This is a genomic window from Nocardia sp. NPDC019395 (assembly GCF_040632335.1).
Classification (GTDB): domain Bacteria; phylum Actinomycetota; class Actinomycetes; order Mycobacteriales; family Mycobacteriaceae; genus Nocardia.
This window is the reverse complement of record NZ_JBEYBT010000011.1, coordinates 1-115,343: the sequence shown is the minus strand read 5'-3', so window position 1 is coordinate 115,343 and position 115,343 is coordinate 1. Positions and strand designations below refer to the sequence as shown.

The window sequence follows — 115,343 nt, the reverse complement described above, 5'->3', positions numbered from 1 at the left end:
GTTCTGCCCAGCCGTGTGCCGAATATGCTGATGAACGGCAGCAACGGGATCGCGGTCGGTATGGCGACCAATATCCCGCCGCACAACCTCAACGAGCTGGCCGAGGCCATCTATTGGGCGCTGGACAACCACGAAGCCGATGAGGAAGCCACCCTCGCGGCCTGTATGGAGCGGGTGAAGGGACCGGACTTCCCGACCTCCGGGCTGATCGTCGGCACCCAGGGCATTCACGACGCGTACACCACCGGACGCGGTTCCATCCGGATGCGCGGTGTGGTGGAGATCGAAGAGGACGCCCGCGGCCGCACCACCATCGTCATCACCGAGCTGCCGTACCAGGTCAACACCGATAACTTCATCAACGCGATCGCCGAGCAGGTCAAGGACGGCCGGATCGCCGGTGTATCCGATATCCACGACGAATCGTCGGACCGGGCGGGTCTGCGGATCGTGGTCACGGTCAAACGCGACGCGATCGCGAAGGTCGTGCTGAACAATCTGTACAAGCACACCCAGCTACAGACCAGTTTCGGCGCGAATATGCTCTCGATCGTCGAGGGCGTGCCGCGTACCCTGCGGCTGGATCAGATGATCCGGCTGTATGTCAGCCATCAGCTGGAAGTTATCGTCCGGCGTACCCGCTATCTGCTGCGCAAGGCCGAGGAACGGGCGCATATCCTGCGCGGCCTGGTCAAGGCGCTGGATCAGCTCGACGCGGTGATCGCGCTGATCCGCCGGTCGGCGAACACCGAAACCGCGCGTACCGGCCTGATGGAACTGCTGGATATCGACGAAACCCAGGCGACCGCGATCCTGGATATGCAGCTGCGCCGGCTGTCGGCTCTGGAACGGCAGAAGATCGTCGACGAGCTGGCCAAGCTGGAAGCCGAGATCGCCGATCTGAAAGATATTCTGGAGAAGCCGGAACGGCAGCGCGCGATCGTCCGGGACGAACTGGCCGAGATCGTCGAGCGTTACGGCGACGACCGCCGCACCGTGATCGTCTCCGCCGATGGTGACGTCGCGGACGAGGATCTGATCGCCCGCGAGGACGTGGTGGTCACCATTACCGAAACCGGTTATGCCAAGCGCACCAAGACCGACCTCTACCGCAGTCAGAAGCGGGGCGGTAAGGGCGTGCAGGGCGCGGGTTTGAAACAGGACGATATCGTCAAGCACTTCTTTGTGACTTCGACCCATGACTGGTTGTTGTTCTTCACGAACAAGGGCCGGGTCTACCGGGCAAAGGCCTATGAATTGCCCGAGGCCAACCGCACGGCACGCGGTCAGCACGTGGCGAACCTGCTCGCGTTCCAGCCGGACGAGAAGATCGCCCAGATCATCCGGATCAAATCGTACGAAGATGCCTCCTACCTCGTCCTGGCGACGCAGAAGGGCCTGGTCAAGAAGTCACGGCTGGTCGATTTCGACTCCAATCGCAGTGGCGGCATCGTCGCGGTGAACTTGCGTGACAACGACGAATTGGTCGGCGCCGTACTGTGTTCCGCCGAGGACGATCTACTGCTCGTCTCCGCGCTGGGCCAGTCGATCCGTTTCTCCGCCACCGACGAGGCGCTGCGGCCGATGGGCCGGGCGACCTCGGGTGTGCAGGGTATGCGGTTCAACACCGACGACGCGCTGCTCTCGCTGAACGTGGTCCGTGACGGTACGTATCTGCTGGTGGCGACCTCGGGTGGGTACGCCAAGCGCACCGCGATCGAGGATTACACGGCGCAGGGCCGCGGCGGAAAAGGTGTATTGACCATCCAGTACGACACCAGGCGTGGCACCCTGGTGGGGGCGCTCATCGTCGACGACGACGACGAGCTGTACGCGATCACGTCCAGCGGCGGGGTTATCCGCACTGCCGCCCGGCAGGTTCGTAAGGCCGGTAGGCAGACCAAGGGCGTGCGATTGATGAACCTCGGCGAGGGCGATACCTTGCTTGCGATCGCACGTAACGCCGACGAGCCCGAGCAGATCGACGGTGGCGATTCCCCCGAGCAGTAAACCCATATCGGCGGCAAAGAACGGATCCGAGGATTCCCATTGACCACTCCGAAACAGCCGAGTGACGAGCGGCAGCAGACGAACGGTGTGACCGAGAGGGTCACCCCGTCCCCGATTTCGCCGCGGCCGATCCAGCGGCCGGGTGATGCCGCGGACAACGACCAGGCCGGTGGCGGGCAGCCGGGCGGTAATCCGTCCGGTGGCGCGCCCGCCGGCGGTCCCGCGCCCGAAAATCAGGAGCAGCAAGGCGAATTCGCGTCCAACCCACGGAACGCCGGATCGGGACAGAATCCCGGTCAGCAGAGCGGCGGTGGTCCGGGTGAGCAACAGCAGCCCGGAGGTGGCAGCGGCGGCGATACGGGCCGGTACCAGGAGGGCTGGTCGCAGTTGCCGCAGCGCGAGCCCCAATCGAATCTGCCCCAGCGCGAGCCCCAGTCCAATGTGCCGCGGCCGGGTCATAACCCGGCGGGCGGGCCGCAGCCGCGGTCCGCCGGGCTCGGCGGTGGTGTCACCAATGCCCGTACTACAAGCGATCTCGCGGCCAAGGCGGCACGAAAAGAAGCGGCCATGGCCAAATCCGTTGGGCTGGACGGACCCACCCGGAGTATCGCCCGGCCCGAGTTGGCGAAGGATATGCCGGACCTCTCCGAGATCCGGCATCCCTTGCCCCCGGAGCAGCATGCTCCGCCGCCCGCGTACACCCCGCCGCCGGCGGGTCCGGTATCGCAGCAGTCGGGCTCTCCGGGGCTGTCGCGAACAGTGCTCGGCGGGGAACCGTTGCGGGCCACGGTCCAGGTTCGGCGGATCGACCCGTGGTCGACTCTGAAGATCACCCTGGTGATCAGTGTCGCCATGTTCTTCGTCTGGATGATCGCGGTCGCTCTGCTCTATATGGTGCTCGCGGGTATGGGTGTCTGGGAGCGGCTCAACAGCACCTTCACCGATATGGTGTCGCCGGACAGCGGTTCGGTGGGCCTCATCGACGCCGGTACGGTGTTCGGCTATGCGGGGGTGCTCGGGCTGATCAATGTCGTGCTGTTCACGGCGTTGGCCACCGTCGGGACGTTCATCTACAACCAGTGCTGCGATATGGTCGGCGGTATCCAGGTCACCCTGGCAGACCCCGACTGAATACGGATTCCGCGGTCGGCCGGTGCCGGGACTCCCGGTCACCGGCCGTTTCACGGAAACCCGTTCGGCTAGGATGATCGAGCTTCTGACCAGCGGTTTTGGTTGATAACAGGGGTTTCATGTAGTCTCTGTCCTCGGCGGAAGGTTGATATAGGGCCTCCGCCCCGCGGGTCTATAGCTCAGGCGGTTAGAGCGCTTCGCTGATAACGAAGAGGTCGGAGGTTCAAGTCCTCCTAGACCCACACTCCGCAATTTTTCTACGACCTCCGTACCGATAAGGTCCGGGGGTCTTTTTATTCGAAGTTGTTTTTCGTTACCACCGGTCCTGGCGAGCCCGCAGGACATAACGGAGTTAGGCTGAAGGAATGAAATACGTTCTCACCATCGGAATTGTCGCTGCGGTTCTCATCGGTATCAGCAAGCTGCGCCGGCGGGACGACGCAGATCTGTGGCAAGAGGTCACCACTCGCTGATCATCCCGTCGTGTCGTACTACGTCTCGAACGCGTATGGCCTACTCGGCTTCAGAGGCGAGTAGGCGGTGATCACGGCCGGGCCAGCAGTTCGATGACCGAGGACACCTGTGCGGTGGACGGCGTCGGCAGGTTGTCCCGGCCGTGGATCAACCCGATTCCGATATAGACCATCGCGCCCGCGCGCAGCCGGGCCTGATTTTCGTCGAAACCCAGATCGAGCATCGTTCCTTTGACGGTTTCGAATACTTTCTGATCGAGATTGCGTACTGCGGCGGCCACTTTCGGGTCGGTGCGTGACCATTCACGGACCGTGGTCTCCACCATCCAGTGCCGTTGATCCACGAGCATCGCCGCCATTTTCTCGATCCGTTCCCCGACCGGAATCGCCGCGAAGGTACCCAGTTCGCGCACCGTATCGCTCTGCACCGCGCTCCAGCGGTCCGCCATGGCCGCCATGAGTTGTTCGAGATCGTCGAAATGCCAGTAGAAACTGCCCTTGGTGACGCCGAGTTCCTGGCACAGGCGCGGGATCTTGATCGCTCCGACCCCCTCACGGGACAGCAGATTCAGCGCGCCGTCGACCCAGTCGTCGTAGGAAAGCCGGGCGGTACGTCGGCGTTGACGCTGTTGTGCCTGTGCCTTTTTCGATTTCGGCCGGCGCGGTCCGGACTGCTCACCGGGCCGTTCGGAGGCGCCGGAATCTGCCGCCGCCTCCGGCTGATCGGCGCTGAGTCTCATACTCCGATGGTAGGGGAGTCGCTCGACGGTTCAGAGGGATCGGGCGATTACGGCTCTACGCCGCCGGCCGGATCCGTGGGTGTGTCCCGTAGCTTCCGCGCTCTTTCTCTTCTCCATACCAATGGGTACTGTCATTCCATACACTCAAGTATGTTCGGAGTAGGTGGGTCGGTCCGCGGCACCACCTCAGGCGGCACCGCGGCGATCCGGCCGGCACCGGATCGACACGGCAGGGAGGACAGCGTTGTCGATATCAGTGGTGACACCGGGCATCGAGGAACCGGCCGGCCGGTGCCCGGATGCCTTTCGTTACTGGCAGGCCCGCGAGAACCCTCGGGTACGGCAGATCGAACGGCTGGTACGCCGGCTCACCGGCACTGAATTGTTCCCGACCGAGGAACAAGCGCGCGCCCTGTGCGCGGATATGTTCTCCGGTGATCCCGTGGCCGAACGCTTCGTCGCGGAAGTGATGCGGGGCGAAACCGGTCGCGCTGACGGCCGGAAGCTTCTGGAAGCGGCGTTGCGGGACGGTATAGACAGCATCCCCGACCCGCCCGCGGCCATGCGGGCACTGTTCGCCGAATTCGAAACCGTACCCGGCTGGGTACAGCCGGATCTCGTCGAACGTGGCGCGGCGGTATGGCGGCGCTGGGGGACGATGCTGTTCAGTTTCGCGGGCGCGGAAACCCTGGAGATGTATACGGAATCCGCTGTCGCCACACCGCTGTCGCTGGCCGGCGGCTATGCCGGCGACAGCGCCCTGCGCCGCTTCCTGGAAACCTGCCGATTCTGGATGGATGTTTCGCAGCCCGGCGCCCTGCTGACGCCCGGGTCGCAGGGGCGCGCGACCGCCCTGAAAGTGCGGATCATGCACGTCTCCGTCCGCGCCGGCGTCGCGCGGCATCCGGAATGGGATACCGAGCGATGGGGGCTGCCGATCAGCCAGACCTACCAACTGCTGACGCTGATCGCGGGCAGTACCATCCCGGGCCTGGGACTGTGGGCGCTCGGCTACCAGACCAGTCCGGCGGAGTTCCGGGCCCTGCTGCATTTCCAGAAGTACATGGGCTACCTGCTCGGCGTCCGGTTGACCTGGCATCCCGAAACGGTGCCCGACACCCTGCGGGTGATGGCGATGACCATGATCGCTCGCGCCCACGACTCGGGTGCGGCGGGCGCCGAACTCATCGAGTCCTATCCGGCGGCCTTCGCCCCCCGCGCCGAACAGCGCGGACTCGCCCGTCTGCGGGCGCACTACAACTATCGGATCAACTCCGCCTATTCGGCCTTGTACATGCTGCCCACCACCCGCCGGAAGTACCGGATGCCCGCGGCGCTGCCCTGGGTTCTGCTTCCCATCGCCCGAATCCCGTTGGTGACCGCCGTGGAGCTGGCCCGCCGCGTTCCGCCGATCGGGCGGTTCCACGAGAAGGTTATGCTCCGGCACCGCGAGAACTGGTACCGCGAACAGATGCAGGGTCGCGAGGCGGAGTTCGATGCCAGCGGTGCGTTGCGGAGGTGAGGTGCCGCCCCGGTATCCTTGTTTGACGGTGTACGTGCTGGAACGCTACTGTTTCGCAGGCGACTTGCGGCGCAGTCCGCGCGTCCGCCCGGGGCCTTAGCTCAATTGGCAGAGCACTGCCTTTGCAAGGCAGGGGTTAGGGGTTCGATTCCCCTAGGCTCCACTCCGAAACGCTCCCGTCCTGCACCGGCAGGACGGGAGCGTTTCTACTTTCCGCCGACCGCATCGTTCTGGGCCGACGATCGCCTATGCCGAGTCTGTTGTCGAGCCGGACTGTCGCGCCTTCTCGGTGATCTCCGCGGCGTATTCCAGGTGGCCGACTCCCGGAAGTTCCTCGAGGGTAAGGCTTTCGATATCCCACCGCGGGCGGGCATCGGCGATGAACCGGATGGCGTCGCGGACGAATCGCCGGTCGGCGGGTTTGCCGATATGAGCCGACGGGGTGAACAGCCGGAGCCAGCCGAGGAGATCGGCGGCGCTGCCGTCGATTCCGGTGGCGGTGACGGTCTCGTCCGCATCGGTGGTATCGGGAAGCAGCAGACTGGTGGGGGAGACGCCGAGGGCGACGGCGAGCGCCAGTAGATCGTCCACGTCCACCCGGCGCTCGCCCCGTTCTATCCGCGACAGGCCCAGTACCGGTATCGGGCGGCCGAGGGCCTCGAGCCTGCGCGCGAGATCGGCATAGCCCAGGTTCATCCGGGTGCGGTAACGCAGGACATTTTCCCGGACAGTGTTGCCTGTCGGGCCGAGCGGGTTCTTCTTGATCACCACTTGACCAGGTTCATCTATCAAAATGATCGCGTCAAGACTCATTTGGATGTGATCACCTGGCTGCGTCCGCGACTCCGAAATGTCGAGCACCCATCACGTTGATCCCACCGAGATGATCGATCTATCCATCATTTTGATGCCTTCATGGAGACCTATCAACTCGAGCGCATCAGCAGTAGGGCCGCCTGCGGGGTCGTTTCGAGTTCGCCGGCGAACTGTTCGGAGTACGCCGGCGCGATCGTGTCGTAGCCGGTGCGGGTGTCGGTGAGGAAGGATGATTCCGGCACATATGCACCGCAACGGCGTGCCGATGGAACCGATCGTGACGTTCACCGGCGCTGGGCGTACGTTTGATGGTGTCGACCCTGACGGAACGAGTGGAGAAGACCAGGTGATGACCCCTTCGGAGTCTGCCGCACCCGGGTTCGACCGATCGGATTGGAGACAGGGGAGGGTCTTCTGGTTCGACTCCGGAAAAGGGTTCGGCTACATCAAACCCGACGACGGGACCGAACAGGTCTTCGTGGAATACCGGTGCATCGAAACAGACGGCTACCGGACGCTGCATGCCGGGCAACCGGTGATATTCATCAGCACTTCCCGCCCCCGCGGCCACGAAGCGGTGACGGTGCGCCCGGCGGCGACCGGCCAACCCGATACCGGTGCCGGAGCTGATAGGACGTAGGCAGGATTCGCGAGCGCCGGCGAACCGGTCGCTGCGCACCGGGCATTCAGCGGCGTATTCCCATGGCTCCGCAGATCGGAACGGGCCAGTCCGCGTCGGAAGGTTCGAGTTCGCGATCGATCGCGGCGGCGGTATCGGCCGCGAACGGCGCGACCGATCTGGTGCGCAGATCCACATGGATGGCGGTGATCTCGAGCGTGCAGCTCAGCCGCCGGGTGGTGTCGTTCACCAGCAAGGCCACCACATGAACTACTTTGTCGGAGCGATCCACGCCCCGGACGTACACCGAGATCTGTTCGCCGATCCGGGTTTCGGAGTGGTAGCGGATATGGTGCTCGGCGGTGAAGAACCCGACGCCCCGGGAAGCACGGTATTCGTCGGTGATACCGCTCCGTTCGAAAACCTGTCCCGCGGCTTCGACACACAGATCGAAGTAGTGCTTGATGTTCATATGGTCGTTCTCGTCCCGGAAGCTCTCGGGAACGTTGATCGGCCCGAGTTCCCGTGGCAGCCGTACCACCTGTCGATAGTCCGGAAGTATGGTCGTGCTGCTGGTCACGGGGTTGCGCTCCTGTCGATCCGATCCTGACCCGAAGTGTATCGATACACAATCGGGCCCCCGGATCGGCTCGATCCGGGGGCCCGATTGTGCCGGTGGGGAGTGGCCGGGTCAGAGCGGCCGGATGTCGATCACCTTGCGCAGCCGGGCCTTGTCGCGTTCGAGTTTGCGCGCCTCGTAGGCGATCGGGAAGTAGCGCAGTCGTTCCGGAAGCAGCGGAATCAGCCGCGCGACGAACCAGCCGAGGATCCGGAGTTTGCGCTCGTCGGACTCGCTCCAGGTGAGCCCCAGTTTGCGCCGCGCCGCTTCCGGAGTGGTACCGACGGTGACGAAGTACTGCATCCGGCCGAACGGATCGGTCAGCCCGCGCCACAGCGGCCGGAACGCACGCGGCAACTTGGCCGGCGGGGCGATCGTCCGGATGACCTTCAGATAATCCTTGGAGGTCTGCGTGGCCTGCAGATGGTTCTCCACCTCGCCCGCGAAGAACTTCTCGAAATCGGCGTAGGTCGCCGGAAGTTCCTTGGGCGGGACCGAGAAGTTCCGCATCAGCTGCAGGGCTTCACGGTAGTAGTCCTCTTTCTCCGCATCGGTCAACGGACGCTTCGAGAAATACTTGGCGTTCTCGGCGAATGCGAAGGTTCCGGTATGCAGCACCCAGGCCCACGGCCCGCTGGACAGTGCGGTATGCCGTTTTCCCTGGGCATCCGTGGTGTTGAGGGTGGCGTGCATTTTGCGTAACCGGTCGGTTTCGCCGAGCGATTCTTCACCGCCGTAGGTCCACATCATCACCGCGGACAAACTGCGCAGCGCGCGACCGATCGGGTCGGTGCGGAAGGTCGAGTGAGCATCGACCACGGCGGAGATCGAAGGTTCCATGGTCTGCAACAGGAAGGCCGAACCCGCGGTGAGCGAGAAGGTGATCAGGCCGGTTTCTTCCCAAGTCCGAGTGCCGGGACCGAATGGACGACGCTCCGCGGGAGCGTGGGTGTCGATGGCTGCGACGTCGACGGACGCGGTCATTGCGGATCTCCCTTGATCTACTGCATCGATCTGATGAGACGATGATACTCCAAACCTCTCACTATTGCTGTGTTGTGCGTATACGTATCACGCAATAGGGGAGCGGTGCCGGAACAGGAATCGGTCGCGATATCGAGACGCGACGCGGGGCTCGCGTGCATCGGTCGGCCGGACCCGGACATGAGAGCGGGCCTCGGCGAAGGGGGGGAGTTAGCCGAGGCCCGCGTAAGGTCGGCCCGGGGGGGAGGGGCCGACGCGTTCGATCCTACGCGATGATCCGCGATCGCGCGTACAAGAGGCCCAGTAGTTTCAGACTTTTTTTGGTGTCGATCACAAGTGGGGCGGGCATGGTCGCGAGGTCGCGGAGTGGGGGCGGCCGGTGCAGGTCAGAGTACGTCGAACTGTTTTTCGCGGATAGCTTTACGGCGCGGTCGCCGCATCGGAGTTCGGGTGGATGCGGGTACCGGGAGCGTTCGGTGATCGGCCGAATCTGTCGTACCCCGATGTCACTATGCGGCTGTGCCTCCCGGACGTGAACTCCGCCACCCCTCGAGCGGTGCGGTGCGGATCCGCGTATCGCCGGGCGCGGAATCGAGTAGTCGGCTACGCGCGACCGTGCGAGCCGGGGCGGCGATGATCGAAACCGGTCGCGCCCCGTACCGGCTACCCCGAGCACAGTCGGGCCGGGGTGCGGCCTTTTTCGTGCGGAGGCAGGCGGAGCAACCGGATAAATCGGATGAAAACACCGGCGACCGCGACGATACTGGCTCGAAGTACGGCCGGTTGCCGGATGCGCTCCTGGTCGGTGGCTCGATATCGCCACCGGCGACCCACGACACTCGCCCCGCTCCATCGCTCGACTCAGGAGAATTATGCCCGACGCAATAGTCGCCGAGGGTCTCGTCAAACACTACGGCCGACGAGTTCGCGCCTTGGACGGGCTAGATCTGACGGTGCCCGAAGGCACGGTGACCGCGCTTCTGGGACCCAACGGTGCCGGTAAGACAACCGCGGTGCGAGTATTCACCACCCTGCTCGTACCCGATTCCGGTCGAGCGACGGTGGCCGGTATCGATGTACTCGCGCATCCGCGGGCGCTGCGCTCCCGGATCGGAGCGTCGGGTCAGTACGCGGCGGTGGACGAGTACCTGACCGGGTTCGAGAACCTCGAAATGGTCGGGCGGCTCTATCACATGGGAACGCGACGGAGTAAGGAACGGGCACGCGAGCTGCTGGAGCGATTCCGGCTCAGCGAGGCGGCCGACCGGCCGGTGCGGGGCTACTCCGGCGGTATGCGTCGCCGCTTGGATCTGGCCGGCGCGCTGGTGGCCAATCCTCCCGTGCTGTTCCTGGACGAGCCCACCACCGGCCTGGATCCACGGGCGCGGCTGGACCTGTGGGATGTGATCGAGGAGCTGGTCGCCGCCGGCACCACCCTGTTGCTGACCACTCAGTACATGGAGGAGGCCGATCGCTTGGCCGATTCCATCGCGGTGATCGACCAGGGCCGGGTGATCGCCCGCGGTACGGCGGACGAACTCAAGGGTATGGTCGGTGGCGACCGAATCGAGCTGACCGTCGACCACGCCGACAATCTGGCCGTTGCGCAGGAGGCGCTCGCTCCGCTCGCCGACGGGGAGATACATCTCGAACCCGGCCTGCGCCGGATAGTGGTGCCGGTGAGCAATGGATCGCAGGCACTGGTGGACGCACTCGGCAGGCTGACAGAGCAGGGCGTGAAGATCCAGGACGTCGGGTTGCGGCGCCCCTCTCTCGACGATGTCTTCCTCTCACTCACCGGTCACGAGGCCGAAACCCGGGAGCCGGCGGACGAGGACGCGGAATACCGGGATCTGGACCCCCGGACGGACGGTACCGAGCCGGCCGCGGCCGCCGGGTCGGATATGGCTCCGGAAACGGAGACCCTCGGGGCGATGGAAGGGAAAAGCAGATGAGCGCGGTGGCCACCGGCGCGTACCGGGAGACTTTGACCCTGGGCGAGCGAATATCGATGGTGATCAGCGATAGCTCGACCGTCACCAAACGGAACGTGATCAAGATCAAAAGGGTTCCCGATGTGCTGATCTTCAGCACCCTTTCGCCGATCATGTTCGTATTGCTGTTCGCCTACATCTTCGGTTCCGCGATCAAGGTGCCGGGGCTCGAGGGCGGTTACCGCGAATTCCTGATCGCGGGCATCTTCGTCCAGACGGTCGTATTCGGATCCACCTTCACCGGCCTCAGCCTCGCCGAGGATATGCAGAAAGGCATCATCGACCGGTTCCGCTCACTGCCGATGGCCCCGTCCTCGGTACTCATCGGCCGCACTGTCAGTGATGTGGTGATCAATATCGTCAGCCTGGTGGTCATGTCACTGACCGGTTTGGTGGTCGGCTGGCGGATCCGCGGGTCGATACTGGACGCGGTACTGGCCTATGCGTTGTTACTGCTGTTCGCCTATGCGATCTCGTGGATCATGGCCGTGGTCGGCCTGCTGGTTCATACCCCGGAGGTGTTCAACAACGCGAGCTTCATGGTGATCTTCCCGCTCACGTTCCTGGCGAACACATTCGTACCGTTGCAGGACCTGCCGGGTCCGTTGCAGGTTTTCGCCGAATGGAACCCGGTCTCGGCTCTGGCTCAGGCGACCCGCGACCTGTTCGGGAACTCTTCGCCGGTGGTCGACGGTTCGACGGCCTGGTCCCTGCAGCATCCGATCGCGACAACGCTGCTCTGGGTGGTGATCATCCTGGCCGTCTTCGTTCCGCTGGCACTGCGGCAGTACCGCAAGACCGTCAGTCGCTGAGCGCCGGGCCGGTCAGCTGTCGGCGGTCGGGGCGGACCCGTTCGCGGACACGCCGTTCGCGGACCCGGCGCGGGACTGTCCGATGCGGGGCGGCGCGGGAGCGGGCTCGGGCGGCTGCGGACGTTTACTGCGCACCAGCCATGCGGCACCCCCGGCTGCCGCCACCGCCGCGGCGGCGAGCAGCCGATAGCGCGAACGACCGGATGGACGCAGTGGGCTCGAGCTCATGGGTCAACTCTGACACAGCCGGGCCGATAGCGCAGACTGCCAGGTCACCGGGCTCTGCCGACCTGCTTTCGGCGCACAACGGGCGCGGCGCGCGCATGGCACGATGGGCTGGTGAGTACGACACGCCGTACCGGGCAGGTAAAGCACCGCGAGTCACCCCAGCCGTCCGCCGATCGGGTAGTCCGGTGAACCCGGAACAGCCCGCGCAGCCGGTTCAGGTGTGTATCCGGCACACCGACCGGCCCACCGGACTGGCCTGTACCCGATGCGGGCGCCCCGCGTGCCCGGAATGCCTGCGGCCGGCCTCGGTCGGCCAGCATTGCGTCGACTGCATACGCGCAGATCAGCGCAGCACTCCGAGGGTGCGCACCGCATCGGGTTCGGTGGCCGCCCGCACTGCCGCCCCGTTTGTCACCTATACCCTGATCGCGCTCAATATCGTGGTCTACGCGATCACCGCGGCGCAGTCGGGCAGTCTTATGCAGAACGAGCGCGGATCAGCGTTGTTCGTCGACTGGGTGATGTATCCGCCGGCCGTCGCTGCCGGTGAATGGTTCCGCGTGGTCGGCTCGGGCTTCCTGCATTACGGCGTGATCCATCTACTGCTGAACATGTTCGCGCTCTATATCGTCGGGCGCGATATCGAACTGGTTCTCGGCCGGTCGCGCTACCTTGCGGTTTATCTCATCTCGCTGCTCGGTGGATCGGCCGCGATGATGCTCCTGGCGCAGAACAGTCTCACGGCCGGGGCCTCGGGTGCGGTGTACGGGTTGTTCGGGGCGATCACCGTGATCTTGATCCGGCTGCGGCAGAGCCCGAACAGCATGCTGATCCTGATCGGGATCAATGTATTCATCAGCTTCTCGCTGCCCGGTATCTCGCTGTGGGGTCATCTGGGCGGCCTGGCCGCGGGCACCCTGGCCACCCTCGGCATCATGTTCCTACCGCAGTGGGTGCGGGCCCGTACTCCGGAAAAGGCCCGGATGGTCGGTGTGATCTCGCTCGCTGCCCTCGCGGTGGCGGCGGTGGCGGTGATCGGCCTGGCCGCGGTAACGCTGCCTTGACCGTGGCGGCGTTACCGGCCGCCGGGACCGGTAGCCGCGTATCGATCGTGGCGGAGCCGCAGGGTCCGTCCAGGTGATTCGGCCGGGGGCGGGCCATGTTTTACGTGAAACATGGCCCGATCCGGTGGGTGCCGGGCGGCGACGAGTTCAGCGGGCCGATTCGCCGCGCAGACGAAGCTCCGACCGGAGGATTTCGTATACGTCTTCCGGATCGGTACCGAGATCCCATCGTCCGAAGATGAGCAGCCGTTCGGTACCGAGGTGATCCACGTCGATCTCCAGCATCGGCGATTTACGGCCGAGCCGGCGGTACCCCACCACTCGGGCTCGCAGGATCTGGTCGCGGGTGTACTCGGTGACTCCGGTGAGGCCGCGCAGTACCAGCACCGGCTGATCACCCGGTATGACCGATAACCGCGGTCGCTGACGGATCCCCAGTGCGGCGAGAGCGATCAGCACCACCGCCGCCACGCCGAGCAGGAATTTTCCCGGAACCTCGGTGGTCAGCAGGGCGGCGACCGCGAGAATCACGCCACCGATCGCGACCGCGACCAGTGCGGGCAGCGGGGTCGTCCAGGCGAGGCGTGGTTGTGTGCTCTCGGGCTGCACGCGGTGATCCCCAATCCGTCTCGAGAGTTATCCACAGGCTTATCCACAGGTGTGCATTAATTACACCCGTGTAATCCCTGGTCGATGGCCGATGCGGGGCTGCGAACCCGCCGTCAACCGCGGTCGGCCGCAGAGTGGGCGGAGTACCTCAGCGCCAACGCATCGTCATGATCAGGCCGATAACCATCAGCCCGAAACCGATCAGGAAATTCCAGGCATTGAGACTGCCCATCCAGCTGATCTGATCGGCCGCGAGGTAGTAGACCAGCAACCAGACGAGCCCGGCCAGCATGAAGCCGAGCATGATGGTGACGTACCACACGGGCGATGGGCCCGCCGCCTTCACCTTCACCGGCGTGCGGCTGGCGGGGTTGATCGAGTAATCGGTCTTCTTGCGGACCTTCGACTTGGGCATGATGTCCTCGTGTTCAGCGTGCAGGTCGTGTTCCAAGGCTAGCCCACCAGGTGATCTGGGGGGATGCCGCAGGCCCGGAGCCGGCGATCGAACCGCCGAACTCCCTCCGGGGCTGTGCCCACCGAGCCCGGCACGTAATCTTTTGTGCATGCGAGTTCTGGTCGTCGACAACTACGACAGCTTCGTGTTCAACCTGGTCCAGTATCTGGGTCAGCTCGGCGTCGAGGCCGTGGTCTGGCGCAACGACGATCCCGAGCTCGCGGATACCGATGCCGTGGCCCGCGATTTCGACGGGGTACTGATCAGCCCCGGACCCGGTACACCGGAGCGTGCGGGTGCGAGTATCGATCTCGTACGCTCCTGCGCCGAGCACACGACTCCGCTGCTCGGCGTCTGCCTCGGCCACCAGGCGATCGGGGCGGCGTTCGGTGCGACGGTGACCCGGGCCCCGGAGTTGCTGCACGGTAAGACGAGTTCGGTGTTCCATATAGGTGCCGGTGTACTGGCCGGGTTACCGGATCCGTTCACCGCGACCCGGTACCACTCTCTGACCGTGCTGGAAGATACGTTGCCGGCCGAATTCGATGTGATCGGTCGTACCGAGAGCGGCATCGTGATGGCGCTGCGCCATCACGAACTGCCGATTCACGGTGTGCAGTTCCATCCGGAATCCGTACTCACCCAGGGTGGACACCGGATGCTGGCGAACTGGCTGGAAATCTGCGGTGAGCGGCCTGCCGAAGGCCTGGTGGAGATGCTGGAGGCGGAGGTCGCCGGACTCAGCGTCCAGTGACAGGCCCGGCACCCGACGCGTGAACCGGGCCGGATCGCCTGCCGAGGCGTGTGCTGCCGGGCCGGTGCGGCCGGCAGCACACGCAACTCATCCGAGCGGCAGTACGCCGGTGTTGACGGTCACCGTGGTGGAGGACGGCACGGTGGTGCCGGCCGAGGGCTGCTGGCTGAGGACCTTGCCCGACTGATCGGCGTCCAGGGTTATCTGGGTGATCTGACGAACCTGGTTCACGCTGCCCTGCCAGCCGCTTCCGCGCAGGGTGTCCACGACCTCTGCCGCGGTGAGACCGACCAGATTCGGCATCGCGATCCGATCGCTCTGCGCCACCTGAACCTTGATGGTGGAGCCCTTGTCGGCGGTCGAACCGCCGGTCGGACCGGTGGAGAGCACTTCACCGCGCGGCCGCGCCGACTGGACCTCTTCGATCTCGACCTTGAATCCGGCCCCTTCCAGGTTCGGCTGGGCCCGATCGATCAACTGACCGACAACATCCGGGACGAAGACCTGCTCCGGCCCGGATCCGATGGTCAGCGTGACCTGGCTGCCCGCATCCAGCTCGAACCCGGGCGACGGCTCCTGAGCGATGACCTTGTCCTTGTCCTGAGTGCTGGACGGACCGCGCTTCAGATTCGGGTCGACCTGCAACCCGGCATTGGTGAGTTCCTGTGCGGCATCCTGCTGCGACAGGCCGGTGATCCGGGGCACGGGCACCTGCTGAGGTCCGGTGGAAACCTGCATGGTGATCGTGCTGCCCTCGTCGGCACGTGATCCGCCGAGCGGCTGCGTCGCGATGACATTGCCGGAGCTGATCTTGCCGTCGGGTTTCGGCTGGATCGAAACGTCGAAGCCGAGCGAGTCCAGTTTCTGCTCCGCCTCGCTGGACGACATATTGGACAGGTCCGGAACAGCCACCTGGTCGGGCTGGCTACCCGGACCGACCAGCATCCAGAACAGGCCGAACGCGGCGGCCACGGCGGCGACTACCCCGGCCGCGATATAGGCCGTCCGCCGATTGCGACCGCCTCCGGAGTCATAGTCGTAATCGGCGAGATCGTCGTCGCCGGCCCGGTGGTGGCCTCGCGGCGGCGGTTCGGCCGGTCCGAGCATTGTGGTGCGATCCTCGTCGGTCATCACCATGGGGGCACCGGGCTTCTGGCCGCCGAGTACCCGGATCAGGTCCGCGCGCATCTCCGCCGCGCTCTGATACCGGTTCGCGGGATTCTTGGCCATGGCCTCGAGGACGACCGAGTCCAGTTCCCGCGGAACCCCCTCGTATACGAGCGAGGGCAACCTCGGGTCCTCGCGCACATGCTGGTAGGCGACCGCGACCGGGGAATCGCCGGTGAACGGGGGTTCTCCGGTGAGGATTTCGAAGAGTACGCAACCGACGGAGTAGACATCCGAGCGCGCGTCCACGGTTTCGCCCCGCGCCTGCTCAGGTGACAGATACTGGGCTGTTCCGATCACCGCGGCCGTCGCGGTCATCGGATTCGCGGCGTCGGCGATCGCCCGCGCGATACCGAAGTCCATAACCTTCACCGCGCCGGCCCGGTTGATCATGATGTTGGCCGGTTTCATATCGCGGTGCACGATCCCGGCCTTATGGCTGAAATCCAGCGCGGCGCAGACATCGGCGATCACTTCCATGGCCCGGCGCGGTGGCAGCGGACCCTCGTTGCGCACGATATCGCGCAACGTGTCACCTTCGACGTACTCCATAACGATGAACGGCAGCGGACCGCCGTCGACCTCGGCCTCGCCGGTGTCGTACACCGCGACGATCGCCGGATGGTTCAGTGCCGCCGCGTTCTGGGCCTCGCGTTTGAAGCGCAGGTAGAACGTGGGGTCGCGGGCCAGATCGGCGCGCAGCACCTTGATCGCGACATCACGGTTCAACCGCAGGTCGCGGGCCCGGTGGACCTCCGACATACCGCCGAACCCGATGATCTCGCCCAGCTCGTAGCGAGAGGAGAGATTCTTCGGGGTCGTCATGGCTGTCCTTGATGGTGGCTCGGCACGTCGAAGGGAGAGCTGCTGTTTTCCCGGGTGAATTCGGGCAGATCGATATCCGGGACCGGGAAACGACGCGTGGTGGTCGTCTCCTCACTGGTGGTCGGCGCGGTGGTGCTCGGCGCGGTCGTGGTCTCCGACGTAGTGGTCGGAGGCTGTGTGGTCGTGCTGGCCGGCGGCTGTGTGGTCGTCGTGGCCGGCGGCGGAGTAGTGGTGTACTGCTCCGTGGTTGTCCAGACCGGGGGCTCGGTCACCTCATAGGTGGGACTGACCGGAGGTGGCAGCGGCCGGGTGGTCGGGGCGGTCGAGGAAATCCCAGGTGGGGTCCCCTCGGGGTTCGTATCGCCGCCGAACAGCAGCCACACCACGGCCCCGCCGAGCAGCAACGCGCCGATCCCCAGCGCGATCATCCATTTCTGGTTCTTACCGAGTCCGCCACCACCGGCGGGGTCGGCATCGTGCGCACCGTGATGGTCCATGACCGTCTCCGGTCCGGCCACCACAGCGGGCGGGGTGGTGTATCGGACTGTCGCGGTCTCGTCGTAGCCCGGTTGTGGTGCCGGGATAACACTGGTCGGTCCGGCCGCGACCAGATTGCGGGGTGGCGGTGGGCGCCGGCCGGATCGCACCGCGGCCACGGCCTCGGCGAATTCGCCGCCGTCGGAGTAGCGCTGGCTCGGCTCCTTGGCCAGGGTCACGTCGACGAGTTCGCGCACATTCGGAGGAAGGTCCGACGGCATCGGCGGCGGGACCTCGCGCACATGTTTCATCGCGACCGTGAGGGCGCCGTCACCGGTGAACGGCCGCTGACCGGCGAGCGCCTCGTAGCCGACCACACCGAGCGAATACACGTCGCTGGCCGCGGTGGCGTCTTCGCCGATGGCCTGTTCCGGCGCGATGTACTGAGCGGTGCCCATCACCATGCCGGTTTTGGTGACCGGTGAGGCGTCGACCGCCTTCGCGATACCGAAATCGGTGATCTTCACCTGGCCGGTGGGCGTGACCAGGATATTTCCCGGTTTCACGTCGCGGTGCACAACACCGGCCTGATGTGCGATCTGCAGGGCGCGCCCGGTCTGCTCCAGCAGGTCCAGGCCCTGGACGACCGACAGCCGGCCGAGGCGGTTCAGCACGGTGTTGAGCGGCTCGCCCTGGACCAGTTCCATCACCAGATAGGCGGTCTCACCGCCCTGCGGGTCGTAGGTTTCGCCGTAGTCGTAGATCCCCGCGATCCCGGGATGATTCAACTGCGCGGTGGTCTTGGCCTCGGTGCGGAACCGGTGCCGGAACGTCGGATCGGCCGAGAACTCCGATTTGAGTACTTTGACCGCCACCCGGCGGTCGAGCCGGGTGTCGAGTGCCTCCCAGACCTGGCCCATCCCGCCGGTAGCGATCAGGCGCTGCAGCCGGTAGCGGTCCGCGATCATCGCGCCGTTGTTCAGCATCGGGTTCCCTGCAGATTCACTCGCACATCCATCTCGTTCAGCGACCTCGCAGACCTGCGTCCAGCACCGCCCGGGCGACCGGCGCGGCAACCGATCCACCGGTTGCCGCAAGCGCCCGATCACCGCCGTTCTCCACGATGACCGCGATGGCGATCTTCGGGTTCTCGGCCGGTGCGAACGCTGTGTACCAGGCGTGTGGCGGTGTATTGCGTGGATCGGAGCCGTGCTCGGCGGTACCGGTCTTGGACGCGATCCGATAACCCGATCCGCCACTACCAGCGGTGTTCTCCTCCGAGGCGACCATGAGGTCGGTCAGCGTAGACGCTACCTCGGCGCTCACGGCTTGGCCGACGGACACTGGTTCGGTAGTGGCAAGTTCACTCAGGTCCGGGTTCTGCAGCTGGTCGACCAGATACGGTTCCATCCGCACGCCGCCATTGGCCACCGTAGCCGCGATCACGGCATTGTCGAGCGGGGTGAGAGCAACATCGCGCTGGCCGATGCTGCTCTGCGCCAGCGCGGCGTTATCGGGGAGATTGCCCACGGTGCTCTCGGCGACGGGCATCGGGATCCCGCGATGCGGGCCGATACCGAACGCGGCGGCCTCGTCTTCCAGCGCCGCAGCGCCGACGTCGACACCGAGCTCCGCGAACGCGGTGTTGCAGGAGCGCCGGAAGGCCTCGTACAGGGTCGCGGTGGCGCCGGAACCACAGGTGGAGCCGTTGTAGTTCTCCAAGGTGGTGTTGGTACCCGGCAGTGTGATGTTCGGCGCCGCGGTGAACTGGGACTGCGGATTCGCTTTTCCGCTGGACAGCGCCGCCGCGGTGGTCACGATCTTGAAGGTGGAGCCGGGCGGATAGGTCTGCGAGATCGCGCGGTTGACCATCGGCTGGTTCTCGTCGGCGCTCAGGCTCTCCCAGGCCTGGGTGCCCTGGGCACCGTCGTGCCCGGACAGCAGATTCGGGTCGTAGCTGGGCGTGGACACCATGGTCAGGATCTTGCCCGTACTGGGTTCGATGGCCACGACCGAACCGGTGTATCCCTTGCTCGTCAGTTCGGAGTAGGCGACCTGCTGCATCGCCGGGTCGATCGTCGTCACGACATTGCCGCCGCGCGGGTCGCGGCCCGAGACGAGATCCACCAGCCGGCTGCCGAACAGTTGCGCGTCGGAGCCGTTGAGCACCGGATCCTCGGCGCGTTCGAGGCCGGTGCTGCCGTACTGCATCGAATAGAAACCGGTGACCGGGGCGAAGGCCGAGGGGTCGGTGGGATAGGCGCGCAGGTACTTGTATCGATCGTCGGTGGCGATCGAACTGGCCAGAACCGCGCCGCCCGCGGAGATCTGTCCGCGCTGGCGGGAGTACTCGTCGAGCAGGACCCGGGAATTGCGCGGGTCCGCGCGGTAATCGTCGGCCTTGATGACCTGGACGTAGGTGGCGTTGAGCAGTAGGGCCACGATCATCGCCATGACCGCCATGGCCACTCGGCGTAGTGGTGTGTTCATCGCTGCTGACCCCCTTGCCGTCGCGACACCATCACAGTCTGGGCCTCGGCCAACGGGGCCGGGGCGGGCTCCCGGCGCCGGGCCGGGGCGGGCTCACGGGCAGCGTCGGAGATCTTGATCAGCAGAGCCAGCAGGACATAGTTCGCCAGCAGTGAGGAACCACCGTAGGAGACGAACGGGGTGGTGAGACCGGTGAGCGGGATCAACTTCGTCACCCCGCCCACGACCACGAAGATCTGGATGGCGAGGGTGAAGGCCAGCCCGGCCGCGAGCAGTTTGCCGAAACTGTCGCGGATCGCGAGCGCGGTACGCATTCCACGCAGGATCAATATGAGGAAAAGGATCAGTACGGCGGTCAGCCCGATGAGGCCGAGTTCTTCGCCGATGGTGGTGACGACGAAGTCGGTTTTGGCGAACGGCACCTGCGAGGGCCGGCCGCTGCCCAGGCCGGTACCCGCCAGCCCGCCCGTCGCCAGACCGAACAGCGACTGCACGATCTGGTAGCCGGTGTTGTTGTAATCGTCGAACGGATGCAGCCAGGTCTCCACACGCACCTGGACATGGCCGAACATCTGGTAGGCGAACAGGAAACCGACGGCGAGCAGCCCGCCGCCGATCAGCAGCCAGCCCACCCGTTCGGTGGCGATATAGAGCATCACCAATACGGTGCCGAAGATCAGCAGCGAGGTCCCGAGGTCCTTCTCGAAGACAAGCACCCCGATGCAGACGATCCAGACAGCCAGAATCGGGCCCATATCCCGGGCGCGGGGAAATTCCATACCGAGGAAATGCCGGCCCGCCGCGGTGAACAGTTCTCGTTTGGATACGAGAACAGAGGCGAAGAAGATGATCAGCAGGATCTTGGCGAATTCGCCGGGTTGCAAGCTCAACCCGGGCAGCCGGACCCAGATCTTGGCGCCGTTCACCTCGGAGAGCGAACTGGGCAGCAGCGCCGGTATCGCGAGAGCCACCAGCCCGACCAGGCCGAGGGTGTACGCGTAGCGGGCCAGCGTCCGGTAATCACGCAATACGACCAGCAGCGCCACGAACAGCACAATTCCGAAAGCGGTCCACAGAATCTGCTGGTTGGCGTCGGGGGAGGGGATATCCCACGAGTTGTAGGCCGCGGTCTGCTGATCGGCGAGATCCAGGCGGTGGATGAGAACCAGGCCGATTCCGTTGAGCAGCGCCACGATCGGCAACAGCAGTGGATCCGTATAGGGCGCGAACCGGCGGACCGCCAGATGCGCTACGGCGAAAAGTCCCAGGTAGGCAAGCCCGTACTTCGCGATATCCCAGGTAAGTGACTGCTCTTGACTGGCTTCCACCAGGAACAGCGCGGCCGTGGTGATGAAGGCTGCGAAGCCCAGTAACAGCAGTTCGGTATTGCGCCTGGACGTAGGAGGCGGCGTTGCCGCGAAACCGCCCGGGGGACTCGGAAAAGCCCCGGCGGACGGCGGTGCCGGTGCGGACATCAGTCCGTCACCCGGCAGTTCTCCCCCGGCGTCTGGGGCGCAGCGGTGGTGGTAGGCGCCGGCGCGGTGGTGGTAGGCGGCGCCGCCGGTACCGGGTTTTCACCGTTCTGGCCGGGTGCGGGTGCAGGAGGGGGTGCTTGGGTGGCCGGGGCCGGCGGCGCCGCCTCGGTGGGCGTCGGAGCGGCCGGCGGAGGCGGCGCGGGAGTGGTGGTCACGACACCCGGCTGCGCCGCCGAGCCGTTCTTCTTGCACACCGGCAGCAGTTCGCGGTCGGCCAGTACGCGCATCTGTTCCCGCGCCTTGTCCAACGTCCCCGGGGGCAGTCCGCGTTCGACCTGGTCGCGCCCGGTCTGCTCGAGATCGCTGACCTGCAACTGACGGCAGCCCTCCGGGAACGGTGCTCCGCTCTCGGCAAGGGTGAGCTCACCCTTCGCGGTCACACAGCCGACCAGATTCACCTCGTGGATGGAATATCCGAGGATCGATCCCGGCAGCCCCTGCATGACCACGACGCTGTCGTTGTCCGCACCCACGTAGTAGTTGGACCGGATCATCTTGTAGCCGACGACCAGCCCGATGGCCACCGCGAAAACCAGTGCCACCGCGAGCAACAGCCAGCGCAGCTTATGGGACTTCTTCGGCGGCGGTTCGGGTTCGCCCGCGGTGCGCCGGGGTGCGGCGGCCGGCGGGCGCATGGCGGCGGCCCGCCCGGCAGCCGTGTTCGGCGGCGGGTTGTTCTCGGTTTCCCCGGACGCGGCACCGGCGACGATGGGATGGCTCTGGCCGTAGTCGAGGTCGATGACATCGGCGACCACGACGGTGACATTGTCCGGTCCGCCACTGCGCAGCGCGAGTTCGATGAGCCGGTCGGCGCATTCGTCGGTGCTACCCTCGCGCATGGTGTTCGCGATGGTCTCGTCGCTGACGACATCGGAGAGGCCGTCCGAGCAGAGCAGGTAGCGGTCGCCGGACCGGGCCTCCCGCATAACCAGCGTCGGCTCGATCTCGTTACCGGTGAGCGCGCGCATGATCAGTGACCGCTGCGGATGGGTGTGCGCCTGCTCCGGGGTTATCCGGCCCTCGTCGACCAGCGATTGGACAAAGGTGTCGTCGCGGGTGATCTGGGTCAGTTCGCCGTCGCGCAACATATAGGCGCGGGAGTCGCCGATATGAACCATGCCGAGTTTTTTGCCCGCGAACAGGATGGCGGTGAGCGTGGTGCCCATCCCGTCCAGTTCGGGTTCTTCCTCGACCTGTTCGGCGATCGCCGAGTTACCGGAATGGGTAGCCCGGTTCAACTTACCGAGTAGATCCTCGCCGGGCTCGTCGTCGTCCAGATGCGCCAGCGCGGCGATCATCAGTTGCGACGCGACCTCGCCGGCCGCATGCCCACCCATGCCGTCGGCCAGGGCGAGTAGCCGGGCGCCGGCATAGACGGAATCTTCATTATTGGCGCGGACCAAGCCGCGGTCGCTGCGCGCTGCGTAGCGGAGAACAAGTGTCACGATCGGAGCTCGATCACTGTCTTGCCGACCCGGACAGGAGTGCCGAGCGGAACGCGGACTGCGGTGGTGACTTTGGCGCGATCGAGGTAGGTACCGTTGGTCGAGCCGAGGTCTTCGACGTACCAGTCGTCACCGCGTAGGGACAGCCGGGCATGTCGGGTGGAGGCGTAATCGTCGGTGAGTACCAGCGTCGAATCGTCAGCACGACCGATCAATACCGGTTGGGTACCCAGGGTGATACGGGTACCGGCTAGAGAACCTTGAGTCACCACAAGATGTTTGGCGCCCTTCTGGCCCCGGCGGATGGACGGCAGGACCGCGGAACCACGTGGTCCCTGATTCTGGAGCCGTATGCCGGAAGCCGCGTAGATATCACTGCGGAGGGTGCGCAGGATTGCCCACACGAACAGCCATAGCAGCAGGAGGAACCCGGCACGGGTCAACTGCAGAATAAGTCCCTGCACGGCGCTCCACCTCCTGTTCGACCGTGTGCCGGTGCCGTCGGCGTGGTGACCCACCCCTTGGCCGTGCTCGCCCCAGCGGCCCGCTCAGCGGGGCCGCGTGTGTGTCGGAACATCATAGGACCGTCGGACGAGACCGATCACGATTGGACCGCCCTATTATGCGAGAGCCGTCCCGTGATCCGCACGGCGAGCCTACGGCATCAGACAATACGGATGAGGATCTCGGAATGCCCGGCGCGGATCATATCGCCGTCGGCCAGTTGCCAGTCCTGGACCGGTGACCCGTTGACGAGGGTCCCGTTGGTCGATCCGAGGTCGGAGAGCATCGCGGTCTGACCGTCCCAGCGCACCTCGATATGACGCCGGGAGACACCGGTGTCCGGCAGCCGGAAATGAGCGTCCTGGCCGCGGCCGATGATATTGCTGCCTTCTCGCAGCTGGTAGGTCCGCCCGCTGCCGTCGTCGAGCGCCAGGGTCGCGGAGAAGCCGGGTCCGGCCGTGGGTGCGTATCCGCCCGGGGCGCCGTAGGCGGCCGGCTGACCGCCCTGCTGATAACCGGGTTGCTGGGCATAGCCCTGCTGGTCGTAGCCCTGGTCGTAACCGGGTTGCTGCGCGTACCCCTGCTGGTCGTAGCCCTGGTCGTAACCGGGTTGTGCATAGCCCTGCTGGTCGTAACCGGGCTGGGCGTACCCCTGCTGGTCGTAGCCCTGGTCGTAACCGGGCTGGCCCTGGTAGCCCTGGTCGTAGCCGGGTTGCTGGGCGTACCCCTGCTGGTCGTAACCGGGCTGGGCATAGCCCTGCTGGTCGTAACCCTGGTCGTAGCCGGGTTGCTGGGCGTACCCCTGCTGGTCGTAACCGGGTTGCGCATAGCCCTGCTGGTCGTAGCCGCCCTGCGGACCGCCGTAGCCCTGCTGGTCGTAGGCGGCGCCGCCCTGCTGGTAGTCATAACCGTTCTGGTAGTCCGGTCCGCCGGCGTACGGCGCGCCGGGACCGTAGTCCTCGGGGTACGCGCCGTTCTGCGGCCCGCGTCCCACGGGTCCGGGAGCGTACCCGCGATTACGTGGATCGGACTCCGCGTGCTCACGGCTCGGGTCGTAGCCAGAGTTCTGCGTCATGGGGCCAGCTCCTGGTTGCGGGTTAGCGGGTCGTTGTAGCGGTTCCGGGCGGTGAGCCGAGGCAGCTCCACGGCCGGCGTCTGGGTCGACGCGACCGCTCGTCCTGAACATTCCGGTGTGCAGCGTAGGGGATGCCTCGAAGACCACGTGCACTTCGCCGTAGGTCTGCCATCCTTGTTCGCGGATGTAATCCTGCAGATGTTTGGCGAACGCGCGGGTAGTGAGGTCGTGATCGGCGTCGAACTGCCGGTGGTCCGACGAGTTGATCGTGATCACGTAACTGTTGGGGGCGAGCCGATGCCCGCCGCCGAGATCCTGGATATTGTCGGCGGCCTCACGCTGCAGCGCGGCCTCGACCTCCTGCGGAACGACGTTCCCGCCGAAGACCCGGGCAAAGACGTCACCGACGGCGCCTTGGAGGCGTCGCTCGAATCGCGAGACGATCCCCATCTGGGCCCTCCCTTCGGTGAGTCTCTCCTCATTCTTTACGACGACACGCGAGTACGGCGTGTCGTACTACGAGCACGTTTCCTGCATGATATCCACGATCGGCTATACCTGTAACTACCGCAATGGTGACGGAGTTCCCCGAGCAGGCGAATCGGCCGTCGAGCCCAGGTCAGCAAGCTCATCGGTGGGGGCTCGACCATGTGATTTCGTCTCGCGGTCATCTCCGTGCTACTGTCTCATCCGTCGCTCGGGCGAGTGGCGGAATGGCAGACGCGCTGGCTTCAGGTGCCAGTGTCCTTCGGGACGTGGGGGTTCAAGTCCCCCTTCGCCCACTGAGAAGAAGCCGTGGATCCGATGAGATCCACGGCTTTTTCTGTTCTGTCGGCGGTTCTTCGCCGACGACCACACCCACCGGTAGAACGTGTTGCAGAAATATGCCCATATATTGGTGGAACCGGTTGACTCCAGATCCGAACCTGTTCTAATTCATTCCATGCACAGATATGAAGGTCGTCGAGTGCTGGTGACAGGTGCGGGCTCGGGTATCGGCCAGGGCGTGGCCCTGCGGTTACTGGACGAAGGAGCCCGGCTCGTCGCGGCAGATGTCAATGAACCCGGTTTGGCCGGCACGGTCGAGAAGGCCGGTGATGTGGATGGCCGGCTGAGCACTGTTGCCGTCGATATCGCCGATATCGATTCCGTCCGTGCGGCCGCGGGCACCGCACTACAGAATCTGGGCGGGCTGGACATGCTCGTCAACTGCGCGGGCATCCTCAAGCCGGCGCGGACCCACGAAATGCCGCTCGACGCCTGGAACCGGGTCATCACGGTCAACCTGACCGGTACGTTCCTCATGACGCAGGCGCTACTGCCGGCGCTGCTGGAATCCGGGCGCGGCGTCGTGGTGAACCTCTCCTCCACCTCGGCCTTTCAGGCGGCTCCGTATCTGGCCGCGTATGCAGCGTCGAAGGGCGGTGTGGCGTCGTTCACCCACGCGATCGGCCTCGAGTACGCCAAGCAGGGGTTGCGTGCGGTGAATATCGTCCCGGCCGGGATCACCAGCGGTATCACCACCGAATCCATCATGGAGCAGCCCGAAGGTGCCGACGGCAGCCTGTTCGCCCGGCTGACGGGCTGGCTCGACGGTGGCGCGCTGGGGACACCGGAGGATATCGCCGGAGTCATAGCGATGGTGGGTTCCGATGACGGGCGCTACATCACGGGTACCGAGATCCGGGTCGACGGCGGGGCACTCATGTAACTCGCTGTCGATGGCTGGAGGGCCGGAGGACAGCCGCGGCGGCGCGGTTGTTCCCCCGGCCTTTTTCATGTGATCGACCAGGTCGCGTTCGTCCGAACTCGGGCTCCTCGCCGTGGCCGGCAGGGTGTCCCGCGGATTGCGGCGAGTCGGCCGGACACGCCATATGCCTGAATGAGACCAAGGTCACACAACTGATTTTCGGTAGCGGCGGCACTGCTCGGTTTGCCCGGCGTCCAGGGTTGGGTGACTCAGTTCACGTTCCGGAACCGCCTTGGTTAACCGAGTGCAGGTACCTCTATGGCAAGTATTCAGGGTCGGGCACGGGTTTTGGTCAGGGAAACCGACTTCGGGTTTCTTTTCGTCCGATCGGCGATCCGGCAACTGTGTTAACGGTTCGCGAATGCGCTGGTCGGGAATAAATCGGCCGAGTTAACGGCGGTTCGGGCGTTGGTGTCAGCGAACCGCTCGCCGATTACGCGTAACCCTGGTTACGGATATGCCTGTGACCAGTAAAAACCAAATGTACTTGCATATGAAAGCACCGCTGCAAGTCCGTCATCGACTGCTGAAAGTTAGCTGGAGTGGGGTCCACAAGGGGTTGTCTGGATGTTTGCTGACCTCGGACATATACCTGTGACCTGTCCCGCAACGGGTTGCGTAGGGATAACGATTGTGTAGAGTCGACGGTAACGCTGGCCGCAGCTAGAGCGGCGACTCGCTGCGGCCAGCGGAATTCAATCGGGGGAATTCTCACTGGTCATCCAACTCGCGTTGCTGTCGGCTCACAAAGTACGACCTGCTGCGGTGTGCTCGGCGTTGTCTATCCGTTACTCGGACCTCGGCCGGCCGCTACCTGGATGTCGCGGACTCGGTTTCTGCGCTTGCCCGGCGGCCGGCGGTGAAGATGTAGGCAAGGAAGAGTGATTCGGCGAGCAGGCCGCAGGCGATGCGTACCGGCGTCGGCAACGTGCTCGGCGTGACGAATCCTTCGAGCAGCCCCGCTATCAGCAGTGTCGGTACCAGGCCCAGTGCGATTGCGGCAGTGGCCCGGCCCTGCCGGGCAATGGCCTCGGTACGACTCATCCGCCCTGGATCTATCAGTGTCCAGCCGAGTTTGAGGCCGGCTCCGCCTGCGATGAAAATGGCTGTCAATTCCAGCATTCCGTGGGGTAACAGGAACCCGAAGAGTGAGTCCAGGCGACCCGCGTCGGCCATGAGTCCCGCCGTTACGCCGATATTCAGGGCATTCATGAACAGTAGGTAGAGCACCGGCACGATCAGGATGCCGAGGAACAGTGCGAGTGCCGAGACCCAGGCATTGTTGGTCCAGACCAATGCTGCGAAAGCGTTGTTCGGATGCTCGGTGTAGTAGGTCTCGAAGGCCCCGCCCGGTGCGGTGAGCGCATTCGAGTCCTCTTGTAGCCCAAGAGTTCTTCGTGCTGAAGGATCGGCAGAGATCCAAGTCGCGAAGCCGGCGGCGACTCCGAGGAATACCACCGCCACACCCAGCCACCACCCGAACACCCGATAGACCGCTGCGGGAAAGCCATGGGTGAAGAACCGGAGGATCTCCGCCCAGGTATCCGGCGAGCTGCCGACGATTTTGCCGCGGGCCCGGGCCAGCACAGCGCTGAGTCCGGCGACGAGTTCCGGTTCGGGACTGTGCGTCTGCAAACGCGCCAGTTGCTGGGAGGTACGGCGGTACAACAGGATCAGCTCATCGGATTCGGCGCCGTTCAATTTGCGTCGGCCGGCGAGCTGATCCAGCCGGGCCCAGGTATGACGATTCCGCGCGCTGTAGGCGTCCACGTCCATAGGCTTGCCTCCCACTCTGCCCGTTCCGCCGCGGCGTCGCCGGCTTCCGGAAATCGCCACGGTCATGGCCGCCTCGGTCGTACATACCCGCGTACCGGCGGAGTACCCCCGTTCACCGGCTGTCGGTACAACTCCGGCCGCCGTGGAAGAATGCTAAGCGATATGGCCGAATTCACCACGGGGGAAGCGGTGGCGCTCGAGCTGCCGGTAGCCCGTATCCCGAGTCGCGCGGCGGCGTTCGTACTGGATCTGATTCTTCAGGTCGTACTCGGCGTTTTCCTGCTCACCCTGGTGATGATGGTGCTGCGCGGGGACGACAGCAGCCCCTGGTTCGCCACATTGACACTGGTTTCGCTGGTCATTGTGCTGATCGGCTATCCGGTGGTCTGGGAAACCGTGCTGCGTGGTGCGACGCCGGGCAAACTCGCGTTGGGTCTGCGGGTGGTGCGCGCCGACGGTGGGCCGGTGGATTTCCGGCACGCACTCACCCGCGGTCTCACCGGAGCGATAGTCGACTTCTGGATACTCGGCCTGTTCGGCCTGATCGCGGTGGCGAGCTCGGTATGTTCGCCGAACGCCCGGCGGGTGGGAGATGTGCTGGCGGGGACGGTGGTCGTGCATATTCAGCAGCGTCTGTCGCTGCCCGCGCTGGCGATACCGCCGGTGTGGCTCACCGGCTGGTCGGCCGAGCTCGATCTGATGGGATTACCGGAGGATCTGGCGCTCGCGGTGCGCCAGTACCTGACCCGGATCAATTCACTCACGCCTTCCGCTCAGCACGAGATCGGGCAGGCACTCGTCGAAGCGGTCTGTGCGCGGCTGCGGGTCGCGGTGCCCCGGGGCTATCCGCCCGTCCAGATACTCGGCAGCGTGATCGCCGAGCGGCAGCGCCGCTCGCTACCCGTGTTCCCGGCTCCGCCGGCTGTTTTCGCGCCGCCACCGATCGCCCGGGCGCACTGAGTCACAACGCCGCGGACTGTTTCAGTTCCAGGTATTCGTCCGCCAGCGCGCCGGGCACATCCGGCCCGGCCGCGGCGATTACGGCGACGCCCATCCGGCGCAGTGATTCTTGTAGTACCGCCTGTTCGGCGATCCGCGATTCGGCCGCCGCCGCCCGGTACAACGCGGGCAGGCCGTCCCGGTCGGTTGCCGCGGCGGCGATCTCCGGATCGGTGACCGAAACGATCAGCACTCGATGACGTTCGGCCAGGACCGGCAGCACAGGGAGCAGGTTCTCGGTCACCGCCGCGCCGTCCAGGCTGGTGAACCAGACGATGAGACTGCGCCGCCGGGCACGTCGGACCGCGGCGCGGACCATGCCCTCGGCATCGGTGTCCACCAGAGCCGGGAAGACCCCCGCCAGCGCATGCATGAGTTTCGGTTGTACACCGCGTCCGGTCCCGCCGCGCACCTCCGTGCGCACCTCGCGATCGTAGGCGAGTAGACCGACCGAATCCCCGCCTGCCGCGGCGAGACTGCCCAGCAGCAGTGCGGCCTCGATCGCATTCTCGAGGCGGGTGCCCGCGCCGATACGGCCGGCGCTGATCCGTCCGGTATCGAGCAGCATCAGCACTTGCCGATTTCGCTCCGGTCGCCAGGTGCGCACCAGAACATCGGTGGCCCGCGCGGTGGCGCGCCAGTCGATCGTCCGGACATCGTCGCCGGGTACGTATTCGCGGAAGGAATCGAATTCGGTGCCCTGGCCGCGTAGATCGGCCAGATTGCGGCCTTCCAGATGTTGCAGGCGTTTGACCTTGCCCGCGAGCAGTCTTTCGCTCCGGAACGCAGGCAGGGCGCGGACCCGCGCGGGAACCCGGCGGCGGAACTGGTGACCGGCCAGCCCCAGCGGGCCCAGCAGGCGCAGGGTGACCGGTCCGGCGGTACGGTCACCGCGCCGCGTAGGTGCCAATGCGGTGCGCAGCCGGACCCGGTGGCCGGGTGTCAGCGCGAGCCGGTGCTCGCGGTCGGTCGCCCCGGCGCTGTCCGGCCAGTCGTCCCAGAGCCGGCCACGGACCGTACGGGCGCCGGTATTGGTCACCGTGAGTTCGATCTCGGTCGCGGCGCCGAGCCGCAGAACCGAAAGTTCCGCTCGCTGCAGGACCACATCCGCACTGTTCGCGGTCAGGGCACGATCGATCGCGCCGAGTGCGCAGATCAGCGCGCTGGTCAGCAACACTCCGAGCCACGACGGCCACACGATCGTGACGACGACGGCCGCCGCGGTCGCGACGAGGACCATCCGGCCCGTGACGACCACGATCTACACCGGAACCGGGACGGACTGCAGCAGCGCGGCCAACACCTGTTCCCCGGTGATCCCGTCGATCTCGGCTTCGGGCCGCAACTGCAGCCGATGCCGCAAAACGGCGACCGCGACGGTTTTCACATCGTCGGGGGTTACGAAACCGCGGCCGTTCAACCAGGCCAGCGCACGGGCGGCGGCCATGAGTGAGGTCGCGCCTCGGGTGGATGCCCCGTGTGCGACGGCCGGCGCAGTCCGGGTGGCTCGGCAGAGATCGACGATATAGGCGAGAACGTCCGGGCGGATCGTGACACCGGCGATCGCGGATCGGGCGGCGGCGATATGGGCCGGACCGGCCACCGGACGCAGACCGGCACCGGCCAGATCGCGGGGGTCGAAACCTTCGGCATGCCTTTGCAGGATGCGGAATTCGTCATCGCGTTCCGGCAGCTGGATATCGACTTTGAACAGGAAACGATCCAGCTGGGCCTCGGGCAGTGGGTAGGTGCCCTCCTGCTCGATCGGATTCTGGGTGGCCACCACCACGAAGGGATCGGGCAGGTGCCGGGGCTGTCCGTCGACCGAGACCTGACGCTCCTCCATCGATTCCAGTAGCGCGGACTGGGTTTTGGGAGGGGTGCGGTTGATCTCGTCGGCCAGTAGCAGGTTGGTGAAGACCGGGCCGTCGCGAAAGGTGAATTCGGCCGAATGCGGATCGTAGATCTGCGAACCGGTGATATCGCCGGGCATCAGGTCCGGGGTGAACTGCACGCGGCTGTGTTCCAGATCGAGCGCGGTGGCCAGTGCCCGGACCAGCAAGGTCTTGGCCACTCCGGGAACCCCCTCCAACAGGACATGACCGCGGCACAACAGGGCGAGCACGAGATACATGACCGCGTTGTCGTTGCCCACCACCGCCTTATCGATCTCGGTGCGTAGGGCCGCGAACGCGGCAGCGGCATCGGCCGGATCCGGCGCCAACGGACCGCCCGGGGCGGTCTTACTGGTGTCAATGCTGGTCATCCGACCTCCGCTTCGATCCATTCGAGTTGGGCGGCAACGAGCTCCAGGCTCTGTGCGTCCGGCACCGGCCCGTAGAGCGCCGCGCCGACAGTGTCCGGGTGAGCACCGATCCGCGTGGCGACTGTGGTCACCAGGGCATCCGGGGAGAGCCCGGGATCGGCACCGAGACTGCGCCGTAGCCGGCGTAGTGTGGCGGCCCGCAGTACGCCCGCGATATGCGCGTGGTCGCCGGATCGGCGGTAGAGGCCGGCCTGTCCGGCCAGCAATTCTCCGGCGGCCACCTCCACCGGGCGGGGTTCGGCGACCACCGCGCCGCGCCGGCGCGCCCGCCACCACACGAGGAGGGCGCCGGCTATCAGGAATTGCAGTCCGCCGAAGGCCAGCCAGTTCGGGGTGCGAGAGAAGAAAGAATCGCGACCGGCCGGTGGTGGGGGAAGATCCGGATCGTAATCGCCCTCGGGCGGATCGATCGGGGGCGGATCCATGGGCGGAGTGTCCGGCCGCGGCGGCGCACTCGGACCGCTGCAGCCCTGCAGGATCGCGTAGAGAACCAGCAGGACGACGACCATCGCGGCCAGGCCCGCCCAGAAACGTGGATCGCGCAGGACCGCGGGTACTTCCGGGGCGGCACCTCGGTTGCGGGACTTCCGCAGGGTGTTCTCGATTTCCTCCGGTTCGGCCGCCGGTGGCGGGGCGGCGGCGGAGAACTGGTCGGCCCGCGTCAGCCGGTGGTACTCGTCGGCGGCCGCGCGGCGGCCACCGTAGACGACCTCATCGAAAGCGCCGGCGGCCGCGGGGAGCTCGCCGGAGAGTGCGGGCGGCAGTGCCGTCGCAGCCTCATCGGAGGTCTCGCGGGCAGTCCGGGAACGACGGACCTCGAGCACACCGTGCTGTTCCAGCCCGCGCAATACCGCGCGGAACCGTTCACGTAGCGCGGTGTCGTAATCTCCGTGCGCGGCGGCGTGTTCGGCCGCGGCCCGGTGCGTCCCCGCGGCGTCCAGCCGGGGCTGTTCCGGTACGGATCGTTGCGGCTCGGTCACCGGCCACCTCCGTGCCGGGGATGAAAACGGATATCCATACCTTCACGGCGGCACCGCAGATCGAGGTAGCCGACCACCCGGGCACTGGATTCCACGATTTCGGCGAAAACCACCAGTACCAGTCCCGTGGTGGTGATCAGGATGAGAAACGGCCAGCGGTGGGTTCCGGAGATATCTTCGACGAACAGCGCCAACCCCAGCAGGGGAGCGGTCAAGAGGGCCAATACCAGCCGCTGGCAGATCACGACACCGGTCCGCTGCATCCGCAGGCTGCCGGTGAGCAGGCCGGAGCGCGCCAGTGCCGTACGGGCCGTGGTCCGTTCGGCGAACACCACCGGCGCTGCCACCAGGTGCCGCGCCCGCAACCAGGCCAGGCCGAAGAGACAGAAGGGGTAGGTGATCAGAAACCAGGCCAGTCCGGCGACGAAACCGAGCGGGAAGAGAAGGATGCTCGGCGCGAGCACGGCGATACCGATCGCGGTGAACGAGAGTTGGGTCAGCAGCAGCGGTACCAACTGATCCCTGGTGCGTCGCAGCGCCTCTCGCGAGGTGACCGGCATTCCGGCCGCGCGGGCAAGGCCGGTGTTCACGGTGACCCCGCGCAGGGTGACCTGGATGATCCAGGCGATGGCGAGGGCGGCACACAGTGCGGCCAGCGCGGTGCCCTCCTCGGACCCGCCGGTCAAGTGGGAGACGAGCCCGATCAATGCCGCCACCACCGCTTCGCCGGCCGTTACGAGGAGGCCGGCGAATCCGGCCGTGCTCCGGATATCCGCCTGGAGCAGTGCAAATGGCGCATCGAGCAGTTCCCGGAAGTTCAGCGGACGGATCGGCACCGTCGCTTTCCGGGCTCGGTGATCCGGATCTACCCCCGCCCCGACGGAACCGGCCGTATGAGCGGCAGGCTGCACGCGGCCGAGTCTAACCGGTGCGGATCCGCCGGGGCCCGCGGACGATACGGCCGGGTCTTCATACGGAATCGGTCTCGATTCTCCGGTGCCGTCGCTGGGCTGTGTCGATATGGTGCGGCCGCGACCGGCCTCCCGCACTACCGCGGCCGTGCCGATGTTCGAACCGGCGAAGGGGTGGAGTCGAGCGAATACGCTGCCGGCTCAGGTGCCGGGAGGCAGCTCGCGGGGGTGTCCCGGACCGGTCCGCGGGTGTCCGGGCAGTGTGGTTCCGGATGCGGGTTCCAGATGTGTCGTGGCCGAAACGATGGCATCGGAGTCCAGGGTGAGGTCGGCGTCCACCACGGTGCCCCGGTCCGGCTCGGCCTCGCCGTATCCGGGCCGAGCGTCGTCTACCGGGCTGTCGATGGTGACCTTCCGGGTACGGCGCAGCGTGAAGGTGATCTCCTCGGCCTCGGTGAGGACGTGCCGCGCGGTGCGCAGCGGCCGGCTCGCCGTGTCGATGGCGTCCCCGATCGCCGAACTCACGAACCCAGGGACGAGTGGCCGGATCCAGCGGGCCGCGGTATCGGTGAACGGAACCGTGCCGACCAGCGGGAGTTCCAGGCCGCCGGAACCTCGCGCGGTATTCCGGTCGAGCGGTACCGGGAGATCGGAGGCCGGCTCGGGATGCGGTCCGCCCGCGGGGGGCAGAGCTTCGATCCGGTCGGAGGCGAGTGCGCCGGATTCGGTGCCGCGCCCGGTGATCCCGACTTCGAGCGCGCCGAGCGCGGCGATCACCCGTGTCCGCTGCCGCTCCCGGTCTATCGCGGTATCGGCCTCGGCGGCCAGCCGGGCCGCGGTGAGCTGTTGATCCGCCCGCACCGCGGCGGTCTCGGCCCGCAGCCGGGCCTCCTGCTCGGCGATGGCCGCTTCGGCGGCGCGATCGGCCCGATCGCGTACGGCGTCGGCGGCGCGGCGGCGTTCCTGGGCGGTTTCGCCGCGCCACCAGCGCAAGATGAGCGGCAGCAAGGCCAGCAGCAGGAAGAAAAGCCAGGTGAACAGCCGGATCACGAGGGCGCCGAAATCGAGGACGGTGTGTTCGTGCGCCGCGGACCAGCGGGCACCGAATCCGCGATCACCGTCGGCCAGGGCCACGGAGCGAGCTTCCTGTAGCGCGGCCCGCGCGTCGGCTACGCGCTTGTCCAGCGGCGCCACCTGGTTCTGGGCGCCGGCCAGGGTAGTGCGGGCATCGTCGAGCATATCGTTGGCGGTCTGCGCCTCCGGACCTCGGCCGGGCACTCCGGTGATCTTGGTCTGCGGGCATTCCGGAGTGGGATTGAACTCACAACGGGCCACGACCAGGGCGGTATCGATATCGGCCGAGGCCTGGGCGATGGTCCGATCGAGAGCGGCTCGCTCGCGGATCGCGTTGTCCGTATCGGCCCGCGCGGCGCGCACCGCCGGGGCGGACTCGGCGGTGGCGGCGGCCTGTTCGTCGAGAATCCGGTCGACGGCGCCGGTGAACAGCACCGTTGTCGCCAGTTCGGCCACCAGGAGTCCAGCGGTGAGGGCAACCCCGAGTCGCAGCGCCACGGCCGGAGTGTTCGGGTCGCCGGCCGGACGGTCGGGCCGCGCGGTCGATTCGGCCCCGGCCAGGGAGCGTCCGATCAAGCCCGCGAGTAGTGCGGCGATCAGGGCCGTGGCCACAACGGCCGGGACCGGCCACTCGCCCAGTCGTAGTGCGACGCCGGTGACCCCGGCGGTGACCAGTGCGAACAGTGCCACACCCGTGCCTGTGACGGTGTAGCCCGTTCGCTCGTATCCGTCGGCGGTCTCGGAGGGCTGCCCGCCGCCGAGCCAGATGAACATGCCGGTGACGTTCATGGGACCCATAACCTCTGCAGCTGTCATCGATTCGTTGTGTCAGCGTGACAGGCGGCACGCCTTCGCATCGAGCCTTGATGGGCGGGTGTGGTCATCTTCACAAGAGCCGGTGGGCATGTCGTGCGGGCCACAGGTGACAGCGCCGGTATGCGAGCGTTGTACTGGCCGAATCCTGCGCTGTCGCAATGGAAACGGGGGGCGCTGGGGCTTACGAAATGTGGTGGGCGCCACTTTTGGACCCGGTTGCTGATCGTATGCTGACCCCCCGAAATCCAAAAACAGTCCGGACGGTCGGATCATGTTCGGTGCTTGTCACGCGGCTGTCACGAACATCTCATCGGGCCGTGTGACAGTTAGCCGCGGGTGCCCGGGTTTGCCGGTGGGCGCCGTCGGGAATTCATCTTCGATGCAGGTGAGCGTGGGTTCGGTGGATGCGGGAAATGCATCGGGAAACCAGCCGGACCGGTGGATCGCCGCTGTTCGTCGAGCCGGTCCGGAATCGATTCTTCGCCGAACGCTGCTTTACACTAGAAAACGCGCATATGTGGAGGAACGAATGAAGAAGCCCAGCTAGACCGGATTATTAGGGCAACCTTGGTTGGTTGGGTACCAGACCTGGCTTATCGTTTGCTCTTACGCCGCACATACCGATGTCCGGCCGAAGGCACGTTCGGGCAACCACTGGCAGAGGCAAGCCTAGCGGCCGAAAAACCGCCTCCGGGTTCCGAGCGCGTAAGCGCTTCGTTACCAGCGGGCACTGGCGCACAGCCGCAGGTGGAAACAACTTCAGACGTGACTGCACGCCGAACACCATCAGCGCGGCTGGTGTCGGCCAACGTACGAACGCAGTCCTAGCAGGGAGCGTTCGACAGTACCGGCGTTCGACAGGGCGTTCTCTCCAGGCCGCACCACGTCGAGGTCGACTTTCTCGAAGGCAGAGGCATGACGCAACTACCTGGCCACAGGTCCCCCGGACCCATCGGGCTCTATGACCCGGCGAACGAACACGACGCATGTGGCGTCGCGTTCGTCGGTGATATGCACGGCCGCCGCAGCCGTGACATCGTCGACAAGGCCATAACGGCCCTGTTGAATCTGGAGCACCGCGGCGCCGCGGGCGCCGAGCCGAACTCCGGCGACGGCGCGGGCATCATCATCCAGGTTCCCGACCGCTTCTTCCGAGCCGTGGTCGATTTCGAACTGCCGGCCGAGGGCTCCTACGCCACCGGTATCGCATTCCTGCCCCAGGCGCGGCGCGAAGCGGCCCGGGCCTCCTACGGGGTCGAGAAAATCGTCAAGGAAGAGGGCCTGGCGGTACTGGGCTGGCGTGAGGTGCCGATCGACGAAACGTCGCTGGGTGCGCTCTCGCGTGATGCCATGCCGCTGTTCCGGCAGCTCTTCATCGGTTCGCCCGCCGGATCCGCCGACCCCATCTCCGGTATGGACCTGGAACGGCGCTCCTATGTGATCCGCAAGCGGGTCGAGCACGAACTCGGCAAGGCCGGCGCCGGTGAAGGCGCGGTGGGCAAGGAGTCGGTGTACTTCCCGAGCCTGTCCGGGCAGACCTTCGTCTACAAGGGCATGTTCACCACGCCGCAGCTGCGTGCCTTCTACCTGGACCTGCAGGACGACCGGGTGGAAAGCGCCCTGGGTATCGTGCACTCCCGGTTCTCCACCAACACCTTCCCCTCCTGGCCGCTGGCCCATCCGTTCCGCCGGGTCGCGCACAACGGCGAGATCAACACCGTCGCCGGTAACGAGAACTGGATGCGGGCCCGCGAAGCGCTGCTGCGCTCGGATGTCTTCGGCAAGGATTCGGCCGGTAAGAACCGGTTGGAGAAGATCTTCCCCGTCTGTACCCCCGGTGCCAGTGATACCGCTCGGTTCGACGAGGTTCTGGAACTGCTGCATCTGGGCGGGCGCAGCCTCCCGCACGCGGTGCTCATGATGATTCCCGAGGCCTGGGAACGCAACGAGAACATGGACCCGCAGCGCCGGGCGTTCTACGAGTACCACTCCATGCTCATGGAACCGTGGGACGGCCCCGCCTCGGTCTGCTTCACCGATGGCACCGTTATCGGCGCTGTCCTGGACCGCAACGGTCTGCGCCCGAGCCGCGTCTGGGTCACCGACGACGGTCTGGTTGTCATGGCCTCCGAGGTCGGTGTGCTGGATATCGATCAGTCCAAGGTCGTCCGCAAGATCCGCCTGCAGCCCGGGCGTATGTTCCTGGTGGACACCGCGCAGGGCCGGATCGTCGGCGACGAGGAAATCAAGTCTCAGCTGGCCGCGGAGCACCCGTACCGGGAATGGCTCGACGCCGGTATCGAGCACCTCTCCGATCTGCCCGACCGCCCGCACGTGCATATGTCGCACGACCGGGTGCTCATCCGGCAACAGATCTTCGGCTACACGACCGAGGAACTGAATCTGCTCATCTCGCCGATGGCGAAAACCGGCGCCGAGGCGCTGGGCTCGATGGGCACCGATACGCCGATCGCGGTTCTCTCGGCGCGGCCGCGCCTGTTGTTCGACTACTTCTCCCAGCAGTTCGCACAGGTCACCAACCCGCCGCTGGACGCAATCCGGGAAGAGGTCGTCACCAGCCTGCGCCGCCATATCGGCCCGGAGTCCGATCTGCTGCATCCGAGCCCGGACTCCTGTCGCCAGATCGCCATCCAGCAGCCGATCATCGACAACGACGAACTGGCGAAGCTGGTTCATATCAACGACGACGGCAGTCACCCCGGATTACGTTCGGTGGTGGTCCGGGGTCTGTACGAGGTCGCGGCGGGCGGCGCGGGTCTGCGCCGGGCGCTGAACGCGATCAACACCCAGGTCTCGGCCGCGATCGACGGCGGCGCGCGGATCATCGTGCTATCCGACCGCGAATCCAACGAGAAGCTCGCACCGATCCCGTCGCTGCTGCTCACCGCGTCGGTGCACCACCATCTCGTCCGTGAGCGCACCCGCACCATGGTCGGTCTGGTGGTCGAGGCCGGGGATGCCCGCGAGGTGCACCATATGGCCACGCTGGTCGGCTTCGGTGCGGCCGCGATCAACCCGTACATGGCCTTCGAATCGATCGAGGACATGCTCGAGCGGGACGCGCTGGCCCTGCCGGGCGGCCCCGGTGACCTGGCGGCCGCGTATCGCAAGGCGGTAGCCAACTACAACAAGGCCGCGAGCAAGGGCGTGCTGAAGGTGATGTCCAAGATGGGCATCTCCACCGTCGCCTCCTACAACGGCGCGCAGCTGTTCCAGGTGATCGGCCTGTCGCAGGAGCTGGTGGACGAGTACTTCACCGGTCTGCGCTCGCATCTGGGTGGTATCGGCCTGGACGAGATCGCCGCGGATGTGGCGGCCCGGCACGCCGTCGCCTTCCTGGAGAACCGCAACGAACGTGCGCACCGCGAACTCGAGGTGGGCGGCGAATACCAGTGGCGGCGCGAGGGCGAGTACCACCTGTTCAACCCGGATACGGTGTTCAAGCTGCAGCATGCCACCCGCAGCGGGCAGTACTCGATCTTCAAGGAGTACACCAAGCTCGTCGACGACCAGTCCGAGCGGCTGGCCTCGTTGCGCGGTCTGATCAAATTCAAAAAGGGCGCGCGGTCGCCGATTCCGATCGAGGAAGTCGAATCCGCCGCCGAGATCGTGAAGCGCTTCTCCACCGGCGCCATGAGCTACGGTTCGATCTCCGCCGAGGCGCACGAAACCCTGGCCATCGCGATGAACCGGCTGGGTGGACGCTCCAACTCCGGTGAGGGCGGCGAATCGCCGGCCCGGTTCGAACCGGAGGAGAACGGCGACTGGCGGCGCAGCGCGATCAAACAGGTCGCCTCGGGCCGGTTCGGTGTGACCGCGCACTACCTGACCAACTGCAGCGATATCCAGATCAAGATGGCTCAGGGCGCCAAGCCCGGTGAGGGCGGTCAGCTGCCCGCGCACAAGGTGTACCCGTGGGTCGCCGAGGTGCGTCACTCCACACCGGGCGTCGGTCTGATCTCGCCGCCGCCGCACCACGACATCTACTCGATCGAGGACCTGGCGCAGCTCATCCACGATCTGAAGAACGCGAATCCGCAGGCGCGGATCCACGTGAAACTGGTCGCCGAGCCCGGCGTCGGCACGGTCGCGGCGGGTGTGTCCAAGGCGCACGCCGATGTCGTGCTCATCTCCGGCCACGACGGCGGTACCGGCGCCTCGCCGCTGACCTCGCTCAAGCATGCCGGTGGTCCCTGGGAGCTCGGCCTTGCCGAAACCCAGCAGACCCTGCTGCTCAACGGTCTGCGCGATCGCATCGTGGTGCAGGTCGACGGTCAGATGAAGACGGGTCGCGACGTTATGATCGCCGCGCTGCTCGGCGCCGAGGAGTACGGTTTCGCGACCGCGCCGCTGGTGGTCTCCGGCTGCATCATGATGCGGGTCTGCCACCTGGACACCTGCCCGGTGGGTGTGGCCACCCAGAACCCGGTACTGCGCGATCGCTACACCGGTAAGGCCGAGTACGTGGTGAATTTCTTCATGTACATCGCCGAGGAAGTCCGGGAACTGCTGGCGCAGCTCGGTTTCCGCACGCTGGACGAGGCCATCGGCCGGGTCGACCTGCTCGATACCGCCAAGGCCAAGCAGCACTGGAAGGCCAGCAAGCTGGACCTGTCGCCGATCCTCGACGATGTCGAAACGGCGTTCATGTTCCAGGACCGCCGCCGGACCAAGGATCAGGATCACGGCCTGGACAAGGCACTGGACAACGAGCTCATCGCGCAGAGCCGCGACGCGCTGGAGTTCGGTAAGCCGGTCAAGATCGACACCAAGATCACGAACGTGAACCGGACGGTCGGCACCATGCTCGGCCACGAGGTCACCAAGCTCTACGGTGGCGCCGGCCTGCCCGACGACACCATCGATATCACCCTCACCGGGTCGGCGGGTAACAGCTTCGGCGCCTTCGTCCCGGCCGGGATCACGCTGCGGGTCCAGGGCGATGCGAACGACTATGTCGGCAAGGGTCTCTCGGGTGGCCACCTGGTGGTGCGCCCGGCGCCCAACGCCCCGGCCGAATTCCGGGCCGAGGAGAACATCATCGCGGGCAACGTGATCCTGTTCGGTGCGACCAGCGGCCAGGCGTTCATCAACGGTGTCGTGGGCGAACGCTTCGCGGTCCGCAACTCCGGCGCCGTCGCGGTGGTCGAAGGGGTCGGCGATCACGCCTGCGAGTACATGACCGGCGGCCGGGTCGTCATCCTGGGTGATACCGGACGCAACTTCGGTGCCGGTATGTCGGGCGGTCTCGCGTTCGTCTACGACCCCGACTCCACGTTCGGCGGGCGGGTCAACCCCGAACAGGCCGATGCCATCGAGGCGCTGTCAGGTGACGATTTCACCTGGTTGCGCGACATCATCGCCCAGCACCGGGATCAGACCGGTTCCGCTGTGGCCGAACGGATCCTGGGCGACTGGTCGCAGCAGGTGAACCACTTTGTGAAGGTCATGCCGCGCGAGTACAAGAAGGTGCTGCTCGCCATTTCCGAGGCCGAGAAGAGCGGTAAGGACGTCGACGAGGCAATTATGGAGGCCGCTCGTGGGTGACACCCAAGGATTTCTGAAACACACCTCCCGGGAGTTACCCGAACGCCGTCCGGTGCCCTTGCGGCTGATGGACTGGAAAGAGGTCTACCAGGAGGGATTTCCGCACGACACGCTGCAGCGGCAGGCCAGCCGATGTATGGACTGCGGTATCCCGTTCTGCCACAACGGCTGCCCGCTGGGGAATCTGATTCCCGAGTGGAACGACCTGGTCTACAAAGACCGCTGGCGCGAGGGCATCGACCGGCTGCACGCGACCAACAACTTCCCGGAATTCACCGGGCGGCTGTGCCCGGCCCCGTGTGAGGCGTCCTGTGTACTGGGGATCAACCAGGATCCGGTGACGATCAAGCAGGTCGAGGTCGAACTCATCGAGAACGCCTTCGACGAGGGCTGGGTCGCGCCGGTCTACCCGACCCGGCTCACCGGTAAGCGGGTCGCCGTGGTCGGGTCCGGGCCCGCCGGGCTGGCCACCGCGCAGCAGCTCACCCGGGCCGGGCATACCGTCACCGTTTTCGAACGGGCCGACCGGATCGGCGGCCTGATGCGGTACGGCATCCCGGAATTCAAAATGGAGAAGCGCTTCATCGACCGCCGCCTGGCGCAGATGGAGGCCGAGGGCACCATCTTCAAGGCCGGCGTCAATGTCGGTGTCGATATCACCGCCGACGAACTGCGCGAGCGGTTCGACGCGGTGGTCCTCGCCGGTGGCGCCACCCAGGCCCGCGATCTGCCCATCCCGGGCCGGGAGCTGGACGGTATCCATCAGGCGATGGAGTTCCTGCCCTGGTCCAACCGGGTCCAGCAAGGCGATCCGGTGACCGACGAACAGGGTCTGCCGCCGATCCACGCGCACGGTAAGAAGGTCGTCATCATCGGCGGCGGCGATACCGGCGCCGACTGCCTGGGCACCTCGCACCGTCAGGGCGCGGCCAGCGTGCACCAGTTCGAGATCATGCCGCGGCCGCCGGAGGAACGGGCCGGCTCCACTCCGTGGCCGACCTACCCGCTCATGTACCGGGTCTCCTCGGCGCACGAAGAGGGTGGCGAGCGGGTGTTCTCGGTGAACACCGAACGGTTCGTCGGCGAGAACGGCAAAGTGACCGGTCTCGAGGCGCACGAGGTCAAGATGGCCAACGGCCGGTTCGAAAAGGTCGAGGGCACCGATTTCACGCTCGAGGCCGATCTGGTGCTGCTGGCCATGGGCTTCGTCGGCCCGGACAAACCGGGTCTGCTCACCGATCTCGGTGTCGGATACGACCAGCGCGGCAATGTCCAGCGGGACAAGAACTGGGCCACCAACATCCCCGGCGTGTACGTCGCCGGCGATATGGGCCGCGGCCAGTCGCTGATCGTATGGGCGATCGCGGAGGGCCGTGCGGCGGCCTCCGCGGTGGACAAGTACCTGGAGGGCGAAACCGCCCTCCCGGCCCCGATCCCGCCGACGGCAGTCGCCCAGCGGTAGATCCGACACCGCAGCCCCACACGTCACGGGCCCCGCTGAAATTCAGCGGGGCCCGTGACGTGCGAGCAGGTGGCACTTTTCAGCTGCCCGCGCGCTGGAGGAGCGCAACATGACTGGCGGTGGTCGTGGTGTGGCTCTATTGTTATCTCCGGTGTGTCTCGGCGCCTGATCGTGATCCGATCGTGTACTTGTGACGCGTAGCTGTTGTTCACCTGTTACACATCGGCCGCATCGGCCGGGTTCAGCATCTCGCGAAGGCGGAAACGGGAGTGTCCCAACAGGGGCCAGGGCGACTGGAGCAGTATGCAGTTCAAAAGGGTTACCGCGGCGCTGGGCACATGCGCCGCGGTCGCGTCCGGGTTGGTTTTCGGCGGCTCGGCGGCCACGGCTGCGCCCAGTTGCCCCAGCCTGTATGTGGTGGCGATTCCCGGAACGTGGGAAACCGGGCACGATAAGAGTCCCCAGCCGGGCATGCTGGCTGAGGTGACCGACGATCTGCCGTCCTCGGCCGAAGTCGATTACGTGACCTACGCGGCCACCGCGTTCCCCTGGGAAGGCGATGTCTACGGCCGGTCCAAGAACGAAGCCGTTTCGAACGCTCGCGGATTGATCACCGATATGACTCAGCGCTGCGGCGCGACCGACGTGGCACTGGTCGGCTACAGCCAGGGCGCCGACGCTGCCGGAGATCTCGCCGCGGAGATCGGCACCGGACTCGGGCCCATCCGGCCGGAGCGGATCTCCGGCGTCGGGCTGATCTCGGATCCGCGCCGTGCGGCGGCGGATGTCCAGGTCGGCCCGCGTGCCCCGGGGGCCGGTGCCGGTGGGCCCCGGGTCGGCGGATTCGGCTGGCTCAGCGATCGCACCCGGACTGTGTGCATCCCCGGCGATCTGTACTGCTCCACCGCGCAGGACGATTTCATCACCAGGTTCGCCGGCTTCCTGGCCCAGAGTTCCGACGCGAACCCCGCGAATATCTGGCGTTACCAGTTGGAGGTCGCGGCGATCATGAGCGATCTGATGGCGCACGGTGGTCTGCCCACGCTGCAGGCGCAGCTTTCCGACGGCGCCAACGAGCAGCGGGTCAAAGAGCTCGAGACGTTCTACAAGTCCGAATCACACCAGTCCTACGGCAGTTACAACGTGGGTGGTGGCCAGACCGCGCTCGGCTGGATGCACAACTGGCTCTCGGATATGGCCTGATCAGCCGGTTGCGATATTGCGGGGGAGCAACTCCCAGACGTGGCCGTTCTCGTTCACCGTCGCCGCGGTGCGGCGCCCGGTGCGCGAGAACAGGACACGGGTGATCGAGCAGTAGTCGATCGGGAAGGTCAGCGGGCGGGCCAGGCCCAGAACGTCCTGCAGGGTGATGTTGATGACCCCGCCGTGGGCGAAGATCACCACCGTATCGGCCGAGGCAGTCCTCGAGGCGATATCGGTGATCGCGTCACGGACCCGGTGCCGGAAGGCCTCGGCATCGATCTGCAGCGGTAGGTGACCTTCCTTGATCCGGTCGTAGGTGTCGCGGAATTCGAGCTTCGCATCCTCGATCGGAATATAGGACGGCAGTTCGCGATCGTATTCGGCGAGCCCGTCCACGGTCTCGACATCGAGGCCCAGTTTGGCGGCTGTCGGGGCCGCGGTCTCCCGGGCACGGCGCTGCGGGCTGCTGATCACCCGGGCGATTCGGTGGTGGTCCAGCGCGGCGGGCACCCGTTCGGCCTGTTCCACGCCGATAGGGGCCAGGCCGGGATCGGCGGCTTCGCCCGCATTGTCGACCCGTTGCGGCTGGGCATGGCGAACAAGTATCAACTGCACGGGTCCACTCTGCCGTATCGGCGGCGCCGCTCACCAGCCGAGGCGATGCGCTGCGCCGTCGGGGAGGGCAGCAGATAGCGAAAGGCTCGGTTCGCCATAGGGCGAACCGAGCCTTTTTCTGGAAGTATGCCCGGTGGTGTCAGTAGCCGGCCGGCGGGTACGGCGGCTGACCGCCCTGTGGCTGGTTCGGGTTGTTCGGATCCGAGGGGTAGCCGCCCTGCTGCGGGTACCCCTGCTGGGGATAACCGCCTTGCTGGGGATAGCCACTCTGCTGGGGGTAGCCCGGCTGCTGCGGGTAACCGCCCTGCTGGGGGTAACCGCCTTGCTGGGGGTAACCACCCTGTTGGGGATAACCGCCCTGCTGCGGGAAACCGCCCTGGGGTAGCTGGCCGGGCGGTGGGAACTGGCCCTGTGAACTGCCGCTGTTCTTCTTCTTGAGGGCGAGTAGCACGACCACTACGACAATGGCGATGATGGCCACGACGCAGATAATTCCGAAGACCGAGCTGCCGCCGCTGCTGCGGCTGCCCCTCCTGCGCGCTTCCAGATCGGTTACCGATGCCAGTACATCGGTATCCGCCCAGGCCGTGTAATCCACCTGGCTCGCATGGGAGAGCAGGTCCAGATAACTCAAATCAAACCCCGTTCCGAACTTATGGCCCCTCCTCCTGGGGCTCGAGACACTAGACGGTACTTCCCCGTCTCGCGTATACGAAACCTCACGCCCTCATCTCTCTATCGTTCCGGCGGTTGTTCGCCTCATCGCCGGCGGACCAACGGGAAGGTCTGGGTTTCCCGGATCGTCCGTCCGGTCAGCAGCATCAAGACCCGCTCAACGCCCAGACTCAGGCCGCCGGTCGGTGGCATGGCGTGCTCCAACGCGCAGAGGAACTCCTCGTCGAGGCCCAGGGTGGCCGGCCCGCCGCCGGCGACCAGCCGCGACTGTGCGGCGAACCGGCGTCGCAATTCCACCGGGTCGGTCAGTTCGCTGCGCCCGGTACCCAATTCGATCCCGCCGGCTACCAGATCCCAGCGCTCGGCCACTCCGGGACGGCGGCGATGGGGCCGGGCGAGCGGGGAGACCGAGATGGGAAGGTCGGTGTAGAAGGTGGGTTCGCTGGTGGTCTCGGCCACCAGCCGCTGGTAGAGGGCGTAGACGATCCGGCCGTGGTTCCAGCCCGGTTGGCAGGCGATATCGGCTTTCTCACACAGTTCGCGCAGATCCGATAGCTCGGTGTCCGGAGTTATCTCGGTACCCGTCTCCTGTGCGAGTGCCTCGTACATCGAACGCACCCGCCACTCACCGGACAGGTCGACCGCTTCGAGGGAACCGCCGGGGCGCGGCCGCATGGCGATCATCGAATCGTTGGCGGCCAATGCGGCCTGCTGTACCAATTGCCGGCACAGCGTCATCATCTGCTGGTGATCGCCGTGTGCCTCATAGGCCTCCAACAGAGTGAATTCCGGTAGGTGCCGCGCGCCCGCGCGGGTATTGCGGAAACTGGGCCCGAGTTCGAAAACCTTCTCCACTCCGCCGACGCACAGCCGCTTCAACGCCAACTCCGGGGCGACGCGCAGGTGCAGGTCGGCGTTATCGGCATCGATATGGGTGCGCATACTGCGCGCCGTGCCCGTACCCGGTCCGGGCTGCAGCACCGGCGAGCTGACCTCCAGGAAACCGCAATCGTGCAGGGCATCTCGGAGGGAGCGCAGTACCGCGCTGCGCCGGGCCAGCAGCTCGCGGGCGTCGCGGTCGATCATCAGGTCCAGGTAACCGCGACGCATCCGGGCGTCGGGGTCGGTGAGCCCGTGCCATTTATCGGGCAGCGGGCGCAGGCATTTGCCCAGCATCCGCCAATCGGCCACCAGCAACGACAGTTCGCCACGGCGGCTGTAGCCGAGTTGCCCGCTGACCGAGATCAGGTCACCCAGATCGAAGAGTTCGGCGAATTCGGCGCAGCGTCCGGCGCCGAGCCGATCGCGGTCGAGTAGCAGCTGGATATCGCTGGTCCAGTCGCGGACCACCGCGAACAGCACACCGCCGCAGTCACGCAGCCGCAGCAGCCGGCCGGATACCCGCACGGTGGTGCCGCGCGGTACCCGGCGGGCCGCGGCAACGGTATGGGTCGGTGGGAAGGGACGCGGATACGGGTCGATATTCGCGGCGGCGAGACGGTCCAGCTTGGCTGTTCGTACCCGCACCTGCTCCGGCCGGTGATCGTGCGCGGGAGCCGGTTCGGTCTCCGGCGCCGGGACAGAGGTTTCCCGCGGTCCGGCCGCGACGCTCGCCGGGGCGGCGGGGTGACGCCCGGTATAGGTGAACGCGCCGGCACCGCCCTTCCACCGGGGTAACAGGCCTTCGGCGCGCGCGGCGGCCACAGCGATACGCGGGAGGTCTTGCGTACTGGGCGTCATGACGAACCGCGGTGTCCAGCGGGGCTGGTAACGGAATCCCGAGCGGTACAGCCGGTCCAGCTGCCACCAGTGCGAGAACGCCAGTGGCAGAGTGCGCGCGCCGCCCAGGAGCGATGTCACCGTGGCCGGCACCGAGCGGATACCGTGCGATGCCCGCGGCCGGCTCCGTTGGCCGGCTGCCTCGAACACCGATCGGAAGACGGTGAAATTCAACGAGACCTGTTCGATGCCGTGCTGTTCGGCGTGCAGCGCGAATTCCGCGATGAGCAGATCGTTGATTTCCTCCGGGGAACCCGGTTTCCGGCGCAGAAGTTCCAGGGTCACCCCGGTACGACCCCACGGCACCAGCGAGAGCACACCGACGACGTGATCGTCGGCGGATACCGCCTCGACGAGAAGGCAATCGTCGTCGCGCCGATCGCCGAGCCGGCCCAGCGGGAGCGGATAGGCACGCTCGGTCTCGGTATGCCCCCACTGTTCGGCGGCGACCGCGAGCCGCGCGAATTCCGCGGTGCCGATATCGCGCCGGCGCCGGATTCGCACTGTCATACCCTGTTTGCGCAGCCGGCCGACGGCATCGCGGACGGGGCGCAGCTCCGGTGCGGCCAAGGAGAAAGTTCTCGTATCGAGCAGGGCTTCCGCGCCGGACTGCACGGCGGTGAGCCCGGCTCGCCGGTACAGCGGGACGCCGTTCTCGCTCGCCCCGATCACCGCGACCGGCCACCCGAACCGCCGCGCGTGGCGCTGCCAGGCCTCGACAGCCTGCGGCCAGCAGTCGCGGGCACCGATCGGATCACCCAGTGCCAGACAGATACCGAGTTCGACCCGGAACCCGATGGCCGCACGGCCGTTCGGGGTGAAAACGACGCAGCGGTCGCGGCGGGTCGTCGAATAGTCGGTCGATCCGACGGGGTCCGGACCGTTGAGCAGCCCACGCAGCGCCGTCTCGTCGGCCTCGGTGAGGGCGTTTTCCATACGTTGCGTACGCACCAGGACGCCGACGGTGGCCGCGAATACCAGGGCGCCGAACAGGCCGACCAGGAAGCCGGTGAAAAACGGCGCGGTATCGGCGAGTTCTCCCGCGGGAACCAGGGTCCCGGTCAGCTGGGAGACAACGAACAGGGCGCGGGCCCCACCCGAGGCGAGCGAGCCGGGAAATACCTGCACCACACACCAACCGGCCAGGCCCGCGGCTGCCAGACCGGCACCGCAGACGGTGGCCGCGGGACGTAGCGAGCACCGCAGGGTCCGGGCCCCGCACTGTGCCCGGCCGGCGAGGAGGGCGGCGATGGCGGCCGTATGCACGAGCAGTGCCACCGCGGCATGGCGGTCGTGATCGCGCACGATATCGAACAGGTTCACCGGCAACCAGCTCGCCAGATAGAGCACAACGGCCCACCACGCCATCCGTTTGCGCCGGGACAGGCTCAGGGCGAGTAACGCGGCCAGGGCCGCCCACAGCAGGTTCGTAGCGGGCGCGTGCAGGTAGTACTGATCGAGGTAGTGCCGGGGCCCGTGCAGCGCCTCGGCCAGTGCCGGTGTGAAACTCCAGATCAGGCAGGCCGCGGCGAGAACACCCGATACCAGCGCGAGAGTGCGCGGTATCGTCGCGAACCGTCCGGGTGTGCCGGACCGGCCGGGGGGTTCGAGGTCTCGCGGTTCCTGCGTGGATATCACTGTTCCAGTCTGCCGCCCGGAATCGCCGAATCAGGGCTGCGTACCGGCGTGTTAGTGGTCTATCACCCGAGATCCGCACGTATTGCCCTGTGCGCGGGCTCGGTTGGCCGAAATGGGAAACCGGTCCTCGGGCGTGGCGTGCGAATTCCGGTGAAATGTCGGGAATGTCGCTTTGACGCGTGCCGCGGACCGGATTCGCCCGGGGTGGTCGGAACCTCCGCTGACCGGGGGAGTAAGCATGAGGCTATGCCGGATCCAATCGATGTGCCCGTCGACGATGCCGCCATTCGGCTCGGACAGTTCCTGAAACTGGCCAATCTGATCGAATCGGGGTCGGAGGCCAAGACCGTGATCGCAGCCGGGCTGGTGCGGGTGAACGACGAGGTCGAATTGCGCCGCGGGCGACAACTCCAGGTGGGTGATGTGGTGGCGCTGGCCGGGCATCAGGCCAGGGTGAGCGCCGGATCGTCCTGAGTCCGCGCAATCCCGGAACCGCCGGGCCGGAGCTCGATCAGTCCTCGGCGCGGACCACTACGCCGTCGTGATCGCTGTAGAGCATCTCGCCGGGACGGAAGGTGATCCCGCCGAACTCCACGGGGACATCTTTTTCACCGCTACCGGTCTGGGTGCTCTTACGCGGGTTCGTCCCCAGTGCCTTGAGGCCGATATCCAGGGTGCGCAGAATCGCCGAATCCCGGACGGCTCCGTTGACCACCACACCGGCCCAGCCGTTGTCGACGCCGCGGCCGGCGATGATATCGCCCACCAGGGCCGTGTGCACGCTCGCGCCGCCGTCGACCACCAGTACCTGACCGGCGCCGGGTTCGCTCAGCGTCTGCTTCACCAGCAGATTGTCCTGGAAGCAACGGATCGTGGTGATCCGGCCGGAGAAGACCGGCCGGCCGCCGAACTGGATGAACTGGGTATCGCAACTGCGGATATCGGGGCCGATTTCGTCGGCGAGATCCGCGGTGGCCACCTGCTGCTCTGATTCGGTCACCTTTCTGATTGTGCCGGTACGGTCGCGGCGGCCGACATCGGCCCCCGGGTGGTGCCGACTCCGTTCACGGTCCGGGCGTCAGTGGCGATAGCGCAGGTTGTAGACCTCGCGGTCGTGTTGCGAGAATTTCTGCCGGTCGGCGAGATCTGGGTCCAGGCCGTGCTGCACCAGTCGGAAGCGACGCCACACCCAGGCCAGTGCGATCGTGAAAATGATCAGCGGGACGATCATCATGACGATCAGGCCGAGCTTGAGGGTCATCGGGCCCGGGAACAGCAGGATCAGGATGAAGAAGGGGATGATCGGCCCGATGAAGCGAATGAGGTAGCGCTCCATCGCGCCGTGGCCGCAGAGATCGTGCACGACCCATTCGTGCAGATCCGCGGGTAGCTCGCGGCCCAGATCGTAGGCGATCCGTTGCTTGAAGGTCGGCGTTTTCATAGCTCTAGGCTATGCCTAGTGTAATGCTCGTCACCAGGGCTGATCCAGAATTTGTCCTGTTCAGGCCCGGCCGTGGCGCCGTTCGTAGGCCGCCCGTTCGAGCTCCGCGCGGCGCCGGACATCGGCATCGGCCAAGGCGGGGTCCAGATCGTGCTTGACCAGCCGGTTGCGCCGGAACACGTAGGTGAGCGCCACCGTGAAATAGATCAGCGGCAGCAACAGCAGCGCCATCATCGACGCGCCTATCCACATCGGCCCCGGAACCAGGAGGAACAGCAGCAGGACCAGCACGATCGGCACCAGCATGCGAACCAGGTAGCGCCGTGTCGCGCCCGGGCCGGTGAGATCGTTCAGCACCCAGTCCGCGTATTCGGGGGGTAGTCTCCGGCCGCAGATATATCCGATCCGCTGGAAGAAGCCGGGGGATCTGGACCGGTCGGGCATGACCACAGATTAGCCCGTTATGGCCAGAGACGCGGCCAGCCCGAAAACCGCAGCCATCACCGCGACCTCCAGCACCGCTCGCCGCAGTGACGCCTCGGCGCTCATCCGGTGCGCGGCCGCCGCCGCGACCCAGCTCCGGCGCCACCACCAGCCGAGCGCGAGCAGCACGATCAGCAGAACAGATTTGGCGATCATGATCCGGCCGTAGCCGGTGGTGAAGAATGGCATCACCCCGCCGACCCGGACCAGGCCGTTGATCACCCCGGTCACCGCCACGGCGGCCACCATCGGCATCGCGATCGCGGAGTATCGAGGCAGAGTGGCGGCCCAATCCCGGCGACCGCGCACCACCAGCGCCAGCGCCAGCAGCAGCCCCAGCCAGATCGCCGCGGCCAGTGCGTGCACCCCGGCCAGTACCGAACCGAGCGGTTGCTGCGACATATGCCCGGTGATCGGTCGCAGGGTCACGGTGACCGCGGCGAACACCAGCACCAGATCGGGTGAGCGCTGCAGCGGTCGCCGGAAGGCGAAGGCGGCGTAGCCCGCGACGGCAGCCGTGCCCAGCAGAATCGCGAGGCCGATCTGACCGGCACTGATCCGCACCAGATACGTCCCGAAATCCGCCGGGCTCAGCGCCGCGACACCCGAGCCGACCACATCGCCCGCGGCGAAGACCAGTACCGCGAACTCGAGGCAGCACCAGAGCCCGGCCAGCACCGCCATCATCCGCCACGGCACGTCGAGCCGGTCGTTCAGTCGCGGCAGGGTGGCCAGTCCGAGCACCGCGGCACCCGCGAGATCCGCGCAGAACCGTATTGCGGCCGCCGCCGGAATATCGCTCAGCACCCAGGCCAGCAGTACCCCGAGCAGGCCCGCCGGAACAGCGAGTCCGAGCGCGACTCGCCGGTCGAGCCCGCTCGGGAGACCACTTCTCACCGCTGGTTCTTCCCCTTGCCCATATTCGATCCGAACAACGCGAACGCCAGCCCGGCACCGAACAGAACGACCGCACCGGCGATATAGACCCACACCGGTACGCCGCCGCCGGAACCGTCGCCGGAACTATGCGCGTTCGCCGCCGGCCCGGGTGTGCCCCGGCCTGGGGTGCTCAGCGTGAAGGTTCGTTCGCCGTCGACGACGTGGCCGTCCGCCGACGTGACCCGGTAAGCGATCCGATACACCCCGGCGGGTCCGAGATCGCCCACCTCGACACTGATATTGCGGCCCTCGACGACCGGCTCACCCTTGGACCACAGGTTCTCGTCCGGACCCACCACGGTCATGGCCGGGAAATTCGGCTGCAGGGGCTCGTTGAAGGTCACGGTGGCCCGCGGCGGTCCGGTATCGACGGTGGCACCGTCGGCCGGATCGCTGCTCACAACGGTGGAATGCGCACTCGCGGTACCGGCGAGCGGTCCGATCAGCAGCCACAACAGTGCGATGAGCAGCGCGGACAGTCGAACCGGCCGGGTTGCCCGGCGGTTCATCGCCGGCCCCGGACCACGGCGCCCACGCCGGCGCCCAGCGCCAGCGCACCCAATGCCAGGCCGAGGCCGCCGAGCCAGCGGGCGGTCATATCGGTGCCCTCGTTCTCGGCCTGGGCCGCCGCGGACTGGTCGCCGTGCTCGTGACCCGCCTCGTCGCCGCCGTCCGCGCCGATATCGAGGACAGGCGCGGGATGTTCGACCGAATCATGGTCGCCGGTTTCGTTCCAGCGCACGACCGTTCCGTCGCTGTAGGTTTGTTCGGCCGGGAAGTTCAGTGAATCCGATTCCGGCAACGGTCCCAGCGACACCACGAAACGCTGGAACTCCCCGGGCCGGATACCGGGAGCACCGGGGTTCGCGGTCCAGGTGACTGCCACAACCCGATCCTGGTTGTCACGGTCGATTTTCGCGGTCCAGCCGGGGACCGGTTCGGTGCGCGCGGTCGCCATCTCCGGCACGGTGACCCGTACGGCGGTGGTGGCCGCCGTCTCGGATTCGGTCGGGACGCTGAAGGTCGCGACGGTGGACCGACCAGGGGTCGCGTTCGGCGCGGATACGGAAACATGGGCCGCGGCCGTGCCGGCACCGGCGAGGACGAATCCCGCGGCGGCGACGGCGGTCAGCCCGCCGCGCAGGGTCGGGGAAATCCCGTAGGACATGGGTCGAATACTTTCTCTCCGAAGGAATTGGGTACGTCGGTGGCGACGTGCGCGGGCGGCGCACGTGGGCCGGACGCCCCGTTCGGAGCGCGGTATCGCGGGGTCGAGACGTTCGTGGCGGTGAGGGCCCGGCGCACCCGCGGTATCGCTCGCGCGGCCGCGAGCAGCACCCGCAGCGCCGCCGAGGCCTCCCGGTACAGCCTCTCGGTCGCGGCGATCACCAGCGCGCAGAGCAGCACCGCCAGCAGATGTGCGGCGAGCATGGCCGCGGGCAGCGGCCCGGCGACCGACTCCCCGAGAGCGGTATCCGCGCCGGAATGGTGGCCGGTGAGACCGGTGAGAGCCCAGTGCCCGGCGAGTTGGCCCGCCGCGAGGGGTAGCAGAATTCCCAGCCCGGGGGTGACGGCTCGATGCGTGTATCTGCCCCGGACATCGGCGACCACAGAACCGGAAGCCCACCCGGTGACCAGTGTGGTCAGCAGCAGCAGCGCGACGCCGGTCGACGAGGGGTAGCCGCCGCCGGCCGCGCCGTGCGCCGCCACGGCCAGCGCTCCGGTTGCCAGGCCCACCACACAGCCCCGCATATGTGCGGGGCCTGTACACAGGTTCGTGGGCATCGAGCGCTTTCCGAAGTCGCGGTCCGGCGGGGGTCGCTGGTCGGCGTCCATCGTCGCCGACTCGTCCGGGCGGCGCGCACCCGGCCCGGTGGTTCCCGCAGGGCAATGCCCGGGTCGGGGGACTTCGCCGGCGCCGGGACGGAGCGCTCGGCTACCAGCCGGACCGGGTGGACTCCGTGGCCGGAATCAGGCGACGCCGAGACGGGCCAGCACGTCCGCCTCGATCTTGGACAGTTCGGTGGCGATCGACGCGTGCACCGAACGGCGCCGCGCGGCAGGCATCTGATCGGCGGTGCGAACGGCCGAGGTGAGCGCGTCGAGCCGGCTACGGGCACTCGTGACGAACTGCTGAGTGTCCTTGCCCCCGTTCCCGTTCGTGATCTTGTCGAGCGCGGCCTCGGTATGGGAGATCCGCGCCTGCAGCCGGCCACCGTGCCCGGCGTACTCGCCGAGTTGATTCACCCCGACCCCGAGTTGTTTCGCGCGGCGTGCGTCCAGCTGGCCGCGCACGTAGGTGGCACCGCGGTAGGCCAGCGGGGCGAGCACCGGAACTAGCACCCGTGCCACCCCGAGGTATTTCTTGACCTGGCCCGGGCTGAAGGGGTCCCGTTCGGCGCGGGCCGCCGTCTTCAGGGCGGCCTTCTCTTCGGCCTGCAGGGCCGCGACCTGCGCCTTGGCGACTTTGCGCTGGGCACGGGCTTCGGTGCGATGGCGTTTACGCTCGTTCTTGGCGCCGAGCTTGGCCTCCATCGCGGCCTTGTGCTTGAGAGCCTGTGCCTGGGCCCGCCGACTCGGCCGCCGCTTGCGCTTGGTGAACAACCCCATCGAAGGCCCTCCGTAATGCTGGTTCGCTGCGGCGATACGACACGGAAACCGCGTCGTCCACCCGTGTCACACGGTTCGCGGACACCTTATCGGTTTCCCGGCCCAACCGGCGAGAGACTCCGCCCCTCGGCGGGTGCCCGAGCCCGGACAGGGTGCTCGGTTCGGTGGACTGTCGGGGGCAGGGACCATACTGCTTGCGTGCAACCGGGCAGTATCGACAGCGAAGATCCCGCCGGCGAGGACGCCGACGCCAATACCGACGCCGATTCCGATCGGCGCGGTTTTCCCGTGCTCACCGAGCGGATCCCGGCCGCCGAGGGCGGGCAGCAGGCTTTTCTCGACGCCCGGGGACTGATCGGTTGCCGGCATCGGCTCGGACTCGATGCCACCTATCCGGACCAACTGACCGACGTACGCGAGGACGCGGGGGTGCAGCAGCGCCGCGCCGCGGCGCAGGCCCATCGGGACCGGGTCCGGGACACCCTCGTCGCCGCCGATCCGGACAGCTGGGTGATCATCGACCCGGCACAATCCGCCCGCGCCCGCGCGGCCGCCACATTGCGGGCCTGCGCCGCTGGGGCCGGCCGCATCTGGGGCGGGCTGCTCCCGCAGGAGCCCGATACCGGCCGGCGTGGCGGAGTCGAGATCCTGCTGCGCGACGAATCGGGCGGCTATATCCCCGTGATCGTGGTCAACCACAAGGTCACCGATCCGCGTAAACCCGACCCGGCCGAATTCCATCCACTGACCTCGGATCTGCTGCGCTGGCAGCCCATGCCCGACCGGGCCCGCAAACTTCGCCAGCAGCCGCGCGACCAGCAGCGCCTCGCCCATGTGTACCGGATGCTGGAGCGCAACGGTCTCGCTCCGGGCACCCCGGTCGGCGGCGTTATCGGCTTCCATTTCGACCGGATCCTGGTCCACGACCTGACCGCGGTGCTCGACGACTACGACACCCGTTACGCGGATCGGATCGCGGTGGTCCGCGGCGAGGTCGCGACCGTTCCGTCGAAGGTGCCCGAATGCCGCCAATGTCCCTGGTGGACGCGCGGCGCCGATGGCGGTTGCCAGGCGTGGCTGAACGAACACCGCGATGTGAGCGTGGTCGCGCCGGGTTCCCGGGCCGATGTACTGCGCGGGCACGGCGTACGCACCATCGACGAACTGGCCGCCTGGACCGGCCCGGAACCCGAGGACTGGCAGCACGGGCCGTTCGAGGAGGCGGTGGTCACCGCGCGGGCCTGGCTGGTGGCCGCGCCGCTGGTGCGCCGGTTCGAACGGGTCTGGGTGCGCCGGGCCGATGTCGAGGTGGACGTCGATCTGGAGAGTTATCAGGAGGACGGCGCCTATCTCTGGGGCACCCTGCTCGATGGGGAGTACCGGCCGTTCGTCACCTGGGATCCGCTGCCCACCGAGGACGAGGGCCGCTCCTTCGCCGAGTTCTGGACCTGGCTGATGGAGGTTCGGGAACAAGCTCTCGCCGCGGGTAAAACCTTCGCCGCCTACTGCTATTCGCGTTCCGCCGAGGACAAATGGCTGTACGAGTCGGCGCGCCGGTTCGCCGGGCGCCCCGGGATCCCCACCGAAGCGCAGATCACCGAGTTCGTCGATTCGGTGCAGTGGGTGGATATGTTCCAGGCCGTCACCGATCAGTTCATCTGTCCGAGCGGTAAGGGGCTGAAGAAGATCGCGCCCGTCGCCGGGTTCGCGTGGCGCGATCCCGAGGCCGGCGGGGAGGCGTCGATGAGCTGGTACCGGCTCGCGGTCGGCTACGACGGCGCACCCGACCTCACTCAGCGCACCCGGCTGTTCGAGTACAACGAGGACGATGTCCGCGCGACCGCGGTGCTACGCGAATGGATGAATCCGCGGACCCCGGTCGCACACTGTGCGGAACGGGAGGTTCCCACGCTCGCTGATTTCGCGGAGGCTCCCGGAACTCCGAGCCCGGCCCAGGCTTGACTACGATGTCTCGCGTGACAGAGCACGTCGAACAACTCGAGTTCCAGGCCGAAACCCATCAGCTGCTCGAGCTGATGATCCACTCGGTCTACTCCAACAAAGACACGTTCCTGCGGGAGCTGATCTCGAACGCTTCCGACGCGCTGGACAAGCTGCGGCTGGAGTCCTACCAGGACAAGGATCTGCACGTCGATACCGACGACCTCCATATCGAGCTGGAGGTCGACAAGGATCAGCGGATCCTCACGGTCCGGGACAACGGCATCGGCATGTCGCGCGCCGAGGTGGTGGATCTGATCGGAACCCTCGCCAAGTCCGGTACCGCCGAACTGCGCCGCAAGCTGAACGAAGCGAAATCCGATGCCGCCACCGAGGAGCTGATCGGCCAGTTCGGTATCGGTTTCTATTCGACGTTCATGGTGGCCGACAAGGTCGTGCTCACCACCCGCCGGGCGGGGGAGACCACCGCCACGCGCTGGGAGTCGGCGGCCGGGTCGGGGACCTACACCATCGAAACTCTCGACGAAGCCCCGCAGGGCTCCGCGGTGACCCTGCATCTGAAACCGGCCGATGCCGAGGATCATCTCTTCGATTACACGCAGGAGCACAAGCTCCGCGAGATCGTGAAGAAGTACTCCGATTTCATCGCCTGGCCGATCCGCATGCAGGTCGAGCGGACGGTCACCGAGGGCGAAGGCGAGGACAAGCAGGAGAAGACCGTCCTCGAGGAGCAGACCCTCAACTCGATGAAGGCCCTCTGGACCCGCCCCAAGGGTGAGGTTTCCGAAGAGGAGTACCACGAGTTCTACAAGCACGTCAGCCATGCCTGGGACGAGCCGCTGGAGATCATCCCGCTCAAGGCCGAGGGCACATTCGAATACCAGGCACTACTGTTCCTGCCTTCGCAGGCGCCGTTCGACCTGTTCACCCGCGAGCACAAACGCGGCGTGCAGCTGTACGTGAAGCGCGTGTTCATCATGGACAACTGCGAAGAGCTGATGCCGGAGTACCTGCGCTTCGTCAAGGGTGTGGTGGACGCCCAGGATCTGTCGTTGAACGTTTCCCGGGAGATCCTGCAGCAGGACCGGCAGATCCAGATGATCCGCAAGCGGTTGGTCAAGAAGGTGCTGAGTACGGTCAAGGATCTGCAGGGCGCCGAGGACCAGGCGAAATACCGCACTTTCTGGCAGGAATTCGGCCGCGTCCTCAAAGAGGGCCTGCTCTCCGATTTCGACAACCAGGAGACCATCCTGGGTGTGTCGTCGTTCGCCTCCACGCATTCCGATAACGAGGCGACCACGCTGGCGCAGTATGTGGAGCGGATGCCCGAGGGCCAGGACGGCATCTACTACATGACCGGGGAATCCCGTGAGCAGGTGGAGAAGTCGCCGCATCTGGAGGCTTTCCGCGCCAAGGGCCGCGAGGTGCTGATCCTCACCGATCCCGTCGACGAGATGTGGGTCGGCTCGGTTACGGAGTTCGACGGCAAGCCGTTCCAGTCGATCGCCAAGGGTGAGGTCGACCTGGAAACCGAGGAGGAGAAGAAGGAATCCGAGGCCCTGCGTGAACAGCAGGACAAGGAATTCGCCGAGGTGCTGACCTGGCTGGGTAAAACCCTCGAGGACAGCGTCAAGGAGGTCCGGCTCAGCTCGCGTCTGACCAGTTCGCCGGTCTGCCTGGTGGGCGATGTCTTCGATATGACCCCGATGCTGGAACGGATGTACCGGGCGTCGGGGCAGGAATTGCCCCAGTTCAAGCGGATTCTGGAACTCAACCCCACCCATCCGCTGGTATCCGGCCTGCGCGACGCCTACGACAGCCGCAAACAGGACGCCGACGAGGGCAAGGTGCCCGAACTCACCGAAACCGCCGAACTCCTCTACGGCACGGCGGTTCTGGCGGAGGGCGGAGAACTGAAAGACCCGGCGAAATTCGCTCAGATTCTCGCCGACCGACTGACACGAACGCTCTAACAGGGGCAGCGGCCGTGGCTTTCGCCGCGGCCGCTCCCGTTCTGGGTGCAGCCGGCCGACTCTCGACGGTATGGGACCTGCTGTTTGTAAAGGAAAAAGGCATCGCGGCGATAGGCCGGTCGACGCGCGGAACTGCGCTGGGATTGGAGATCGATGATGCCGACAGCCGCTACGAGTGGTAGGACCAGGCGCCGAGCAGGATTCAGGCCCGCGCTGCTGGGTGCCGTGTTCGTCCCCATACTGATGGCCGCCCCTGCCTACGCGGCGCCGGATACCGCGGTGCCGCCGGCACCGACACAGAACACACCCACCCCGGCGGCTCCGACCACTACGCCCGAGCCGCCGCGGCCGCCGACCACTACGCCCGAGCGGCCGCCGCTACCCGCCGATTGCCCCGACGGTATACCCGCGCACGCTCCGCACTGTGTTGTACCCGGCCCGCACGATCGCTTCGGTCCCGACGGCTACGACGATTCGGGCTTCGATCGTTCCGGTTTCGATCGCTGGGGGTTCGACCGTAACGGCTTCGATCGTTACGGCTATGACCGATGGGGGTACGACCCACGGGGTTACGACCGATGGGGCTACGACCGATGGGGTTACGATTCTTCCGGCCTCGATCGCGAGGGTTACACCAGTAAAGGCTGCCGAGCCGACGGCGTGGACCGGGAGTCGGCCGACCGCGCGTTCTGTGACGCCTGGCGGGCGAAGATCGCGAAGATCCCTACGGGGAGCAGCGGATAACTTCACGCATTTCGTTTGTACGGCGAACGCCCGCCGCCCGATACCGGACGGCGGGCGTTCGCCGTGGATCCAGAGCCGGAGGTTACCGCGGCGCCATGCGCAGCGCGCCGTCCATGCGGATGGTCTCGCCGTTGAGGTAGTCGTGCTCCACGATGTACTGCGAGAGCTGCGCGTACTCGTCCGGGCGGCCCAGCCGCGACGGGAACGGCACGCCGGCCTCGAGCCCCTGGCGGTATTCCTCGGTGACACCGGCCAGCATCGGGGTGTCGATGATGCCGGGGGCGATGGTGTTGACGCGGATGCCGAACTGCGCGAGGTCGCGGGCGGCCGGAACGGTCATACCGTGCACGCCGCCCTTCGAGGCCGAGTAGGCGATCTGGCCGATCTGGCCTTCGAACGCGGCCACGGAGGCGGTGTTGATAACAACACCGCGCTGCCCGGATTCATCCACCGTATCGGTCTTGGCGATGGCATCGGCCGCCAGCCGCATAACGTTGAAGGTGCCCAGCAGGTTGACGGTGATCACCGTGCGGAACAGGTCCAGATCGTGCGGCCCGTTCTTGGACAGGATGCGCCCGGCCCAGCCGACACCGGCACAGTTGACCACGATACGCAGCGGAGTGCCCGATTCGACGACCTTCGCGACGGCCGCCCCGACCTCTTCATGGCTGGTGACATCGGCGGCGAGCAGGGTGACCCCGTCGGGAACGTTATCGCCGGCGCGCTCGATCGACTGCGGTACGTCGAGCCCGAAGACGGTGGCGCCCAGATCGGCGAAACGCTTGGCGGTGGCGGCGCCCAGACCGGACGCACCCCCGGTGACGATGGCGGCGGAACCCGAAATCTCCACGATGGTCCTCTCGTTCGTGACAAGCCAGTTGGCCTAACGTCAATTGCACCCTAACCCGTGGGAGGGGAGGGGTCGTGGACGGTCCCCTTGCGCGGATCGACGTCGCGATGCTAGTGCTGCTCGCCGACCCGCCGACCCTCGTCTGTCGAGTTCACGGCCATTTCTTCACTGATCCGGCGGGTACGCAGCCACCACAGTGCCGCGCCCGCCACGGCCGGGACGGTCAGCGCGATACCGATAGCGGTTACGAGACCTGCCTCCGGTGTGGCGGTGTTCACAGCGGTGAGCGTTCCGATGAACAGGAACAGCAGACCCGATCCGAATCCGATGGCTCGTTCGGGCAGATGTTTGCCCAGCAGAATGCCCGCGGCGATGGCCAGTGCGTCCGCCACCACCATGCCGATGGTCGAGCCCAGCCAGACCGCTGCCCAGTTGTTGTCGGTGGCCAGCGCGGCCGTGGCGAACATGGTGCGGTCGCCGAGTTCGGCCAGCAGAAAGGCCGAGAGGACGACGAAGAAGGGCGCCGCGGTGGCGAAACGGGAGGGTGCCGGTTCTTCCTCGTCGTCGCCGACCAGTTCGCGCAATGTCCACACGCCGACGGCGAGGAAAGTGACCGCCGCGAACCATGCGATGGCCGTTGTGGGCAGCGCGGCACCCAGGAAATGCCCGATCGCGACCGAGAGGATGTGAACGGACGCGGTGGCCGCGGTGATACCGCCGAGTACCACCCACCAGCGATAACGCAAGGCAAAGGTCAACGCCATGAGCTGGGACTTATCGCCCAGCTCGGCAAGGAAAACGATGCCGATGGCGAGTCCGATGGTGGCGATCATCCGATGGGCTCCCGATCCTCCGTTCGCCGGTCGGATACGGGTTTCGCCTCCGGCCGACAATGCGATAGCTGTCCGGCCGAAGGTCTCGCCCACCGGTGGTACCGGTTCACGCGACCGGACTCGCCGCCGAGGCGGTGGGTCAGTATGTCGACCGCGTGATTGGGGGCTACTCCCCTTCGCTGTCGGCAACTCTATCGCACTCATCCGGATGCGGCAACGGAGCGATCGTGAAAAGGGTGTTCCCACAATAAGTTTGGTGCATCTACGGTGATAGTTAGGTAACCCTGATGGTCATCTCCGGGTAACCCGGACCGCGCTTCGAGCATCACCCTGGCAACTAGGCGCGGTAATCGGAACTGATGTGCTCCACCGGGGAATTCGCCCGTCCGGACAGTGCGCGGCCGGTCAGCTGAACGGCGGTCGGCGGTGGTCGACACGGGCAGGCAATGGGCGCCCGCCGGACCCGGCGAATCAGGTTCGGACGCGCCGTGCCGACTTCGTCACATCGGGACGAGGCTCACGCGGCCAGCAGCATGGCCAGCACGGCGGTATCGGGATCGCTGATCGGATCCAACCCCACACGGCTGACCAGCGAGGTGACGGTCCCGTCCGCCTCGGCCTCGGCCCAGGCGGCACGGTGTTCGAGGCCCAGATGCGGCAGCCCCGGTAAGAGCACACAGCCTGACGCGGCCCCGGTGCACTCGGGTAGCGACGGGTTCGTCTCCGCGGGCGGATGCAGCATGAACAGGGCCGGCGGGATGTGTTCGGCGAACCGTCCGGGTTGCAGACCTTCCTCCCCGAGAACCGGGCCCTCCGACATCACCAGTCCGACCGTATCCGGCTGTGGATCCTCGGGGAGCTCCTCGCGCACCCCGAAGACCGTAGAGGTGGTGAGGAGGCCGGGCATGGAAGCCACACGTACCGCCAGCACAAGCAGCTGTGACCATTCTTTGGTGGTATCCGGCCAGCGACCGGAGATCACGAAACCGCGCAGGGTCCCGCCCGCGTGGAACGGCGTAACGCCGATAGGGTTGCTACCACGCATGATGCCTCCCGCGCGGATCCCGGGGCGGCCTTGCCCGTCCCTATCCATCGGGCATGAACGAGGGCCCTGCGTGGTGACGCTTCGCTGCCGCCTCCGGGCCTGACTCGTTCACGCCGCGAATTGTCTGAAAGATGAGGATCGCGCAGAAGTCATCTGGCACACAAGTACCAGAGAGTGCCAGTTCGGGCGTCCGGACACCGGAAAACCCGCGGACCCCTGGTCCGCGGGCTCGGTGAGAATATGCCCGAAGGCGGGCGGTCAGCCGAAGATGAGGCCCTTCGCCTGGCTGGTGGCCTTGGTGAAACGCTCCTGGACGTCGGCCCAGTTGACCACGTTCCAGAAGGCCTTCACATAGTCGGCCTTGACGTTCTTGTACTGCAGGTAGAAGGCGTGCTCCCACATATCGACCTGCAGCAGCGGGATGATGCCCAGCGGAACATTGGCCTGCTGGTCGTAGAGCTGGAAGGTCAGCAGTTTCTGGCCCAGGGTGTCGTAGCCGAGCACCGCCCAGCCGGAACCCTGCAGGCCGTTGGCCGCGGCGGTGAACTGCGCCCGGAACTTGTCGAACGAGCCGAACTGGTCGTCGATGGCGGCGGCCAGATCCCCGACCGGCTTATCGCCGCCGTTGGGAGAGAGGTTCTTCCACCAGATGGAGTGGTTGACGTGACCGCCGAGGTGGAAAGCGAGGTTCTTCTCGTTCAGGAAGATGGCGCCGTGATCACCGGCTTCGCGCGCGGCTTCGAGCTTCTCCAGTGCGGTGTTCACACCGGCCACGTAGGTGGCGTGGTGCTTCGAGTGGTGAATCTCGTTGATCTGCCCGGAGATATGCGGCTCCAGGGCGCCGTAGTCGTAATCCAGATCTGGCAGCGTGTACTCAGCCACGATGTCCCTTCCTTGTCGGGTCGAGTGCGTCCTGTACGGGATGCTCCCGACCATTCGTACACCCGATCGGTCCAACTCGCCCCGACACCCCACCATTCCACATCCGCCCGGAGTCGACCATTTTTGTTCCGTGCCCGTTATCTGCCGCCCGGGCGCAAACCGCGCCCCGGCCTGCGCATGTCGGTGCCGGATAGCTGCCCGGCACGGAAGAAAATCCGAGTTCGGACAGCCGGGCTCCGTGAGGGACAACTATTGCGATCCGGCTGAATCCGGTTCGCCCGGGCGGATCCGCGGGTCCGGTCGCCCGGGGTGCTCAGAGGGGAGGCGCGATACCGGGATGGGAAGCGCGGGGGTCGCCCTTGTCGTGGGCCGCCCACCAGCGTTGCGAGCCGGACACCAGGTCGGGTACCGGAATGGGATCCCCGCCCGTGCGCTGCGCGGTGACCGAATCGAACCAGACCCGGATGTCCAGCTCGCGCGGGTCGATGCCCTCCTCCTGCGAGAACTCCAGGACATGCCGGGCGATCCGAGTATCGATGGCGGTGTCGAAGCTGAGTAGTTCGCTCCACAGCGTCCAGCTGCTGTCGTCCAGATCGACGAATTCCCAGCCGTGCAGCCGGCTACCGCCGAAACTGGCCACGGCGGCAGCGAGCCCCGATAGTTCGAGCGGCAGGATCCGCGGTTCCAGATCATCCCACCGCTGGATCCGCAACGATGCGGCAATTCTTGTGACCCCGTGGAAGATGAGCTGAACCCGTTCCGCGTGCGTGCCCGTCGCCGTATCGCTGTCCGATATGCCGGTGGTTTGCTCCGGCAGGCTCAGCACCTCGAGGTCCAACTCCAGCCGTTTCGCCTCGGAATCCACTGTCAAACCGAGGCATCCGGCTTCCGACAGTGCTTTGTCGAGACCGGCCTTGTCCAATCCGTCGAGTAGCCCCCTGGTCGATGTCATGGCGCCAGATTACCGATATCCCTACTGGTATCTGGGGATTTTCCGGTTTTCCGCTTCCGATGGAACCGATTCGGGGCGGGTGGCGTCCAAGTGGTTATCGGGTCGCGACGGGGCGCGGCCCGGTTCGGTGGCCGGACGGCCGCTCCGGGATTTTTTGGAGGGGAGTACCGGATCGGTCGTCCAGGTCCACCGTTACCGCAGGTCAAACCGTACATCCGGGGCGCCTGGGATAATGGTGCGCTGAATGATAGCTGATAACCCCGGATCTTGTTGTTGATTATGCGCATAACTCATCAATGGGAGTGGTGTCCGGTTCGGGTGGGTTGTCAGATCTCGAGCGGAACCCGATTCGGCGAATCTCCGGCATTGCCCGGCGTGTCGGTTCGCCCCGACCGCTGCGGACCGGGCGCTCGCGCCGGAGAGCGGTCCGGCCACGGGCTCGCCCCGGACCCGGCGGCGGCACCGGCGGTTATGGCAGGATCAAGGATGTGACGAGCTTCGGAGTCCCGTCGGTACCGGTCGAGGCCGTACCGGCCGAATTCGACCAGCCGCCCGGGCAGGCGGCCGCCGCCGTCCTGCTCGATGTGCGCGAGGACGACGAGTGGCAGCTCGGCCATGCGCCCGGTGCTGTGCATATCCCGCTGTCCGATATTCCGGCGCGCTACGGCGAACTGGACCCCGACGCCGAGCTGTACGTCGTCTGCCGCCAGGGCGGGCGCTCGTCGGAAGCCGTCAAGTATCTCGTGAACATGGGTTACGAGGCGGTCAATGTGGTAGGTGGGATGGTGGCCTGGCAGCAGCTGGGCCGCCCGCTGACCGGCGAGGGTGCCGAGCCCGCGAAGATCTACTGACGAAGAGCGAGGTGCGCGGTGAGTACGGTGGTGCAGCCTTGTGCCCGCTGCGGTACGCGCTGGGCGGTACAGGGTCCGCCGATGCATTGGTGCCCGCGTTGCCGCGGCGTCCTGCTGTCCCCGGGCCCGATCGATGCTCCGCCGGAGCGTCGTAACTACCGATGGGTCGCCCGCAGGCCCGGCCGGCTCGATCGTTCCGCGGGTTCCGCCGATACCGGCCGCGCGCCCGTCGCGACACCCCGCTACACCGAGATCCCGCGCTGGGGGCTGCGGGATCGCCCGGTGGCCGCCGCGGATCGGGAACAGCCACGTCCGCTGAGTGCGCTCGCGCGCTGGGTGTACACGGCCCTGCTCGCCACCGCGGTGCTCTTCGGTATCGCCGCGGCGGCCGAACTCGGCCGGTACCTGATCCTGCTGCGCAATCGCACCCGGCTGATCGAACCTCCCCTGCTGTGGTTCTCCGACGCGCTGGTGAACACCGCCGCCCTGTTCGCTCTGATCATGGCCTTGGTCGCCGCGGTAGCGACGCTGGGCTGGCTTATCGAGGTGCGCCGTGCCGCCTTCGCCGACGCCGGCCGCCGCGACCCGCGCTCGCCACGACTGCTGGCGCTCGGCTGCCTGGTCCCGGTGGTGAACCTGATCTTCCCCGGGGTGTTCCTGTCGGAGGTGGTGGCCGAGCGTGGGGATCCGCGGCCGCTACAGGCGGTCCGGCTCTGGTGGGCAGCCTGGGGGCTCGGCGGCTTGCTGACCGTGGCGGCGCTGTACTGGCGGACCGCTGATTCACTGCAGGCCAAGGCCGACGGCGTGCTGTTCACCGCGGTAACCGATATCGCGGCGGCCGGTATCGCCGTCCTGACCCTCTGGGTTGTGCGCACCGTGGAGGGCCGCGATCTGCGCGGCCGGGACAGGCTGGCACGCCGCTGGGTTGTGGCCGTCGACCCGGCGACACCCCTGATCGAACCGGTGCACCCGGGTCCGGCCGCTACGGTGAGCACGGCGCCGGATGCCGGATCGGCGGATTCCCGGGACGGCGCAGGCCGAGCAGCACAGGAGGTCGTGGCCCAGTGAGCCAACAGGGTGACCAGTCGGCCCAGGGGCCGCGCGCGCCGTTCGTCGTCGCGCATCGAGGTGCCTCGGCGGCTCGTCCGGAACATACCCTGGCGGCCTACGAACTGGCGCTGGAAGAAGGCGCGGACGGGGTGGAATGCGATGTCCGGCTCACCCGGGACGGGCATCTGGTGTGCGTGCACGATCGCACGGTGGACCGCACATCGAGTGGTTCCGGTCTGGTCAGCGAACTGACACTGGCGGAGTTGAAGGAGTTCGACTTCGGTGACGGGACACCGTCCGGGGTGCTCACCCTCAGCGAACTCATCGGGCTGGTCCTGGACTGGCGCAGCCGCCCGACCAAATTGTTCATCGAAACCAAACACCCGGTCCGGTACGGCTCGCTGGTGGAGAGCAAGGTGCTGGCCGAACTTCAGCGCTTCGGTATAGCCACACCCGCGTCGGCGGCGCATTCCCGGGCGGTGGTGATGTCGTTCGCGGCCACCGCGGTCTGGCGGATCCGTCGCGCGGCGCCGCTGCTGCCGACCGTGCTGCTCGGCGAATCTTCCCGCTACCTGGGCGGTAGCGCGGCGACGACCGTGGGCGCGACCGCGGTGGGACCGTCGGTGAAAACCCTGCGCGAGCATCCGGATCTGGTGGACAAGGCCGCCGCGGCCGGCCGGGCCACCTACTGCTGGACGGTCGATGAACCGGACGATATCGCGCTGTGCGCGGATCTCGGTGTGAGCTGGGTGGCGACGAACCATCCGGGCCGGGCGAAGGCTGTGCTGGCCAACCGCTGATACGAGTGGCCTGCGGCCGATAGGCCGGGATGCCGTGTAATTTGACCAGCCGTGGGTAAGAGCAAACGCAATAGTCCGAAACCCGGCGGCAACCGGGCCCAGCGTCTGGCCGAGCGGCGGGCGGCGTTGCAGGAGGCCGAACAGGCCGTCGCCCGGCCTTTCCAGGGCCTGGCCGCCGAATGCGATCTGGTCGCTCTCCGGGAGTTCGTGCCGTCGGCGACCGCCGAACTGACGTTGACACCCGCTGTCGCGGCCGAACGCCCGGTGGTTCTGGGAACGGTTCTACCGGGCGCGGTGGCTGCCCTGGTGCGCGTCGGTGATACGCCGACCGGATATGTCGGTGTGCAGGTGCAGGCTCCGACAGCCGACCCGGCCGCCGATATCGCGGCGTCGGTGCTGTGGTCGCAATCCGCGGAGCCCGGCGATTCGCTCGCCGTGGCCCAGGCCGCGCCGGGCGGGCCCGCGCTGTCGGATGTGATCGTCGCCGATGCTCCGCTGAAACTGGTCGTGCACCAGGATTTCGACTGGTGGGTGCCGGAGGGGGTCCAGCCGGACCCGCAGATCGCCGCCACCATCGAACAGGCCAAAGAGGCGATCATGCCGTCGGACCGGCTGGATCTGGGTTCCGAGGCGATCGGCGCTCCCTGGTGGGTGGATGCCGGGGACAAGGCTCATCTGCGCTGGGTGCGACCGGAATCCGAGGACGATCTGATGCTGGCGCTGGCGCGCTTGCACGCGGCGGGCGATCTGCATCTGGGTGAGGGTTCGCGATTTGCGGGCTCGTTCCGCACGCATGGCCTGCTGGTGCCCGTCTTCGACCTGGATCCGGAGCGGCATATGAGCGAATGGCGTGGGCCGGCCACGGAGTTCGGTGCTCGTCTGGTCGAGGCGCTGGCGGTGGACAGCCCGCTGACCTCGGAACAACGGCGCTCCCGGGACGGGCTGCGGTCACGTCAGGTGACCCTCCGCTGAATAAAGAGGAGGATTTTCCGGAAAACTCTTTTTTCTGATGCCGATCTCGGCTAGGTTTCAGTTGTCGCCGTTTCTGGAACCCCCCGGCGACACCACGTCAGCCGACATAACGACCCGGCGCCGACTGACGTGACGGAGCATCGGCCGACCGACCTCGGCGCAGTAGGCCGGACGGCCGATGCTCCCAATCATCACCCGGGAGACAATCCACGACACCCCGGCCGAGACCGCGGCATCGCGCGGCGGATTCTCGGTGTCGGGGCGGGGTTGTCACCTATCAGATATGTCCGCCGGCGACGGACGGCGCGCCCTGTGCATAGCTCGGGTCATCGCTCATCTCGCGGGCGATGAACTCCTCGAGGTCGAACAGATTCGAACCGGCGCGGTCCGCGACAGTCAGCAGGGTGGTCATCTTCGCGACTTCCTCCACCTGCTCCTTGAGGAACCACTGCATGAACTGCTCGCCCAGATAGTCGCCCTCCTCGCGAGCGGTGCTCGCCAGCTGGACAATCTGGTCGGTAACCGTCTTCTCCTGATCGAGGGCCAGCGCGATCGGCTCGCGGGCATTCTCGAAATGAGACTTTGCTGCGTCGACGCCGGCAATATCGACACTGATATCCCGATCCAGGAAATACTGGACGATCATCAGTGCGTGATTACGTTCCTCGCGGCCCTGAGCATAGAAGCGTTTGGCCAGCTGGGGCAGGTCGGCATTGTCGTACCACACGGCGATGGCGATGTACTGGTGCTCGGCATTGAACTCGTGCCGAATTTGATCGTGCAGCAATCCGTGGAATTTGCTGCGCGGGCTTTCCGGATGATTGGACATGCCTTGACATTAACGCCGGAAAGGGGCTATGTCATCCAAGTACAGCCTTATTGAGGCTAGTGTTGCCTTATCCAATTGAGGATAGTGTTGCCTTATTTATTTCGGCCCTCACCGGCCATTTTGGGCACGGAGCTGTTTGTTTGTGGCACAACCGAACGCAGCTCGCGTGCCACGAACTCCTCGACGTCGAACAAATTCCCGGCTGAGCGATCCATCACAGCCAGAAGTGTCGACATACCCGCCACATCGTGTTGCTGGCACTCCAGCAACCAGCTCATGAATTGCTCACCGAGGAAATCCGCCCATTCCCGGGCGACCTTGGCCAGTTCGGTGACCTGATCGGTCAGCGTCTGCTCCCGGGCGAGCAGGAAAGCCACTGCGGCACGAGGCGATTCGAAGGTCTGGCGCACTTCTCCGAGACCGCCGATGGTGATCTCCAGATCCCGGTCGATCAGATACTGGACTACGCGCAACGCATGCCCGCGATGTTGCTCCGACCGGCGATAGCAATGAGCGCCGAGCTGGGGTAACCGTTGAATATCGAAATACACCGCGGCAGCCAGATACTGCTGTGAAGCGGTGAGCCCGTGCGTGACCTGGGCCCGCAGCAGGGCGATGAACGGCTGAGCCAAGTCGCTGTCGTGCATGTCATCGATTATCCGCGCCCGCGGCGGTGCCGGCCCCGCCGGGCCGGAACACGCGGGTTCCGGCCCGGCGGGAGCAGGGTCTACCGGCCGGGGTCGGCGAGGTCCGCGGGTACGGGATCGCCGTTGGCCAGCGCTTCGAAGAAACGGGCGGCATCCGGTTTGGCCCACAGCAGGACATTGCCGCTGTCCGTATCTTCGAAGCCGCCCACCGGAACAGTCGTCGCCAGGGTGTCGCCGCGTAGCGCCCAGGCCAGGCGCGCGAGATCCCAGATGTGGTCGCCGGAATCCACGGTCAGCGAGCTCGCGGTATTGCTCGCCATCGACCACAGCGCGAAGGGGTTGGCCATGGTGGCCGGACTGGTCGCCTTCTCCAGCAGTGCCGACAGGAACAGGCGCTGGTTGTTCATCCGGTCTATATCGGCCAGCGCGGTGGCCCGGCTGCGGACGAACCCCAGAGCCTGCGGGCCGTTCAGTTCCTGGCAGCCCGCGGGTATGTCCAAACCGGCCAGCGGGTCGTTGATGGCCTGCGGCACACACACATCGATACCGCCCAGCCCGTCTACTACGCCCGCGAACCCGCCGAAGCCGATCTCCCCGTAATGGTCGATCCGCAACCCGGTGGCGGTCTCCACGGTCTGCGTCAGCAGCGGTGCGCCGCCGAAGGCGAACGCGGCATTGAGCTTGTCCTGGCCGTAGCCGGGGATGCTGACATAGGAATCGCGGGGCAGGCTGACCAGGGTGGTCCGGCCCGATGGCGGGATGTGCACCAGGATGATGGTGTCGGTGCGCGGGTCCCCGACATCGCCGCCGGTAGCCAGGCCCTGTGCCTGGTCGTCGGACAACCCGGCCCGGCTGTCGGACCCCACCAGGAGCCAATTGGTGCCCGCGGTATTGCCGACCCGGTCCTCGTAGTCGCCGAGCGCGTCGACCCGGGTGAGTGAACCGTCGAGGCTCACCACCGCATAGACGAGGGCGGTCACCAACACCAGCAGAAATACCAGGAACCAGCGGCCGATACGGCGCTTCCTACGGGGTCGCTTCCGCGGCGCGGCGCCACCGTACGGCCGATCCCCGCCGGGGGGCGGCGGCCGGCGCCGGCCGCCCTGGTCCGGTGCGGGGCGCTGTGTCGGTGCGTACTCGGATTCCCGATAAGGCACCGGTCGTTGCGTGGGGGCATGGGTCGGGGGAGCGGGTTTGCCGCCGCGTCCCGGGCCCGGCTGTCGTATCGGGGGAGCTTGCCGGCCCTCCGGAGCCTGTGACCACGCCAGGGGTGGCTCGTACCGTTCCGTGGGCCGGCCGCCCGGCCCGGGTCCGCCACCGCGGCGGATCACCTGTGGGGGTTCGACCGGTGGCCGCCCGCTGTTCGGCGGGGGCGGGGGTGGCCTTCGCGGGCCGCCACGTCCGGGTGCCCCGTTGTGCGGCGGCACCCGGCGGATCCTTGGGTCGTCGCCGTTCATCATCATCAGACTGTACTTATCGTTCGTCGCCGTATCCGTTAGCACCGCTATTCGTGCCGCTGCGTCGCAGGTGGCGGCGTCGATCAGGTATAGCGGGGTTGCACACCGGGGTCACGGCAGCCACGACACCCGCCCGCGGAGCACTCCATATCCGATATACGCCACGGTGTCGATCACCGCATGCGCGAGCACCAGCGGCCACAGACGTCCCGTCCGCTGCCAGTACCTCCCGAAAACAATGCCCATCACCACATTGCCGAGCCCACCGCCGAGACCCTGATAGAGGTGATAGCTGCCGCGCAGCAGCGCCGAAGCGGCCAGCGCCGAATTATCCGACCAGCCGAGCGCCCGCAGCCGGGTGAGCAGATACGCCACCACGACGATTTCCTCGGCCCCCGAGTTGGCGCAGGCGGAAAGCACCAACGCGGGTAGTCGCCACCAGTGCTCCGCCAGCGCGTCGGGCACGAGGGTCACATTGATTCCCAGGCTCTGGGCGATGAGATAGAGGCCGAGACCCGGTAACCCGATAACGGCGGCCAGGATCAACCCGTGCAGTACATCGGGCCGGAACCGTATCCGTGCCAGCCCGATCGCCCGCGGGGCGAGCCCGCTGCGCCACAGCAGATACATGGCCAGCCCGGCCCATGCGGCCAGCCGGACCACACCGAACAACTGGAACAGCAGGTCGAGCAGCGATTGGCTGGTGCGTGAGGAATTCAACGCGACGGTCTGCTCGCCCACGCCTCCCGGCGCCAGCGCACTCTCGAGCAGCGACAGAGCGGAATTGATCCCGCTCAGACCGAAGGTGACCGCCAAGACGACCAGGATCTCGAGCCGGATCGCCCGCTGCTCCCGCATCCGGTCGACGACCGACCAATCGCTTTCGCTCATACGGTGAACTTATTGGTGCGCTGGTTCGTATGCGGCGCTAGGTGTGGTGTGGTCGGCGAAGACACCGGTGGACTCGCTCGGCGAAGATATAGACGTGTCTGTCGATGACCGTGATCAGCGTGCGGAATCTCAGATGGAGCGCAGTCCGTTCAGGAATGGGCAGCCTGCCAGCGTGCGGACCGCGCGGCCCAGCGCTTCGACGTCTTCGGCGGGGGTGGCGAACGGTAGCCGGAAATCGTGGTCGCCGTCGATTCCCTCGATGCGCAGGGTGAGGCCGTAGCGGTCGATGGCCAGCGGGTGGATGCGTCCGTGCCGCAGTTGGGCCGGCAGGTGCCGGGCCAGTTGTGCCACCACATCGGCGTGATCGGCGTCCAGGTGCTGTAGCCAGGCCGATTCCATCGTGCAGAAGGGGTCGGGGGCGGCGAGCCGCAGCTCGTCGACGCAGACCGATTCCGCACCGGCGGAATCCGCCACCACCGCCGAGTTCAGTATCAGTCGCAGCAGTGTCGTGGTGTGGCCGATATCGAGCAGGCCGGGATGTGGGTGATCCTCGGCGACCGCGGTGACCAGGGTTCGCTGGGCGCGCGACGGTACCGCCCGGACCCAGCCACGCAGCCACACCAGGGCGCGGACCGGTTCACGCAGCGGTAGCGGGGCGTGGTCGGTGAGTTCGAGGACGGCGGGCGCTCCCGCGATCTGCTCCTGGGCGGCGCGTACCGCGGCACTCCCGTTCGGCACCGCGATGACGACATCGCCGCATTGGCGCAGGTAGTGCACCGAAACCGGGGTCGGGTCGGCGCCGGGTAGGGCGAGTACGGCCTGTTCGGCGTGAGCGCAGGCGCTGCGGACGCGTTCGGCGGTGGACGGGGCGGGAGCGGGGGCGGTCGTGGCCATCGGTACCTCCAGTGCGGGCGTACCCGACTTCACGAAGCAGTTATTAGGTTAACCTAAGCTAAGTTAAACTCGGGTGCAGCGCAAGAGGATCACCTCGCGTCGCAGGTCCACGTCGCGCGGTATTTGTTCTGGGTCGAAGAGCCGGGCGTCCGGTGCCCGCGATATCCGCCCTGCTTACGATCGATGTGTGGTCGCGGATGAGTCTGAGCCGGTACTGGTCGAACTGACCGTCCCGAAGCGTGTGGTCGAACGTGGGCTGGTGGACGGGCTGGTGGTCCCGACCGGGCGATTCGCCGGCGAGCGCATGGTGGAGCTCACTCTGTCCGACGAGCACATCGCCGACTTCCTGGCCGAAGCCGCCCACAGTCCGGATGGATTCGCGGCCCGCGCCGGTGATATTTCGCGTGCCGTCTCCATACTCGCCGCCACCGCCGCGGCGCTGTGTGGCGACGATATCCGCAGGGCTCTGATCAGCCCGGACGTCTCTTTCCTGGCCGGCCTTTCCAGTGGCGCCGTCGACGCCGTCCGGGAGGTGCTGCTCGGTATCGAGAGCGATGCACCGGCGGAACTGGAGGATGCATTGCGGGCCGAACTGCACCGCGGCGGGTCGGCCGGCCGAACAGGATGAATTCCCGCGGGCAGCGGGTTGGCTGATCGATACCGGCGGCGAGGTCACACCCCGCACCAGTAGGCTCGTGGACGTGCCGCGTATCGCCTATTTCGGTCCGTCCGGAACATTCACCGAGATGGCCCTCGCCGAATTCGAGAGCTCGGGGTCTTTCGACGGACCGGTCGAGCGGATCGCCGCCCCCAGCCAGGCCGCCGCCCTGGACCTGGTGCGGGCCGGCGAGGTCTCCGCGGCGGTGGTACCGATCGAGAGTTCCGTCGAAGGCTCGATCTCCGCCACCCTGGATTCCCTGGCCATCGGGCGGCGGTTGCAGATAATCGCCGAAACCGAACTGGAAGTGACCTTCACCATCCTGGCGCGGCCCGGTACCGCTACCGCCGCTGTCCGTTCACTCGCCGCCTATCCGGTCGCGCTCGCACAGGTCCGGAACTGGGTGGCCGATACCTGGCCCGATATTTCGATCCACACCTCGAACTCCAATGCCGCGGCCGCACAGGACGTCCGTGACGGGCTCGCGGACGCCGCGGTGTCCACCGCCCTGGCGGGGGAGCGGTTCGGCTTGTCGGTACTGGCCTCCGGGGTCGCCGACCACGACCAGGCTGTTACCCGGTTCGTGCTGGTCACCGCTCCGCGCGTGGCGCCCGCGCCCACCGGGGCCGACCGTACCTCGGTCGTTATCGAGGAACTGCCGAATATGCCGGGTTCGCTTATGCGTGCCTTCGCCGAATTCTCGACCCGCGGAATCGATCTGACCCGTATCGAATCCCGGCCGACCCGAACCGGTATGGGCACCTATCGTTTCTATCTCGACTGCGTCGGCCATATCGATGATGCCGCGGTGGCCGAGGCATTGAAGGCACTGCACCGTACGGCGCATATCCGTTTCCTCGGGTCCTGGCCCGCCACCTCCTCGACCGGTACTCCGCCGCCGTCGGACGAGGATGCCGCGATCTGGTTGACTCAGCTACGCAAGGGGGTGGCCGACCTATGATGCGATACCTCCGCCTCGGCTTCGGCCTCCGCGGTCCGTATCCACCGGTTTCGAAGGAGACACCGTGACTGCAAGACTCATTCTGGTCCGGCACGGTGAAACCGAAGGCAATGTCGCCAAGATCCTCGACACCAAACTGCCCGGGCTCCCGCTGACGGAACGTGGTGCCGCCCAGGCGAAAGCGTTCGGTGCCGGCCTGGCCACTCCGCCACGGGCACTGTTCCATTCCCACGCGTTGCGGGCCCGCCAGACAGCCGGCTATATCGAGGCCGCCACCGGAGTGCGCGCAACCGCACGCGACGGGGTGCACGAGGTACAACTGGGTGATCTGGACGGTCTGGGCAGCACGGAGGCGCACGATCGGTTCCAGGCGGTCTACCGGCTCTGGCACGAGGGTCGACTGACCGAGCGGGTTCCGGGCGGCGAATCGGGGCGCGATGTTCTGGACCGGTTCCTGCCCGCGATCGCCGATCTGCGCACCGAATACCTGGACAGCGCCGCCGACGGAGACGTGCTGCTGGTAACCCACGGCGCCGCCATGCGTCTGGTCGGCCGTGAACTGGCCGGGGTGGCCCCGCCGTTCACCACCAACAATCACCTGGACAACACCGAGACGATCGAATTGATCCCGCTCCCCGGTGGTGGCTGGGAATGCGCGCGCTGGGGCCGGTTCACACCACCGTTCGGTGAACAGGCCGAATCCGGCGCCGACGATCCGATGGGCTGACCGCCGGCGTTCACCGGATCAGGCCAGGGCCGGGTTCCTCGGGAATTCCGAGCGTTCCGGAAGCGAATTGATCAGATCCTGCAGCGCGATCCGCAGCCGGGAGTCCGTGCCGCTACTGAACGAGGTCCATTTCGTGCCGTCGTCCGCGATGCTGGCGGTGGCGATGAAACGACCCGCTCCGGTGTTGTACACGGCGATATGGTTATCGGCGACATCGCGACTGGCGTCCCCGTAGACCACACCGACGATCTCCGCGTGAGATTCACAGTGCGCCATGGCCGAAGCGATGGCCTGCGCATCCCGGGCGGGGTTACCGACCTTCGCCAAGCGGGCAGCGGTGGCCGCCGGATCCCCGATATCGTCGAAGATCGGCACAAGGTGTTCGGTCGGTGCGTTCATACCCGTCAGCTCGAGTGGCCGGGCCGCGCCGAGGGCCGCGATGACCGGGCCCGGCAGATCCTCGGTCGCTTCGTCGATCACGAAGGATTCCGGGCCCCGGAGGGCGACGGTCACCAGATCGTCGCCCTTCGACAGGCACATACGGTTCACCCGGCCGTCGACGATGAGCCGTAGCGCCACTACCCAGTGCGGCCGGTACAGACCGTTCAGCCGGGCGACGAGGTCCGGATGGATGTGCTCGCCGTCCAGCAGTTCACGGTCGATGAGCAACCGCTCCGCGGCGTCCATCGCTTTGTCGTGGTCGACCTGATTGTCGTACCGGCCCCGCGCGTCGAGCACGACGGGGACTTCGTCGATCTCCAGTTTCTCCAGGAGATACTGCATTTCGTCGAGCGCTAGTGTCACCGCGGCGAGCATCGACGGCCCGCGCCCCGCACCCAGCACCGTCACTTGTCCGACCGTGGGGGTTCGGCGCCGATAACGCCGTCCGCGATGTAGCGGCCATCGGCGAAGTGATCGCCGCGGAGGTAGTCGGCGGCATCGTGGTCCTGATCATCCTCACCCTCGGCGCGGGTGTTACCCATCAGCGGGCTTCCGGAGGTACCGGCCGGGCGTACCGCCGGAGCCTCGCCACGCGTCAACGTGACGGATTCGGTGGCGGGCGCCCCGCCGGCGGCCGGTGCGCCCCAGCCCTCGGGGACCTTGAGTCCACCGTTGTTCAGCCCGAGCGCCGAGCCGCCCGGCATACCGCCGGTCCGGGTGGTGGCCGCGGTGGTGGCCGCGGCCAGCCCGCCGGTGACCATGCCGGGAGCCATGGATCCCATCGATGGAGCGGACGAGCTGGTTGCCGCGGCGAGTGCGTTGGCGCCCAGGTTGCCGACGGTGGTGACGCCCGTGGTCGCCACCGAACCGGCGACGTTCGCGGCCTGTGTCACGGCGCCGGCCACGCCCGGGTTCTGCGCCAGCGCGCTGCCGGCCGCGGCGAGCATCTTCACCGGGTCGCCGTTGGCTTCCCGCATGGCATCCTCGGCGGGCCCCGGATCGGCGCGCCCGGCCCCGTTGGCGATCGGTGGCGGGTTGAGGAATTCACCTGGGGTGAGTACCAGGGCCGTGATGGCGGCTTCGTAGGTTTCCATGGTGAGCGCGGCGCGCAGGTCCATGGCCGCCTTGGCCGCTTCCGCGACCTCGGAGCTGCCGTTCAGCACGCCGCCGGTGGTATGGGCCGCCGCGCGGGCCGCGTTCACGGCCGCGATCTCCGGCAGGCTCGGCATGGCGATCGACGCGACGGTGTAGGCGGTGGCCTGGGAAGCGGCCTTGGTGCCCAGCGTCGCGGCCATCGCGCCCTGCTGCTGTGCCCACCCGGTGAAACCGACGAGCCGGGCCAGCGCTCCGAGACCGTTCACGCTCTGCATACCGACCCCGAGCTCGCCCATCACCCGGACCACCGTCGCGGTGGCATCCCCCCAGGCTGCGCTCATGGCGCCCCATGCGGTGGCCGCCGCGGACATCGGAATGGCGTGTGATCCGGCGTTCAGTGCGAACGAATTTCCCTCGGCGAGTCTGGGCAGCCAGAACACCCCGGTGATACCTGCGGTCATGCTTGTCTCTCCCCTTGTGAGCTATCGATAATGCTTCGGCGGTCGCGCCACGCGCGCTCGCGGTATGCGCCGTCGGGCGGCGCGCTTCCGGTCGATGCGTGTCCTAGGCGACGATCGAGCCGAACGGCGCGCCGGTGAGCGTCAGTACGCCGGCCTGCGCCGCGTCCTGGACGAGGTACTGGGCGAGCTGGGTACGCAGGATCGCGGCGGTGTGATGGAGTTCCAGCACCGCCTGCGCGAGTGAGGTCTGATGTGTGCCTGCGCCTTTGTTCATATGCATCGCGCCGTGTATCGAGGCTTCGTCGGCGCCGGACGGCACGACATAGGTGGCGGGTACGGTGGCCGCGGCGACCCCGGCCAGACGGTCGGCGAGCAGGTCCAGTTCGACCGCGGCGGCAAGGATGAGCTCAGGTGTTACGCCGACATTGCCTATCATGTCCTCGACTCCTTCTTGTGGCGGCTCTTGGGCGGAACCACGAGAATTCCCCCTACGAGTACATTGGACGCGATACCCCCGCGAGCGGTTCCATCGAATCCAGAACTTCTTCCGTATGGTCCGGCACCGTGCCCGTGCAATCCCCTGCCGGCACGTTGCGTGGACCAGGCTTAGCTTAACCCCATCCCAACTGATGAAGCCGGTCTTCGTCAATCCCGAAATAGTGTGCGATTTCGTGGATCACGGTGATCCGGACCTCGTCCACCACCTGGTCCTCGTCGTCGCACACCGCCAGCAGGGCGTCTCGGTAGATGGTGACGGTATCGGGAAGTGAACCGCCGTAATGACTGTCGCGTTCGGTCAGCGCTATCCCGTGGTACAGGCCCAGCAGATGTGGATCGTCCGGATTATGCGGTTCGATCAGCACGACAACATTGTCGATGGCGCGGGACAGCTCCGACGGGATCAGGTCCAGCGCATCACCGACCAGCTCTTCGAAACGAGCCTCGGACATCATGACCGGCATCGCGGCGCTCCGGCTACCGCGGCGGCGCGGCCCGCGGTGCCGGCTGCGGGGGCAGTGGCGCCGCACCCGGCAGCGGTTCCGGGGTGGACCGGCCGGAATTCGGTGGTGGCACCGGTTCCTGGCCGTTGACCAGGAGCTTGCCGCGGGCCGGGCCCACCAGCGGTGCGAAACCCTCCTGGTCGGCGCCCTTTCCGATCATGCAGTTCAGTTTCCGGCTACCGGCCAGCCAGCTGCGCGCATCGATGTAGTCGAAGAACACCGTCAGTGTCTTGTCCCGCAGCACATGCGGGCCACCGAGATAGTCGTTGGTGGTCCGGCCGCATTCCTCCTCCAGGAACTGGTCCTGGTCGCCTTTGGCCGGCGGTCCGCCGCCGGGGAACCGGGCGGACAGGTCCACCGTGGAGGCGATCTCGACCGCGTGTTCCTGGGTGCAGTCGACCGGATCCGTCGGCAGGCTCTGGCTGATCCCGAGGCAGACCCCCGGCTCGTAGACCTTGGACTGATCACCCTCGGCAACGCGGCCCGTATTGGGCAGCGGGTTACCGCTGAGGCCGGGGACCTGTAGCCCGCAGCGCAGCATACGATCGCCGGAATTGGTCCAGCCGTCGTTACTCGGATACATGAGCCCGACCGCGTATTTGCCGCGCGGATCGAATTTGCCGTTCAGATATTTCTGGGCGGCGGGCACACAGTGCTCCTCGCGGAGTTCGGTGAGCCGCAGTGAATCCGGCCAGACAGCGTTGGGCCCGAACTCCGCCCCGGGGTACTGGCTCAGATCGATGGTGCCGGTGACCTCGAACAGGTGCTCATCGGAGCAATCGAGTTCCACCAGATCGGAATGGTCAGGTCTGGTCCAGGTCAGGCAATCGCCGGGGGCCACCGAAGCGAATACCTTGTCCGCCTTGGCCACCGCGCCGCCCGGGCTGCGGGCCTGCAGGTTGGAGTCGTTGTCGAACCCGCTGATCATGAGTGTGAGCAGCGCCGCGACGATCGCGCCGACGGCGACAGCGAGCAGGCTCCAGCGCAGCCGCTGTGCCGGGATCCGCTTGGATTTACCTTCACCTCGCGGCCGAGAACCGGCCGAGCCCGGCCGGGTTCCCCGGCGCGGGGAACGAACTGCGGTGCGGCCGTGCTCCTGGGGCGTCTCGGGTCCGTAGCCGGGGATATCGGCGGATGCCGGACCGGAGGACCGCGCACGCGCGGAATCGGTCTTGCGACCGCGGCCCGTGCGGGCGGTACGCGAGCGCAACGATTGGCCGCCGCGGAGGCCTGGCCGGTTTGCGGGCTCTTTTTCGGAGGACATCGCGGTCCATCATGGCAGCGCGACACCCGAACGTGCCACGAACCTGGCCGATCGGTATGGCGCAATAGTGCGGAGACCGCCGCCGTGCCCGGTCGGAGCGATACTCGGTTGAGCCGGGAAATCCGCGCCCATTACGCTGGTCAGCCATGATCGACCTCCGACTCCTGCGCGATGATCCCGAGCTGGTCCGCGCCTCGCAGCGAGCCCGGGGCGAGGACCCGGCACTCGTCGACGCGCTGCTCACAGCCGATAGCTCGCGCCGGTCCGCGATCGCGACCGCCGACCGGCTGCGGGCCGAACACAAGGCCATGGGCAAGCAGGTGGGCAAGGCGAGTAAGGAGGAGCGTCCCGCACTGTTGGAGCGGGCGCAGGAGATGTCGGTGAAGGTCAAGGAGGCCGAGACCGCGCAGCACGCCGCCGAGGCCGAACTGCAGGACGCGCACCGGGCGATCTCGAATATCGTCCAGGACGGCGCGCCGGCGGGCGGTGAGAACGATTTCGTCCTGCTGGAGACCGTCGGGGCAGTACCCGAGTTCGATTTCACCCCGCGCGACCATCTGGAACTCGGTGAATCGCTGGGCCTGATCGATATGGAACGCGGAGCCAAGGTCTCCGGCTCACGGTTCTATTTCCTCACCGGCTACGGCGCGTTGCTACAGCTCGGTCTGTTGCAACTGGCCGCGCAGCGCGCGGTGGCCAACGGTTTCACCATGATGATCCCGCCGGTGCTGGTCCGCCCCGAGATCATGGCCGGCACCGGATTCCTCGGGCAGCATTCCGCCGAGGTCTACCACCTGGAAGAGGACGATCTGTACCTGGTCGGGACCTCCGAGGTACCGCTGGCCGGGTATCACGCGGACGAGATCCTGGACCTCGGAGCCGGACCCAAACGGTATGCGGGATGGTCGTCGTGTTTCCGGCGCGAGGCCGGTAGCTACGGCAAGGACACCCGCGGCATCATCCGGGTGCACCAGTTCGACAAGGTCGAGATGTTCGTCTACTGCCGTCCGGAGGATGCCGACGCCGAGCATCAGCGGTTGCTGGCCTGGGAGCGCGATATGCTCGCCGCTCTCGACGTGCCGTACCGGATCATCGACGTCGCGGCCGGTGATCTGGGCAGCTCCGCGGCCCGGAAGTTCGACTGCGAGGCCTGGGTGCCCAGCCAGGCGACCTATCGCGAGCTCACATCGACCTCGAACTGCACCACGTTCCAGGGCCGCCGGCTATCCGTCCGCTATCGCGACGAGAACGGGAAACCGCAGACCGCGGCGACACTGAACGGCACGCTGGCCACCACCCGCTGGCTGGTCGCGCTGCTGGAGAATCATCAGCAGGCCGACGGTTCCGTCCGGGTTCCCGCCGCTCTGGTGCCGTTCGTGGGAACCGATCTGCTGGTTCCGCCGGCCTGAGAGGTTCGGCGCGGGCCGCATCGGGGTACTCGATTACCCCGGTTGGGTCAGCACGCGGCGATTCAGTTGTTTAGGCTGTTCATCGTGCGAGGAAGCGGGTCTCGCGGCGATACCCGAACGCGGGTACGGGCCGCGTCAGGTGTGGCGACGGCGATGGTCATGTCCCGGACCACCGGGGCGTTCTACGTCATGGGTGGTGCGCTGGGTCTTCTGGTGACCGCAGTCGCGCCCACTCAGGTGCTGTATCCGGGCGACGAGGGCAACCGCGTACTGGTCGGCTCGGCCGCGGCGGTCGCGTTGTTGCTGGGGATAAGCCTGCTCGGCTGGGGTCCGCGGATGCCGCACTGGCTGCATCACGGTTATGTCGTGGTGGCGACGATCCTGGTGACCGTCGCCGTGCATTCGTTCCCGAATACCGTCGCGGCGATCACCCTGGCCTCGTTCTATGTGTTCGTCGCCTGTGACGCCGCGTTGTTCTTCGCCTGGTCGCAGGCCGCCGCGCATATCGTGCTGTGTATGGCCCTGTGCCTGTGGGTGCTGCCCACCCGCGCCGGCCTGCCGTGGTGGTCGGGAGTGATTCCCGCGGGAGTCACCCTCGGCGTCGGTGTCGTGGTGGCCATCCTCACCCGGATGGCATCGGAGGCCGATATAGATACGCTGACCGGTCTGCTCAACCGGCGCGGTTTCGACCGTGCCCTCAACACCGCGATCGAACAGGCCGATCGCTCCGGTCAGCCGCTGGCGCTGGTCCTGGTCGATCTGGACCGCTTCCAGAAGGTCAACGATCATCTCGGCCACCGGGCCGGTGACGCGGTACTGCAGAAGGTCGCCGATACCTGGGCCGGATTACTGGGTCCCGGGCAGCGTCTGGCTCGTTACGGCGGCGATGTCTTCGCCGCGCTGCTGCCCGGAACCACCGAACAGGCTGCCATTCTGCTCACCGAACAGCTCCGGGCCGCGGTGAGTACCGGCTGCTCGGCCGGGGTGACCTCCTGGCAGTCGGGCGAATCGGCGTCGCTGCTGGTGAGCCGCGCGGATGTGGGCCTCTACCGGGCCAAACAAGCGGGTCGTAACCGCACGGTGCTGGAATCGGGTCACCGGACTCCGCTGGCGGTGGAATTGCGCGAAGCGATCGACACCGGCGCCCTGGATGTGCACTATCAGCCGATCGTCAGCCTCAGCGACGGCGGTGAGAAAGCGGTCGGGGTGGAGGCGCTACTGCGCTGGTCGTCGAGTGCGCAGCCGGATGTGACCACCGAGGGATTGATCCGGGTGGCCGAGGAATACGACCTGATCGCCGATCTGGACGAACTGGTCCTGCGCCGGGCCTGCGCCGACGCCGCCCAGCTCCAGGACACCTTCGCGGCGCTGGAACTCACGCTGAACGTGAATGTCAGCGGGCTGGAATTGGCCGAATCCGGCTACGCGGACAAGGTCGCCGGAATTCTGGAGAGCACCGGCTGGCCCGCCGGGCAGTTGGTGCTCGAGGTGACCGAAACCGAACTCGCCGCCGAATCGGATACGGCCATCGCGAATCTGCATACTCTGCGGGAGCGGGGTGTCCGGATCGCGATCGACGATTTCGGTACCGGCTACTCCTCGCTCAGCCGATTGGCCACCCTGCCCAGCGATATCATCAAGGTCGACCAGTCGTTCGTGGCCGCGATCCGTTCCGACTCCCCGGCTCCGCCCTTGCTCGGGGTGATCGCTGCGCTGAGCAAATCGCTGGATCTGCAGGTGATCGCGGAGGGTGTCGAGACCGAACATCAGGCGGCCGTACTCACCGAGCTGGGTTTCGCGTTGGCCCAGGGTTATCACTACAGCGATTCGCATCCGGTGGCGGATCTGATCAGCGATATGAACCGGGGACTCGGCAGTGCCGGTATACGCGCGCTGGGCAGTACCACCGAGTCCGAGAACGGTTGGATACCGCTCTGAGCGAGGACCGGGTGCCGGCCTCCGGTCGTGGCGCGCGCCTGCCGCGGTGAATCGTTTCCGTAGTCGCGGGCCGGCGACGTAGGCGGCGACGGCAGAAAAGGTCTTGACCGGCGTCGGCGCAGCGCGGATGCTGAGCGCTATGCGCCTGGTCATCTACCGCTGTTGACATCGGCCGGTGGACACCGGGCGGAGAACCGGATCGCGCGCGTTGACACTGCGTGCGACGCTTTTCGCCGCGACGGGCGACCTGATTCCGTACTACGCGCTCTACGCGCTGCTGTTCGCCGATCACGGCCTCGGCCCGGGCCGGATATCGCTGTTGCTCGCGCTCTGGTCGGCGACAGCATTCGTCTGCGAGATCCCCTCGGGCGCGTGGGCCGATACCGTATCCCGGCGTGGTCTGCTGATCCTCAACGGCATCCTCATGGCCGCGGGTTTCCTGGTGTGGACCGTCGCGCCCTCCTTCGCCGGATTCGCGGTCGGATTCGTGCTGTGGGGTGTGGCGGGCGCGCTGCGTTCCGGGACCTTCGAGGCCTTGCTGTACGACGAGCTCACCGCCCGGGGTGAATCCCACGGCTACGCACGTTTGATCGGCTACACGCGGTCGGCGAGCGAGCTGAGTGCGGTGATCGCGATCCTGGCCGCGACCCCGCTGTATCTGTGGGGCGGCTATGAGCTGGTCGGCTGGGCCAGTGTCGGATGTGCGGTTGTGCACACAGCCCTCGCTCGGAGCCTGCCGGCGGCACCGAGGTCGGCTTCGGCGGCCGAGGTCGCCGAGCTCGGGGAAACCGAGGCTGCGGAACCCGGTCCGGATACGGCCGGTCCGGCGGGGCTCACTCCGAGCCCCCGCCCTGCCACAGCCGACCCCGTCGTGAGCGGTTCCGGTTCGATCCGGCGGTACCTGCGCATGCTGCGCACCGGTGTCGCCGAGGCGGTAAGGGTGCGTATGGTCCGGCACGGGGCGGTGCTCGGTGCGCTGCTGTACGGGATCACCGCCTTCGACGAATATTTCGGTCTGCTGGCCGGGGACAGTGGTGCCGCGACGGCGGTGGTGCCGGTTCTGGTCGGTGTGACCGTCGTCGGTTCGCTACTCGGTGCCCTGCTTGCCGGTCGGACGGAAGAGATGACGGGCCGAGCCATCGCCCGGGCGGTCGGCGTGGCGGCCGTGCTGTTCGCCGCGGGCGCGTTGATCGCCGGTCTGGGAGTTCGCTGGCCCGGCGTGGTCTATGTTTTCACCGGGCTGGGTTTCGCGGCACTCGCCGCCGCCTACGGCATCGTCTACAACGCGGGGATCATCGCCGAAGCGCGGCTGCAGGACGCCATAACCGGGCAGGCACGGGCCACCGTGATGTCCGTCGCCGGGCTCGGCGAGGAATTGGTTTCGCTGGCGGTTTTCGGTTTCGTCGCGCTGGCCACTGTGTGGTTCTCGATATCGTCGACGCTCGCACTGCTGGGTATCGCGCTCGTCGTGGTTGCCGCGTTGACGCCCGCCTGGCTACCGCCGCGGCCTCCCACACACGACACCGGATCGGGCGCGGACCGGCAGTATCCAGGAACCGAGGGGGAGTGATGTTTCCCGGCCGGTCTCGCCGCCGCCCCCGGCGCGTTTGATCCCCCTACCGCCCGTCTGTCCGCACGCGACCCCCACCCCCGTTTCCCGCATCCGACCAGGCCACCTCGGTGGTTCGGGGCCCGTCTCGTTCTGGAGCGACCAGAGCGAAGGAGCGCATCGACTGAGCGCCGGGAGTGAAGAACGAGACCAAGGGGGCCCCGAACCCGCGACGCCGGAGGCGGCACCAAAAACAGCGCTGTCGGTAGGGTTCGGGACATGGTGTTGCGCCGGTGGGGGCTGGGTCTAGGTCTGCTCATCGGGGCCGGGGTCGCCGTACAGGGCCGGATCAACGGGGAGCTGGGCGCGCGTCTGCAGGACGGTATCGCCGCGGCCGTGGTGAGTTTCGGCAGCGGGTTCGTACTGCTGCTCATCGCCGTAGCGCTGAGTTCCAGGCTGCGGACGGGCCTGCGCGGGGTGCGGGCGGCACTGGCCGCGGGAGAGTTGCGGCCCTGGCAACTGCTCGGTGGTTTCTGCGGTGCGCTGTTCGTGGCGAGTCAGTCGCTGACCGTGGCCGCGGTCGGCGTCACCGCGTTCACGGTCGGCGCGGTATCCGGGCAGCTGCTGAGCAGTTTGCTCGTGGACAGGCTGGGGATCGGCCCGCACGGCCGCACTCCGGTCACCGTGGCGCGGCTCGGCGGGGCGGCGCTGGCGGTGGGTGCTGTGCTGCTGGCCTCGTCCGCCGGGCCGGGGTCCGCGGCACCGGATACGGCGGCTTGGCTCTCCGGTGCCGCCGGACCCGTCCTGTTGTTCCTGCCGGTGGCGGCGGGAGTCGGGCTGGCCTGGCAGCAGGCGTGGAACGGACAGATCGGCGCGTCCGGAAGCCCATTCGCCGCCACCGTGATCAATTTCGGGGTCGGTCTGCTGGGGCTGCTGGTCGTGGAAGCGCTGGTGCTGGCCAGAGTCGGCCCGCCGGCGGAGTTTCCGCGCGAGCCCTGGCTCTACCTGGGCGGTGCGATCGGGGTGCTTTTCATCGCGGCCGGGGTCCTGGTGGTGCGCTGGATCGGGGTACTGCTGATGGGACTCAGCACGGTGGCCGGGCAGCTCACGATGTCGGTGCTCCTCGATTGGGTGCTGCCGGCCGGCGCGCAGCTGTCGCCGGTGAAGGTGCTCGGCTGCGCTCTCACACTCGTCGCCGTCGTGGTCGCGACGAGACCGGCCGGACACCTCGAAGCCCACGCGGACTCCTGAGTGGCTGCGAGCCGACGCTGCGATCCAGGTCGCAAGGATCCGGCGAACGGTAGCGTAGAAACCATGCGAATGGGATTCTGGAAATTGTGCGAAAGGTAGCGTAGAGCCGCGTCCGGTACCGGACGCGGCGTAAGGGTTTCCCTACAGCACGAGCTTCCCGGGCCAGCTGTTCGAAGCGCTTGTAGCGCTCAGCTTGCGCGTCTACGCCCAGGTCAATGAGGCTCGGGTGCAGCATCTTCGCACGCGGTCGGGGATCACGAAGTGGATTTCATCGCCGTCGTACCCGCGGCACTGCTCGGTCCGTAGCCGCGTGGGTCGGCGATCGGGCTGGAGGTGCCGGTGAGGTACCTCCAGCCCTCGTCCCCGTCAATGCGTGGGGCGGAACTTGCGCAGGCGCAGGCTGTTGCTGACCACGAAGACCGAGGAGAACGCCATCGCGGCGCCCGCCAGCATCGGGTTGAGCAGGCCCACCATCGCCAGCGGGATCATCGCCACGTTGTAAGCGAAGGCCCAGAACAGGTTGCCCTTGATGGTGCCGAGGGTGCGGCGGGCCAGCCGGATGGCGTCGGGGGCAGCGGTCAGATCGCCTCGGACCAGGGTGAGGTCGGCGGCCTCGATGGCGATATCGGTGCCGGTGCCGATGGCCAGGCCCAGATCGGCGCGAGCCAGGGCCGCCGCGTCGTTCACCCCGTCGCCGACCATGGCGACGGTTCTGCCCTCCCGTTGCAGCCGTTCTATCACCGCGACCTTGTCCTGCGGCAGTACCTCGGCGATCACCTCCTCGATCCCGACCTGCCGGGCGATGGCGTGCGCGGCGGTGGCGTTGTCGCCGGTGAGCATGATCGGAGTGAGGCCCAGGGCGCGGAGCCGGGAAACGGCCTCGGTGGAGGTCGGTTTCACGGTGTCGGCGACGACGAGTACTCCGCGGACCGCACCGTCCCAGCCGACCGCGACCGCCGTCCGGCCCTCGGCTTCCGCGGACCGCATGGCCGCGCGCAGGGCGGGATCCGGGTGTAGTGCGTAATCGGCGAGCAGCCCGATGCGGCCGACGACGACCGCGTGCCCGTCGACGATGCCTTCCACGCCCAGCCCGGCGTTGTTGCGGAAGCCCTCGACCGGCAGCAGGGTGCCGGCCCGGTCCCGGGCGCCCGCCGCGATGGCTTGGGCGATCGGGTGTTCGGAGGAATCCTCGAGCGAACCCGCCAGCCGCAGCACTTCGCCGGTGTCCTCCCCGGCAGCGGCCACCACATCGAGCAGTGACATCTTGCCGGTGGTCACGGTGCCGGTTTTGTCGAGCACCACGGTGTCGACCTGCCTGGTCGATTCCAGTACTTCGGGACCCTTGATCAGGATGCCGAGCTGCGCGCCGCGGCCGGTACCGACCATGAGGGCGGTGGGGGTCGCCAGACCGAGTGCGCACGGGCACGCGATGATCAGTACCGCCACGGCCGCCGTGAACGCCGCCGCCACCGATCCGCCGGTGCCGAGCCAGAATCCGAGGGTGGCCACGGCCAGCGCGATCACGATCGGCACGAAGACCCCGGAGATCCGGTCGGCCAGCCGCTGCGCCTGCGCCTTACCGGATTGCGCGTCCTCCACCATCCGGGCCATCTGGGCGAGTTGCGTATCCGCGCCGACTCGGGTGGCGCGCACGGTGATCCGCCCGCCCACGTTGACGGTGGCGCCGGCGACCGTATCGTCCGGCCCGACCTCGACCGGTACGGATTCGCCGGTGAGCATGGAGATATCCACCGCGGTGGATCCGTCCACGATCACTCCGTCGGTGGCGATCTTCTCACCCGGCCGGACCACGAAGCGGTCGCCTTCGGAAAGCTGTTCGACCGGTATCCGCTGTTCGGTCCAGGTGTCCGAGCCGTCGGTGCGGCGCAGGACGGATACGTCTTTGGCGCCGAGCTCGAGCAGGGCCCGCAGCGCGGCCCCGGCCCGGCGCTTGGACCGGGCCTCGAAGTACCGGCCGGCCAGGATGAAGGTGGTGACTCCGGCCGCGGCCTCCAGGTAGATACTTCCGGTGCCGTCCATCCGCGCGACGGTGAATTCGAACGGGTGGGTCATACCGGGCGTGCCCGCCGTACCCCAGAACAGTGCGTACAGCGACCAGCCGAAGGCGGCCAGCGTGCCCAGCGAGACCAGCGTGTCCATGGTCGCCGTGGCATGTCGCAGATTCGTCCAGGCCGCCCGGTGGAACGGCCACGCCCCCCACACCACGACCGGTGCCGCCAGGGTGAGCGACAGCCACTGCCAGTTGGTGAACTGCAGGGCCGGAATCATGGCCATGGCGATCACCGGGACGGTCAGTACCAGGGAGATCAGTAGGCGGGTGCGCAGGGTGTCGGTGGCGTCGGCCGGTTCGGCCGCGGTTTTCTGCTCGGTGGGCGGCTGCGGAACCGCGGCGGTGTATCCGGTCTGTTCGACTACGGCGACCAGATCCGCGGGCGTGAAGGTCTCCGGGTAGTGGACCCGGGCCTTCTCGGTCGCGTAGTTGACCGTCGCGGTCACGCCGTCGAGCCTGTTGAGTTTCTTCTCGATGCGGTTCGCGCAGGAGGCGCAGGTCATCCCGCCGATCACCAGTTCGACCTGCTCGGTCGGCGCAGTGGCGGTGGGTGTCTCACGAGGTGTCTGTGTGGTCATGATTCGCTCCGTCGGCCCGGGGTCAGTGGCCGTGGCTGTGTTCGGTGGGTGCGGGAGCCGGCTGGGCGTCGTCCGAGCCGGGACCGGCGGTCTCGACCGGCACGGTGAACTCCGCCCGGTGCACCGCGCCCGCGTGCCGGAATTCGAAGTACAGCCGGTAGTCCCCGGCGCCGGGCGCTGTCACGGCGAAGGTCACGCCCGGGCCGGCCGGGGTGGTTCCGTCGCCGGGATGGCCGGCCGGGTGAACGTGGAGATAGCCGAGGTCGGCGGCTCGCAGGGCCACGAGATGACCGTACGCCCCCAGATAGGGCTGTAGATCGGTGACCGGTGCCCCGTCGCGGGAGACCGTCAGGGTGACGTCTGTGGACCGGCCGGCCGCGACGGTTCCACCGAGCTCGACAGTGTATTCGCCCGCGGTCGCGGTGACGGCGGGTGCGGGCAGCGGCTGGGGCGCGTAACGGCCGGCGACCCGCAGGTCGGTGCCGAGAGTGAACGGCTGTCCGTCGGCGGCGACGAAGTCCGCGAAGACTCGGTAATCGCCGGCTCGGTCGAGGTCCACCGGTGTGCTCCAGGTGCCGGCCGCGCCGAGGGTGGGGTGAAGGTGCTGGTATCCGGTGGTATCGCGGCGGACGACGATCAGATGGAGATCTTTTTCGTGGTTCGGCGTGTACTGCGTCACCGGCCGTCCCGCACTGTCCTCGATCCGGAATCGCAGGGCGGTGTCGCGCCCGGCGTCGACGATCGGATCCTCGAGCGCCAGCGTGTATCCGCCGGCGGTGTCGGTCAGCCCGCCGGGACCCGGCTGGGCAACCGGCTCCGGTGCGGCGCCGTGGGGCTCGGTATCGCTTTCGGGTGAGCCGACCAGCGCCCCGATACCCAGCGCTACACCGAACAGCGCGACAAGTCCGAGTGCGAACCCGGCGAATTTCGTCGACGTACTCATCGATTGCTCCGTCCATCGATCCGTGGCGGTTCGCGCCACTTCCGATGGTTACGGTACCCCCCTAGGGTATTTTGTCAATCGGCGGAGCGTCCTGTGGAGACATGTGGATGGAATGAACACGTGCGCCGTACGGTCATAGTGGTTGTGAAACTCGACGACTCCGCCCGCGCGCTGATCGGTGCCGGTGCCGACGCGACCCTTGTGACCGTCAACCCGGACGGCAGCCCCCAGGTCAGCCTGGTGTGGGTCGCTCTACAGGACGGCCCCGAGGGAGACGAACTGGTGACAGCGCACCTGTCCGTGCATCAGAAAGTCCGCAATATCCGACGTGACGACCGGGTAGCCCTGACGATCGTTTCGTCCGAACCCGGCACGATTATGCGTCCCTACCTCTCGATACGCGGTACCGCGCGGATCGTCGAGGGTGGGGCACCGGAACTGCTCGAACAGCTGGCACGCACCATGGCCGCACCCGGCGCCGGTTTCCCGCCGGCCGATGCCCCGCCGGGGTATCTGACCCGGATCCGAATCGACAAGGTCGGTGGTGTCGGGCCCTGGGCCGCCGACTCATAGCGGTAGCCGCTACCGGCTAGGGCCGCTGGATTCGCCGCCGCTCGTACTCTTGCGCTTCCAGTACAGCCGCCTCGTCCAGCGTGGGAGCCGACCCGCCCAGACGCGCCGGTACCCAGGGCTGTCCGGCGGGCATCGGATATCCCTCCTGTGCCGCGGACAGCAGCCCGTCCATCCGGGTGCGCAGCTTCGCCGTCACTTCGTCGGCCGAACCTGTGGCGGCCAACGGTTCACCGATCCGGATATGGATCGGGAAATTGTGCCGGCCGAGCCGCCGGGGGAAACCCTTGGTCCAGACCCGCTGCGCACCCCAGATGACCAGCGGAACGATCGGCCTACCGGAATCCAGCGCCATACGGGCCGCACCCGATTTGAATTCCTTCAATTCGAAACTGCGGCTGATGGTCGCCTCCGGGTACACGACGACGAGTTCACCGTCGCGCAGTGCGTGAACTGCCCGGCCGTACGATTCCGCGCCCGCGGTCCGGTCCACGCCGATCGCCTTGCAGTGCTTCATGAGGAAACCGACGATGCCGTGCTCGAGTTCGGCTTTCATCATGTACCGCACATTGCGGCCCGACCGCCGCCCCACCAGCCCGACCTCCATGAAATCCAGGTAGGACGTGTGGTTCACCGCGAGGACCGCGCCCCCGGTACGCGGGATATGTTCCTGGCCACGGATATCCATCCGCAGACCCTGGGCGAAGAACACGGTGTGCACCAGCCCGGTCAGAATATCGAAAACCGGCTCTCGCGCCATTGCGACTCCTGCTCACTACCTGCGGATATACCCGCGCCCGGTACCACCCCACGGTGGATGCTACTCGCCGGCCCCGTCCCGGCCGGCTCGTTTGCGGGCGTCTCGTTCCGCGGCCTCGGTGGCGTCCATCGCGTCGGCTTCTTCCAGGGTAGGGGCCCCGCCGCCGAGTCGCGCGGGAACCCAGTAGGCGCCGGGTTCGTGGACGTAGTTCTCCTGTAACCCGTGCAGCAGCCGCTGCATCGTCGATTTCAGTTCGGCGGTGAGGTCGGCCGTGGGCTCATAGGGCTGGATCGGCTCACCGACGGCGATCGAAATCGGGGTATTGGTGCGGCCGAGACGTTTCGGATGACCCTTGGTCCACACCCGCTGCGCGCCCCAGATGACGATCGGGATGATCGGCACCCCGGCCTCGATCGCCATCCGCGCCGCGCCCGATTTCAGCTCCTTGATCTCGAAGCTGCGGCTGATGGTCGCCTCCGGATAGACGCCGACGAGTTCGCCGCGGCGCAGGTAGTCCACTGCCGCCTGGTAGGAGTCGGCACCGGCGGTGCGGTCCACCGGAATATGTTTGAGGGCCCGCATGATCGGGCCGGAGATCTTGTTCTCGAAGACTTCGTGCTTGGCCATGAACCGGATGTAGCGTTTCGGCGTGCGGACCGGCAGCCCCGCGTACGTGAAATCCATGTACCCGGTGTGGTTGACCGCGAGAACGGCGCCCCCCTCGGCGGGAATGTTCTCGTCGCCGGTGACGGTGAATTTCAGGCCCTCGAGGAAGAAGACGGTCCGGGCCAGCCCGATGACAGTCCGGTAGACGGGATCCACAAGTCCGCTAGCGTAGTCGCTGCCATGATGACCGGCAGCGCCCGGCCCGCGAAACCAGGTCGCGCGGACCCCGTTCGAACCGGTTCGTACCGCAGGAAAGGTGATCGTCGAAGTGGAACGCGCCCGCTCCGTACCGTCGCGCCGAACCGGCCGCGCCGCCGCACCGCATAGTGGATGCGAGGTGGGCGGAATGTCCGCGCGGGCGTCGCGCCGCGGCCGGGGGCGATCCGTTGCGGTAGGGCTGGCGATGGCCGGAGTGCTGCTCGCTACCGGATGTGATTCGGTGTCCGGTATTCCCGTCGACGATCCGGCTTCCGCTCCCGCCGATACCGACGGCGGCGCGGCGCCGACCTATATCGCCACGGCGGTGGCCCCCGACCCCACGGTGCCGCCGGTGCCCGCGGACGCACCTCCCGTCGGCGATGTGCCCGGGGTTCCGGAAGCCGCCCCGGCTCTGCAACGGTTCGCCGCCGATTTGCGGGCCGGTGATCCGGCGGCCCTGCAACAGACCTGCTGGACCATCCCGCCGCTGACCGCGCAGGCCATGTACACGAACCCGGCCGCCGTGCTCAGCGCGCTGGCCCAGCCGGGGACCGCCGCCGACGGAACCCTCACGTGGACCGACGGAGTGACCACCGTCACGGCCGACCAGCGCCGGGTCGCGTCCGGATATGCCTGCGGCAGGGTGTTCCCCGCCACTGTGGAACCGGCCTACGATGCCGCGGACGCTCGCCACACCGTGCGTCGCTACCTCGCCCGGTCCGTCGGCCGCCCGTTGCACGCCGACGACGAAGAGGGCGAATACCCGCTCGTCTGTGCGGCGAGTCCGGCCACCTGGGATCCGCAGGGCACCGGCGCGCCGGTCCCCGCACCGCTGGCGAACAACCCCGGCACGCTCACCGGGACCATCGGTTTCACGGATGAGCAGATCAGTTCACAGGAGTTGACGCCCGGATATATGTCGGTGGCGGTGCCGGTGACAAATGCGTCCGGTGTCACGCAAAACCGGACATTTGTACTCGCAGAGGGTGACAACGGCTACTGTATCGGGGAAATCTCGCCCTGACCCACTACCCTGGAGGCCCGTAATCGGTCAGGAGGAGCGAGCTCGTGCAGATCACCAGCGTCGGACATGCGGGATTCCATATCCGGACCGCGGCCGGGACCATCCTATGTGATCCATGGGTGAACCCCGCGTACTTCGGTTCCTGGTTTCCGTTCCCGGACAACACCCAGCTCGATTGGGAGGAACTCGGGAACTGCGATTTCCTCTACGTTTCCCATTTGCATCGCGACCATTTCGACGCTGCGCATTTGCTGGAGTACGTCAACAAGGACGCCACCGTCCTCCTGCCCGACTACCCGGTCCCGGATCTGCGGCGTGAACTGGAGAAACTGGGTTTCCACGAGTTCTTCGAAACCGAGGATTCGGTCAAGCACACGGTGACCGGCGCCATGGGTGCCGGTGGGGGCGACCCCACTGCCGAATTGGACATCATGATCGTCGCGCTGCGCGCTCCCGCGGACGGCCCGATCGGCGATTCCGGGCTCATCGTCTCCGACCGCGAAACCACCTGTTTCAATATGAACGACGCGCGGCCGGTCGATATGGATGTGCTGCACGACGCGTTCGGCAAGATCGATATTCATCTGCTGCAGTACTCCGGTGCCATCTGGTATCCGATGGTGTACGACATTCCGGCCCGGACGAAATCGAATTTCGGGAAACAGAAGCGGCAGCGCGGAATGGACCGGGCTCGCAGCTATATCGAGCAGGTGGGCGCCACCTGGGTGGTGCCGTCTGCCGGTCCGCCGGTTTTCCTGGACGACGACCTGCGCTATCTCAACGACGATCACGGTGACGAGGGAAATATCTTCCCCGACCAGATGGTCTTCCTGGAACAGATGCGCGAGAACGGCCACGATCGCGGGCTGCTGATGGTGCCCGGATCGACGGTCGAACTGCACGGCACCGAACTCGAACTCAACCATCCCTACGACCCGGCCACGATCTGGAGCGATAAGGCCGCCTACGTCGAGAAGATGGCGCAGCGGCTGGCGCCGGTGCTGGTCGCGGAGAAGAAGACCTGGGCGCCCGCCGAAGGGGAACCGCTGCTCGAACCGCTGCGCGAGCTGTTCGAGCCGATCATGGCGCAGAGCGATCTGATCAGCGACGGGATCGGCTACCCGGTCGGTCTCGTCATCGGTGACGAGACCGTGGTCCTGGACTTCCCGAAACGTGAGGTCCGCGCTCCCCGCGAGGGTGAGGGCAGGTACCGCTACGGATTCCGGATCGCCCCCGAACTCGTGCGCACCGTACTGCGCGACCAGGAACCCGACTGGGTGAACACCATTTTCCTGTCCACCCGTTTCCAGGCGTGGCGCATCGGCGGCTACAACGAATACCTGTACACGTTCTTCAAATGCCTCACCGACGAGCGCATCGCCTACGCCGACGGCTGGTTCTCCGAGGCGCACGACGATTCGGCGTCGGTGGAGGTGGCCGGCTGGGAGGTCCAGCGCCGCTGCCCCCACCTCAAGGCGGATCTGTCGAAATTCGGTGTGGTGGACGGCAACACGCTCACCTGCAACCTGCACGGGTGGCAGTGGGACCTGGAATCGGGCCGCTGCAAGACCTCCAAGGGACACGAGCTCCGCTCCCGGAAAGTCGACGCGTAGAGTCGCGCCATGGCTTCGCGCATTATCCGGATCGCCACCCGCTCCAGCCCCATGGCGGTCGCCCAAGCCGAGCAGGTCGCCGCCGGGCTGGCCGGGTTCGGTGTGGAAACCGAACTGGTGAAAGTGACCTCCGCCGGTGACCGCTGGATGGGCGATCTGGCGAAGCTCGGTGGCAAGGGGGCTTTCGTCAAGGAGATCGACGACGCGCTGCTGCACGATCAGGCCGATCTGGCCGTGCACTGCCTGAAGGATATTCCGGGCGATATCCCGATTCCGGAAGGTATCGCCTTCGCCGGATTCCCGGAGCGCGATGATGTGCGTGACGCGATCATCACCAAGGACGGCCGCCCGCTCGCCGAACAGCCCGCGGGGACCGTGGTCGGGACCAGTTCGGTGCGCCGCGCCGCGCAGTTGCGGCTCCACTACCCGGGGCTGGAGATGAAGCCGCTGCGCGGGAATATGAACACCCGGCTGCAGCGGCTGGAGGACGGGTACTGCGATGTGCTGATCGCCGCGGTGTCCGGGATGTACCGGATCGGCCGGGAGGACCGGATCACCGAAATATTGCCGGTCGATATCATGTGCCCGCCGATCGGTGCCGGTGTGCTCACGCTGGCCTGCCGTGCCGGTGACGACGAGGTCCGGGAACTGGCGGGCCGGCTCGACCATGCCGAAACCCGCCGGGTCGCCGATGCCGAGCGCGCGATGCTGCATGCCCTGCAGGGGCACTGCAATTCGCCGATCGCCGGGGTCTGCGTGATCGAACGCACCGGCCGGCTGTCGTTGCGTGGCAAGGTGTTCGATATCGAGGGCACCCAGTGGCTGGATTCGCAGCATTGGGGAGTCCCGGAAGACCCGCAGGCCTTGGGCTTCTTCGTGGGTTCCGACCTGCTGCGACAGGGCGCCCGCGCGATAATCGACTCCATTCCGCACTGACGATCGCTACCGTCGACGCCTCGGGAGCCGCTCCGAACTGATCGCGATCGGTCGAATCCTGTTGTAGGGAAAGCTGCCGACAGCACGACCGCCTGGACGAGAAATGTCGCGGCGTCGGCTAACGGATACCGTTGCGGGAGACCCAGGGCGTAGACAGCGGCGCCGCCGATCGTCAGCTCGGATCGGATCCGCGGATCGCGGAGAGCCATATCGCCGCCGCGGCTGCCACACAGCAGGCGCCGATGAATGCGGGCAGCCCGCCCTCCGCGATATATACCCACAGCAGAGCGATGAACGGGGCCGCGACCACCGACTGTGCGTCCAGCAGCAGCCTGCGGGGGAATTTCGCCGCCGTCGTCGCCCGTTCTCCGGTGGTCGCGTCTCGACGGGAGGGGTTGTCGAGTAACCGCCCGCCGGGCTCGCCGAGACGTACTCGTCCCGCCGGCAGGACGTGGATCTCGGAACTGGGCGCGGGGGGTGTCCCCGCGTCAGCGGTCGGCTGATTGTCCGGGGCCGCACTCGACTCCCGCAGGACGATGCTGCGACCGTCGAACTCTGCCGTGCCACCGGTGAAACCGATCAGGTGCGGCGTGAAGTAGACCGGTATCCAGCGTGTCGGGCCTTGACCGCGGAGTTCCAGCCAGGACCTGCTCTCGAGACGGTGCTCCTGCCGAACGCGCCGCACCGGCACCGGATGCCGGGTGGCGGCACCGTGGTCGAGCACTCCGAGTGCGAGAGCGAGCCGGTAACCGGTGTACCCGATGATTCCCAGCCCCACCACGACCAGTGCGCTGAACTGGTCCGGATCGGCGAACGGCGCCCACGCGGTGAGTACCGCGAGGGCGCCGATCGTCACTGCCAGCGGATAGGCCAGTGGATGGCCCGATCCACGATTCACTTCAGGAAGCCGACTTTGGTGTAGTCGGGGGAGGCCATCCCGAACGCCCCCCAGTTGGCGACCTCGTTGCGCTGGGCGACGGTGCCGGGCGACTGGGTGATCGGCAGCGAATGCACTTCCTCGAAGATCATCCGGTCGGCCTGGTTGGCGAGCTCGATCGCCTTCTTCGGATCCAGTTCGGAAATGGTCTGCTCGATCAGGGCATTGAGTTCCGGGGAACCGATCTTGCCCTTGTTCGACAGCGGCATCTCGGGGTTGTACGCGTAGATCTGCGGCAGCCCGCCGAGCGGGAGCACACCACCCTGCCAGCTGAATTGGGCGATATCGAAGTTGCCCGGATCGATGATGTCGGTGAAAAGGCCTTGCCCCGGGTAGGTCTCGATCTCGAGTTTCACTCCGATCGCGGCAAGGTTCTGCTGGGCGATCTTGGCCGTCTGGACCCACAGATCCTGCTGGAACATGACATCACGGATGACCAGTGGCCGCCCGTCCTTCATCCGCACATCGCCGTTGAGTTTCCAGCCGAGCTCGTCGAGTTCGCGGGCCGCCTGCTCGGGGTTGAAGGCGACAACACCGGCGTTGTCCTGGTAGCCCTCCTGGCCCTCCATGTAGATGTGATTGTTCAGCGGCTTCGGTTGTGCCACCACACCGAGCTGGGTCGCGGAGGCGATGGCCTGGCGATCGATACCTTTCGCGATCGCGCGCCGCAGCGCCGGGTCCTCGAGGATCGATCCCGGTGCGCCGTTGAAGGTGAAATGCGACCAGCGCGGCAGCGGGGTCCGCAGTACCTGGACGCCGGGTGTGTTCTTGGCCGTGGTGACTTCGGCGATACCGGAGATATCCGACGAGTCGAGCTCGTTGTTCTGTACGGCGGCGATCCGCGCCGGGATATCGAGCACGCTGTAGGTGACGGTATCGAGTTTGGGAGTATCACCCCACCACTTCGGGTTTCGGCCGAGGGTTATGCGGTTCTGGGCGCGGTCGATATTTGTGATGATGAACGGGCCCGCGCTCAGCGGCATATCGTTGCGGTAGAAGTTGTCGAACGCTTGCGGGGTCGCGGTGGCGGCCTTCGGCAGCAGCAGGCCGAAGAGGCCCTTCCACTCCGCGTAGTGTTTGTTGAACGTGACGACAGCCTGCTTGTCGTCCACGCCCCGCTCCACTTTTTCCACCCGGTCGAAGCCGGAGTTGGCCGCGACCAGGAATTTCGGGTCCTTTCCGCTCTGTGCGTTCGCCTGCGATGCCAGATCTTCCCAGGTGATCGGGGTGCCATCGGACCAGACCGCTTTCGGGTTGATCGTGTAGGTGACAACCTGAGGATCGGTACCGGTCAGTTGTACGTCGGTGAAGTAATTCGTATCGACGGTCAACTCGCCCTTGGCATCGGACTGGAAGGGGCTCGGCAGCGTCCAGCTGACGACGTCGGAGACATCCAGATCGGAGTCCACGTGCAGGGGGTTGAAAGTCTCGGGCAGCGACGAGATCGTCAACCGCAGGTTCCCGCCGTCGCGCAGTTCACTCGGGTCGTGCGGGTTGGTCTGGTTGGTGCCGGTGATGGTCACATCACCGGCGTCGGTGCTGTTCGCGCTGCACCCGCTCAGCAGTAAGCCGATCGCGGTGAGCGGTACCGCGAGGCGGATACCGACGGATCGAATCCTCATGAGACTTCCTTCCTGCTGGTGGAGTTCGCCACCGAACCCCTACCACGGTCTACGACCGGAACCGGCACCGCCTCGATCAGCGATTTCGTATAAGCATGCCGGGGTTCGTCGAAGATCTGCTCGGCTCGGCCGTATTCGACGATCTTGCCCTGGTACATGACCGCGATATCGTGCGCGAGATTGCGGACCACCGAGAGATCGTGGGAGACGAACAGATACGACAGGCCGCGTTCGATCTGCAGGTCGCGCAGCAGATTCAGTACACCCGCCTGGATGGAGACATCGAGCGACGACACCGGTTCGTCCAGTACCAGCAGTTCCGGATCCAGGGCGAGGGCCCGGGCGATACTGATGCGCTGCTTCTGGCCGCCGGAGAAATCGGCGGGATAGCGGTCGCCGTGCTCGGGGCGCAAACCGACCAGGGTGAGCAGCTCCGGAACCCGCCGCGCCACCTCCGATTTCGGGCGCCCGTCGATGCGCAGAGGTTCGGCGATGGCGTCGAAGACCGGTAGCCGGGGGTCCAGTGAAGCCGTCGGATCCTGGAAGACGATCTGCATCCTGCGGCGCAGTTCACGCCGCTGCGCTTTGGTTGATTCGCCGGTTTCGTGGCCGAGGATTTCTATCCGGCCGGCTTGCGGCCGCACCAGGCTCAGGATCTGCTCCAATGTGGTGGATTTTCCGGAGCCGGATTCACCGACCAGGGCCAGGGTGCGGCCGGAGCGGACTTCGAAGCTGATGCCGTCGACCGCGCGAACCTCGCCCTTGCGCCGCCGGAACACCACTCCCGACGTGATCGGAAACGTCTTCACCAGATCCGAGACTCGCAGCACCACCTCCGGCTCGGTCTCGGGTTCGGGTACCGGTTCCGGTTCGGTGATTTCGCGGCGGTAGGACTCGAACAGCTCCTCGGAGTCCACTTCGCCGGTGCGGAAACAGGCTGCACGGTGCCCGCTCGTGGTCTCGGTCAGTTGTGGTTCGTGGTCGCGGCACAGCTCCACGGCAACCGGGCAGCGCGGGGCGAACGCGCAACCCGGCGGCAGGTCGTGCATGGCCGGTGGTGCGCCGACGATCGGGATCAGCGGAGTCCGGGCGGGTCCGTCCATCCGCGGTATGGACCCGAGCAGGCCGACCGTGTACGGCATCCGGGGGGCAGCGAAGAGTTCGCTGGTCGTCGCGGTTTCGACGATGCGGCCCGCGTACATCACCGCGACCCGGTCGGCCAGGGTGGCGGCGATACCCATGTCGTGGGTGATCATGATGACGCCCGCCCCGGTGATATCGCGCGCCTCGCGCAGCAGATTCAGGATCTGCTTCTGCACGGTCACATCCAGTGCCGTGGTCGGTTCGTCGCAGATGATCAGCGCCGGATCGTTGGCGATGGCCATGGCGATCACCACTCGCTGCCGCATACCGCCGGAGAATTCGTGCGGGAACGCTTTCGCCCGCAGTTCCGGATCGGGGATACCGACCAGGTCGAGCAGTTCGACCGCGCGTTTCGCGGCGGCTGCCTTGCTCATATCGCCGTGTGCCAGCAGGGCTTCGGCGATCTGGTCACCGACCCGGTACACCGGGGTCAGCGCCGAGAGCGGGTCCTGGAACACCATGCTGACCGAACTGCCACGCAGCTTGGACAACTGCCGGTCGTCGAGCCCGAGCAGTTCCCGCCCGCGCAACCGGATCGATCCGGCGACCCTCGCCTGGTCGGGGAGCAGGCCCATCACCGCCAGCGACGATACCGACTTGCCGGAGCCGGATTCGCCGACGATCGCCAGTACCTCCCCGTCGGCGACGGTGTAATCCACCCCGCGGACGGCCTCGATCCGGCCCTCCTCGCTGGGGAAGGAGACCCGCAGGTCAGCGACCTCCAGCAGGGGAGTGCCGCGGGTTGCGGTGCTGTCCGGGGAATTCGCGGCCGGCTGGGCCATCGTCGTATCTCCGCTCATCGCCGGTCGCCCCCCGCCCGGCCGGGAAGCTGGGCAGGCTGTGCGTTCTCGGATTGCCGGGCACGCTGCGCCTTACGGGCTTTGCGGGACGGCCGGGAACGCGCGTGTTTCGCGCCCGGGTCGAAGGCGTCGCGCAAACCGTCGCCGACCAGGTTCGCGCACAACACCGTGACGATCAGCAGGCCACCGGAGAACAGGAACAGCCACGGGTAGGTGAGCGCGGTATCGGTGCCCACGGCGATCAGCGAACCGAGCGAGACATCCGGCGGCTGCACGCCGAACCCGAGGAAGCTCAGCCCGGTTTCGGCCATGATCGACGCGCCGACGGTGAGGGTGGTGTCGATGATCAGGATCGACGCGATATTCGGGACGATATGCGTGAGGATCACGGTTCGTGTCGGCGCGCCCATATATCTGGCCGCGCGGACGAATTCGCGATCGCGCAGGCTCAGCGTCAATCCGCGCACGATACGCGCGCTGATCATCCACCCGAATACCGCGAGCAGAATGATCAGCAACGCGATCGATCCACTGCCCTTCGTACGCGGCGCGAACAGGGCGATGAGGATGAAACTCGGTACCACCAGCAGCAGATCGACGATCCACATGAGGGCCCGGTCGGTCCAGCCGCCCAGCAGCCCGGCGAGAGACCCGACCAGCGCGGCGATGGTGGTCGAGATAATGGCCACGCAGAAACCGATGAGCAGTGATTTCTGTAGCCCCCGCAGTGTTTGCGCGAGGACGTCCTGGCCGATCTGGGTGGTGCCGAACGGATGTTGCGGACTGGGCGGCTGCAGCAGCGCCGTGTAGTCGAGGTCCTGGTGGTCGTACGGCAAGAAGGGCGGCAGCGCGAACCCGGCCAGTACCAGCAGAATCAGGATCGATGCGCCGGCCACTGCCGACCGGTTGCGCAGGAAGCGTTTCCAGACCAGTTTGCGCCGCCCCGACGCCGCGACCTCCGGTGCGCCCTGGACGATGATCTCGGTTTCGGTCATTGCGCCCCCGTATCGGGATCTGTGCGCCCGGCGCGCGGCGGGCAACCTGCTTCGAGTCTCATGCTGTATCCATCGGGGCCTGACCGGTTCATGCTGTGTGGATGGGGCATGTGCGGGGGCCCTGCGTGGTGCCGCTTCGCTCCCGCCTTCGGGCCTGACCCGCTCATGCTGTGTCGATGGGGCATGAGCGGGGGCCCTGCGTGGTGCCGCTTCGCTCCCGCCTTCGGGCCTGACCCGCTCATGCCACTCGCACCCGGGGGTCGAGGATCGCGTACACGATGTCGGAGAGCAATCCCGATATCAGCACCACCAGGCCGGCGAACACGGTCACCGTCACCACCACGTAGACGTCCTGCGCGTTGATGGAATCGACCAGCCATTCACCGATTCCGTGCCAGCCGAATATTTTCTCGGTGAAGGTCGCGCCGGTGATCAGCCCGCCCAGGCTGTAGGCGAACAGCGTCGCCATCGGGATCAGGGCGGTGCGCAGACCGTGTTTGTACAGCGCCCTGGTGCGGGTCAGCCCCTTGGCGCGGGCCGTGCGGATGAAATCGCTCTGCAGTACATCGAGCATGGCGTTGCGCTGGTAGCGGCTGTAGCCGGCCATACCGCCGAGCGCGATCGCCAGGGTCGGCAGTACCAGATGCTGTAACCGGTCGACCAGTTGTGCGCCGAACCCCTCGATATGACCGGCCGACGTTTCGCCGGTATAGAGCAGAACCTGCTGCCCGGCCATCGAGTTGATCTCCAGCGCTCCGTATTTCAACAGGGTCGCGAGCAGGAACACCGGTGTCGAGAGGATGAGCAGCGAGAACACGGTCGTGAAGTAATCGCTGAACTTGTACTGCCGGATCGCGCCCGCCGCGCCGATCAGCACACCCAGCACGGTGCCCACCACCGACCCGAGGATCAGCAGGCGCAGACTCACCGCGACACGCCGCGGCAGCTCGTCGCTCACCGGCTGGCCGGCCAGGGTCGTCCCGAAATCACCCCGCACGGCGCCGGAGACCCAGATCAGGTAACGCTGCGGGACGGGATCGTTCAGATGGAGCTCTTCGGCCTTCGCGTCGATCACCGATTGTGGCGGTCGCGGATTGCGCTGTTCGAGGCTTTCGAGCGGGTTGAAGGTCAGCGATGCGACCGTGAAAGTGAGAAACGATGCCAGCAGCAACAGCACGATGTAGTTGAGTGCGCGTCGCAATAAAAAGCCGGTCATCATTCCCCTCGATATCAGGTGTAGCCCCTGATCATAGGGACGGTCGCCGCGCCCTGCGCGGCGGACGGCTCGCTGCGTGTTCACCCGCGGGCGCGGGGCCCGCGGGTGAACACAGCAGAATGGTTCGGGTGACCGCGACGCAGCTGCCCAAACCTAAACTTGTGGCCTCCGATGTGGACGGCACCCTGATCGACCCCTACGAGCGTGTCACCGCGCGGACCAGGGCCGTGGTCGAGGCGCTGGTGGCCGACGGGGTGCGGTTCGTGCTGGCGACAGGGCGGCCACCCCGCTGGATCGCGCCGGTTGTGGCCGGACTCGGTTTCGCGCCGCTGTGCGTATGCGGTAACGGGGCGGTGCTGTACGACGCCGAGACGGATCGGGTTCTGGCCACCATCGCGCTGGATGTGCCGACACTGGCCTGGCTCGCCGATCTCGCGGAGAAGGTCCTGCCCGGATGCGGTCTGGCGGCCGAGCGGGTGAGCGCGAGTGCCCACGACGCGGCGACTCCGCAGTTCGTCAGCTCGCCCCAGTACGAGCACGCCTGGCTGAATCCCGACGACACCGCCGTGGCGCGCGACGAGGTCATCGACTCACCGGCGATCAAAATGCTGATCCGCCTCCCCGGGGCGCGCAGTGGCGATATGGCGGCCACGCTGGCCGAACATATCGGCGACCGTGCGGATATCACCTACTCGACCGACCACGGGCTGGTCGAGATCTCGGCTCCGGGGGTCACCAAGGCACACGGTTTGCGCACTATCGGTGAGCGGTTCGGGATCGCCCCCGCCGAAATGGTCGCGTTCGGAGATATGCCCAACGATATTCCGATGCTGCGGATGGCCGGGCTGGGCGTGGCCATGGGGCATGCGCACCCGGAGGTGCTCGCCGCCGCGGACGAGGTCACCGGGACGAACGCGGAGGACGGGGTCGCGCGGGTGCTGGAACGCTGGTGGCCGCGGGATGAACAGCGCCATGACCGGGACTTTTCGAACAGCTGACCGTGAGATGGTGCGGGTGAGGGTGGGGCGGACGGCTCTGTTCGTGCCGCCGGGCTCATCGGCAGACAGCGAAAGCCGCGCCGACTGCGCGGTGCACAGTGGCGCGGCTGATCGCCTGTTCTGTTCAGGCGGGCGGTAGGGCCGGCGCTGCCGGATCGCTGCCCGGGGCGGGTGCCGGTTGCGCGGGCGTTTGCGGTTGCTCGGCCGGGCCCGGCGCCCCACCGGTCGACCCGCCCGCCGGCGGTTGCTGGGCCGGCGCGGCCGCGGGCGGGACATATTCCGCGGCCGCGGGTGGTTCGGCCGCTTGTGGTTGTTGCGCCGGTGTGGGTGGTGCCGTGAGTGACGGAGTGGTGGCCGGTGCCTGCTGCTGTCCCGGCGACGGGGCGGCGAGAGCCGGTGCCGATGGGGAATGGACAGCCCGGGGTGCGGCCGGTGCGCCGGGGGACGGAATCGGCGCCGCCTGCGGGCCGGGTGATACCTGCCCCTGGTGGGTCTCGTTGTAGGTCTTCCAGAGCGTCGAGACGATATCGGTGGCCTGGTTCAGGATCAGCGAACCGTTCTGGAAATCGGCGCGCAAGCCCTCGGGGACGGTATAGGGGTTGGTCAGGGGCAGGCCGAGGGCGCCCCCGTCACCGCCCAATTCCAGGAAACTGTCCAGGATCTTGCCCACCACTTCGTGGACCTGCCCGTCCGGAGTGGTGTAGACGTAGCCGTTGACGAACTTCGCGTACTGCTGTCCCTGGGCCGCGGGCATCGGTTCGGAGGCAGCTTGCCCGAGCGGGCCGTCCGGGCCGCCCTTGGATACCCAGTATTTGGCGATCACATTGTCGTTGACCATGGTCAGCAGCTTCGTGGTGAGATCGGCGAGAGCGGCCAGGTCCGATCGGGAGGCCTGGCTGCGGGGCGATTGCGACTGAGTTTCCCCGGCTTCACCGGCCGCGATTGTGCGGATGCGGTCCATCTGCGCGTACGCGGCGTCGCCCGGGCAGCTGGTGTTGCCGACGTCGCGGTGGGCGAAGATCACCGGCAGGTTCACTTCCGCGCCCTTGGCGTACGGCGTGAACTCGGTGCCCTCGGAATACATTTTGGTCTGTCCCCGCGGGTCGAGTCCGGCGATCTTCGCGCGCCAGCCGGCGAATTTGCCGGTGGCCTCGATGGATTCGTCGGTGGGCTGCTCGGCCTGGTAGTCGCCCATGATCGCGACCCCGGAAGTGTTCTCGTTGAAACCGCCCGCGTGCGCACCCTGCACGGTCTCGTTGAGACCGCCGTAGCGGCCCTCGAAGATCTGGCCGTATTTGTCGACCAGCGCGTTGTAGCCGATATCGCACCAGCCCAAGGTTCGCGAATGGTAGGCGTAGATGGCGCGCACGATCCCCGCCGATTCGCCCTTGCTGTAGTCGTTGCGGCCGGCCGTGTGGTGCACCGTGATCCCACCGAGTCCGTCGTCGTAGGTGGGTTCCTGGCAGCGGATCGATTCGTCGGCGCCCCATTGGTTGCGGGTGATCACCCGGGGGCCGCCGCCGGGCAGAGCGGCGGCGATGTCCTGCAGGTTTTCGTCGACCGCGCCGCGGCCGGGGTCGATCAGGACAGCGGTCAGGTCGGGGGGCGCTTGTTGTCCGGCCGCCGCGGGCGTGGGTTCCAGCGGGCCGCCCGGATTCTGCTGCGGTTTCCGGGTGACCAGGACCTGGACCGCGGTCGTGTTGCCGACGTAGATCGGGTCGGTGCCCGCGGGCGCACCGCCGGCCACGCCGTCGGCGCCGTCGATCGGGCTGGCCTCGTACCACTGGCCCCAGGCGCCGTCGGGTTGTTTGGCGCGGACCATCACCGTGGTGTTCGCCAGGTCGGGGGCGGTGAGCGCGACCATACTGAACGGCTCTTCCCGGGTGAGTTCCTTGACCTGGGCTCCGACGGCGTTCATGAATTCAGGGGGGATGACGCCGGGAGTGAGCGCCGGAGTGTCGGCGGCCGGTGCGGCGCCGGGAGCTTCGGCGATCGATCCGAGCCCGGGCCGGCGGCCGGGCATCCGGCCGCCCGGCCCGGTCTGGGTCGGCGCCGGGGTGAGTCCGGGCAGATCCAGCGCCTGGAGATCGGACAGGTGTAGATCGGGCAGGTCGAGGCCGGTGAGTTCGGCCAGGGGCAGGACGATATCGGGTGCGTTCTGCAACGCCAGCTCGGTGAGCATCGGCGGTACGGCGGTGAGTTCCACCTGGTCGGCCGATTTATCGGGGCCGACGACCGTGGGGACCAGGATCGGGCCCGCGACCGCTACTAGCGCGACAACCGGCAGGACGTAGGAACGCTTCGGTTTGCGGTAGGGCACGAGCGTCTCCAATCAGGGTTGCAACCAGTGATCGGTGAGCAAGTCATGCTTGCGTACTCGAGTCTCACAGACCACACTAGCCACATTCGTCACAAATCTAAACCTGAGGTTGAGGCTTACCTGGTCGCTCGAATGTAGCTCCCGGATCGTGGCCGGTCGAAACGACATGCCGACGTCGTGTCGAGGCAAACGTCCGGGCAAAACGATGGGAGTGCGTGTATGCCATACCTAAAGTACATAACTCGCCCGAAAGCTCCGCTGCGACTTGTGAATCCACTGGTTGTGGCTCGATTACCCCAGTCGATGCGAGGTCGGCGGATTCGGCCCGGCCCACTGTTCACCTGTGGCGCTACAGCGATGCTGATCGGTGGAGCCCTCTTGACGCCGTCGGCGGGCGAGGTATACCGGATGATTGCCGAGGCCGGTCCCGGTCACGGGCGGGGGCTGAGCCAGCACGGCGCGTTGCAGAACGCCAACGGCGGCCAGAACGTCGACCAGATCCTCGGCCACTACTACCCCGGAGCGGAGAGCGGCACCATCGGCCCCGCGTCGGTATCGGTCAGGTTGCAGGGGCACGACGGCGCCGAACCGGTCGTATTCTCCGACGCCGGTGCACGCGTGGCGGGCCAGGTGCTGAACCCCGGTGAGGCTGCCCGGCTGATACCGCTCCCCGACGGCGGCGCGCATATCGTGGTCACCGACGGATGTGACGGCGCGGTGCTGTGGGAGACCTCGGCAGGCGACCCGTGGGTCTATCCGATCGACCCGAACCCCAACCGGCCGGCGGACGAGCATCTCACCCTGTGCGGTGGCGGTGCGTACCGCGGATCGCTGGGCGTAGCGGCCGAGAACGGGGAACCGCGCACGGTCAACCGGGTCGATGTCCAGGACTACCTGCTCGGTGTCGTACCCGCGGAGATGCCGGCCGATTGGGCCCCCGCGGCGCTCGAGGCGCAGGCTGTCGCCGCGCGCTCCTACGCCCTGGCCGAGGCCCGCTGGCCGTACGCGCAGACCTGTGACACCACCGATTGCCAGGTCTACAGCGGTACCGCGCAGGAGGACCCGCGAACCACCGCCGCGGTGGAGGGCACCGCGGGCCGGGTGTTGTTGCGCGACGGCCGGATTCTGCGCGCGGAGTATTCGGCCGCGCCCGACGGCGGCAGCCCCGCCGATATCCAGACTTTCGAGGTGGGCCCGACACCCGCGGAACTGACGGTCGCCACGCCGATGCCGGCTCCGCCGGTGAACCCGGATACCGCGACGTCATCGCCGGACGGATCGTCACCCGGTGTGCCCGCGGATTCCGTACCGCACGCCTCGACCTCCCCGGAAGGCTCCAAATCCGGTTCGGTGCCGGGTGCGGGCGCGCCCGTGCCACGGACCCCGGAAGGCAGCCTCCCGGTATCGCCGAACGGTACGACCCCGGGTATGCCCGGGGTGGCGCCGGGGCAGACGCCCTCGCCGATCGATACCGCCTACGCGGAAATGGGTGGCGCGCGCAGCCCGGTGGGCCTGCCCGTCACACCGGAGATGTCGCTGCCCGACGATGCCGGCAGTTACCGATTGTTCGAAAACGGCGTCATCGTCTACACCCCGGACCTGGGCGCGCAGGTGGTCGATTTCACCACGCTGATGCAACTGGTGCCGGACCTCGACGATCCCGCACCGGGTAGCGCCGACTCGGGAGCACCCGACCCGCAGGGCGCCGGACCGGGCGCGACCGCGCCTTCCGGTACCGAACCGGACGCGACCGCACCTTCGGGCACCGAACCGGGCGCGACCACGCAAGGGGGCTCGACGGCTCCCGGCGGAACCGAATCGGGCAATCCGGGTGCGGCTGAAGGTGATTCCGGCCAGTCCGGGGTTGCTCCCGGCCGGGTGCCGGCCGGGCGGGCCGGGGCCGCGGACACGCCGCAATCGTCGCCCGGAGGTCCGGTGCTGGAGGGTGATCGGCCGGCGGCCGTACCCGGAGCGCAGAAGATCCCGATGGATCTGGAGGTGACCAAGGTTTCGTAGCGCAAGGGTCCGCGCACGAATTGTGGGCGGACCCTTGCGCTTCCCGACGAGTGGGTCCATGCCCTCGGCGAACAGCGCTGCGGCGCGGTAGAGTTCCCGAAAATCGTGACGAGGGGGAGGTCCCATGAGTTACCCGTATGGTCAGCCGCCGCATCAGCCGGGATATCCGGCTCCGGCCCCTGCTTATCCGGCGTATGCCGCGCCCAATCCGTACGGGTACCAGCCCCGGCCCAGTGGGGGCACCGGGATCACCGCGGGGATCCTCGCGCTGTTCGGGGCGCTGTCCAGTGTGGGTATGGCGATATCCATGTTCATCCTGGCCGCCGCCACCTCCGAGAGCTCGCTCACGAGCGGGGCGGTGCTGGCCACCGGCGCGCGCCGGCGCAGCAGTTCCTCGTCCAGCAGCAGTAGTAGCAGCGGGACCGACGTGGATATCGACTTCGAGGGCGTCGGCGTCATCTGGGGTATCGCCTACATCATCGTGGCGCTGGCACTGCTGATCGGCGGGATCATGCTGCTGCGGCGCAGCAGTGCCGGGCGGATCACGGTGATCGTGGCCTGCGTCGCGTTCGTGATCGTCTCGATCTTCGGTTTCGGGCTCACCGCAATCGTCGGCGGTGCCTTCGCCGTCCTGACCCTGATCCTGGCCGCCGTCGGCTCCACCAAACGGTGGATCGATGCCGGCCGGATGCCGGCGATGGCCGGTGGCTACGGGCCCGCCCAGTACGGCTACTGACGAGCTCACAGCCGATAATCGCACCTCGGTTTCGCCGGGGCCGGTCAGGTACCGGCCCCGGCGAACATTTTTTCGAGTACCTGCCGACCGTCACCCGTCCCCACCTGGTATTACCACGTACGTGCTGATCCCGACTGGCGCCGGGAAACGCTTCCGATACGCTGGGCTCCCGTGACCGCCGCATCGTCTCCGGGTAACTCAGATAACAACGCACAGTTCGACCTGATCGTCGTCGGCTCCGGGTTCTTCGGGCTGACCGTCGCCGAGCGCAGCGCGAATCTACTCGGCAAAAGAGTCCTCGTGCTGGATCGCCGTCCGCATATCGGTGGTAACGCGTATTCGGAGCCGGAACCGGAAACCGGGATCGAAATCCACAAATATGGTGCACATCTGTTCCACACCTCGAACAAACGAGTCTGGGACTATGTCACGCAGTTCACCGAGTTCACCGGCTACCAGCACCGCGTTTTCGCCCTGCACAAAGGTCAGGCCTACCAGTTCCCGATGGGGCTGGGCCTGGTCTCCCAATTCTTCGGCCGGTATTTCACTCCCGACGAAGCGCGTGCCCTGATCGCCGACCAGGCGTCGGAGATCGAGACCAAGGACGCGCAGAACCTCGAGGAAAAAGCGATCTCGCTGATCGGCCGCCCGCTCTACGAGGCCTTCTTCCGCAATTACACCGCCAAACAGTGGCAGACCGATCCCAAGGAATTGCCGGCCGGAAATATCACCCGGCTCCCGGTCCGCTACACCTTCGACAACCGCTACTTCAACGACACCTACGAGGGTCTGCCCAAAGAGGGGTACACGAAGTGGCTGGAGAACATGGCGGCCAGTGAGCTGATCGAGGTCCGGGTGGACACCGACTGGTTCGATGTCCGCGACGAATTGCGTGCGCAGAACCCGGACGCCCCGGTCGTCTATACCGGCCCGCTGGACCGCTACTTCGACTTCACCGAGGGCGAGCTGGGCTGGCGCACGATCGACTTCGAGACCGAGGTGCTGCCCACCGGCGATTTCCAGGGCACCTCGGTGATGAACTACAACGATGCGGATCCGCCCTACACCCGGATCATCGAACCCAGGCATTTCCATCCGGAGCGGGACTACCCGACGGACAAGACGGTGATCATGCGCGAGTACTCGCGTTTCGCCAAGACCGGCGACGAACCGTACTATCCGATCAACACCCCGGATGACCGAGCCAAACTGACCGCCTACCGCGAGCTGGCCAAGCAGGAGACCGCCACGGCGAAGGTCCTGTTCGGCGGCCGTCTCGGTACCTACCAGTACCTGGATATGCATATGGCCATCGCGAGTGCACTGAACATGTTCGACAATGTGCTGCGGCCCCACCTGGAAACGGGCGCACCGCTGGCCGAGGAGAACAACGACGTATGACCTCCGCATCACTGGCGCACAGCGCATCCACCACCCGTGCGAAATCGCTCCTGCAGCGGGTTATCCTGCCCCGCCCGGGTGAGCCCCTCGATGTGCGCACCCTGTACCTGGAAGAGTCGGCGACCAACGCCCGCCGCGCGCATGCCACCACCCGGACCTCGCTGTCGGTAGGCGCGGAGTCCGAGGTGTCGTTCTGCACCTACTTCAACGCGCTGCCGGCCAGCTACTGGCGGCGCTGGAGCATGCTCGATTCGGTGGTGTTGCGGCTGGAGCTGGCCGGGCACGGGCGGGTCGATCTGTACCGGTCCAAGGCCGACGGCTCCCGGATCCATGTCCGGGGCGGCGAGTTCGCGGTAGCTCCCGGCGCGGAAACCGTCTCCGTCGAGCTGGAGACCGATCTCGGGCCGTTCGAGGACGGTGGCTGGCTCTGGTTCGATATCACCACCGATACCGCGGTCACACTGGTCTCCGGTGGTTGGTACGCACCGGTCGAGGCGCCCGGTGACGGCCGTATCGCGGTCGGTATGCCGACCTTCAACCGCCCGACCGACGCGGTGAAGACCCTGAACGCGCTCGGCTCCGATCCGCTCGTACTGGCGCAGATCGACGCGGTGATCATCCCGGACCAGGGCACCCGCAAAGTTGTCGACGAACCCGGTTTCGACGAGGCCGCCGCCGTACTCGGCGACCGGCTCGCCATTCACGACCAGCCGAATCTCGGAGGGTCCGGCGGATACAGCCGGGTCATGTACGAGGCGCTGAAAACCACCAGTGCCGAATACATCGTCTATATGGACGACGATATCGAGATCGAACCCGATTCGATCCTGCGCTCCCTGGCCTTCGCCCGTTTCGCGAAATCACCGGTTCTGGTGGGTGGCCAGATGCTCAACCTGCAGGAACGGTCGCATCTGCATGTGATGGGCGAGGTCGTCGACCGCAATATCTTCATGTGGTCGGCGGCGCCGAATGTGGAATACGACCACGATTTCGCCAAGTACCCGCTGCGTGACCGGGACAATTCGAAACTGCTGCACCGGCGTATCGACGGCGATTTCAACGGCTGGTGGACCTGCGTTATCCCGCGGCAGGTCGCCGAACAACTCGGTCAGCCGCTACCGCTGTTCCTGAAATGGGACGACGTCGAATACGGATTGCGCGCGCGGGAGGCCGGTTATCCCACGGTCACCCTGCCGGGTGCCGCCGTCTGGCATATGGCGTGGAGCGATAAGGACGACGCGATCGATTGGCAGGCGTATTTCCATCTGCGCAATCGCCTGGTCGTCGCCTCGCTGCACCAGCCGGGTAACGGGCGCGCCATGATCGCCCATACCGTCAAGGCCACTCTCAAGCATCTGCTGTGCCTGGAGTATTCGACGGTCGCCATCCAGAATCTCGCGATCCGCGATTTCCTGGCCGGGCCGCAGCGTCTTTTCGAGCTGTTGCCCAGCGCTCTGGGTGCGGTCCACGAGCTGCGTAAGCAGTATCCGGACGCGGTGATCCTGCCGTCGTCCACCGAACTCCCGCTGGCCAGCGGAATCGGTATCGGCGCGGTGGGCGAACCCGGTAATCCGATCGCGAAGATCGCGCGGCTGGCCAAGGGCATGCTGAACAATCTGCGGCCCGCGCATCCGGAGCATCACGACCGCCCGCAGCTCAACGTTCCGACCTTGGACGCGCGCTGGTTCCTGCTGTCCCAGGTCGACGGGGTCACGGTGACCACCGCGGACGGGCGCGGTGTGGTGTACCGCAAACGCGATCCGCGTCAGGCCTACGGGCTGCTGCGCGAGGCCCTGCGGTTGCGTAAGGAACTCGCCGACCGGATGCCGGAGATGCGGCAGCGTTACCGCGCCGCGCACGCGGAACTCACCGGTACCGCGGCCTGGGAGAAGGCCTTCGGTATCGACGGTGCCGCGGAGGCGCAGCGGTGAACGCGATGAATCCCAGCCTGCAGGACTCGACCGCCGGGCGCACCCCGCCCGAGGTGAAGATCATCGAGGCCGTTCAGGGAGCCATCGCGACTCCTCCGGTTGTCTCCGCGGCGCGCGGTATGTCGCATTTCGGGGAGCATGCGCTCGGCTGGGTCGCGATCGCGGCCGCGGGCGCGCTGGCCGATAAACCACGCCGGCGCCAGTGGGCGGGGGTCGCGGTCGGCGCCGTGGGCGCCCACGCCGCGTCCATCGTGATCAAACGGGTTGTTCGGCGGCCCCGGCCGAATGCGCCATCGGTGCAGGTCAACGTGGGTACGCCGAGTAAATTGAGCTTCCCTTCCTCGCACGCGACCTCGACAACGGCGGCGGCGGTGTTGCTCGGAAAATTGACCGGGCTACCCTTGCCTGCGGTGCTCGTACCGCCGATGTTGCTGTCCAGGGTCGTGCTAGGGGTTCACTACCCCTCCGATGTGCTCGCCGGTTCCGCGCTCGGTGCCGCGTCCGCCGCCGTCCTGCTCGCCGCTGAAAAGAGACTCGACAGTGACCGTACAAGACGAAAAGGCGCTGCCTGATATGAGTGAAGAACCCACCGGCGCCGATCTGGTCGATGCCGAGGTCAAGGGCCCGCCCAAGACTTTGGTCGGTGGCCTGGTCAAGGCAGTCCGTCCGCGACAGTGGGTGAAGAATGTCCTGGTGCTGGCGGCCCCGCTGGCGGCGGGGTCGGTCACCGATCTGGACGTGCTGGGCAATGTCGCGATCGCCTTCGTGGTCTTCTGCCTGGCGGCGTCGGGTGTCTACCTGACCAACGACGCGATGGATGTCGAGGCCGATCGCGCGCATCCGACCAAGCGGTTCCGGCCGATCGCCGCCGGTGTGGTGCCGGTGAATCTGGCCTTCGCGCTGTCGGCGGTACTGCTGATCGCTTCGCTGTCGCTGTCGTTCCTGGCTTCCTGGCAGCTGGCCGTAACGATGGGCGTGTACATCGGTGTCCAGCTGGGTTACTGCTTCGGGCTCAAACACCAGGTGGTTCTGGACATCTGCATCGTGTCCTCGGGGTTCCTGCTGCGCGCGGTGGCCGGTGGTGTGGCGGCGGGTATTCCGCTGTCGCAGTGGTTCCTGCTGATCATGGCGTTCGGTTCGCTGTTCATGGCGGCCGGCAAACGGTACGCCGAACTACAACTGGTTCTGTCCACCGGCGCCAAGATTCGTAAATCGCTGGAGTACTACACCCCGACCTATCTACGATTCACGTGGAGCCTGGCCGCCACCGCGGTCGTGGTCTTCTATGGACTGTGGGCCTTCGAACAGGGTGCGGCCAAGGACACCGAATGGTTCGCGCTCTCGATGATCCCGTTCACCATCGCGATCCTGCGCTACGCCGTGGATGTCGACGGTGGCGAGGCCGGGGAGCCGGAAGAGATCGCATTCGGAGACCGCGTCCTGCAGTTGCTTGCCATCGCCTGGATCGGAGCGGTTGGTGTCGCTGTCTATCTCTTCTGACGAGATTGCGGTAGCCGAAACAGAAAAGACCGGCGAGCGCGCTGCCATCGAGCAGCCGCGCTCGTCGGCGCCTTCCGGTAGGACGCCGCGCGCGGTGTTCGCCGGCGGGATCGTCGTGACCATCGCGCTGTTCGCCTTCGGGGCCTGGCAGCGGCGCTGGATCGCCGACGACGGTCTCATCGTCCTGCGTACTGTACGAAACCTGCTGGCCGGTAACGGCCCGGTTTTCAACGTGGGCGAACGGGTGGAGACCAATACGAGTACGGCGTGGACCTACATCGTGTGGTTCTTCAGCTGGCTGACCCAGGCCCGGCTGGAATACGTCGTGCTCGGTGTAGCGCTGACACTGTCGCTGCTCGCGCTGCTGTTCGCCATGCTCGGCACCGGCAAGCTGTGGGGCCCGGCGTCGTCGGTGCTGTTGCTTCCGGCCGGTGCGCTGGCCTATATCGCCGTGCCGCCGGCCCGCGACTATGCGACCTCCGGGTTGGAGAACTGCCTGGTGATCTGCTGGATCGCGCTGCTGTGGCTGTTGCTCATCCGCTGGAGCAAGGCCCGTCGGCCCGGCGTCGCGGGGCTGCTCGGGCTCGCTTTCCTCGCCGGGCTGGCGCCGCTGGTCCGGCCGGAGATGACGGTGGTCGGCGGCCTGGCCCTGCTGTTGATCTTCTTCGCGCCGATGCCCGCCTCCCGGCTGCGGCCGTGGCTGCTGCGAGGGCTCATCGTGGCGGTGGCCGGGGCCGTACCGCTGGTCTATCAGGTCTGGCGGATGGGCTACTACGGGCTGCCGTATCCCAACACCGCGGTCGCGAAGGATGCGGGCGGTGCCAAATGGGGGCAGGGACTCACCTATCTCTGGGATCTGGCGGGCCCCTACTACCTCTATGTGCCGCTTGCCATTCTGCTGGTCGCGGGTCTGGTATCGGCGCGGGTGTATCGCGTCGCGCCGGTTGTGGTGGATCCGGCCGCCGAACAGGAACGGGAAGGGCTGGGCCGGATTCGGCGGTTGCGCGAATGGTTGCGCACGCCGGCCGCCGTGGTCACGCTGGTGCTGAGTTCCGCCGTGCTCCTCACCGTCTACGCATTGCGGGTCGGTGGCGATTTCATGCACGGCCGGATGCTGCTGCCGCAACTGTTCCTGTTCCTGCTGCCGGTCGCGGTGATTCCGCTGCGGTTGCCGGAGGGTGGCGTCCGCGCCCTGAACCGCCGGACCGCGCCGGCTTTCGGGCTCATGGTGGTCGCGCTGGTGGGGACGGTCGCCTGGGCACTGCTGGCCTCGGGTACCACCGCGATCAAGACCGGAACCAAGATCAATGAATCCGGGATCGTGGACGAACGTGTCTACTACGTTCTCAATACCGGCCACGATCACCCGATTCGCGCCGAGGACTACCTCGACTACGCGCGGATGCGGCCGATGGTGGAGGCCATCGAGAACACACCGGACGGCGGGCTGCTGCTGAATTCGCCCTCGTTCACGTTCTGGTACGTCGCCCCGCCGCCGATCCCGATCCCGCCGGGCGGCGCGGGACATACGGTCTACTTCCTCAACTTGGGGATGACCAGTATGAATGTTCCACTGGACGTCCGGGTCATCGATCCGATGGGCCTGGCCTTCCCGCTGGCCGCGCATACCGAGCGGCTCACAGACGGGCGTATCGGTCACGACAAGAGCCTGTATCCGGACTGGGTGATCGTGGAAACCGGCATGGTGGACCGTAAACCGTGGCTGCCCTGGTACATGGATGAGGACTGGGTGAAACAGGCCCGCGTGGCGATGTCCTGTCCGGAGACCTACGCGCTGACGCTGTCCTACAAGGGTCCGCTGACATTCGAACGTTTCAAGCACAACCTGCTGCACGCGACGGATTTCGCCGCCTATCGTATGGACCGGGTCCCGGAGTATGAGATTCAACGCTGTGGTTTGGTCGATCCGGTGCCGCCTGTGCGCTGATCTGCCTGTTCGCTGATAGCTTTTCGGCATCGATAAGAACGGGTCGAACTCTGGGCAGGCATGGGGTACCGCGCCACGCTATGGTGCTGGCGTCCGCTCCCGGCCCGTACGGAACCGGGGACCGGTGCCGGACTACGCGATCGAGGGATCGCACGACGGAGGGTGGGAGCAATGCGAGGCGTTATCGGTCGCCCGGTGTGGCGACTGCGTGGCCGGCTGAAACGAGCGGCTCTGCTGTCCCTGGCGATTCTGCTACCGGCCGGGCTGTCGGTCGCCGGGCCGGACGCCCCGGCCTCCGCGCGGTTCGACCCCGGTTTCGGTTTCGATTTCTGGGTCGATTCGGAGATGGGCCCGATCAAATCCCGGGTCTTCCGCGCGGCGGACGGCAACACCGGCCGGGTCGTCTACGCGCTGGACGGTATGCGCGCCCGGAACGATCTCAGCGGGTGGGAGATCGACACCGATGTCGCCCGGGAGCTGACCAAATGGAATATCAACGTCGTCATGCCGGTCGGTGGCCGCTCCAGTTTCTACGCGGATTGGAACGCCCCGAGTAACTTCTTCGGGCTGGGTAGTTCGGGGAGCGCCGGTGGCGCCACCGGTTCGGCGGCCGATTCGGGTTCGGGGCTGGCGTCGGGTTCGGGGGCCGGGCCGGGTCTGTCGACCACCTACAAGTGGGAGACCTTCCTGACGCGTGACCTGCGCTGGGCGCTGCGCGATCAGCTCGGTTTCAACCCCAACGGCAACGGTGTCTTCGGGCTGTCCATGGGTGGCAGCGCGGCACTCAGCCTCGCCGCCTACCATCCGGACCAGTTCCGCTACGCCGGTTCCTATTCCGGCTACCTGAATGTGTCGGCGCCCGGTATGCGCGAGGCCCTGCGAGTGGCCATGCTGGACGCCGGCGGCTTCAATATCGACGCGATGGCGCCGCCGTGGGGCCCGCAGTGGCTGCGGATGGATCCGTTCGTCTTCGCGCCGCTGTTGCGCGACAACAACACCCGGCTGTGGATCTCGGCGGGTAGCGGGCTTCCCGGGGCGGCCGACGCGCCGGATATGAACACCGTGAACGCCATGGGCCTCGAAGGGCTGGCCCTGGCCAATACGCGGGCGTTCCAGGCCCGTATGGCGGCGCTGGGGGCGCATAACGTCACCTACGATTTCCCTGCCGTGGGCGTGCACAACTGGCACTACTGGACCGACGAGGTGTATCGGATGATCCCTGACATGTCGGCGAATATCGGCTGAACCCTCCCGGGCCGGACACGCCCGTCCGGATTGCGAATTCGTTGCCGGAGCTACCGACCCAGGTGCTCGGCAACGAAAACGCAGCCACGCCACGCGGATGCGTGTGACCTGCGACACTATCTGGCAACATGAACCCGCATCTGGCCGATTGATCCACCAGGAGCATGTATCCAGATAACGGCTTCCGTTTCCAGCGGCAGTCGTGGTCTATGTATCCGATATGGGGCCGGTAGCGTAGCTCGTGATTTGCTGTCCGGCTGTCCAGGCGAAAGGTCTAGTCGAATGCGAAGTGCGCGAAGGCTCAGATCGGTACGGCCCCGGCGGTGGGTCGGTCGTTGGGCGCTGGGGATCACCGTGGCGCTGCTGGCCCCACTCGCGGTGGCGCTGTCCGATTCGGGCAGCCAGGTCCGGGCCGCGCCCAATCCGGCGGGATTCGATTTCGTAGTGAACTCCCCGGAGATGGGACCCATCAGGTCACGGATCTTCCGGGCCAAAGACGGCAACACCAACCGAGTGGTCTACGCCCTGGACGGTATGCGCGCACCGGAGACGCACAGCGGCTGGGAGTTCGATACCAATGTCGCCGACGCGCTCACCGACTGGAATATCAACGTCGTAATGCCGATCGGCGGTATGTCCAGCTTCTACGCGGACTGGAATGCGCCGAGTTCGTTCTTCGGTGCGCCACCGACCGGCTCCTCGTCGGGTTCCGGCGCCCTCAACGTGATGTCCGAGGGTCCGGGTAAAAGCTACCGCTACGCCTGGGAGACGTTCGTAACCCAGCATCTGCGCTGGGCGCTGCGCGACCGGCTCGGATTCAACCCGTATCGCAACGGTGTTTTCGGATTGTCGATGGGCGGCAGCGGCGCCCTCACAATGGCCGCATATCACCCGGACCAGTTCAGTTTCGCCGGTTCCTACTCCGGTTATCTGAACATCTCCGCGCCGGGTATGCGCGAGGCCATCCGGGTCGCGATGATCGACGCGGGCGGCTACAACGTGGATTCGATGGCGCCGCCGTGGGGTCCGCAATGGCTGCGGATGGACCCTTTCGTATTTGCGCCACTGCTGCGCGATCACAACACCAGACTCTGGATATCCGCTGGTAGTGGGTTGCCCGATCTACCGGCCGACGGATTCAACGGCAATACCGTCAACGGTATGGCGCTCGAGGCGCTGGCGCTTGCCAATACCCGCTCGTTCCAGCTGCGGATGATGTCGCTCGGTGCGAACAATGTCACCTACTCGTTCCCGGGAGCCGGTATCCACTCCTGGACGTACTGGCAAGCCGAGGTCTACCGGATGATTCCGGATTTATCCGCGAATATCGGATAAACAGCGGTCGCGGGGGTTCCCGGCGGAACCCCCGCGACGACAGCAGTGTGCCCGCCCCGGAC

99 protein-coding genes and 3 tRNA genes (1 of these 102 running past the window's edge) are annotated in these 115,343 nt (G+C 66.7%); 45 read left to right on the top strand and 57 right to left on the bottom strand.

Translation table 11 applies throughout. From position 1 onward, the window contains the following. The 3 genes from gyrA to ABZ827_RS22695 form a co-directional block, all read left to right on the top strand. Window positions 1-2,010, top strand: the 3' portion of a protein-coding gene (gene gyrA / locus ABZ827_RS22705) for a DNA gyrase subunit A (RefSeq protein ID WP_357239904.1). Its footprint begins 492 nt before the window's first position; only the last 2,010 of its 2,502 coding nucleotides appear in the window; the start codon falls outside the window, past its left edge; the stop codon is at window positions 2,008-2,010. 39 nt (window positions 2,011-2,049) lie between these two features. Beyond that, window positions 2,050-3,141: a DUF3566 domain-containing protein gene (locus tag ABZ827_RS22700; protein ID WP_357239901.1), complete on the top strand. Its 1,092-nt coding sequence runs from the start codon at window positions 2,050-2,052 to the stop codon at window positions 3,139-3,141. Window positions 3,142-3,309: 168 nt separating this feature from the next. Next, window positions 3,310-3,383 (top strand) — tRNA-Ile (locus ABZ827_RS22695). Between the two features lie 302 nt (window positions 3,384-3,685). On the opposite strand, the gene ABZ827_RS22690 is transcribed toward ABZ827_RS22695, so the two are convergent. Beyond that, window positions 3,686-4,354, bottom strand: coding sequence for a TetR/AcrR family transcriptional regulator (locus ABZ827_RS22690; protein WP_357239898.1), 669 nt, complete (start codon window positions 4,352-4,354; stop codon window positions 3,686-3,688). 244 nt (window positions 4,355-4,598) lie between these two features. On the opposite strand from ABZ827_RS22690, the gene ABZ827_RS22685 reads away from it, so the two are divergent. Both ABZ827_RS22685 and ABZ827_RS22680 read left to right on the top strand, forming a co-directional pair. Then, window positions 4,599-5,876, top strand: a complete 1,278-nt coding sequence (locus ABZ827_RS22685; RefSeq protein WP_357239895.1) for an oxygenase MpaB family protein — start codon at window positions 4,599-4,601, stop codon at window positions 5,874-5,876. A gap of 90 nt (window positions 5,877-5,966) precedes the next feature. Continuing rightward, window positions 5,967-6,039 (top strand) — tRNA-Ala (locus ABZ827_RS22680). 83 nt (window positions 6,040-6,122) lie between these two features. On the opposite strand, the gene ABZ827_RS22675 is transcribed toward ABZ827_RS22680, so the two are convergent. Then, a complete protein-coding gene (locus ABZ827_RS22675; RefSeq protein WP_357239893.1) occupies window positions 6,123-6,689 on the bottom strand; it encodes a helix-turn-helix transcriptional regulator in 567 nt (188 codons plus the stop codon). Window positions 6,690-6,802: 113 nt separating this feature from the next. Beyond that, window positions 6,803-6,934, bottom strand: coding sequence for a hypothetical protein (locus ABZ827_RS22670; protein ID WP_357239890.1), 132 nt, complete (start codon window positions 6,932-6,934; stop codon window positions 6,803-6,805). A 107-nt stretch (window positions 6,935-7,041) separates the two neighbouring features. Between ABZ827_RS22670 and ABZ827_RS22665 the strand changes: the two genes are divergently transcribed. After that, complete coding sequence (locus ABZ827_RS22665; protein ID WP_357239887.1) at window positions 7,042-7,332, top strand: cold shock domain-containing protein; 291 nt, start codon at window positions 7,042-7,044, stop codon at window positions 7,330-7,332. Between the two features lie 46 nt (window positions 7,333-7,378). Here the strand turns inward: ABZ827_RS22665 and ABZ827_RS22660 are convergent, their stop codons facing one another. Both ABZ827_RS22660 and ABZ827_RS22655 read right to left on the bottom strand, forming a co-directional pair. After that, window positions 7,379-7,891 (bottom strand): thioesterase family protein, encoded by a 513-nt coding sequence (locus ABZ827_RS22660; protein WP_357239884.1) that lies wholly within the window; start codon window positions 7,889-7,891, stop codon window positions 7,379-7,381. Between the two features lie 111 nt (window positions 7,892-8,002). Beyond that, the gene (locus tag ABZ827_RS22655) at window positions 8,003-8,914 is read right to left on the bottom strand and encodes an oxygenase MpaB family protein (protein WP_357239881.1); all 912 of its coding nucleotides are present in this window, start codon (window positions 8,912-8,914) and stop codon (window positions 8,003-8,005) included. Between the two features lie 872 nt (window positions 8,915-9,786). On the opposite strand from ABZ827_RS22655, the gene ABZ827_RS22650 reads away from it, so the two are divergent. Together ABZ827_RS22650 and ABZ827_RS22645 are read left to right on the top strand one after the other, a co-directional pair. Beyond that, entirely contained in the window at window positions 9,787-10,869 is a 1,083-nt protein-coding gene (locus tag ABZ827_RS22650; protein ID WP_357239878.1) for an ATP-binding cassette domain-containing protein, read from the top strand. Window positions 10,870-10,925: 56 nt separating this feature from the next. After that, window positions 10,926-11,720 (top strand): ABC transporter permease, encoded by a 795-nt coding sequence (locus ABZ827_RS22645; RefSeq protein WP_357239992.1) that lies wholly within the window; start codon window positions 10,926-10,928, stop codon window positions 11,718-11,720. Window positions 11,721-11,732: 12 nt separating this feature from the next. On the opposite strand, the gene ABZ827_RS22640 is transcribed toward ABZ827_RS22645, so the two are convergent. Continuing rightward, window positions 11,733-11,948, bottom strand: a complete 216-nt coding sequence (locus ABZ827_RS22640; protein ID WP_357239875.1) for a hypothetical protein — start codon at window positions 11,946-11,948, stop codon at window positions 11,733-11,735. Between the two features lie 185 nt (window positions 11,949-12,133). On the opposite strand from ABZ827_RS22640, the gene ABZ827_RS22635 reads away from it, so the two are divergent. After that, on the top strand, window positions 12,134-13,012 hold the full coding sequence (locus tag ABZ827_RS22635) for a rhomboid family intramembrane serine protease (RefSeq protein WP_357239872.1): 879 nt from the start codon (window positions 12,134-12,136) through the stop codon (window positions 13,010-13,012). A gap of 147 nt (window positions 13,013-13,159) precedes the next feature. Here ABZ827_RS22635 and ABZ827_RS22630 read toward each other — a convergent pair whose 3' ends face one another. Further along, on the bottom strand, window positions 13,160-13,621 hold the full coding sequence (locus ABZ827_RS22630; RefSeq protein WP_357239869.1) for a PH domain-containing protein: 462 nt from the start codon (window positions 13,619-13,621) through the stop codon (window positions 13,160-13,162). Window positions 13,622-13,769: 148 nt separating this feature from the next. Beyond that, window positions 13,770-14,036, bottom strand: a complete 267-nt coding sequence (gene crgA, locus ABZ827_RS22625) for a cell division protein CrgA (protein WP_357239866.1) — start codon at window positions 14,034-14,036, stop codon at window positions 13,770-13,772. Between the two features lie 148 nt (window positions 14,037-14,184). On the opposite strand from crgA, the gene ABZ827_RS22620 reads away from it, so the two are divergent. Next, a complete protein-coding gene (locus ABZ827_RS22620) occupies window positions 14,185-14,829 on the top strand; it encodes an aminodeoxychorismate/anthranilate synthase component II (RefSeq protein ID WP_357239863.1) in 645 nt (214 codons plus the stop codon). A gap of 87 nt (window positions 14,830-14,916) precedes the next feature. On the opposite strand, the gene pknB is transcribed toward ABZ827_RS22620, so the two are convergent. From pknB to ABZ827_RS22585, 7 genes are all read right to left on the bottom strand, one after another. Further along, window positions 14,917-16,821, bottom strand: coding sequence for a Stk1 family PASTA domain-containing Ser/Thr kinase (gene pknB, locus ABZ827_RS22615; protein ID WP_357239860.1), 1,905 nt, complete (start codon window positions 16,819-16,821; stop codon window positions 14,917-14,919). Beyond that, window positions 16,818-18,284, bottom strand: coding sequence for a serine/threonine-protein kinase (locus ABZ827_RS22610; protein ID WP_357239857.1), 1,467 nt, complete (start codon window positions 18,282-18,284; stop codon window positions 16,818-16,820). The genes pknB and ABZ827_RS22610 overlap by 4 nt, the downstream gene beginning before the upstream one ends. 37 nt (window positions 18,285-18,321) lie before the next feature. Beyond that, complete coding sequence (locus tag ABZ827_RS22605; RefSeq protein ID WP_357239854.1) at window positions 18,322-19,788, bottom strand: penicillin-binding protein 2; 1,467 nt, start codon at window positions 19,786-19,788, stop codon at window positions 18,322-18,324. Beyond that, on the bottom strand, window positions 19,785-21,263 hold the full coding sequence (locus ABZ827_RS22600) for an FtsW/RodA/SpoVE family cell cycle protein (RefSeq protein WP_357239852.1): 1,479 nt from the start codon (window positions 21,261-21,263) through the stop codon (window positions 19,785-19,787). The genes ABZ827_RS22605 and ABZ827_RS22600 overlap by 4 nt, the downstream gene beginning before the upstream one ends. After that, window positions 21,263-22,768, bottom strand: coding sequence for a PP2C family serine/threonine-protein phosphatase (locus tag ABZ827_RS22595; RefSeq protein ID WP_357239849.1), 1,506 nt, complete (start codon window positions 22,766-22,768; stop codon window positions 21,263-21,265). Before ABZ827_RS22595 ends, ABZ827_RS22600 begins: the two co-directional genes overlap by 1 nt. Next, window positions 22,765-23,232 (bottom strand): FHA domain-containing protein, encoded by a 468-nt coding sequence (locus tag ABZ827_RS22590; protein WP_357239847.1) that lies wholly within the window; start codon window positions 23,230-23,232, stop codon window positions 22,765-22,767. The genes ABZ827_RS22595 and ABZ827_RS22590 overlap by 4 nt, the downstream gene beginning before the upstream one ends. Window positions 23,233-23,432: 200 nt before the next feature. Next, complete coding sequence (locus ABZ827_RS22585) at window positions 23,433-24,797, bottom strand: FhaA domain-containing protein (RefSeq protein WP_357239844.1); 1,365 nt, start codon at window positions 24,795-24,797, stop codon at window positions 23,433-23,435. Between the two features lie 249 nt (window positions 24,798-25,046). Here ABZ827_RS22585 and ABZ827_RS22580 point away from each other — a divergent pair. Continuing rightward, window positions 25,047-25,129 (top strand) — tRNA-Leu (locus ABZ827_RS22580). Window positions 25,130-25,290: 161 nt separating this feature from the next. Beyond that, window positions 25,291-26,058, top strand: coding sequence for an SDR family NAD(P)-dependent oxidoreductase (locus tag ABZ827_RS22575; protein ID WP_357239841.1), 768 nt, complete (start codon window positions 25,291-25,293; stop codon window positions 26,056-26,058). A gap of 849 nt (window positions 26,059-26,907) precedes the next feature. Here ABZ827_RS22575 and ABZ827_RS22570 read toward each other — a convergent pair. Then, window positions 26,908-27,888 carry a stage II sporulation protein M gene (locus tag ABZ827_RS22570; protein ID WP_357239838.1) on the bottom strand — a complete coding sequence of 327 codons (981 nt, stop codon included), beginning with the start codon at window positions 27,886-27,888 and terminating at the stop codon, window positions 26,908-26,910. Window positions 27,889-28,035: 147 nt separating this feature from the next. On the opposite strand from ABZ827_RS22570, the gene ABZ827_RS22565 reads away from it, so the two are divergent. Continuing rightward, entirely contained in the window at window positions 28,036-28,833 is a 798-nt protein-coding gene (locus ABZ827_RS22565) for an RDD family protein (RefSeq protein ID WP_357239835.1), read from the top strand. Window position 28,834: 1 nt separating this feature from the next. On the opposite strand, the gene ABZ827_RS22560 is transcribed toward ABZ827_RS22565, so the two are convergent. The 5 genes from ABZ827_RS22560 to ABZ827_RS22540 form a co-directional block, all read right to left on the bottom strand. Next, window positions 28,835-30,130, bottom strand: a complete 1,296-nt coding sequence (locus ABZ827_RS22560; protein ID WP_357239833.1) for a DUF58 domain-containing protein — start codon at window positions 30,128-30,130, stop codon at window positions 28,835-28,837. 3 nt (window positions 30,131-30,133) lie between these two features. Further along, window positions 30,134-31,138, bottom strand: a complete 1,005-nt coding sequence (locus tag ABZ827_RS22555; RefSeq protein ID WP_357239830.1) for a MoxR family ATPase — start codon at window positions 31,136-31,138, stop codon at window positions 30,134-30,136. Further along, entirely contained in the window at window positions 31,135-32,178 is a 1,044-nt protein-coding gene (locus ABZ827_RS22550) for a DUF4129 domain-containing protein (protein WP_357239827.1), read from the bottom strand. The genes ABZ827_RS22555 and ABZ827_RS22550 overlap by 4 nt, the downstream gene beginning before the upstream one ends. Then, the gene (locus ABZ827_RS22545) at window positions 32,175-33,089 is read right to left on the bottom strand and encodes a hypothetical protein (RefSeq protein ID WP_357239824.1); all 915 of its coding nucleotides are present in this window, start codon (window positions 33,087-33,089) and stop codon (window positions 32,175-32,177) included. Before ABZ827_RS22545 ends, ABZ827_RS22550 begins: the two co-directional genes overlap by 4 nt. 201 nt (window positions 33,090-33,290) lie before the next feature. Further along, window positions 33,291-34,979, bottom strand: coding sequence for a DUF4407 domain-containing protein (locus tag ABZ827_RS22540; protein ID WP_357239821.1), 1,689 nt, complete (start codon window positions 34,977-34,979; stop codon window positions 33,291-33,293). Window positions 34,980-35,894: 915 nt separating this feature from the next. On the opposite strand from ABZ827_RS22540, the gene gltB reads away from it, so the two are divergent. The 3 genes from gltB (at window position 35,895) to ABZ827_RS22525 (ending at window position 43,212) form a co-directional block, all read left to right on the top strand. Next, complete coding sequence (gltB, locus tag ABZ827_RS22535; RefSeq protein ID WP_357239818.1) at window positions 35,895-40,547, top strand: glutamate synthase large subunit; 4,653 nt, start codon at window positions 35,895-35,897, stop codon at window positions 40,545-40,547. After that, window positions 40,540-42,009, top strand: a complete 1,470-nt coding sequence (locus ABZ827_RS22530; RefSeq protein ID WP_357239815.1) for a glutamate synthase subunit beta — start codon at window positions 40,540-40,542, stop codon at window positions 42,007-42,009. Before gltB ends, ABZ827_RS22530 begins: the two co-directional genes overlap by 8 nt. Window positions 42,010-42,312: 303 nt before the next feature. After that, window positions 42,313-43,212: a cutinase family protein gene (locus ABZ827_RS22525; RefSeq protein WP_357239812.1), complete on the top strand. Its 900-nt coding sequence runs from the start codon at window positions 42,313-42,315 to the stop codon at window positions 43,210-43,212. Here ABZ827_RS22525 and ABZ827_RS22520 read toward each other — a convergent pair whose 3' ends face one another. The 3 genes from ABZ827_RS22520 to lysX form a co-directional block, all read right to left on the bottom strand. Further along, window positions 43,213-43,827: a histidine phosphatase family protein gene (locus tag ABZ827_RS22520; RefSeq protein ID WP_357239809.1), complete on the bottom strand. Its 615-nt coding sequence runs from the start codon at window positions 43,825-43,827 to the stop codon at window positions 43,213-43,215. A gap of 139 nt (window positions 43,828-43,966) precedes the next feature. Continuing rightward, entirely contained in the window at window positions 43,967-44,461 is a 495-nt protein-coding gene (locus ABZ827_RS22515) for a hypothetical protein (protein WP_357239806.1), read from the bottom strand. Window positions 44,462-44,586: 125 nt separating this feature from the next. Beyond that, the gene (gene lysX / locus ABZ827_RS22510) at window positions 44,587-47,919 is read right to left on the bottom strand and encodes a bifunctional lysylphosphatidylglycerol synthetase/lysine--tRNA ligase LysX (protein WP_357239803.1); all 3,333 of its coding nucleotides are present in this window, start codon (window positions 47,917-47,919) and stop codon (window positions 44,587-44,589) included. A 246-nt stretch (window positions 47,920-48,165) separates the two neighbouring features. Between lysX and ABZ827_RS22505 the strand changes: the two genes are divergently transcribed. Continuing rightward, a complete protein-coding gene (locus ABZ827_RS22505) occupies window positions 48,166-48,393 on the top strand; it encodes an RNA-binding S4 domain-containing protein (RefSeq protein ID WP_357239800.1) in 228 nt (75 codons plus the stop codon). 37 nt (window positions 48,394-48,430) lie between these two features. Here ABZ827_RS22505 and rraA read toward each other — a convergent pair whose 3' ends face one another. From rraA to ABZ827_RS22465, 8 genes are all read right to left on the bottom strand, one after another. Beyond that, window positions 48,431-48,919 carry a ribonuclease E activity regulator RraA gene (gene rraA / locus ABZ827_RS22500; protein ID WP_357239797.1) on the bottom strand — a complete coding sequence of 163 codons (489 nt, stop codon included), beginning with the start codon at window positions 48,917-48,919 and terminating at the stop codon, window positions 48,431-48,433. Between the two features lie 78 nt (window positions 48,920-48,997). Further along, entirely contained in the window at window positions 48,998-49,360 is a 363-nt protein-coding gene (locus ABZ827_RS22495) for a DUF5313 family protein (RefSeq protein WP_357239794.1), read from the bottom strand. Window positions 49,361-49,420: 60 nt separating this feature from the next. Continuing rightward, on the bottom strand, window positions 49,421-49,804 hold the full coding sequence (locus ABZ827_RS22490) for a DUF5313 family protein (protein ID WP_357239790.1): 384 nt from the start codon (window positions 49,802-49,804) through the stop codon (window positions 49,421-49,423). Between the two features lie 9 nt (window positions 49,805-49,813). Further along, window positions 49,814-50,740: a CopD family protein gene (locus ABZ827_RS22485; RefSeq protein WP_357239787.1), complete on the bottom strand. Its 927-nt coding sequence runs from the start codon at window positions 50,738-50,740 to the stop codon at window positions 49,814-49,816. Next, window positions 50,737-51,291 (bottom strand): copper resistance CopC family protein, encoded by a 555-nt coding sequence (locus ABZ827_RS22480; RefSeq protein ID WP_357239784.1) that lies wholly within the window; start codon window positions 51,289-51,291, stop codon window positions 50,737-50,739. The genes ABZ827_RS22485 and ABZ827_RS22480 overlap by 4 nt, the downstream gene beginning before the upstream one ends. Further along, window positions 51,288-51,950, bottom strand: a complete 663-nt coding sequence (locus ABZ827_RS22475; RefSeq protein ID WP_357239781.1) for a YcnI family protein — start codon at window positions 51,948-51,950, stop codon at window positions 51,288-51,290. Before ABZ827_RS22475 ends, ABZ827_RS22480 begins: the two co-directional genes overlap by 4 nt. Next, window positions 51,911-52,567, bottom strand: coding sequence for a hypothetical protein (locus tag ABZ827_RS22470; RefSeq protein ID WP_357239778.1), 657 nt, complete (start codon window positions 52,565-52,567; stop codon window positions 51,911-51,913). Before ABZ827_RS22470 ends, ABZ827_RS22475 begins: the two co-directional genes overlap by 40 nt. Before the next feature lie 186 nt (window positions 52,568-52,753). Beyond that, on the bottom strand, window positions 52,754-53,392 hold the full coding sequence (locus tag ABZ827_RS22465) for a DUF6474 family protein (RefSeq protein WP_357239775.1): 639 nt from the start codon (window positions 53,390-53,392) through the stop codon (window positions 52,754-52,756). A 303-nt stretch (window positions 53,393-53,695) separates the two neighbouring features. On the opposite strand from ABZ827_RS22465, the gene ABZ827_RS22460 reads away from it, so the two are divergent. From ABZ827_RS22460 to ABZ827_RS22450, 3 genes are all read left to right on the top strand, one after another. Then, window positions 53,696-55,354 (top strand): TM0106 family RecB-like putative nuclease, encoded by a 1,659-nt coding sequence (locus tag ABZ827_RS22460; protein WP_357239989.1) that lies wholly within the window; start codon window positions 53,696-53,698, stop codon window positions 55,352-55,354. A gap of 14 nt (window positions 55,355-55,368) precedes the next feature. Beyond that, window positions 55,369-57,327, top strand: a complete 1,959-nt coding sequence (gene htpG / locus ABZ827_RS22455) for a molecular chaperone HtpG (protein ID WP_357239772.1) — start codon at window positions 55,369-55,371, stop codon at window positions 57,325-57,327. Between the two features lie 225 nt (window positions 57,328-57,552). After that, window positions 57,553-58,071: a hypothetical protein gene (locus tag ABZ827_RS22450; RefSeq protein ID WP_357239769.1), complete on the top strand. Its 519-nt coding sequence runs from the start codon at window positions 57,553-57,555 to the stop codon at window positions 58,069-58,071. A gap of 82 nt (window positions 58,072-58,153) precedes the next feature. On the opposite strand, the gene ABZ827_RS22445 is transcribed toward ABZ827_RS22450, so the two are convergent. From ABZ827_RS22445 to ABZ827_RS22425, 5 genes are all read right to left on the bottom strand, one after another. Further along, window positions 58,154-58,921: an SDR family NAD(P)-dependent oxidoreductase gene (locus ABZ827_RS22445; protein WP_357239766.1), complete on the bottom strand. Its 768-nt coding sequence runs from the start codon at window positions 58,919-58,921 to the stop codon at window positions 58,154-58,156. 110 nt (window positions 58,922-59,031) lie between these two features. Then, complete coding sequence (locus ABZ827_RS22440) at window positions 59,032-59,754, bottom strand: TMEM165/GDT1 family protein (protein WP_357239763.1); 723 nt, start codon at window positions 59,752-59,754, stop codon at window positions 59,032-59,034. Between the two features lie 517 nt (window positions 59,755-60,271). Further along, window positions 60,272-60,799: a peptidase gene (locus tag ABZ827_RS22435; protein WP_357239761.1), complete on the bottom strand. Its 528-nt coding sequence runs from the start codon at window positions 60,797-60,799 to the stop codon at window positions 60,272-60,274. 258 nt (window positions 60,800-61,057) lie between these two features. Next, window positions 61,058-61,681 (bottom strand): superoxide dismutase, encoded by a 624-nt coding sequence (locus ABZ827_RS22430; protein ID WP_357239758.1) that lies wholly within the window; start codon window positions 61,679-61,681, stop codon window positions 61,058-61,060. 313 nt (window positions 61,682-61,994) lie between these two features. After that, the gene (locus ABZ827_RS22425; protein ID WP_357239755.1) at window positions 61,995-62,633 is read right to left on the bottom strand and encodes a hypothetical protein; all 639 of its coding nucleotides are present in this window, start codon (window positions 62,631-62,633) and stop codon (window positions 61,995-61,997) included. Between the two features lie 488 nt (window positions 62,634-63,121). On the opposite strand from ABZ827_RS22425, the gene ABZ827_RS22420 reads away from it, so the two are divergent. The 4 genes from ABZ827_RS22420 to ABZ827_RS22405 are packed head-to-tail and all read left to right on the top strand — an operon-like array spanning window position 63,122 to window position 66,306. After that, window positions 63,122-63,484: a rhodanese-like domain-containing protein gene (locus ABZ827_RS22420; protein WP_357239752.1), complete on the top strand. Its 363-nt coding sequence runs from the start codon at window positions 63,122-63,124 to the stop codon at window positions 63,482-63,484. Between the two features lie 18 nt (window positions 63,485-63,502). Then, window positions 63,503-64,552: a DUF4328 domain-containing protein gene (locus ABZ827_RS22415; RefSeq protein WP_357239749.1), complete on the top strand. Its 1,050-nt coding sequence runs from the start codon at window positions 63,503-63,505 to the stop codon at window positions 64,550-64,552. Then, complete coding sequence (locus ABZ827_RS22410; RefSeq protein WP_357239747.1) at window positions 64,549-65,334, top strand: glycerophosphodiester phosphodiesterase; 786 nt, start codon at window positions 64,549-64,551, stop codon at window positions 65,332-65,334. Before ABZ827_RS22415 ends, ABZ827_RS22410 begins: the two co-directional genes overlap by 4 nt. A gap of 51 nt (window positions 65,335-65,385) precedes the next feature. Beyond that, window positions 65,386-66,306, top strand: coding sequence for a DUF5926 family protein (locus ABZ827_RS22405; protein ID WP_357239744.1), 921 nt, complete (start codon window positions 65,386-65,388; stop codon window positions 66,304-66,306). Between the two features lie 277 nt (window positions 66,307-66,583). Here ABZ827_RS22405 and ABZ827_RS22400 read toward each other — a convergent pair whose 3' ends face one another. From ABZ827_RS22400 to ABZ827_RS22380, 5 genes are all read right to left on the bottom strand, one after another. After that, window positions 66,584-67,135, bottom strand: a complete 552-nt coding sequence (locus ABZ827_RS22400; protein ID WP_357239741.1) for a ferritin — start codon at window positions 67,133-67,135, stop codon at window positions 66,584-66,586. Window positions 67,136-67,227: 92 nt separating this feature from the next. Next, a complete protein-coding gene (locus ABZ827_RS22395; RefSeq protein ID WP_357239738.1) occupies window positions 67,228-67,782 on the bottom strand; it encodes a ferritin-like domain-containing protein in 555 nt (184 codons plus the stop codon). A gap of 80 nt (window positions 67,783-67,862) precedes the next feature. Then, window positions 67,863-69,239, bottom strand: a complete 1,377-nt coding sequence (locus ABZ827_RS22390) for an LCP family protein (RefSeq protein ID WP_357239986.1) — start codon at window positions 69,237-69,239, stop codon at window positions 67,863-67,865. A 111-nt stretch (window positions 69,240-69,350) separates the two neighbouring features. Continuing rightward, a complete protein-coding gene (locus ABZ827_RS22385) occupies window positions 69,351-70,130 on the bottom strand; it encodes a CPBP family intramembrane glutamic endopeptidase (RefSeq protein WP_357239734.1) in 780 nt (259 codons plus the stop codon). Between the two features lie 129 nt (window positions 70,131-70,259). Then, entirely contained in the window at window positions 70,260-71,024 is a 765-nt protein-coding gene (locus ABZ827_RS22380; protein ID WP_357239731.1) for a DUF2470 domain-containing protein, read from the bottom strand. A 187-nt stretch (window positions 71,025-71,211) separates the two neighbouring features. Here ABZ827_RS22380 and ABZ827_RS22375 point away from each other — a divergent pair, with 187 nt between their 5' ends. The 3 genes from ABZ827_RS22375 to ABZ827_RS22365 all read left to right on the top strand — a co-directional run bounded on the left by ABZ827_RS22375 (window position 71,212) and on the right by ABZ827_RS22365 (window position 73,370). After that, window positions 71,212-71,652, top strand: a complete 441-nt coding sequence (locus ABZ827_RS22375) for a hypothetical protein (protein WP_357239728.1) — start codon at window positions 71,212-71,214, stop codon at window positions 71,650-71,652. Between the two features lie 73 nt (window positions 71,653-71,725). Continuing rightward, window positions 71,726-72,643, top strand: coding sequence for a prephenate dehydratase (gene pheA, locus ABZ827_RS22370; protein ID WP_357239725.1), 918 nt, complete (start codon window positions 71,726-71,728; stop codon window positions 72,641-72,643). A 64-nt stretch (window positions 72,644-72,707) separates the two neighbouring features. After that, entirely contained in the window at window positions 72,708-73,370 is a 663-nt protein-coding gene (locus tag ABZ827_RS22365; protein ID WP_357239722.1) for a histidine phosphatase family protein, read from the top strand. An 18-nt stretch (window positions 73,371-73,388) separates the two neighbouring features. Here the strand turns inward: ABZ827_RS22365 and ABZ827_RS22360 are convergent, their stop codons facing one another. The 5 genes from ABZ827_RS22360 to ABZ827_RS22340 form a co-directional block, all read right to left on the bottom strand. Beyond that, a complete protein-coding gene (locus ABZ827_RS22360; protein ID WP_357239719.1) occupies window positions 73,389-74,219 on the bottom strand; it encodes an ESX secretion-associated protein EspG in 831 nt (276 codons plus the stop codon). Next, a complete protein-coding gene (locus ABZ827_RS22355; protein ID WP_357239716.1) occupies window positions 74,216-75,367 on the bottom strand; it encodes a PPE domain-containing protein in 1,152 nt (383 codons plus the stop codon). The genes ABZ827_RS22360 and ABZ827_RS22355 overlap by 4 nt, the downstream gene beginning before the upstream one ends. Window positions 75,368-75,470: 103 nt before the next feature. Then, window positions 75,471-75,803, bottom strand: a complete 333-nt coding sequence (locus tag ABZ827_RS22350) for a PE family protein (RefSeq protein ID WP_357239713.1) — start codon at window positions 75,801-75,803, stop codon at window positions 75,471-75,473. A 175-nt stretch (window positions 75,804-75,978) separates the two neighbouring features. Then, complete coding sequence (locus ABZ827_RS22345) at window positions 75,979-76,329, bottom strand: metallopeptidase family protein (protein ID WP_357239710.1); 351 nt, start codon at window positions 76,327-76,329, stop codon at window positions 75,979-75,981. Between the two features lie 13 nt (window positions 76,330-76,342). After that, complete coding sequence (locus tag ABZ827_RS22340; RefSeq protein WP_357239707.1) at window positions 76,343-77,632, bottom strand: septum formation family protein; 1,290 nt, start codon at window positions 77,630-77,632, stop codon at window positions 76,343-76,345. A gap of 146 nt (window positions 77,633-77,778) precedes the next feature. Between ABZ827_RS22340 and serS the strand changes: the two genes are divergently transcribed. The 4 genes from serS (at window position 77,779) to ABZ827_RS22320 (ending at window position 83,779) form a co-directional block, all read left to right on the top strand. Further along, window positions 77,779-79,041 (top strand): serine--tRNA ligase, encoded by a 1,263-nt coding sequence (serS, locus tag ABZ827_RS22335; RefSeq protein ID WP_357239704.1) that lies wholly within the window; start codon window positions 77,779-77,781, stop codon window positions 79,039-79,041. Between the two features lie 159 nt (window positions 79,042-79,200). After that, a complete protein-coding gene (locus tag ABZ827_RS22330; RefSeq protein WP_357239701.1) occupies window positions 79,201-80,979 on the top strand; it encodes an EAL domain-containing protein in 1,779 nt (592 codons plus the stop codon). 208 nt (window positions 80,980-81,187) lie between these two features. Next, window positions 81,188-82,549 (top strand): MFS transporter, encoded by a 1,362-nt coding sequence (locus tag ABZ827_RS22325; protein WP_357239697.1) that lies wholly within the window; start codon window positions 81,188-81,190, stop codon window positions 82,547-82,549. A gap of 258 nt (window positions 82,550-82,807) precedes the next feature. Further along, window positions 82,808-83,779, top strand: coding sequence for a DMT family transporter (locus ABZ827_RS22320; protein ID WP_357239694.1), 972 nt, complete (start codon window positions 82,808-82,810; stop codon window positions 83,777-83,779). Window positions 83,780-84,145: 366 nt separating this feature from the next. Here ABZ827_RS22320 and ABZ827_RS22315 read toward each other — a convergent pair whose 3' ends face one another. After that, complete coding sequence (locus tag ABZ827_RS22315) at window positions 84,146-86,428, bottom strand: heavy metal translocating P-type ATPase (protein ID WP_357239691.1); 2,283 nt, start codon at window positions 86,426-86,428, stop codon at window positions 84,146-84,148. 22 nt (window positions 86,429-86,450) lie between these two features. Next, window positions 86,451-87,371: a hypothetical protein gene (locus ABZ827_RS22310; RefSeq protein WP_357239688.1), complete on the bottom strand. Its 921-nt coding sequence runs from the start codon at window positions 87,369-87,371 to the stop codon at window positions 86,451-86,453. A gap of 144 nt (window positions 87,372-87,515) precedes the next feature. Here ABZ827_RS22310 and ABZ827_RS22305 point away from each other — a divergent pair, with 144 nt between their 5' ends. After that, a complete protein-coding gene (locus tag ABZ827_RS22305; protein WP_357239685.1) occupies window positions 87,516-87,944 on the top strand; it encodes a PPOX class F420-dependent oxidoreductase in 429 nt (142 codons plus the stop codon). Window positions 87,945-87,960: 16 nt separating this feature from the next. Here the strand turns inward: ABZ827_RS22305 and ABZ827_RS22300 are convergent, their stop codons facing one another. Continuing rightward, window positions 87,961-88,701, bottom strand: a complete 741-nt coding sequence (locus ABZ827_RS22300) for a lysophospholipid acyltransferase family protein (RefSeq protein ID WP_357239682.1) — start codon at window positions 88,699-88,701, stop codon at window positions 87,961-87,963. A gap of 60 nt (window positions 88,702-88,761) precedes the next feature. Continuing rightward, window positions 88,762-89,523 (bottom strand): lysophospholipid acyltransferase family protein, encoded by a 762-nt coding sequence (locus ABZ827_RS22295; protein ID WP_357239679.1) that lies wholly within the window; start codon window positions 89,521-89,523, stop codon window positions 88,762-88,764. 190 nt (window positions 89,524-89,713) lie between these two features. On the opposite strand from ABZ827_RS22295, the gene ABZ827_RS22290 reads away from it, so the two are divergent. The 3 genes from ABZ827_RS22290 to hemC are packed head-to-tail and all read left to right on the top strand — an operon-like array spanning window position 89,714 to window position 93,138. Continuing rightward, window positions 89,714-90,589 (top strand): hypothetical protein, encoded by an 876-nt coding sequence (locus ABZ827_RS22290; protein ID WP_357239676.1) that lies wholly within the window; start codon window positions 89,714-89,716, stop codon window positions 90,587-90,589. A 44-nt stretch (window positions 90,590-90,633) separates the two neighbouring features. Next, complete coding sequence (locus tag ABZ827_RS22285; protein WP_357239673.1) at window positions 90,634-92,202, top strand: Rieske 2Fe-2S domain-containing protein; 1,569 nt, start codon at window positions 90,634-90,636, stop codon at window positions 92,200-92,202. 9 nt (window positions 92,203-92,211) lie between these two features. After that, window positions 92,212-93,138 (top strand): hydroxymethylbilane synthase, encoded by a 927-nt coding sequence (gene hemC, locus ABZ827_RS22280; RefSeq protein WP_357239670.1) that lies wholly within the window; start codon window positions 92,212-92,214, stop codon window positions 93,136-93,138. Between the two features lie 172 nt (window positions 93,139-93,310). On the opposite strand, the gene ABZ827_RS22275 is transcribed toward hemC, so the two are convergent. From ABZ827_RS22275 to ABZ827_RS22255, 5 genes are all read right to left on the bottom strand, one after another. Further along, window positions 93,311-94,036: a hypothetical protein gene (locus ABZ827_RS22275; RefSeq protein ID WP_357239667.1), complete on the bottom strand. Its 726-nt coding sequence runs from the start codon at window positions 94,034-94,036 to the stop codon at window positions 93,311-93,313. Continuing rightward, window positions 94,033-95,697 carry an ABC transporter family substrate-binding protein gene (locus ABZ827_RS22270; RefSeq protein WP_357239664.1) on the bottom strand — a complete coding sequence of 555 codons (1,665 nt, stop codon included), beginning with the start codon at window positions 95,695-95,697 and terminating at the stop codon, window positions 94,033-94,035. The genes ABZ827_RS22275 and ABZ827_RS22270 overlap by 4 nt, the downstream gene beginning before the upstream one ends. Beyond that, window positions 95,694-97,622, bottom strand: coding sequence for an ABC transporter ATP-binding protein (locus tag ABZ827_RS22265; RefSeq protein ID WP_357239983.1), 1,929 nt, complete (start codon window positions 97,620-97,622; stop codon window positions 95,694-95,696). Before ABZ827_RS22265 ends, ABZ827_RS22270 begins: the two co-directional genes overlap by 4 nt. A gap of 14 nt (window positions 97,623-97,636) precedes the next feature. After that, window positions 97,637-98,635, bottom strand: a complete 999-nt coding sequence (locus ABZ827_RS22260) for an ABC transporter permease (RefSeq protein WP_357239661.1) — start codon at window positions 98,633-98,635, stop codon at window positions 97,637-97,639. A gap of 238 nt (window positions 98,636-98,873) precedes the next feature. Next, entirely contained in the window at window positions 98,874-99,851 is a 978-nt protein-coding gene (locus ABZ827_RS22255; RefSeq protein ID WP_357239659.1) for an ABC transporter permease, read from the bottom strand. Window positions 99,852-99,979: 128 nt separating this feature from the next. On the opposite strand from ABZ827_RS22255, the gene ABZ827_RS22250 reads away from it, so the two are divergent. Next, window positions 99,980-100,849: an HAD family hydrolase gene (locus ABZ827_RS22250; protein ID WP_357239656.1), complete on the top strand. Its 870-nt coding sequence runs from the start codon at window positions 99,980-99,982 to the stop codon at window positions 100,847-100,849. 124 nt (window positions 100,850-100,973) lie between these two features. Here the strand turns inward: ABZ827_RS22250 and ABZ827_RS22245 are convergent, their stop codons facing one another. After that, window positions 100,974-103,169, bottom strand: a complete 2,196-nt coding sequence (locus tag ABZ827_RS22245; protein ID WP_357239653.1) for an N-acetylmuramoyl-L-alanine amidase — start codon at window positions 103,167-103,169, stop codon at window positions 100,974-100,976. A gap of 408 nt (window positions 103,170-103,577) precedes the next feature. Here ABZ827_RS22245 and ABZ827_RS22240 point away from each other — a divergent pair, with 408 nt between their 5' ends. The 9 genes from ABZ827_RS22240 to ABZ827_RS22200 all read left to right on the top strand — a co-directional run bounded on the left by ABZ827_RS22240 (window position 103,578) and on the right by ABZ827_RS22200 (window position 115,281). Further along, window positions 103,578-105,185, top strand: a complete 1,608-nt coding sequence (locus ABZ827_RS22240) for a SpoIID/LytB domain-containing protein (RefSeq protein WP_357239651.1) — start codon at window positions 103,578-103,580, stop codon at window positions 105,183-105,185. Window positions 105,186-105,309: 124 nt separating this feature from the next. Then, entirely contained in the window at window positions 105,310-105,921 is a 612-nt protein-coding gene (locus tag ABZ827_RS22235) for a hypothetical protein (RefSeq protein ID WP_357239649.1), read from the top strand. A gap of 171 nt (window positions 105,922-106,092) precedes the next feature. After that, the gene (gene glf, locus ABZ827_RS22230; protein WP_357239647.1) at window positions 106,093-107,322 is read left to right on the top strand and encodes a UDP-galactopyranose mutase; all 1,230 of its coding nucleotides are present in this window, start codon (window positions 106,093-106,095) and stop codon (window positions 107,320-107,322) included. Continuing rightward, complete coding sequence (locus ABZ827_RS22225; RefSeq protein WP_357239644.1) at window positions 107,319-109,253, top strand: glycosyltransferase; 1,935 nt, start codon at window positions 107,319-107,321, stop codon at window positions 109,251-109,253. Before glf ends, ABZ827_RS22225 begins: the two co-directional genes overlap by 4 nt. A gap of 5 nt (window positions 109,254-109,258) precedes the next feature. After that, window positions 109,259-109,825, top strand: a complete 567-nt coding sequence (locus ABZ827_RS22220; RefSeq protein ID WP_357239641.1) for a phosphatase PAP2 family protein — start codon at window positions 109,259-109,261, stop codon at window positions 109,823-109,825. Between the two features lies 1 nt (window position 109,826). After that, entirely contained in the window at window positions 109,827-110,753 is a 927-nt protein-coding gene (locus ABZ827_RS22215; RefSeq protein ID WP_357239638.1) for a decaprenyl-phosphate phosphoribosyltransferase, read from the top strand. Then, a complete protein-coding gene (zomB, locus tag ABZ827_RS22210) occupies window positions 110,731-112,701 on the top strand; it encodes a flagellar motor control protein ZomB (protein WP_357239635.1) in 1,971 nt (656 codons plus the stop codon). The genes ABZ827_RS22215 and zomB overlap by 23 nt, the downstream gene beginning before the upstream one ends. Before the next feature lie 171 nt (window positions 112,702-112,872). Next, entirely contained in the window at window positions 112,873-113,946 is a 1,074-nt protein-coding gene (locus tag ABZ827_RS22205) for an alpha/beta hydrolase family protein (protein ID WP_357239632.1), read from the top strand. A 282-nt stretch (window positions 113,947-114,228) separates the two neighbouring features. Continuing rightward, window positions 114,229-115,281, top strand: a complete 1,053-nt coding sequence (locus ABZ827_RS22200) for an alpha/beta hydrolase family protein (RefSeq protein ID WP_357239629.1) — start codon at window positions 114,229-114,231, stop codon at window positions 115,279-115,281. The last annotated feature ends 62 nt before the right edge of the window (window positions 115,282-115,343 follow it).

Excerpts from the sequence above, each read along its gene's own strand:
- ABZ827_RS22690 (WP_357239898.1), bottom strand. The coding sequence starts at position 4,354 with ATGAGACTCAGCGCCGATCAGCCGGAGGCGGCGGCAGATTCCGGCGCC.
- ABZ827_RS22675 (WP_357239893.1), bottom strand. The coding sequence starts at position 6,689 with ATGAGTCTTGACGCGATCATTTTGATAGATGAACCTGGTCAAGTGGTG.
- ABZ827_RS22665 (WP_357239887.1), top strand. The coding sequence starts at position 7,042 with ATGACCCCTTCGGAGTCTGCCGCACCCGGGTTCGACCGATCGGATTGG.
- ABZ827_RS22655 (WP_357239881.1), bottom strand. The coding sequence starts at position 8,914 with ATGACCGCGTCCGTCGACGTCGCAGCCATCGACACCCACGCTCCCGCG.
- ABZ827_RS22650 (WP_357239878.1), top strand. The coding sequence starts at position 9,787 with ATGCCCGACGCAATAGTCGCCGAGGGTCTCGTCAAACACTACGGCCGA.
- ABZ827_RS22645 (WP_357239992.1), top strand. The coding sequence starts at position 10,926 with ATGGTGATCAGCGATAGCTCGACCGTCACCAAACGGAACGTGATCAAG.
- ABZ827_RS22640 (WP_357239875.1), bottom strand. The coding sequence starts at position 11,948 with ATGAGCTCGAGCCCACTGCGTCCATCCGGTCGTTCGCGCTATCGGCTG.
- crgA (WP_357239866.1), bottom strand. The coding sequence starts at position 14,036 with ATGCCCAAGTCGAAGGTCCGCAAGAAGACCGATTACTCGATCAACCCC.
- ABZ827_RS22620 (WP_357239863.1), top strand. The coding sequence starts at position 14,185 with ATGCGAGTTCTGGTCGTCGACAACTACGACAGCTTCGTGTTCAACCTG.
- pknB (WP_357239860.1), bottom strand. The coding sequence starts at position 16,821 with ATGACGACCCCGAAGAATCTCTCCTCTCGCTACGAGCTGGGCGAGATC.
- ABZ827_RS22610 (WP_357239857.1), bottom strand. The coding sequence starts at position 18,284 with ATGCTGAACAACGGCGCGATGATCGCGGACCGCTACCGGCTGCAGCGC.
- ABZ827_RS22605 (WP_357239854.1), bottom strand. The coding sequence starts at position 19,788 with ATGAACACACCACTACGCCGAGTGGCCATGGCGGTCATGGCGATGATC.
- ABZ827_RS22600 (WP_357239852.1), bottom strand. The coding sequence starts at position 21,263 with ATGTCCGCACCGGCACCGCCGTCCGCCGGGGCTTTTCCGAGTCCCCCG.
- ABZ827_RS22585 (WP_357239844.1), bottom strand. The coding sequence starts at position 24,797 with ATGGGGATCGTCTCGCGATTCGAGCGACGCCTCCAAGGCGCCGTCGGT.
- ABZ827_RS22575 (WP_357239841.1), top strand. The coding sequence starts at position 25,291 with ATGCACAGATATGAAGGTCGTCGAGTGCTGGTGACAGGTGCGGGCTCG.
- ABZ827_RS22565 (WP_357239835.1), top strand. The coding sequence starts at position 28,036 with ATGGCCGAATTCACCACGGGGGAAGCGGTGGCGCTCGAGCTGCCGGTA.
- ABZ827_RS22555 (WP_357239830.1), bottom strand. The coding sequence starts at position 31,138 with ATGACCAGCATTGACACCAGTAAGACCGCCCCGGGCGGTCCGTTGGCG.
- ABZ827_RS22540 (WP_357239821.1), bottom strand. The coding sequence starts at position 34,979 with ATGACAGCTGCAGAGGTTATGGGTCCCATGAACGTCACCGGCATGTTC.
- gltB (WP_357239818.1), top strand. The coding sequence starts at position 35,895 with ATGACGCAACTACCTGGCCACAGGTCCCCCGGACCCATCGGGCTCTAT.
- ABZ827_RS22525 (WP_357239812.1), top strand. The coding sequence starts at position 42,313 with ATGCAGTTCAAAAGGGTTACCGCGGCGCTGGGCACATGCGCCGCGGTC.
- ABZ827_RS22505 (WP_357239800.1), top strand. The coding sequence starts at position 48,166 with ATGCCGGATCCAATCGATGTGCCCGTCGACGATGCCGCCATTCGGCTC.
- ABZ827_RS22495 (WP_357239794.1), bottom strand. The coding sequence starts at position 49,360 with ATGAAAACGCCGACCTTCAAGCAACGGATCGCCTACGATCTGGGCCGC.
- ABZ827_RS22490 (WP_357239790.1), bottom strand. The coding sequence starts at position 49,804 with ATGCCCGACCGGTCCAGATCCCCCGGCTTCTTCCAGCGGATCGGATAT.
- ABZ827_RS22480 (WP_357239784.1), bottom strand. The coding sequence starts at position 51,291 with ATGAACCGCCGGGCAACCCGGCCGGTTCGACTGTCCGCGCTGCTCATC.
- ABZ827_RS22475 (WP_357239781.1), bottom strand. The coding sequence starts at position 51,950 with ATGTCCTACGGGATTTCCCCGACCCTGCGCGGCGGGCTGACCGCCGTC.
- ABZ827_RS22470 (WP_357239778.1), bottom strand. The coding sequence starts at position 52,567 with ATGCCCACGAACCTGTGTACAGGCCCCGCACATATGCGGGGCTGTGTG.
- ABZ827_RS22465 (WP_357239775.1), bottom strand. The coding sequence starts at position 53,392 with ATGGGGTTGTTCACCAAGCGCAAGCGGCGGCCGAGTCGGCGGGCCCAG.
- ABZ827_RS22440 (WP_357239763.1), bottom strand. The coding sequence starts at position 59,754 with ATGATCGCCACCATCGGACTCGCCATCGGCATCGTTTTCCTTGCCGAG.
- ABZ827_RS22435 (WP_357239761.1), bottom strand. The coding sequence starts at position 60,799 with ATGCGTGGTAGCAACCCTATCGGCGTTACGCCGTTCCACGCGGGCGGG.
- ABZ827_RS22425 (WP_357239755.1), bottom strand. The coding sequence starts at position 62,633 with ATGACATCGACCAGGGGGCTACTCGACGGATTGGACAAGGCCGGTCTC.
- ABZ827_RS22400 (WP_357239741.1), bottom strand. The coding sequence starts at position 67,135 with ATGTCCAATCATCCGGAAAGCCCGCGCAGCAAATTCCACGGATTGCTG.
- ABZ827_RS22395 (WP_357239738.1), bottom strand. The coding sequence starts at position 67,782 with ATGCACGACAGCGACTTGGCTCAGCCGTTCATCGCCCTGCTGCGGGCC.
- ABZ827_RS22390 (WP_357239986.1), bottom strand. The coding sequence starts at position 69,239 with ATGAACGGCGACGACCCAAGGATCCGCCGGGTGCCGCCGCACAACGGG.
- ABZ827_RS22385 (WP_357239734.1), bottom strand. The coding sequence starts at position 70,130 with ATGAGCGAAAGCGATTGGTCGGTCGTCGACCGGATGCGGGAGCAGCGG.
- ABZ827_RS22380 (WP_357239731.1), bottom strand. The coding sequence starts at position 71,024 with ATGGCCACGACCGCCCCCGCTCCCGCCCCGTCCACCGCCGAACGCGTC.
- ABZ827_RS22355 (WP_357239716.1), bottom strand. The coding sequence starts at position 75,367 with ATGACCGCAGGTATCACCGGGGTGTTCTGGCTGCCCAGACTCGCCGAG.
- ABZ827_RS22350 (WP_357239713.1), bottom strand. The coding sequence starts at position 75,803 with ATGATAGGCAATGTCGGCGTAACACCTGAGCTCATCCTTGCCGCCGCG.
- ABZ827_RS22345 (WP_357239710.1), bottom strand. The coding sequence starts at position 76,329 with ATGCCGGTCATGATGTCCGAGGCTCGTTTCGAAGAGCTGGTCGGTGAT.
- ABZ827_RS22340 (WP_357239707.1), bottom strand. The coding sequence starts at position 77,632 with ATGTCCTCCGAAAAAGAGCCCGCAAACCGGCCAGGCCTCCGCGGCGGC.
- serS (WP_357239704.1), top strand. The coding sequence starts at position 77,779 with ATGATCGACCTCCGACTCCTGCGCGATGATCCCGAGCTGGTCCGCGCC.
- ABZ827_RS22330 (WP_357239701.1), top strand. The coding sequence starts at position 79,201 with ATGTCCCGGACCACCGGGGCGTTCTACGTCATGGGTGGTGCGCTGGGT.
- ABZ827_RS22320 (WP_357239694.1), top strand. The coding sequence starts at position 82,808 with ATGGTGTTGCGCCGGTGGGGGCTGGGTCTAGGTCTGCTCATCGGGGCC.
- ABZ827_RS22315 (WP_357239691.1), bottom strand. The coding sequence starts at position 86,428 with ATGACCACACAGACACCTCGTGAGACACCCACCGCCACTGCGCCGACC.
- ABZ827_RS22310 (WP_357239688.1), bottom strand. The coding sequence starts at position 87,371 with ATGAGTACGTCGACGAAATTCGCCGGGTTCGCACTCGGACTTGTCGCG.
- ABZ827_RS22300 (WP_357239682.1), bottom strand. The coding sequence starts at position 88,701 with ATGGCGCGAGAGCCGGTTTTCGATATTCTGACCGGGCTGGTGCACACC.
- ABZ827_RS22290 (WP_357239676.1), top strand. The coding sequence starts at position 89,714 with ATGTCCGCGCGGGCGTCGCGCCGCGGCCGGGGGCGATCCGTTGCGGTA.
- hemC (WP_357239670.1), top strand. The coding sequence starts at position 92,212 with ATGGCTTCGCGCATTATCCGGATCGCCACCCGCTCCAGCCCCATGGCG.
- ABZ827_RS22270 (WP_357239664.1), bottom strand. The coding sequence starts at position 95,697 with ATGAGGATTCGATCCGTCGGTATCCGCCTCGCGGTACCGCTCACCGCG.
- ABZ827_RS22265 (WP_357239983.1), bottom strand. The coding sequence starts at position 97,622 with ATGGCCCAGCCGGCCGCGAATTCCCCGGACAGCACCGCAACCCGCGGC.
- ABZ827_RS22260 (WP_357239661.1), bottom strand. The coding sequence starts at position 98,635 with ATGACCGAAACCGAGATCATCGTCCAGGGCGCACCGGAGGTCGCGGCG.
- ABZ827_RS22255 (WP_357239659.1), bottom strand. The coding sequence starts at position 99,851 with ATGACCGGCTTTTTATTGCGACGCGCACTCAACTACATCGTGCTGTTG.
- ABZ827_RS22240 (WP_357239651.1), top strand. The coding sequence starts at position 103,578 with ATGATTGCCGAGGCCGGTCCCGGTCACGGGCGGGGGCTGAGCCAGCAC.
- ABZ827_RS22235 (WP_357239649.1), top strand. The coding sequence starts at position 105,310 with ATGAGTTACCCGTATGGTCAGCCGCCGCATCAGCCGGGATATCCGGCT.
- ABZ827_RS22225 (WP_357239644.1), top strand. The coding sequence starts at position 107,319 with ATGACCTCCGCATCACTGGCGCACAGCGCATCCACCACCCGTGCGAAA.
- ABZ827_RS22220 (WP_357239641.1), top strand. The coding sequence starts at position 109,259 with ATGAATCCCAGCCTGCAGGACTCGACCGCCGGGCGCACCCCGCCCGAG.
- ABZ827_RS22215 (WP_357239638.1), top strand. The coding sequence starts at position 109,827 with ATGAGTGAAGAACCCACCGGCGCCGATCTGGTCGATGCCGAGGTCAAG.
- ABZ827_RS22205 (WP_357239632.1), top strand. The coding sequence starts at position 112,873 with ATGCGAGGCGTTATCGGTCGCCCGGTGTGGCGACTGCGTGGCCGGCTG.
- ABZ827_RS22200 (WP_357239629.1), top strand. The coding sequence starts at position 114,229 with ATGCGAAGTGCGCGAAGGCTCAGATCGGTACGGCCCCGGCGGTGGGTC.